This window comes from Gemmatimonadota bacterium (genome assembly GCA_026387915.1).
Lineage (GTDB): Bacteria > Gemmatimonadota > Gemmatimonadetes > Gemmatimonadales > Gemmatimonadaceae > Fen-1231.
Genome location: JAPLKS010000007.1, coordinates 57672 through 173014 on the forward strand (window position 1 = coordinate 57672; position 115343 = coordinate 173014).

At 64.4% G+C, this 115343-nt stretch carries 106 protein-coding genes, 1 tRNA gene and 2 pseudogenes (2 of these 109 cut by a window edge); 44 read left to right on the forward strand and 65 right to left on the reverse strand.

Annotated elements, in window-relative coordinates:
* The 3 genes in view from add to NTZ43_02725 are tightly spaced (each overlapping or abutting the next) and all read right to left on the reverse strand, a layout consistent with a single transcriptional unit that may run on beyond the window.
* Positions 1 to 850, reverse strand: the 5' portion of a protein-coding gene (gene add, locus NTZ43_02715) for an adenosine deaminase (protein MCX5766124.1). The gene continues 197 nt to the left of window position 1, outside the view; the window shows 850 of its 1047 coding nt (coding positions 1-850); the start codon lies at positions 848 to 850; its stop codon lies off the left edge, out of view.
* Entirely contained in the window at positions 847 to 1089 is a 243-nt protein-coding gene (locus NTZ43_02720; GenBank protein ID MCX5766125.1) for a hypothetical protein, read from the reverse strand. Before NTZ43_02720 ends, add begins: the two co-directional genes overlap by 4 nt.
* On the reverse strand, positions 1086 to 4304 hold the full coding sequence (locus NTZ43_02725; protein ID MCX5766126.1) for a 5'-nucleotidase C-terminal domain-containing protein: 3219 nt from the start codon (positions 4302 to 4304) through the stop codon (positions 1086 to 1088). Before NTZ43_02725 ends, NTZ43_02720 begins: the two co-directional genes overlap by 4 nt.
* A gap of 165 nt (positions 4305 to 4469) precedes the next feature.
* Here NTZ43_02725 and udk point away from each other — a divergent pair, with 165 nt between their 5' ends.
* From udk to NTZ43_02745, 4 genes are all read left to right on the forward strand, one after another.
* Positions 4470 to 5096: a uridine kinase gene (udk, locus tag NTZ43_02730; GenBank protein MCX5766127.1), complete on the forward strand. Its 627-nt coding sequence runs from the start codon at positions 4470 to 4472 to the stop codon at positions 5094 to 5096.
* Positions 5093 to 5824: a response regulator transcription factor gene (locus NTZ43_02735; GenBank protein ID MCX5766128.1), complete on the forward strand. Its 732-nt coding sequence runs from the start codon at positions 5093 to 5095 to the stop codon at positions 5822 to 5824. The genes udk and NTZ43_02735 overlap by 4 nt, the downstream gene beginning before the upstream one ends.
* A gap of 11 nt (positions 5825 to 5835) precedes the next feature.
* Positions 5836 to 7548, forward strand: coding sequence for an ATP-binding protein (locus tag NTZ43_02740; GenBank protein MCX5766129.1), 1713 nt, complete (start codon positions 5836 to 5838; stop codon positions 7546 to 7548).
* A gap of 98 nt (positions 7549 to 7646) precedes the next feature.
* Positions 7647 to 9290 (forward strand): Ppx/GppA phosphatase family protein, encoded by a 1644-nt coding sequence (locus NTZ43_02745; protein MCX5766130.1) that lies wholly within the window; start codon positions 7647 to 7649, stop codon positions 9288 to 9290.
* Between the two features lie 33 nt (positions 9291 to 9323).
* On the opposite strand, the gene ppk1 is transcribed toward NTZ43_02745, so the two are convergent.
* From ppk1 to pstS, 8 genes are all read right to left on the reverse strand, one after another.
* Positions 9324 to 11513: a polyphosphate kinase 1 gene (gene ppk1, locus NTZ43_02750; GenBank protein ID MCX5766131.1), complete on the reverse strand. Its 2190-nt coding sequence runs from the start codon at positions 11511 to 11513 to the stop codon at positions 9324 to 9326.
* 52 nt (positions 11514 to 11565) lie between these two features.
* Positions 11566 to 12288 (reverse strand): phosphate signaling complex protein PhoU, encoded by a 723-nt coding sequence (phoU, locus tag NTZ43_02755; GenBank protein MCX5766132.1) that lies wholly within the window; start codon positions 12286 to 12288, stop codon positions 11566 to 11568.
* Positions 12285 to 13118, reverse strand: coding sequence for a phosphate ABC transporter ATP-binding protein PstB (gene pstB / locus NTZ43_02760; GenBank protein ID MCX5766133.1), 834 nt, complete (start codon positions 13116 to 13118; stop codon positions 12285 to 12287). Before pstB (NTZ43_02760) ends, phoU begins: the two co-directional genes overlap by 4 nt.
* Entirely contained in the window at positions 13115 to 13957 is an 843-nt protein-coding gene (gene pstB, locus NTZ43_02765; protein ID MCX5766134.1) for a phosphate ABC transporter ATP-binding protein PstB, read from the reverse strand. The genes pstB (NTZ43_02760) and pstB (NTZ43_02765) overlap by 4 nt, the downstream gene beginning before the upstream one ends.
* Positions 13950 to 14897, reverse strand: a complete 948-nt coding sequence (gene pstA / locus NTZ43_02770) for a phosphate ABC transporter permease PstA (protein MCX5766135.1) — start codon at positions 14895 to 14897, stop codon at positions 13950 to 13952. Before pstA ends, pstB (NTZ43_02765) begins: the two co-directional genes overlap by 8 nt.
* Entirely contained in the window at positions 14894 to 15901 is a 1008-nt protein-coding gene (gene pstC / locus NTZ43_02775) for a phosphate ABC transporter permease subunit PstC (protein MCX5766136.1), read from the reverse strand. The genes pstA and pstC overlap by 4 nt, the downstream gene beginning before the upstream one ends.
* 90 nt (positions 15902 to 15991) lie before the next feature.
* Entirely contained in the window at positions 15992 to 17197 is a 1206-nt protein-coding gene (locus NTZ43_02780) for a hypothetical protein (protein MCX5766137.1), read from the reverse strand.
* A gap of 43 nt (positions 17198 to 17240) precedes the next feature.
* On the reverse strand, positions 17241 to 18242 hold the full coding sequence (gene pstS, locus NTZ43_02785; GenBank protein MCX5766138.1) for a phosphate ABC transporter substrate-binding protein PstS: 1002 nt from the start codon (positions 18240 to 18242) through the stop codon (positions 17241 to 17243).
* Between the two features lie 429 nt (positions 18243 to 18671).
* Between pstS and NTZ43_02790 the strand changes: the two genes are divergently transcribed.
* The 3 genes from NTZ43_02790 to NTZ43_02800 all read left to right on the forward strand — a co-directional run bounded on the left by NTZ43_02790 (position 18672) and on the right by NTZ43_02800 (position 24108).
* Positions 18672 to 21449 carry a TonB-dependent receptor gene (locus NTZ43_02790; GenBank protein ID MCX5766139.1) on the forward strand — a complete coding sequence of 926 codons (2778 nt, stop codon included), beginning with the start codon at positions 18672 to 18674 and terminating at the stop codon, positions 21447 to 21449.
* Between the two features lie 145 nt (positions 21450 to 21594).
* On the forward strand, positions 21595 to 23337 hold the full coding sequence (locus tag NTZ43_02795) for a hypothetical protein (protein ID MCX5766140.1): 1743 nt from the start codon (positions 21595 to 21597) through the stop codon (positions 23335 to 23337).
* 87 nt (positions 23338 to 23424) lie between these two features.
* Positions 23425 to 24108 (forward strand): hypothetical protein, encoded by a 684-nt coding sequence (locus NTZ43_02800; GenBank protein ID MCX5766141.1) that lies wholly within the window; start codon positions 23425 to 23427, stop codon positions 24106 to 24108.
* Positions 24109 to 24197: 89 nt separating this feature from the next.
* Here the strand turns inward: NTZ43_02800 and NTZ43_02805 are convergent, their stop codons facing one another.
* The 3 genes from NTZ43_02805 to NTZ43_02815 all read right to left on the reverse strand — a co-directional run bounded on the left by NTZ43_02805 (position 24198) and on the right by NTZ43_02815 (position 26776).
* A complete protein-coding gene (locus NTZ43_02805) occupies positions 24198 to 25235 on the reverse strand; it encodes an inorganic phosphate transporter (protein MCX5766142.1) in 1038 nt (345 codons plus the stop codon).
* Positions 25236 to 25244: 9 nt separating this feature from the next.
* Entirely contained in the window at positions 25245 to 25856 is a 612-nt protein-coding gene (locus tag NTZ43_02810; GenBank protein MCX5766143.1) for a DUF47 family protein, read from the reverse strand.
* Between the two features lie 116 nt (positions 25857 to 25972).
* The gene (locus NTZ43_02815) at positions 25973 to 26776 is read right to left on the reverse strand and encodes a rhomboid family intramembrane serine protease (protein ID MCX5766144.1); all 804 of its coding nucleotides are present in this window, start codon (positions 26774 to 26776) and stop codon (positions 25973 to 25975) included.
* A gap of 212 nt (positions 26777 to 26988) precedes the next feature.
* Here NTZ43_02815 and dnaK point away from each other — a divergent pair, with 212 nt between their 5' ends.
* From dnaK to NTZ43_02860, 9 genes are all read left to right on the forward strand, one after another.
* The gene (dnaK, locus tag NTZ43_02820) at positions 26989 to 28923 is read left to right on the forward strand and encodes a molecular chaperone DnaK (protein MCX5766145.1); all 1935 of its coding nucleotides are present in this window, start codon (positions 26989 to 26991) and stop codon (positions 28921 to 28923) included.
* 137 nt (positions 28924 to 29060) lie between these two features.
* Positions 29061 to 30623, forward strand: a complete 1563-nt coding sequence (locus NTZ43_02825) for a trypsin-like peptidase domain-containing protein (protein MCX5766146.1) — start codon at positions 29061 to 29063, stop codon at positions 30621 to 30623.
* Between the two features lie 82 nt (positions 30624 to 30705).
* A tRNA-Leu gene (locus tag NTZ43_02830) sits at positions 30706 to 30789 on the forward strand.
* A 129-nt stretch (positions 30790 to 30918) separates the two neighbouring features.
* Positions 30919 to 32163, forward strand: a complete 1245-nt coding sequence (tig, locus tag NTZ43_02835; GenBank protein MCX5766147.1) for a trigger factor — start codon at positions 30919 to 30921, stop codon at positions 32161 to 32163.
* Positions 32164 to 32258: 95 nt separating this feature from the next.
* A complete protein-coding gene (gene clpP, locus NTZ43_02840) occupies positions 32259 to 32894 on the forward strand; it encodes an ATP-dependent Clp endopeptidase proteolytic subunit ClpP (protein ID MCX5766148.1) in 636 nt (211 codons plus the stop codon).
* Between the two features lie 193 nt (positions 32895 to 33087).
* Positions 33088 to 34353 (forward strand): ATP-dependent Clp protease ATP-binding subunit ClpX, encoded by a 1266-nt coding sequence (gene clpX, locus NTZ43_02845; GenBank protein MCX5766149.1) that lies wholly within the window; start codon positions 33088 to 33090, stop codon positions 34351 to 34353.
* An 81-nt stretch (positions 34354 to 34434) separates the two neighbouring features.
* Entirely contained in the window at positions 34435 to 35106 is a 672-nt protein-coding gene (gene yihA / locus NTZ43_02850; protein MCX5766150.1) for a ribosome biogenesis GTP-binding protein YihA/YsxC, read from the forward strand.
* Positions 35103 to 35729, forward strand: coding sequence for a hypothetical protein (locus NTZ43_02855; protein ID MCX5766151.1), 627 nt, complete (start codon positions 35103 to 35105; stop codon positions 35727 to 35729). The genes yihA and NTZ43_02855 overlap by 4 nt, the downstream gene beginning before the upstream one ends.
* 24 nt (positions 35730 to 35753) lie before the next feature.
* Positions 35754 to 36608: an acyltransferase gene (locus NTZ43_02860; protein MCX5766152.1), complete on the forward strand. Its 855-nt coding sequence runs from the start codon at positions 35754 to 35756 to the stop codon at positions 36606 to 36608.
* A gap of 91 nt (positions 36609 to 36699) precedes the next feature.
* Here NTZ43_02860 and NTZ43_02865 read toward each other — a convergent pair whose 3' ends face one another.
* The 3 genes from NTZ43_02865 to NTZ43_02875 all read right to left on the reverse strand — a co-directional run bounded on the left by NTZ43_02865 (position 36700) and on the right by NTZ43_02875 (position 41668).
* Entirely contained in the window at positions 36700 to 37179 is a 480-nt protein-coding gene (locus NTZ43_02865; protein ID MCX5766153.1) for an NUDIX domain-containing protein, read from the reverse strand.
* A gap of 8 nt (positions 37180 to 37187) precedes the next feature.
* Positions 37188 to 39455: a type II/IV secretion system protein gene (locus NTZ43_02870; GenBank protein MCX5766154.1), complete on the reverse strand. Its 2268-nt coding sequence runs from the start codon at positions 39453 to 39455 to the stop codon at positions 37188 to 37190.
* 146 nt (positions 39456 to 39601) lie between these two features.
* Positions 39602 to 41668 carry a hypothetical protein gene (locus tag NTZ43_02875; protein MCX5766155.1) on the reverse strand — a complete coding sequence of 689 codons (2067 nt, stop codon included), beginning with the start codon at positions 41666 to 41668 and terminating at the stop codon, positions 39602 to 39604.
* Between NTZ43_02875 and NTZ43_02880 the strand changes: the two genes are divergently transcribed.
* Genes NTZ43_02880 through NTZ43_02895 form a run of 4 tightly spaced genes read left to right on the forward strand, consistent with a single transcriptional unit; the run spans position 41667 to position 46698 of the window.
* Entirely contained in the window at positions 41667 to 43175 is a 1509-nt protein-coding gene (locus NTZ43_02880) for an anthranilate synthase component I family protein (GenBank protein MCX5766156.1), read from the forward strand. The two genes, NTZ43_02875 and NTZ43_02880, sit on opposite strands and share 2 nt — an antisense overlap.
* A gap of 3 nt (positions 43176 to 43178) precedes the next feature.
* Positions 43179 to 44888: a GAF domain-containing protein gene (locus tag NTZ43_02885; protein MCX5766157.1), complete on the forward strand. Its 1710-nt coding sequence runs from the start codon at positions 43179 to 43181 to the stop codon at positions 44886 to 44888.
* 2 nt (positions 44889 to 44890) lie between these two features.
* Positions 44891 to 45652: a hypothetical protein gene (locus NTZ43_02890; GenBank protein ID MCX5766158.1), complete on the forward strand. Its 762-nt coding sequence runs from the start codon at positions 44891 to 44893 to the stop codon at positions 45650 to 45652.
* Positions 45649 to 46698 (forward strand): glycosyltransferase family 9 protein, encoded by a 1050-nt coding sequence (locus NTZ43_02895; GenBank protein MCX5766159.1) that lies wholly within the window; start codon positions 45649 to 45651, stop codon positions 46696 to 46698. Before NTZ43_02890 ends, NTZ43_02895 begins: the two co-directional genes overlap by 4 nt.
* Positions 46699 to 46764: 66 nt before the next feature.
* On the opposite strand, the gene NTZ43_02900 is transcribed toward NTZ43_02895, so the two are convergent.
* The 7 genes from NTZ43_02900 to nosZ all read right to left on the reverse strand — a co-directional run bounded on the left by NTZ43_02900 (position 46765) and on the right by nosZ (position 53231).
* Positions 46765 to 47196, reverse strand: a complete 432-nt coding sequence (locus NTZ43_02900; protein ID MCX5766160.1) for a plastocyanin/azurin family copper-binding protein — start codon at positions 47194 to 47196, stop codon at positions 46765 to 46767.
* Between the two features lie 35 nt (positions 47197 to 47231).
* Entirely contained in the window at positions 47232 to 48020 is a 789-nt protein-coding gene (locus NTZ43_02905) for an ABC transporter permease subunit (GenBank protein ID MCX5766161.1), read from the reverse strand.
* Entirely contained in the window at positions 48017 to 48790 is a 774-nt protein-coding gene (locus NTZ43_02910; GenBank protein MCX5766162.1) for an ABC transporter ATP-binding protein, read from the reverse strand. The genes NTZ43_02905 and NTZ43_02910 overlap by 4 nt, the downstream gene beginning before the upstream one ends.
* Positions 48787 to 50034, reverse strand: a complete 1248-nt coding sequence (locus tag NTZ43_02915) for a nitrous oxide reductase family maturation protein NosD (GenBank protein ID MCX5766163.1) — start codon at positions 50032 to 50034, stop codon at positions 48787 to 48789. The genes NTZ43_02910 and NTZ43_02915 overlap by 4 nt, the downstream gene beginning before the upstream one ends.
* On the reverse strand, positions 50031 to 50504 hold the full coding sequence (locus tag NTZ43_02920) for a nitrous oxide reductase accessory protein NosL (GenBank protein ID MCX5766164.1): 474 nt from the start codon (positions 50502 to 50504) through the stop codon (positions 50031 to 50033). The genes NTZ43_02915 and NTZ43_02920 overlap by 4 nt, the downstream gene beginning before the upstream one ends.
* A 33-nt stretch (positions 50505 to 50537) precedes the next feature.
* Entirely contained in the window at positions 50538 to 51143 is a 606-nt protein-coding gene (locus NTZ43_02925; GenBank protein ID MCX5766165.1) for a hypothetical protein, read from the reverse strand.
* A gap of 69 nt (positions 51144 to 51212) precedes the next feature.
* Positions 51213 to 53231 (reverse strand): Sec-dependent nitrous-oxide reductase, encoded by a 2019-nt coding sequence (gene nosZ, locus NTZ43_02930; GenBank protein ID MCX5766166.1) that lies wholly within the window; start codon positions 53229 to 53231, stop codon positions 51213 to 51215.
* 167 nt (positions 53232 to 53398) lie between these two features.
* Here nosZ and NTZ43_02935 point away from each other — a divergent pair, with 167 nt between their 5' ends.
* Positions 53399 to 53830 (forward strand): Rrf2 family transcriptional regulator, encoded by a 432-nt coding sequence (locus NTZ43_02935; GenBank protein MCX5766167.1) that lies wholly within the window; start codon positions 53399 to 53401, stop codon positions 53828 to 53830.
* Here NTZ43_02935 and NTZ43_02940 read toward each other — a convergent pair.
* Together NTZ43_02940 and dtd are read right to left on the reverse strand one after the other, a co-directional pair.
* The gene (locus NTZ43_02940) at positions 53827 to 54420 is read right to left on the reverse strand and encodes a Maf family protein (protein MCX5766168.1); all 594 of its coding nucleotides are present in this window, start codon (positions 54418 to 54420) and stop codon (positions 53827 to 53829) included. The two genes, NTZ43_02935 and NTZ43_02940, sit on opposite strands and share 4 nt — an antisense overlap.
* Complete coding sequence (gene dtd, locus NTZ43_02945) at positions 54417 to 54854, reverse strand: D-aminoacyl-tRNA deacylase (GenBank protein ID MCX5766169.1); 438 nt, start codon at positions 54852 to 54854, stop codon at positions 54417 to 54419. The genes NTZ43_02940 and dtd overlap by 4 nt, the downstream gene beginning before the upstream one ends.
* Positions 54855 to 54875: 21 nt before the next feature.
* On the opposite strand from dtd, the gene NTZ43_02950 reads away from it, so the two are divergent.
* Entirely contained in the window at positions 54876 to 55526 is a 651-nt protein-coding gene (locus tag NTZ43_02950; protein ID MCX5766170.1) for a hypothetical protein, read from the forward strand.
* A 35-nt stretch (positions 55527 to 55561) separates the two neighbouring features.
* Here the strand turns inward: NTZ43_02950 and glmS are convergent, their stop codons facing one another.
* Positions 55562 to 57388, reverse strand: coding sequence for a glutamine--fructose-6-phosphate transaminase (isomerizing) (gene glmS / locus NTZ43_02955; GenBank protein ID MCX5766171.1), 1827 nt, complete (start codon positions 57386 to 57388; stop codon positions 55562 to 55564).
* Positions 57389 to 57466: 78 nt separating this feature from the next.
* A complete protein-coding gene (gene glmM, locus NTZ43_02960) occupies positions 57467 to 58834 on the reverse strand; it encodes a phosphoglucosamine mutase (protein ID MCX5766172.1) in 1368 nt (455 codons plus the stop codon).
* A gap of 99 nt (positions 58835 to 58933) precedes the next feature.
* Between glmM and NTZ43_02965 the strand changes: the two genes are divergently transcribed.
* The 6 genes from NTZ43_02965 to NTZ43_02990 all read left to right on the forward strand — a co-directional run bounded on the left by NTZ43_02965 (position 58934) and on the right by NTZ43_02990 (position 65922).
* Positions 58934 to 60355, forward strand: a complete 1422-nt coding sequence (locus NTZ43_02965; GenBank protein ID MCX5766173.1) for an AMP-binding protein — start codon at positions 58934 to 58936, stop codon at positions 60353 to 60355.
* Positions 60356 to 60457: 102 nt separating this feature from the next.
* Complete coding sequence (locus NTZ43_02970) at positions 60458 to 61627, forward strand: PLP-dependent transferase (protein MCX5766174.1); 1170 nt, start codon at positions 60458 to 60460, stop codon at positions 61625 to 61627.
* An 81-nt stretch (positions 61628 to 61708) separates the two neighbouring features.
* Positions 61709 to 62689 (forward strand): M48 family metallopeptidase, encoded by a 981-nt coding sequence (locus tag NTZ43_02975; GenBank protein MCX5766175.1) that lies wholly within the window; start codon positions 61709 to 61711, stop codon positions 62687 to 62689.
* Positions 62686 to 63969, forward strand: a complete 1284-nt coding sequence (gene purD / locus NTZ43_02980) for a phosphoribosylamine--glycine ligase (GenBank protein MCX5766176.1) — start codon at positions 62686 to 62688, stop codon at positions 63967 to 63969. Before NTZ43_02975 ends, purD begins: the two co-directional genes overlap by 4 nt.
* Positions 63953 to 64795: a bifunctional DNA-formamidopyrimidine glycosylase/DNA-(apurinic or apyrimidinic site) lyase gene (gene mutM, locus NTZ43_02985; GenBank protein MCX5766177.1), complete on the forward strand. Its 843-nt coding sequence runs from the start codon at positions 63953 to 63955 to the stop codon at positions 64793 to 64795. Before purD ends, mutM begins: the two co-directional genes overlap by 17 nt.
* The gene (locus NTZ43_02990; GenBank protein MCX5766178.1) at positions 64792 to 65922 is read left to right on the forward strand and encodes a UvrB/UvrC motif-containing protein; all 1131 of its coding nucleotides are present in this window, start codon (positions 64792 to 64794) and stop codon (positions 65920 to 65922) included. Before mutM ends, NTZ43_02990 begins: the two co-directional genes overlap by 4 nt.
* 11 nt (positions 65923 to 65933) lie before the next feature.
* Here the strand turns inward: NTZ43_02990 and NTZ43_02995 are convergent, their stop codons facing one another.
* From NTZ43_02995 to NTZ43_03020, 6 genes are read right to left on the reverse strand one after another with little or no spacing between them, the layout of a single operon-like run.
* Positions 65934 to 66398, reverse strand: coding sequence for a metallophosphoesterase family protein (locus NTZ43_02995; protein ID MCX5766179.1), 465 nt, complete (start codon positions 66396 to 66398; stop codon positions 65934 to 65936).
* Entirely contained in the window at positions 66379 to 67599 is a 1221-nt protein-coding gene (locus NTZ43_03000; GenBank protein ID MCX5766180.1) for an MFS transporter, read from the reverse strand. The genes NTZ43_02995 and NTZ43_03000 overlap by 20 nt, the downstream gene beginning before the upstream one ends.
* A 2-nt stretch (positions 67600 to 67601) precedes the next feature.
* Positions 67602 to 68186: a UbiX family flavin prenyltransferase gene (locus NTZ43_03005; GenBank protein ID MCX5766181.1), complete on the reverse strand. Its 585-nt coding sequence runs from the start codon at positions 68184 to 68186 to the stop codon at positions 67602 to 67604.
* A 26-nt stretch (positions 68187 to 68212) separates the two neighbouring features.
* Positions 68213 to 69115, reverse strand: a complete 903-nt coding sequence (ubiA, locus tag NTZ43_03010) for a putative 4-hydroxybenzoate polyprenyltransferase (protein ID MCX5766182.1) — start codon at positions 69113 to 69115, stop codon at positions 68213 to 68215.
* Entirely contained in the window at positions 69112 to 70584 is a 1473-nt protein-coding gene (locus NTZ43_03015; GenBank protein MCX5766183.1) for a menaquinone biosynthesis decarboxylase, read from the reverse strand. The genes ubiA and NTZ43_03015 overlap by 4 nt, the downstream gene beginning before the upstream one ends.
* Entirely contained in the window at positions 70581 to 71342 is a 762-nt protein-coding gene (locus NTZ43_03020; protein MCX5766184.1) for a class I SAM-dependent methyltransferase, read from the reverse strand. Before NTZ43_03020 ends, NTZ43_03015 begins: the two co-directional genes overlap by 4 nt.
* Positions 71343 to 71393: 51 nt before the next feature.
* Between NTZ43_03020 and NTZ43_03025 the strand changes: the two genes are divergently transcribed.
* The 4 genes from NTZ43_03025 (at position 71394) to NTZ43_03040 (ending at position 74668) form a co-directional block, all read left to right on the forward strand.
* The gene (locus NTZ43_03025; protein MCX5766185.1) at positions 71394 to 71996 is read left to right on the forward strand and encodes a sigma-70 family RNA polymerase sigma factor; all 603 of its coding nucleotides are present in this window, start codon (positions 71394 to 71396) and stop codon (positions 71994 to 71996) included.
* Positions 71997 to 72115: 119 nt separating this feature from the next.
* The gene (locus tag NTZ43_03030) at positions 72116 to 72706 is read left to right on the forward strand and encodes a hypothetical protein (protein MCX5766186.1); all 591 of its coding nucleotides are present in this window, start codon (positions 72116 to 72118) and stop codon (positions 72704 to 72706) included.
* A 4-nt stretch (positions 72707 to 72710) separates the two neighbouring features.
* Entirely contained in the window at positions 72711 to 73829 is a 1119-nt protein-coding gene (locus NTZ43_03035) for a hypothetical protein (GenBank protein MCX5766187.1), read from the forward strand.
* A complete protein-coding gene (locus NTZ43_03040; protein MCX5766188.1) occupies positions 73826 to 74668 on the forward strand; it encodes a LiaF-related protein in 843 nt (280 codons plus the stop codon). The genes NTZ43_03035 and NTZ43_03040 overlap by 4 nt, the downstream gene beginning before the upstream one ends.
* A 30-nt stretch (positions 74669 to 74698) precedes the next feature.
* Here NTZ43_03040 and NTZ43_03045 read toward each other — a convergent pair whose 3' ends face one another.
* From NTZ43_03045 to NTZ43_03095, 11 genes and pseudogenes are all read right to left on the reverse strand, one after another.
* A complete protein-coding gene (locus NTZ43_03045) occupies positions 74699 to 75451 on the reverse strand; it encodes an SAM-dependent chlorinase/fluorinase (GenBank protein ID MCX5766189.1) in 753 nt (250 codons plus the stop codon).
* A 33-nt stretch (positions 75452 to 75484) separates the two neighbouring features.
* Positions 75485 to 76210: pseudogene (locus NTZ43_03050) on the reverse strand (Mrp/NBP35 family ATP-binding protein).
* Between the two features lie 168 nt (positions 76211 to 76378).
* A pseudogene (locus tag NTZ43_03055) lies at positions 76379 to 76597 on the reverse strand (iron-sulfur cluster assembly protein).
* 26 nt (positions 76598 to 76623) lie between these two features.
* On the reverse strand, positions 76624 to 77649 hold the full coding sequence (locus NTZ43_03060) for a bifunctional oligoribonuclease/PAP phosphatase NrnA (protein ID MCX5766190.1): 1026 nt from the start codon (positions 77647 to 77649) through the stop codon (positions 76624 to 76626).
* 94 nt (positions 77650 to 77743) lie between these two features.
* A complete protein-coding gene (locus NTZ43_03065) occupies positions 77744 to 79204 on the reverse strand; it encodes an amino acid permease (GenBank protein ID MCX5766191.1) in 1461 nt (486 codons plus the stop codon).
* Between the two features lie 233 nt (positions 79205 to 79437).
* On the reverse strand, positions 79438 to 80958 hold the full coding sequence (gene guaB, locus NTZ43_03070; protein MCX5766192.1) for an IMP dehydrogenase: 1521 nt from the start codon (positions 80956 to 80958) through the stop codon (positions 79438 to 79440).
* A 93-nt stretch (positions 80959 to 81051) separates the two neighbouring features.
* Positions 81052 to 81369 carry a hypothetical protein gene (locus NTZ43_03075; protein MCX5766193.1) on the reverse strand — a complete coding sequence of 106 codons (318 nt, stop codon included), beginning with the start codon at positions 81367 to 81369 and terminating at the stop codon, positions 81052 to 81054.
* A gap of 19 nt (positions 81370 to 81388) precedes the next feature.
* Entirely contained in the window at positions 81389 to 82393 is a 1005-nt protein-coding gene (locus NTZ43_03080) for a D-Ala-D-Ala carboxypeptidase family metallohydrolase (protein MCX5766194.1), read from the reverse strand.
* 74 nt (positions 82394 to 82467) lie between these two features.
* Positions 82468 to 83388 carry a L,D-transpeptidase gene (locus NTZ43_03085; GenBank protein ID MCX5766195.1) on the reverse strand — a complete coding sequence of 307 codons (921 nt, stop codon included), beginning with the start codon at positions 83386 to 83388 and terminating at the stop codon, positions 82468 to 82470.
* A complete protein-coding gene (locus tag NTZ43_03090) occupies positions 83388 to 83930 on the reverse strand; it encodes a hypothetical protein (protein ID MCX5766196.1) in 543 nt (180 codons plus the stop codon). The genes NTZ43_03085 and NTZ43_03090 overlap by 1 nt, the downstream gene beginning before the upstream one ends.
* Before the next feature lie 43 nt (positions 83931 to 83973).
* Positions 83974 to 84630, reverse strand: a complete 657-nt coding sequence (locus tag NTZ43_03095) for a hypothetical protein (GenBank protein ID MCX5766197.1) — start codon at positions 84628 to 84630, stop codon at positions 83974 to 83976.
* Between the two features lie 122 nt (positions 84631 to 84752).
* Here NTZ43_03095 and gpmI point away from each other — a divergent pair, with 122 nt between their 5' ends.
* From gpmI to NTZ43_03135, 8 genes are read left to right on the forward strand one after another with little or no spacing between them, the layout of a single operon-like run.
* Complete coding sequence (gene gpmI, locus NTZ43_03100) at positions 84753 to 86309, forward strand: 2,3-bisphosphoglycerate-independent phosphoglycerate mutase (protein MCX5766198.1); 1557 nt, start codon at positions 84753 to 84755, stop codon at positions 86307 to 86309.
* A 26-nt stretch (positions 86310 to 86335) separates the two neighbouring features.
* On the forward strand, positions 86336 to 87007 hold the full coding sequence (locus tag NTZ43_03105) for a hypothetical protein (protein MCX5766199.1): 672 nt from the start codon (positions 86336 to 86338) through the stop codon (positions 87005 to 87007).
* A 13-nt stretch (positions 87008 to 87020) separates the two neighbouring features.
* The gene (locus NTZ43_03110) at positions 87021 to 87443 is read left to right on the forward strand and encodes a 6-carboxytetrahydropterin synthase (GenBank protein MCX5766200.1); all 423 of its coding nucleotides are present in this window, start codon (positions 87021 to 87023) and stop codon (positions 87441 to 87443) included.
* On the forward strand, positions 87440 to 88036 hold the full coding sequence (locus tag NTZ43_03115; GenBank protein MCX5766201.1) for a molybdenum cofactor guanylyltransferase: 597 nt from the start codon (positions 87440 to 87442) through the stop codon (positions 88034 to 88036). Before NTZ43_03110 ends, NTZ43_03115 begins: the two co-directional genes overlap by 4 nt.
* A complete protein-coding gene (dacB, locus tag NTZ43_03120) occupies positions 88033 to 89355 on the forward strand; it encodes a D-alanyl-D-alanine carboxypeptidase/D-alanyl-D-alanine-endopeptidase (protein MCX5766202.1) in 1323 nt (440 codons plus the stop codon). The genes NTZ43_03115 and dacB overlap by 4 nt, the downstream gene beginning before the upstream one ends.
* Positions 89356 to 89363: 8 nt before the next feature.
* Positions 89364 to 90614 carry a molybdopterin molybdotransferase MoeA gene (locus NTZ43_03125; protein ID MCX5766203.1) on the forward strand — a complete coding sequence of 417 codons (1251 nt, stop codon included), beginning with the start codon at positions 89364 to 89366 and terminating at the stop codon, positions 90612 to 90614.
* Positions 90604 to 91278, forward strand: coding sequence for a methyltransferase domain-containing protein (locus tag NTZ43_03130; GenBank protein ID MCX5766204.1), 675 nt, complete (start codon positions 90604 to 90606; stop codon positions 91276 to 91278). The genes NTZ43_03125 and NTZ43_03130 overlap by 11 nt, the downstream gene beginning before the upstream one ends.
* The gene (locus NTZ43_03135) at positions 91275 to 91601 is read left to right on the forward strand and encodes a hypothetical protein (protein MCX5766205.1); all 327 of its coding nucleotides are present in this window, start codon (positions 91275 to 91277) and stop codon (positions 91599 to 91601) included. Before NTZ43_03130 ends, NTZ43_03135 begins: the two co-directional genes overlap by 4 nt.
* A 22-nt stretch (positions 91602 to 91623) precedes the next feature.
* Here the strand turns inward: NTZ43_03135 and NTZ43_03140 are convergent, their stop codons facing one another.
* The 5 genes from NTZ43_03140 to NTZ43_03160 form a co-directional block, all read right to left on the reverse strand.
* On the reverse strand, positions 91624 to 91926 hold the full coding sequence (locus tag NTZ43_03140) for a hypothetical protein (protein MCX5766206.1): 303 nt from the start codon (positions 91924 to 91926) through the stop codon (positions 91624 to 91626).
* A gap of 59 nt (positions 91927 to 91985) precedes the next feature.
* Positions 91986 to 94019, reverse strand: a complete 2034-nt coding sequence (locus tag NTZ43_03145; GenBank protein MCX5766207.1) for a heterodisulfide reductase-related iron-sulfur binding cluster — start codon at positions 94017 to 94019, stop codon at positions 91986 to 91988.
* 110 nt (positions 94020 to 94129) lie between these two features.
* Entirely contained in the window at positions 94130 to 95113 is a 984-nt protein-coding gene (locus tag NTZ43_03150; GenBank protein MCX5766208.1) for an electron transfer flavoprotein subunit alpha/FixB family protein, read from the reverse strand.
* Positions 95113 to 95865: an electron transfer flavoprotein subunit beta/FixA family protein gene (locus NTZ43_03155; GenBank protein ID MCX5766209.1), complete on the reverse strand. Its 753-nt coding sequence runs from the start codon at positions 95863 to 95865 to the stop codon at positions 95113 to 95115. Before NTZ43_03155 ends, NTZ43_03150 begins: the two co-directional genes overlap by 1 nt.
* An 81-nt stretch (positions 95866 to 95946) precedes the next feature.
* The gene (locus tag NTZ43_03160) at positions 95947 to 97263 is read right to left on the reverse strand and encodes a sterol desaturase family protein (GenBank protein ID MCX5766210.1); all 1317 of its coding nucleotides are present in this window, start codon (positions 97261 to 97263) and stop codon (positions 95947 to 95949) included.
* A gap of 75 nt (positions 97264 to 97338) precedes the next feature.
* Between NTZ43_03160 and NTZ43_03165 the strand changes: the two genes are divergently transcribed.
* On the forward strand, positions 97339 to 98145 hold the full coding sequence (locus tag NTZ43_03165) for an SDR family oxidoreductase (protein MCX5766211.1): 807 nt from the start codon (positions 97339 to 97341) through the stop codon (positions 98143 to 98145).
* Between the two features lie 15 nt (positions 98146 to 98160).
* Here the strand turns inward: NTZ43_03165 and NTZ43_03170 are convergent, their stop codons facing one another.
* From NTZ43_03170 to NTZ43_03190, 5 genes are all read right to left on the reverse strand, one after another.
* Entirely contained in the window at positions 98161 to 99390 is a 1230-nt protein-coding gene (locus NTZ43_03170) for an acyl-CoA dehydrogenase family protein (GenBank protein ID MCX5766212.1), read from the reverse strand.
* A gap of 177 nt (positions 99391 to 99567) precedes the next feature.
* The gene (locus NTZ43_03175; protein ID MCX5766213.1) at positions 99568 to 100323 is read right to left on the reverse strand and encodes a SprT-like domain-containing protein; all 756 of its coding nucleotides are present in this window, start codon (positions 100321 to 100323) and stop codon (positions 99568 to 99570) included.
* The gene (locus NTZ43_03180; GenBank protein MCX5766214.1) at positions 100266 to 101084 is read right to left on the reverse strand and encodes a metallophosphoesterase; all 819 of its coding nucleotides are present in this window, start codon (positions 101082 to 101084) and stop codon (positions 100266 to 100268) included. Before NTZ43_03180 ends, NTZ43_03175 begins: the two co-directional genes overlap by 58 nt.
* A gap of 31 nt (positions 101085 to 101115) precedes the next feature.
* The gene (locus NTZ43_03185; GenBank protein ID MCX5766215.1) at positions 101116 to 102129 is read right to left on the reverse strand and encodes an isocitrate/isopropylmalate family dehydrogenase; all 1014 of its coding nucleotides are present in this window, start codon (positions 102127 to 102129) and stop codon (positions 101116 to 101118) included.
* 26 nt (positions 102130 to 102155) lie between these two features.
* Positions 102156 to 102761: a hypothetical protein gene (locus tag NTZ43_03190; protein MCX5766216.1), complete on the reverse strand. Its 606-nt coding sequence runs from the start codon at positions 102759 to 102761 to the stop codon at positions 102156 to 102158.
* Between the two features lie 111 nt (positions 102762 to 102872).
* Between NTZ43_03190 and NTZ43_03195 the strand changes: the two genes are divergently transcribed.
* From NTZ43_03195 to NTZ43_03205, 3 genes are read left to right on the forward strand one after another with little or no spacing between them, the layout of a single operon-like run.
* Complete coding sequence (locus tag NTZ43_03195; GenBank protein ID MCX5766217.1) at positions 102873 to 104936, forward strand: carbon starvation protein A; 2064 nt, start codon at positions 102873 to 102875, stop codon at positions 104934 to 104936.
* Between the two features lies 1 nt (position 104937).
* The gene (locus tag NTZ43_03200; protein MCX5766218.1) at positions 104938 to 105771 is read left to right on the forward strand and encodes an AAA family ATPase; all 834 of its coding nucleotides are present in this window, start codon (positions 104938 to 104940) and stop codon (positions 105769 to 105771) included.
* 14 nt (positions 105772 to 105785) lie between these two features.
* Positions 105786 to 105980, forward strand: coding sequence for a YbdD/YjiX family protein (locus NTZ43_03205; GenBank protein ID MCX5766219.1), 195 nt, complete (start codon positions 105786 to 105788; stop codon positions 105978 to 105980).
* Positions 105981 to 105999: 19 nt separating this feature from the next.
* Here the strand turns inward: NTZ43_03205 and NTZ43_03210 are convergent, their stop codons facing one another.
* From NTZ43_03210 to atpF, 10 genes are all read right to left on the reverse strand, one after another.
* The gene (locus tag NTZ43_03210) at positions 106000 to 107271 is read right to left on the reverse strand and encodes an MFS transporter (GenBank protein MCX5766220.1); all 1272 of its coding nucleotides are present in this window, start codon (positions 107269 to 107271) and stop codon (positions 106000 to 106002) included.
* Positions 107268 to 108506 carry a galactokinase gene (locus tag NTZ43_03215; protein MCX5766221.1) on the reverse strand — a complete coding sequence of 413 codons (1239 nt, stop codon included), beginning with the start codon at positions 108504 to 108506 and terminating at the stop codon, positions 107268 to 107270. The genes NTZ43_03210 and NTZ43_03215 overlap by 4 nt, the downstream gene beginning before the upstream one ends.
* 40 nt (positions 108507 to 108546) lie before the next feature.
* Positions 108547 to 109371: a nucleotidyltransferase family protein gene (locus NTZ43_03220; protein ID MCX5766222.1), complete on the reverse strand. Its 825-nt coding sequence runs from the start codon at positions 109369 to 109371 to the stop codon at positions 108547 to 108549.
* Complete coding sequence (locus NTZ43_03225) at positions 109368 to 111176, reverse strand: Na+:solute symporter (GenBank protein MCX5766223.1); 1809 nt, start codon at positions 111174 to 111176, stop codon at positions 109368 to 109370. Before NTZ43_03225 ends, NTZ43_03220 begins: the two co-directional genes overlap by 4 nt.
* A complete protein-coding gene (locus tag NTZ43_03230) occupies positions 111173 to 112555 on the reverse strand; it encodes a Gfo/Idh/MocA family oxidoreductase (GenBank protein ID MCX5766224.1) in 1383 nt (460 codons plus the stop codon). The genes NTZ43_03225 and NTZ43_03230 overlap by 4 nt, the downstream gene beginning before the upstream one ends.
* Positions 112556 to 113563, reverse strand: coding sequence for a sugar phosphate nucleotidyltransferase (locus NTZ43_03235; GenBank protein ID MCX5766225.1), 1008 nt, complete (start codon positions 113561 to 113563; stop codon positions 112556 to 112558).
* Positions 113560 to 113937, reverse strand: coding sequence for a cupin domain-containing protein (locus tag NTZ43_03240; GenBank protein ID MCX5766226.1), 378 nt, complete (start codon positions 113935 to 113937; stop codon positions 113560 to 113562). The genes NTZ43_03235 and NTZ43_03240 overlap by 4 nt, the downstream gene beginning before the upstream one ends.
* On the reverse strand, positions 113934 to 114506 hold the full coding sequence (locus tag NTZ43_03245; GenBank protein ID MCX5766227.1) for a 4Fe-4S dicluster domain-containing protein: 573 nt from the start codon (positions 114504 to 114506) through the stop codon (positions 113934 to 113936). The genes NTZ43_03240 and NTZ43_03245 overlap by 4 nt, the downstream gene beginning before the upstream one ends.
* Positions 114507 to 114727: 221 nt before the next feature.
* On the reverse strand, positions 114728 to 115267 hold the full coding sequence (locus tag NTZ43_03250; GenBank protein MCX5766228.1) for a F0F1 ATP synthase subunit delta: 540 nt from the start codon (positions 115265 to 115267) through the stop codon (positions 114728 to 114730).
* Positions 115267 to 115343, reverse strand: the end of a protein-coding gene (gene atpF, locus NTZ43_03255) for a F0F1 ATP synthase subunit B (GenBank protein MCX5766229.1). Its footprint extends 496 nt past the window's final position; only the last 77 of its 573 coding nucleotides appear in the window; the start codon falls outside the window, past its right edge; its stop codon occupies positions 115267 to 115269. Before atpF ends, NTZ43_03250 begins: the two co-directional genes overlap by 1 nt.

Genomic DNA, 115343 nt, shown 5'->3' on the forward strand with positions numbered 1-115343 from the left:
TATCGGTGTTCAGGGTGACCTGGAGCCCGCGGTCGAAATACGCGCGCAGCGGATGCGAGGCGTAGTCCTTGGCGGCGCGCGTCTGCACGTTGCTCGTGAGGCAGGCCTCAATGACAATGCCTTTTTCGCCGAGTTCGTCGGTGAGGCGTTCGTCCTCGATGAGCCGCGTGCCGTGCCCGATGCGCTGGGCGCCGCACACGTGCACCGCCTCGCGCACCGATTCCGCGCCGGCACCCTCGCCCGCGTGACAGGTGCAGAACATACCGTGCTCGCTCGCGTGGCGAAATGCAGCCTGATGGAGCGCGGCTGGATGCCCTGCCTCGCCCCCGGCGAGATCAAAACCCACCACGCCTTGTCCGCGCCAGCGCGCGGCCAAGTGTGCGAGCTCCAACGACACACTTGGGGACAAATGGCGCAGCGAACAAATGATGAGCCGGCCCTGAATGTTGTGCGCATTTCGCGCGCGCTCGAGGCCGCGGAGTGGGGCGTCCACGGTTTCGTCGAGCGTGAGTCCCCACTGCTGATTGAGCACCGGCGCGTAGCGAATCTCGATATAGCGCACGCCGTCGGCCGCCGCATCTTCGGCGAGTTCGTAGGTAATGCGTTCGAGCGATGCGGCGCTCTGCATCACGGAGAGCGTGGTGTCGAAGCGCGTGAGGTAATCCTCGAGGTGCCGCGCGTCGCGCACGTACATATGATGGGCCAGCGCCTCAGGGGTGGTGGCGGGCATTGGCACGTCATGTTCGCGCGCGAGTTCGAGCAACGTTGAGGCGCGGACTGAACCGTCGAGGTGACAGTGCAGTTCGGCTTTGGGAATACGGCGCAGCAGTTCCGGGGGGAGTGCCGTCACGACGCGTCCTGCTCGCGGAGCGACCGCGCGGAGACAATGCGATACACCGCGCCGCCCGTGGCGAGGCTGTCGACCGCTACTGGCAGACCACGACTGTCGGTCATGGCGCGGTCACCGGCCACCACGGCGTCGGCGACGGCGGCATCGTGCGCGCGCACGGCGTCGAGGGCGGTGGCGCCGCGCGCGAGCGACACGGTGGCGCCGTTCACGAACGCGGTAATCACGTCTGGTTCAGTCATGGGGCAACGGAGATGAGGCGCGGAGCAGCGTCGGCGGTCACGGTACCGCCCGGACGAGAGGACAAATATGCGATGAGCGCGTCGAGATCGATCACGCCAGGCGTTTCGGTTGCGGTCGCGGCTTTGGCGAGCGCCACGTAGTCCGCGTTGTCGGAGACGAAGATATCGGGAAAGACGAGCGTGTACGAGCGATCGTCATCGAGCAACTCCGCAGCGACGCGGGCTTCCACAATGCGAGCGCCGGCGGGTTTGGACTTGTCGTAGCGCACCGTCACACCACTCACGTGATTGCGCGGCGCGTCACCGCGCACGAGCGACTCGAGATACACGCGCAGTGCGCGCCCGGGCACGCGGAGCTTCACGAGCTGATTGGCGAACGGTTGAATCTCAAAGAGCGCGCCGTAGGTGGCCGGCCCTGCCGCGAGGTTCGCGCGAATGCCACCGTTGTTCATCAACCCAATATCAGCGTTGGTGGCCGCACGTTCGGCGTCGGCAATGAGATTCCCGAGCGCGTACTGCGCGCCGGTGCGCTCCATGGCCGTGGCCACCGTAACGATAGGGCGCGAGACGAGCGGCGCCACGGCCGCCAGCGCGCTCTTCAACAGCGCGGCAACCGCAGGGTCTGGGGTAATGGAATCGCTGGTGACGGTCCACACATCGTGCTTCATCTGCGTGGCGCGCGCCGCACGATCCACGGGGAGATCAATCACGGCGAGCGAGCGGCCGCTCGACCGTGCCTGCACGATGGGCACGCCGTTCACCTCGGTATTCACCAACGAATGCGTGTGGCCGCTGACAATCGCATCCACCGGTTCGGTGATCTCGCGCGCGAGGTCGAGAATCTCGCCCGCGCAGCCCGTGTCGCGACTGCAGAAGGCCCCCGCGTGCGCGACCACCACCACCACATCCGCGCCACGCGCACGAAGCGAGCGCGCACTCGCATTCACCGATGCGGCCGGCGGATCGAAGCGTAGCCCAGCGACGTTGCTCTTTTTGCTCATCGACGGCGTGGCCGGCGTCGCCACACCGATAATGCCAATCTTGAGACCACCGCGTTCGACGATGGTATCAGCACGAATCCACGACACGGCGCTGCCGTCCGTGTTGCGTACGTTCGCGGCGAGGATAGCGAACCGCGCGCCCTTGATGCGTGCGCGAAGCGAATCCTGCCCCCAATCAAACTCGTGATTGCCGAGCGCGGTGGCCGCGTAGCCGAGTGCGTTGTAGAGGGTGACGATCGGCCGGCCGAAGGCGAGGTTCGACGCCGGGGTGCCTTGAAAGAGGTCGCCGCCGTCGACGAGAATGGACACGCAGTTTGCAGCGCAATCGACTTCGGCTTTGTGAATGAGCGCCGCCACTTGGGCGGCGCCGCCGCGAAGTCCGTTATTGCCGTCGGGGCGCGGTTCGAGCGCGCCGTGAAAATCGTTGGTGGAGATAATGCGCAAGATGGCGGGCCGGCCCGCGCGCGACGGCGCCGCTGGCGACGCCGCGGGCGACGAAGCCGTCGCCGGTGCTGCCGGCTTTGCGGGCCGCACCGCCTCAAAGTCACCAGCGCCCGTAATCGCGCGGAGCGCCTGCGCCGCGAGCGCTGCAGGAGTCACGGACCAGTTGCGCACGAAATAGTCCGACGGCCGCAGGGTGCCGCGGCGTGTGACTTCGTCGATGAGCAGTTGGCGGATTTCGAGTTGTTTGTCGTGCACCACCGGCGCGCCGTTGAGCATCGCGTAGCCACCAGCGCCCCCCGCACGGTAATTCGAGAGCGCGATGGTAAACGAATCGCCGTCGCGCACCGGCTTGCCGCGCACGCTGAGCCCCGCGACGCGCGCGCCTGCGGGCTTGGTGAGATCGATTTGATAGTCCGCGCCGGCGACCATTTCGAAGTTGTAGCCCGGGATCTTCGGATTGGGGCGCACTTGGAGCGCGTCTCCGGAACCGGTGACGTCGAAGTAACTCGCGCTTTGTTCGAGATATGCACGCAACTGCGCTCCAGAAATGCGCAACGATTTGAGCGTGTTGTCGTAGGGATACAACTGTGCGAGTTGCGCGACGGTAATCGGCCCTGCCGCGATTTTGACATCGAGCGAGAATGCCGCGGCTGATGCGAGATCGGCGCCCGCGGCCTTGCGCATGGTTTCGAGCACAAAGTCCATGATCGGTGTGTCGGCCACTCGGGCAGAATCGGCGCGCCACGTGATCTCCGTGCGCCCCGCAACTGTACCGGCGTATCGGCGCGCGGCGTCGTGGGCCTTTGCGACAACGGCGATCAGCGCCGGCTGTTCGGCGTGCCCCGCCGCCTGAACAATCGACGCATGTTTGCCAATGGGACGCCAGGTGGCGCCGCGAATCTCAAACTGCAAATGCGCCACCGACACACTCGTGGCCCAGTTGCGCGGCTGCGTGAGTAACACGCCATTGATCGACGTGTCGGCGACCTCGCGGTGCGAATGGCCGTATACGATCGCATCGATGCCCGGCACATCCTGTGCGAGCCGAGCCACTGGATTCTCCGCGGTGAGCCCCGTCGAGACCGTGTCATCGCCCGTGTCACCAGACAGCCCAGCATGCACGACCACCACCACCACATCCGCGCCGCCGTTTCGCGCTTCGTCCACCGCCTGTCGCACCTCGGCGATGATGTCGCCGATGGTGAGCCGCCCAACGAGTTGCTCACGGTCCCACACCATTGAGCCGGGCGTCGTCGCGCCAACAATCGCGATTTTGAGACCACTTCGTTCCACGACGGTGAAGGCCGACCAGGCACGCTTGCCGTCAGGCGTACGAACATTGGCGGCCAGAAACGGAAACGTTGCCCCGGCCATCGCGCGGCGAAGCGTCGGGAGCCCGTAGTTGAACTCGTGATTGCCCACCGCCGCGGCGTCGTAGCGCATGGCGTTCATCGCCGCGATCACCGGATGCACGCCAGTGGTATCGATGCGCGCAGCGGCGTAGGTGAGCGGATTGCCCTGCAGCAGGTCGCCGGCGTCTACCAGAATCACCCGACCCGGGTTCGCGGCACGGACCGAATCGACGATCGTCGCGGCGCGCGTGAGTCCGCGGGCGGCTTCGGCGGTGTCGGCGTAGTAGTCCCAGCCGCGTAACCGGCCGTGGACGTCCGTGGTCGAGGCGACAATGATGTCGACGGGGAGCCCTTGCGCCGGCAACTGGACGGCGAGAGCCAAGAAGAGGGCGCCAAGCGCCGCACGGGTGCGTTCCATAGGCTAAACCTATGCTGGACACCCGTTTGGAGGGAGTGTGCCGAGGGCGTCCGGAGGTACGCGTGCTGGCCGGGGTGCGATACAGAACCGTGACAGCCCCTTCCTTCTCTTTCCTCCTTGCAAACCTGAGATTTGTAACGAAGGGTTCAAGGGCATATTTACAGTATGAAACCTCTGATTATTGGCATCGCTGGCGGGTCTGGATCGGGGAAGTCCACCGTAGCGCGGAAGATTGCCGATTCGATCACGCCGGCATCGGTCGCGTTTATCGATATGGATGCGTACTACCGCAACCATGTGGAGCTGACGCTCGACGAACGGCGCCATCTGAACTGGGATCACCCGGACGCGTTCGACCTCGACTTGCTGGCGCAACATCTCGATGCGCTGTCGCGCGGCGAGCCGATCCAGAAGCCGGTATACGATTTTGTCACGCACCTGCGCGACGATCGCACGGTGCGGGTCGCGGCCGCAGATGTGATTGTGCTCGACGGCATTCTGCTCTTTGTAGATGAGCGGGTGCGCGCGCGCTGTGATGTGAAGGTGTTTGTGGATACCGATGCCGACGTGCGGCTCATCCGGCGCATTCGCCGCGACATGGCGAAGCGGGGTCGGCCACTGGATGAGATTCTCGAGCAATACCTCACGACGGTGCAGCCCATGCACCTGCAGTTCGTAGAACCCAGCAAGCGGTACGCTGACATCATTGTTCCGCGAGGCGGCCACAATACCGTGGCCATCGACTTGATCATCTCGACCATCCTGCGACGCATGGGTAGTGCACCCTCATGAACGCCGAAGCAACCGCTGCTGACCGCATTCTCGTGGTGGACGATGAGCCCGACATCGTCGCCCTCGTGGTCTACCATCTGGCCAAGGCGGGCTACAAAGTTTCGTCGGCACAAACGGGGCCGGACGCGCTCGCCATCGCGCGACGCGAACGACCGGCGTTGGTGATTCTCGACCTCATGCTCCCCGGCCTTTCGGGGTTTGAAGTCCTTGAGCAGCTGCGTGCCGACCGCGCCACAAAGCACGTCGCCGTCCTCATGCTCACGGCGCGGCGCGAAGAGCCCGATCGCATTCGCGGTCTCACTTTGGGCGCGGACGACTACCTCACCAAACCGTTCAGCCCGCAAGAACTCGTGTTGCGGATTAGCGCCATTCTCCGTCGCACCTCCGGCGGGATGCCCACCGCCGATGTGATCACCATCGACACCATTGCCATTGATCGATCGGCCCACCGCGTCACGCGCGACGGCGCTGAGATTGAGCTGACGCCCACGGAGTTCAAGCTCTTGCTCACGCTCGCCGAGCGGCGTGGGCGCGTACAGTCGCGCGGGCACTTGCTCGAAACCGTTTGGGAAGCGGCGCCCGACATTCAGACGCGCACCGTGGACATGCATGTGCAGCGCCTCCGCTCCAAACTGGGCGACGAAGGCGAACTCATTGAGACGGTGCGCGGCTTTGGGTATCGCCTGCGGTCGCCGGACGGCACACCCCCTAGCAAGCTCGCGCGGTAGCGGCACCTTCTATGCGACTTCCCACTCGGCTCCTGCTCGGCGCCCTGACCATCGTCGGTGTGCTCGCGTTGTTTCTCACGCTCGTTGTGGATCAAAAGTTCTACGATCGACTCTCGGTGATGGCGACCGAGGGGTTGGCGCGTGAAGCGCAACTCGTGGCGGCGGAATGGACGCCGAATGTGAACGCCGAGGAGTTGGCGGCACGAGCCGCGCGCGCGAGCGGCCATCGCGTGACGCTCATCGATTCCACGGGTCGCGTGATTGGCGACTCTGAGTTTCGCGGTGCGTTGTTGCAGCAGTTGGAAAATCACGCATCCCGTCCCGAAGTGGTACAGGCGCGCGCGACCGGTCAGGGATCGGCGCGCCGCCAGAGTCCGTCGGCGGGCGACTCTGAGCTGTATGTCGCCGTGCGGTCGCCGCTGGGCACGGCTCGTGTTTCGCTTGCCACGGTGACACTTGACGCGATTATTGCATCGGCGCGGCGCGACGTGGCCGTGGCGAGCGGACTCGCCATGATGGGCGCGCTGGTGCTCGCGTGGCTCTTCGCGACGAATGTGTCGCGCCCGGTCCGCGAGTTGCGCGACGTGACCCGCGCACTGGCTGAGGGCGATTTTTCGCGGCGCCCCGCGCTGGCCGCACCGGGAGAAGTTGGCGAGCTCGCCGACGCGGTGCATCGACTTGCCGAACAACTGGCGATTCGAGTGGAGGCGCTTCGCGCCGAAGAAAACGTGATGCGCGAACTCGCCGAGTCGCTGAACGAAGGGATTTTTGCGGTGGATCAGCGCCAGCAAGTGGTGCGCATCAATGACACCGGCCGCGCGCTGCTCGACCGCCGAGAGCCGTTGCCGTTTCCGTTTGACATTCTGCCGCGCGAACGCGCGCTCCGCGATGCGCTGGCGTCAGCGCTCGCCGGCGACACGGTGCGCGAAGTGGAAGCGTCCTTTGGTGGCCGCACGTTCTCCATTACGGCACGCCCGCTCGAGCAAGGGGGCGCGGTGGTCGCGCTCCTCGACCTCACGCGGTTGCGCCGACTCGAAACCGTGCGGCGCGACTTTGTGGCCAACGTCTCGCACGAGCTCAAGACACCGCTGACGGTGGTGCGCGGATTCGCCGAAACGCTCGCGCAGGATGAGCCGGACGCGGAGACGCGCCGCCAGTTCACGACCACGATTCTGAACAACACGCGCCGGATGCAGCGCATTGTGGATGACCTGCTCGATCTCTCGCGCATTGAGTCAGGCAGTTGGGTGCCAGAGCCGGTGCAGGCGGATATTGCCTCTGCGGTGGCCGACGCCCTCGCGGTGGCGCGTCCGGCGGCGGATGCCAAGGGCATTGCGTTGCACGCCGAAATTGACAGTGACACCGCGCAGGCCTTTGCCGACCCTACTGCGCTGCGCCAGATCCTCGGCAACCTCGTGGACAACGCGGTGCGCCACACGGCGAAAGGCAGCGTGACGGTGTTTGCGACGCGCGCCGATGGACGCGTGACCGTTGGCGTCCGCGACACGGGCAGTGGCATTGGCGCGGAACACCTGCCGCGCATCTTCGAGCGGTTCTACCGCGTGGACCCAGCGCGCTCGCGCGCTGAGGGCGGCACCGGGCTGGGGCTGGCCATCGTGAAGCATCTGGTGGACGCACACGGCGGCCGCGTGTGGGCCGAGAGCGACGTAGGCCGCGGCACGACGATTCGCGCGACCTTTCCCGACGCGGCGCTCCGCGGGTAGCGTCAGCCCGTTTTATTGCCGTACCCCACTCCCGAAAATCCTCGACTGCTCGGGCTCGGCAAGCACAAGGCGCCCGCACGCACCATATTATCGGAGCCATGACCGTCCTCCCGATCCCCCGCCTGCAGCTCGGAGAGCATTCGTCGCGCGCACCGCGCGCCGAGGGCGAGCAACGCATTGCCGCGATCGACATTGGCTCCAACTCAATCCGCCAGATTGTGGCCGACGTGAGCGCGAGTGGCACGATTCGCGTCGTGGACGAAATGAAAGCGGCACCGCGCTTGGGGACGGGGCTACACGCGACCAAGCTCCTGGCCCCGGAACCCATGCGCCTCGCGCTCGAGTCGCTGGCGCGGATGGCGACACTCGCACGCCAGCTCGGCGCGAGCCGAGTGGTGGCGGTGGCCACCAGCGCAGTGCGCGACGCAACCAACGGTTCGCTCTTTCTCCAGCGCATTCGCCAGGAGACGGGTCTCAAGGTGCGCATTCTCGTCGGCGAGGAAGAAGCGCGCCTCGCCTACCGGTCGGCGCTTGCTCACTTTGAGCTCGGCAAGGGGCGCGCCGTTGTCATCGACATCGGCGGCGGCTCGCTTGAACTTGCGCTCGCGGCTGAGGGATTGGTGGAGCACCTGACGTCGCTCCCGTTTGGCGCGCTGCGCCTCACCGAGCAGTTTTTACGCGGGGGCAAGCGGTCGAAATCGATTCGCAAACTGCGCAAGTTCGTTCGTGAAGAGATCAAAAGCGCGATTCCCTCACGCGACTGGCGTGGCGCGACAGTCATTGGCTCCGGCGGTACATTTACGAACCTCGCCGGTATTTACCTCGCCCGTCAGGGGATGCAGGCCGCGCGCACCGTGCATGGCACAAAGATTCCGCGCGCCGAAGTGGAGCATGTGCTCGACTTGCTCTCGGAGATGTCGCCGGATGAGTTGCTGGCGGTGCCGGGACTGAACAGCGGACGAGCGGACATTATTGTGGCCGGCCTCGCCGTTGTGGCGGAAGTGCTGGCACGGGTGGAGCCGCGTGACCTTACGGCATCCGCGTTCGGCATTCGCGAAGGGCTCCTGCTCGACGTCGCGCGCGTCATGCCAACGATCGCCGATCCGGGCGAAGCGCGGCAGCGGTCGGTGCGTGAGTTTGCAGAGCGCTGCCACTACGAGGAGCTTCACTCGCGGCAAGTGCAGCGACTGGCGCTCCAATTGTTTGACGCGCTGGGCAAACGGTTGGGCTGCGCGCCGGAAGACCGGCTGGTGCTTTCTGATGCCGCGCTCCTGCACGATGTGGGCTACCACATCAACTATCAGGGGCACCACAAACACTCACAGCACCTGATTCTCCACGCGGACCTTCTCGGGATCGCCCCGCACGAACAGGTCGTGATTGCTCACGTCGCGCGTTACCACCGCGGGTCCGTACCGGATGCGCGCAAACACGAAGCGTTCGGCCGGCTCGACAAACCGACCCGCCAGCGCATCATCCGTCTCGCGGCGCTCTTGCGCGTGGCCGATGGATTTGACCGTGGTCACATCGCGGCCGTGGACACGCTCCGTCCGCGACGCACCACGCGCGCGCTCCGCATTACCGCGACGCCGGTACCCAAGGCGAAGTCGCTGCGATTGGAGTTGTGGGGCGCGGCCCGCAAATGCACGCTCCTGGCGGAACTGCTTGGCACACCCGTGGACATCGTGGGGCCCGATGGCGTTCCCGTACGTCCTGCGGAGATGGACGAAGTCGTCGAATAGCGCCCGCCGTTTCGTCGCGGGCGTCGACGAGTGTTAGCCGAAGAGCTCGGCCCGTAGTTCACGCGGCACGGCGATTTCCCGAGACGCCGTCATACCATCGCGCAATCCCGCAGCGTCACGCGGCTGTGCCCAAGCGTCACGCTGGAATGCACGGTGCGCCGCTTGTTCGCGCGCATCACCAGGGGTGCGTTGCACATACTGCCCGTCGGCGGTGAGTTCCCACGCGTTCCGGTTGTCGGTGAGGTACGTCTCAAGCACGGCCGACAACTTCGCATGCCAGCGCACATCTTCGATTGGCACGACTGCTTCCACGCGCCGGTCGAAGTTGCGCGGCATCCAGTCGGCGCTGCCGATGTAGTACTCTCCCGCTCCATCATTCGCAAAGAAACTCATACGCGAGTGCTCGAGATAACGCCCGACCACGCTGGTCACGCGAATGTTCTCGCTAAGCCCCGATACCTGCGGACGCAGGCAGCAAATGCCACGGACAATGAGATCGATGGCCACCCCCGCCTCCGACGCGCGGTATAGTGCGTCGACGGTCTCCGCGTCCACGAGCGCGTTCATCTTGGCGATGATGCGCGCCGGACGCCCGTTCCGTGCGTGTTCGGCTTCACGATCAATCAGCTGGATCATCCGGTTGCGCAGGCCGCTCGGTGCGACCACCAGCTTGCGATACACGCGCTGCCGCGAGAATCCGGTGAGCATATTAAAGATGTCGCTCACGTCGGCGCCAATCGCTTCGCTGCACGTAAACAACCCCATGTCCGTGTAGACGCGCGCTGTTCGGGAGTTGTAGTTACCGGTGCCCATATGCACATAACGGCGGAAACCGTCGGGCTCGCGGCGCACCACCAACGCGAGCTTGGCATGCGTCTTCAGGCCAGGCACACCATACGCCACGTGTACGCCGAACGATTCCAGCTCGCGCGCGAAGTTGATGTTATTCGTTTCTTCGAAACGTGCCTGGAGCTCCACTAACACGGCCACTTGGATGCCGCGCTGCGCGGCCTGCGTGAGGGCGCGCACAATCGCACCGTCAGCGGAGGTGCGGTAGAGCGTCATCTTGATGGCGAGCGTGTTGTCATCGCGCGACGCCGCTTCGATGAACTGCTCCACTGTTGCGCCAAACGACTCAAATGGGTGGTGCACGAGCAGGTCGCGCTCACGGATGACGTCGAAGATAGATCGTTCGGCGTCGCGGAGCTCCTGTGGCACCGCCGCTTGAAATGGCGGATCGCGGAGTTCAGGGAGATCGCGCGACGACAACGAGAGTAGCTCACCGAGGTCGAGCAGTGGCCCGGCGTCATACACTTCGCGTTCGCCGAGCTGTTCAAACTCCGGATCTTCACTCTCGCGCAATTCTTCGAGCAGCAGCGCCCGGAGTTCGCTCGGCATCCCCGTTTGCACTTCCAAGCGCACGACTTCACCAAAGCGGCGCTGGAACACCTGCTCTTCGATCATAGCGAGCAGATCTTCCGGCTCCTCGGTATTCGAGACCTCAAGATCGGAATAGCGCGTGATGCGGAAGGTGTGCCATCCCACCACCTGCATCCCGGGAAAGAGCCGACCGAGATGCGAGCCGATGACGGCTTCCATCGGCACGAACTGGTGCGGGCGCCCGTCCACTGGCACCCAGCGCGGGAGCGACTTCGGCACTTTGACGCGCGCGAAATGATCCGTCCCACGCTCGGGATCACGCAGTTCGACAGCGAGTGAAATACTGAGATTGGAGATGTACGGGAATGGATGCCCAGGATCGACGGCGAGCGGCGTGAGCACTGGGTACACGTTGCGCTCAAAGAACGCATCAACCTGCTCGCGCTCGGGTCCTGAGAGCTCCGACATCGCCAAAAGGCGTACACCGTGCGCAGCCAGCGCCGGCAATAGTTGCTCATGCAGGCAGGTGCCCGCCTGTGCCAGCAGCTCCGCCACGCGTCGCTCCACGCGCTCCAACTGATCGCGCGCGGTGAGACCATCTGGCGGCGTCTGCTGCACGCGCGCCGATACTTGGCGACGCAGGCCGGCCACGCGCACCATGTAGAACTCGTCGAGGTTCGAGCTGAAGATGGCAAGAAACTTCAGCCGCTCGAGCAGTGGGTTGCGCACGTCGAAGGCTTCGGCGAGCACCCGCGCATTGAACTCCAGCCACGACAGCTCGCGATTGAGAAAGCGCGAGGGTTGGGTGCGGAGATTCTGGTCTACGGCCTGCAACGTGCTCATGGTGAAATATCGCTCAGGGTCGTGCGCGGGGGGGGGCGATCAGCACGCCGAGTTAGCGCTCCTCGAAATTATGCTTGATTTGCTTGCCTTCGGCGAGGTAGACCGCGTCTTCGCCCACATTGGTGGCTAAGTCCGCTACCCGCTCCAAGTTACGGCTCACCAAGAACAGTTCGAGGGCGGCGGTAATGGCCTTGGGATCCTCCAACACGTGCGTAATCACGATGCGAAACACGGAGTCATTGAGGGCGTCCACCTGGTCGTCCATGGCGCAGACGGCACGGCCGAGCACGCCGTCAGCGCGCACGAACGCATCGAGCGCGTCGCTGAGCATGCGGCGCGCGCGGCGCGCCATATCCTCGATTTCCGGCGACGGCACGATGTCGCCGCGTAGCTGCGAGAGCCGGAGCGCCGACTGCGCAATGTTCACCGCATGATCGCCCACCCGCTCGAGATCACTGGAGATCTTGATGGTGCTGACGATAAAGCGCAGGTCGCGGGCCATCGGCTGTTGCAGGGCGAGCAGCGAAATGGCCAGCTGCTCCACCTCGACTTCGAGCTGGTCCATACGATGGTCGCCAATGATTACCGCTTCGGCCTTTGCGTCATCGCGATGCAGCAGCGCGTCCACCGCGAGCTCCACGAGCGACTCCGCTCGCTCTGACATCTCGAGAAGCAGTTGCTTGAGGTCGCGCAGCTGCTCGTGAAAATGCCGGAACGCCGGCGGGCCTGCTGGCATTTCGCCCTCGGCCGCCGCGCGCGTGGTGTCCGTGTTCATCCAAACCTCCCGGTGATATAAGCTTCCGTCTGCGCTTCGCGCGGACTCGTAAACAATGCTGCGGTATTGCCGATTTCGATCAGGCGTCCCATAAAAAAGAACGCGGTGCGGTCCGACACACGGGCCGCCTGCTGCATGTTGTGCGTGACAATCACAATCGTCAGTTCACGCTTCAGCTCCACGAGGAGCTCTTCGATACGCTGTGTCGCGATTGGATCGAGCGCCGAGCATGGCTCATCCATCAACAGCACTTCGGGGTCGTTCGCCAGCGCGCGCGCGATGCACAAACGCTGTTGCTGTCCACCGGAGAGCCCGATGGCCGATTCTCGAAGGCGATCTTTGACCTCCTCCCAGAGGGCGGCGCGACGCAGCGCCCCTTCTACCACTTCATCGAGTTTGGCACGGTCCGTTTCACCGTTGATGCGCGGACCAAACGCCACATTCTCATAGATCGATTTGGGAAAGCAGTTCCAGCGCTGAAACACCATCCCCGTACGCTGGCGCAACGCCACGACATCGGTACCGCGCGCATAGATGTCGGCATCGTCGAGAAATATCTTTCCTTCGTGCCGCGTGCCGGGAATCAACTCATTCAACCGGTTGATGGAGCGCAAGAATGTGGACTTGCCGCAGCCCGACGGTCCAATGAACGCCGTGATCGACCGCGCCTGAATGTCCATCGTGATTTCGTGCAGCGCCTGTTTCTTGCCATACCAAAACGAAAAGGCGCTCGCGTCAATTAGTCCCGGCGTGCCGGGCACGCCAAAGCCGGTCGGCCGATCAAGGATCGGCTCGCGCACCATCTGTTCCGTCAACGAGCCGGGGCTCACCCGAACCGTCCCGTGATGTAGGCTTCGGTTCGCGCGTCCGCGGGCGCCGTGAAGATCTTGGCCGTGGGGGCGCACTCCACCATTTCGCCATGCAGGAAGAACGCCGTGACGTCGGACACACGTGCCGCCTGCTGCATGTTGTGCGTCACCATCACGACCGCCACATCCTTCCGCAACTCGTACACCAACTCCTCGACACTCTGCGTGCTGATTGGGTCGAGTGAGGCCGTCGGCTCGTCGAGGAGCAAGACCTCGGGGTCGGTGGCAAGCGCGCGGGCGATGCACAGCCGCTGTTGCTGCCCGCCGGAGAGACCGGTGGCCGGCGCACCGAGGCGATCTTTGACTTCGTCCCACAGCGCCGAGCGGCGAAGCGCACGTTCGACAATCGCCTCGAGCTCACGCCCCGTCGGACTGGGGCGATGCACCTTGAGCCCAGCGGCGACATTCTCGCGAATCGACATCGTCGGAAACGGCGTCGGCTTTTGGAACACCATCCCGACGTGCTTTCGAATGGCGGTCGGATTGACGCGTGGATCAAAAATATCGTGGCCGTCGAGCAACACGCGCCCAGTCGCGGTGGCGCCACTCACGGTTTCGTGCATCCGATTGAGGCAGCGCAAGAAGGTGGACTTGCCGCAGCCCGACGGCCCGATGATCGCGGTAACGCGGTGGTCGAGCACGTCCATCGAGACATCCTTCACCGCTCGCTTGCCACTGAATGACGCCGAGAGTTCTTCCACGCGAATACGCGCGGCGACCGGCGCCTCATCGGCACCGCCGCGCTCCACGCGGAGCGTAGTGATCGGCCGGCTCATCGTGGCCACGGGGCGCTCACTCACTGCCGCTGTCGACACGTGACTGCGTTGCCGCACGGGCGACGAGGCTGATGGTGAGCACAAGGGCAATGAGGACGAGGGCGCCTGCCCAGGCCTGGCGATGCCAGTCTTCATACGGACTCACCGCGTATTGAAAGATCTGCAACGGGAGCGCTGCAATAGGCTTGTTGAGCGAGTACGAGCGAAACTGATTGCCGAGCGCCGTAAACAACAACGGCGCGGTTTCGCCAGCGATACGGGCAATGGCGACGAGCGCTCCCGTCACGATTCCCGCCGTGGCCGTGCGGAGCACCACCGTGATTGCCGTACGCGAACGCGAATACCCCAACGCGAGCGCGGCTTCACGGAGTGACTGCGGCACGAGCCGAACCATTTCCTCCGTCGTCCGCGTCACCATCGGCACGAGCATCGCGGCCAACGCGACGGCACCGGCCCACGCCGAGAAGTGCCCCAGCGGACGCACTAGGAACTCCCACGCAAAAATGCCCATCACAATCGACGGCAGGCCGTTGAGCACATCCGCCAAGAAGCGCACCACGGTGGCAAGCTTGGTGGCGCGTCGTTCGGCGACATACAGCCCCGCCCCGATGCCAATCGGCATGCCGATGGCCGCGCCAACACCCACCACCATCAGCGTGCCGAGGATGGCATTCGCCATACCGCCGCCGACCTCACCCACGGACTTTGGATCCTGCGTGAAGAACGCCACGTTGAGCGACGACAACCCCGAACGCCCGAGGTGATACACAATGAGCACGAGCGGAATTACAGCGATCACCGCAGACAGCGCGAGCAACGTCACCATAATCGCATTCACCACGCGGCGGCGGCGAAGCGTGCGCGCGGTGCGGGCCACCGCATTCCGCTGCCGCGCGCTCGGCCGCGTCTCACGCGCGTCATGCGCGTTCAGCGAGCCGGCGGGCACCGTCTGCAGCGGACTCATGCCACCTTCCGTGTACCGCCGCTCGTCTGCCACACGAGCCAGCGGGCCACAAAATTCACCAACAACGTGATCACGAAGAGCACAAAGCCCACGGCCATCAACGCCGAGAGATGCATATCGCCCGAGGCTTCGGCAAACTCGTTGGCGATGAGCGATGCAATGGTGTAACCGGGAGCGAAGAGCGAGGCGGCAATCTCGTGGCGGTTGCCGATGACCATCGTCACCGCCATCGTCTCGCCGAGCGCGCGTCCTAGGCCGAGGATGATGCCGCCAATGATTCCAGAGCGGGCAAAGGGCAACACCGCCCCGACGATCGCCTCCCAGCGCGTGGCACCGAGCGCCAGCGCTGCTTCACGCTGTGACCGCGGCACGGCAAGCAACACTTCGCGCGAAACCGAAGAGATGTACGGCAGGATCATGATCGCCAGCACGACACCGGCGGCGAGCATCGACGGCCCGTATGCCGGGCCACTGAAGAACGGCGTGGCACCCAAGTGCAGCGTGTCGCGCAGAAAGGGCATCACCGTTTCGCGCAGCGCGGGCACGAGCACAAAGATTCCCCACAGCCCGTAGACCACGCTGGGAATAGCGGCGAGCAAATCAATCAAAAAGCCAACGGGCTGACGCAGCCAGCGCGGGGCAAACTCGGCCACGAAGATAGCGACGCCAATCGCGAGCGGCGTCGCGATCACCAACGCAATCACCGACGACACGATGGTGCCGTAAATGGCCGGCGCGGCGCCAAAATGCTCGGCGGCGGGGTCCCAGTCACTTGAGGTCAAAAACCCGAAGCCGAAGTGCTTGAGCGCTGGCCATGCCGCCATCGTCAGCGCGATGATGAGCAGGACCAACAGCAACGGCACACACATCGCGAACGCCGTGAGCACGGCGTCGTAGATACGATCCGACCACCCGCCGCCCTGAAGGTCCTGCCCGTCGATGGCAGTATTCGGGGTCCCCTGGCCGGAATCAGGCAATGGGGCGGCGGCGTTCGAGGGCGTCATGGAGACCTTAAATAAAGAAGAAGCGGGGGGCCTTTGATACGGCCCCCCGCTCCCCGGTACAGACTCGTGACAGAGTGGCGGTCCGACGGGCTAGAACGCCGCCGAGAGGTGCAGGAAGAGCACGTTCGTCTGGACCACCTGGGAACCGCTCGCACGTCCCAGATTCTGGATATCGAGCGACAGCGAGGTCTTCTGGTTCAGGTCGTAAATGATGCCGGCGATCAGCTGCTGGTTGGCCGCAGAGGTCGTCTGGGTCCCCGTGGCCGAACGCTGGTCGGAGTACGGCTTGAAGTTGTCGAGGCGGGCAAAGAGCTGCAGCGGCGACTTGTCCTTCGGCTCGGCGATCTCAAAGGGCCGGACGAGCACAAACGCCGAGGTCAGGGTGCCGCTGTTGGTGTAGGTGCCGCGGGCCGAGGCGGCGGTGTTCGCGCCGGTCTCGATCGTTTCGGTGCGCTGAGCAAACTCGGCGCCCGCCGTAAAGCGGCGGTCCTTGATGCCCGCGAACACGCCATAGCGGTTACGGTTGAGCGCGTCGCTGACCGTACCCACCTGGCCGGTGCCGCCGTTCTGGAACTTCGAAGCGGTGGAACCGAGGTACGCCCAGGGCGAAATCGTGAAGGTCTTCAGGAACCCGCTCTCGGCGCCGAACGGCGTCAGCGAGATGCGCGCCGACATGTCCTTGAAGCGGTCGGTCTCAGCGGCGCCGTAGCCCGGACCGTTAGCGATGCTGGCGTAGATCTCGCCCCATTTGTTCGGGAGCGTCACGAGGCCGGCGACGCCGACGTCGGACGAGGAGAAGAATCCATTGCGCTCGGCGGCCACCTGCGACACCCAACGCGGCCAGAACCCTTCTTCGTGATCGATGAGCGAGGTGTGCAGCATGCCGAAGCGCGCCGTGGCGTTGAAGCCTTTCTCGCCGCCGATGTCATGCAGGAAGTTGTACTGGAAGTAGGCGTACTTGAGGCGAATGGTCCACCCCGGGTAGTAGCCGTTCGTAGCGGCGGTCGTGTTGTTGAACACGTCCGTCGAGACGCGAATGCTGCCATCATCGCCGGCCGGCATGCGGAAGTTCAAATACACGCGTTCCACGTCGAACTTATTCGCGGCGTTGCCCGCGTTGCCCGCTTTGGCCGCCGAGTCCGATGCGTAGCGATAATTGGCGAGAATGACGCCGGAGAAGTCGAGCGCCGGAGTGACCGGCTTGACGTCCTGCGCAAGGGCGGACTGCCCGGAGAGGAGCGTCACTGCCGCAATCGTGGCGAGCAAGCCGCGGCGCAGCGTCGTCGAGAAAGTCATGAGTCTCTTGGTTCGTGAGAGGACTGAGCGAGCGACGCGGCCGTTACTTGGCGACCGCGATGGATGCCACACGCGCCTTCACCTGCTTCACCACGGCGGAGGGGAGCGGCGCATAGTCGAGCCCAGCAGCCGTCGCCTGTCCATCGACCAACATCCAGTTCAGGAAGTCCACCAACTTCTTGCCCTTGGCGGCATCGGCCTGCTTCTGGTAGACCAGCAACCACGTCATCGAAGCAATCGGGTACGCGCTCTTGCCCGGCGCGTTGACGATCGACACGCGGAAGTCGGTGTCCTTCGGCAGGCCCTTGGCCACGCCCGCAGCGGCGTCGGTGATCGTCTCGGTGGACGCCGTCACGAAGTTGCCGGAAGCGTTCTTCACGGCGCCGAACGAGATCTTGTTCTGACGCGCGTAGATCAGTTCCACATAGCCAATGGCGCCGGGAAGCTGCTGGACCTGACCGGCCACGCCTTCGTTGCCCTTACCACCCAAACCAACGGGCCACTTCACATCCTTGCCCTTGCCCGGCCCCTTCGCCCATTCGGGGCTCACGGCGGTCAGGTAGTCGGTCCAGATGTAGGTGGTGCCGCTACCGTCGGAACGGTGCACGACGAGAATGTCCTGCGCAGGAAGCGCCTCACCCTTGTTGATCGCGGTGATGCGCGGGTCGTTCCACTTAGTGATTTTGCCGAGGAAGATGTCGGCGATCACATCGCCGCTGAACTTGAGCTGTCCCTTGGCGCCCGGCACGTTGTACACGACGACCACACCGCCCATGACGGTCGGGATGTGGAGGATCGGGCCGCCCTTGGCCTTCCCCATTTCGTCATCGCTCATCGGGCCGTCGGTCGCGCCAAAGTCCACCGTCTGCTCGGAGATCTGGCGCACACCGCCGCCGGAGCCGATCGACTGATAGTTGATCTTCACACCGCTCTTCGCGGCGTAATCGTTGAACCACTTCGAATACACAGGATACGGAAACGTGGCGCCGGCGCCGGTGAGGTCCTGCGCGGCAGCGGGAAGAACGGCGCCTGCGATACCCAGCAAGGCGAGCGCGGCGGAACGGAAGGCACGAAGAGTCACGGTGTCTGCTCCTTACGGTTGAGGGGGAGGCAGAAAGCTGCTCTGGCTCCGTCACGGTGTTGCGAGTTCGCGGTAACGGACGAGTAACCCGCCGAGAAAGCCGAGGCCGCCCATCATCGCAGTCGGTGCTTCGCTGCTACTGGCCGTGTCATTCGGAGAACCGGCCTGCGCCGTACGAATCCAGTCCGAATGTCACGAAGAGAACGTTGTGTAACGACTGTCACGGCGAAGCCTCGCGCCCGTAACGGGGACGTAACAAGCCTCTCGCGCTCCGTGACCGCGGCCCCTGTTACGTCGCCGTTGCACGTCCGACACATCGCTGTCGCAAAGCGATGAGAAACTTCTGCGTTGCCAGCGCGCGCGGTGTTCGCGCCGCTCCTACTGGAGAACTCTATGACTCGTCGCACGATCCTCGGCGTCCTGCTTCTTCTTGCAGTCGTGTCGCACCGCTCGGCCGCGCAGGCGCTTCCCAGCGGCCGCATTACTGGCCGCGTCATCGACGCGGCCACGGGGCATGCGCTACACGATGTGGTCGTTCAAGTGGTCGGCACGACGCTCGGAGGGGCCACCAACGTCGACGGGCGGTATCGCCTGCAAGGGGTCGTGCCGGGCACGGTGACGCTGTATTTCCGCCGCATCGGCTATGCCGCAAAGACGGTCACGGGGCTTATGCTCGCGCCCGGCTCGAACCTCGAGCAGGATGTCGCGCTTCCGCCCGCGTCGGCGGCACTGGCCGAAATCGTCGTCACGGCGAGCGCCGAACGCGGCACCATCAATGAAGCGGTGGACCAGCAGCGCACGGCCACCGGCGTCGTGAACTCCATCACCGCGGAGCAGATTGCCAAGAGCCCAGACGGCAACGCCGCGCAGGCCGTCCAGCGCGTGAGTGGCGTGACGGTGACGGACGGCCGTTACATCGCCGTGCGCGGACTTGGCGAACGCTACACGACGAGTTCCCTGAACGGCGCGCGCGTCCCGAGCCCGGAACCGGAAAAGCGCATGGTGCCGCTCGATCTCTTCCCCGCCGGACTCGTGCAGTCCATCACGACCTCCAAGACCTTCACGCCGGACCAGCAGGGCGACTTTTCCGGTGCGCAGGTGGACATCAAGACGCGCGAATTTCCGGCGCGGCGTAGCTGGTCACTGAACCTCGGCAGCGGTTACGAATCCGACGCGACGGGCGCCAGCATTCTCAGCCCAGGCACGAGCGGTGGCGAAGGCATGGCGATGGTGAACCATGGGCGTGACTTGCCGTCGCTCGTGGAGTCGGTGGGCAATTTCGCGGGGCGCACACTGTCGCAGGGCGACAAGAACCTGCTCGTGAGTCAGTTCCGCAACTCGTGGATGCCGAAGGCCGCGACCGGCGCGCCGCTCGTCAACGGGTCGTTTTCGTTCGGTGGCAACGACCCGTTGCTGTTCGGCCACCGTCTCGGATATCTGCTTTCGGCGACGATCAGCTCGTCGACGGACAGGAAGAACAACCAGGTGCGCGCGCTCGCCGACCGCGGCCCCGTGCGCGGCGAAACGATCGAACTCGACAAGTTCACCGGGGAGAGCGCACAGCAGAGCGTGTTATGGGGAGGACTTGCGAACCTGAGCACGATGATCGGCAACGGCTCGCGCCTTTCCATTAATACTTTATACAACCGCACGGCCGACAACACCGCGCGCATCGAAACCGGCTACCTGAGCGCCAACGACAACCGCGCCAAGATTACGCGCATGCAATACGTAGAGCGTGCGGTGCATTCCCTGCAGCTGGCCGGCGACCATCAGTTCGGCGACCGGCATCACGTCGAGTGGGCAGGCACGGTGAGCGGCGTGCGCCGCTCCGAGCCGGACAAGTCGGAGTTCGTGCAGGTGATCGAGCGGGACACACCGGCCGGCCCGGACGTGCTGCGCTGGTTCGGCAGCGGCAACGGCGGCGCGGTCCGCACGTTCTCGGACCTCGCGGAAAACAGCCGGGAGTTCAGCGCCAAGTACGCCCTGTCGTTCGGCGACGCCGGTCGCCAGTCGACGGTGAAGATCGGCACGCTGCTCCGGTCGACGGACCGCAGCGCCGACAATCGCGCCTTCAATATCAATGGCCGCGGGCTGTCGAACGCCACGCGCGAACTCGCGCCCGAACAACTGTTTGACGGTCGCTTCACGCAGGCGACCTCGGCGGTGTTCGACATCGGCCCGCTGTCACAGGGCGGTGCGTACGATGCCCACGACCAACTGTCGGCGACGTTCGCGATGGCCGAGGTGCCGGTCGGCACGCGGCTCCGCGTGATCGGCGGGGCGCGCTACGAACTCGACCACCTTGGCGTGAACGCGACGTCGACGCTCGGCCGCTCGGTGAGCACACGAAAAGTCTGGGCCGACGTGCTGCCGTCCCTCGCGGTGAACTACAAGCTCACCGAGACGCAGCAGCTGCGCCTGGCCGCGTCGCGCACGCTGGCGCGCCCCGAGTACCGTGAGCTGTCGCCGATCATCAGCCGCGACGTGGTGGGCGGCGACGATCTGCAGGGTGACGAAAACCTCAAGCGCACCAACGTCACGAACGTGGACGTGCGATGGGAATGGTATCCGAACGCCGGCGAGTTGATCAGCATCGCGGTCTTCGGGAAGCAGTTCACAAACCCTATCGAACGCGTCTATCGCGCGTCGTCGAGCGCGCGTCAGGTGCTGTACGCGAACGCCGAACGCGCCGACAACTTTGGCGTGGAACTCGAAGCGCGGAAGGATCTCGGCTTCCTCGGCCGCCCATTGGCGCCGTTCGCTGTATTCAGCAACGTCACCGTGATGTCGAGCCAGATTCACCTCTCGGCGGCCGCGGGCGCGAGCCTCACGAACTTGAGCCGCCGCATGGTGGGGCAAGCTCCCTATGTGATCAATGGCGGGTTGACATACACCAGTAACCGCGGCTCGTCGACGGCCACCCTGCTGTTCAACCGGGTGGGCGAACGCATCGACGTGGCCGGAGAGTCTCCGTTGCCTGATGTGGTGATCAAGCCGCGCAACGTCATGGATCTCTCGCTCCGCCTCGGCGTCACCGCCGCGGTGACGATTCGCGCGGACGTGCGCAATCTGCTTGACGCGCCCTACGAGACCATGCAGGGAACGGTAACGCGCGAGCGGTATCTGGCGGGCCGCACCATTCAGGCGGGCGTGCAGTTCCGGCCGTAGCACCCGAGGTCGTGACGGTGTCGTGACGGTGACGACACCGGACGAATACACTTGGGCATTTGTTTTGAGGGCGGAGCGGCGCTGGTGCGCCGCTCCGCCCTGTTTCATACGACACCCACCGCATCCATCACACCGAGGTTTTCGCATGTCCGTGTCCCGTCGAGCGCTGACAACCGCGTTGGCATTCATTTCGTTCGTCGCCGCGTGCAGCAGCGACAAGACTACCGCTCCATCGGCGCCGAACCCAGTGCTCGGCGCGTCCGCGTCGGCCAAGAGCGCCAGTTCGGTGCAGGTGACGTTCGCCAGCGTCGCCGGTGATGTGAGCTACGATCTCGAGCGCGCCGAGGGCGCGACGGGCACGTTTGCCGCGGTCACGAACATCGCCGCGCCGGCCACCGCCGGTGTGGTGAACTACACCGACGCGAACCTCAAGGTGAGCACGTTGTACAGGTACCGCCTGTATGCGAACAAGAACAGTCTAAAGAGCATCGCGTCGGGCGAGTTCACGGCGACGACGCTGGCGTTCGGCAACGCCGCCGCGACGATCAACACCGACATCACGGCGAACCGCACGCTCTACGCCGACACCGCCTACACGCTGCAGGGCTTCATCCACGTGGCCAACGGCGCCACGCTGACCATCCAGCCCGGCACGACGATCAAGGGCGACTTCAACACGGTGGGCTCGTCGCTCTTCGTGCTGCGCGGCGCCAAGATTCAGGCCGTGGGCACGGCGGACGCTCCGATTGTCTTCACGTCGTCGCGCGCCGCCGGCCAGCGTCAGCCCGGTGACTGGGGCGGCCTGCTGATCATCGGCAACGCCATCGACAACCGTAGCGGTGTCGTGAACATCGAAGGCACCGGCACAGACGGCGCGACGGTCGCCGGCGGCAAGAACTACTTCGTTCAGTACAACGGCGGCACGGTCGCCACCGACAACTCCGGCACATTGCAGTACGTGCGCGTCGAGTTTGGCGGCTACGCGACGCTGATCGATCAGGAGTTCAACGCCTTCACGTTCGCGGCGGTGGGTTCGGGCACGCGCGTGTCGTACACGGAAGCGATGGCCGGCCTCGATGACTCGTACGAGTTCTTCGGCGGCGGCTTCGATATCGACCACATCGTCGCCTACGAAACGGCAGACGACATGTTCGACATGTCCGAAGGCTGGTCGGGGCGCATGCAGTTTCTGATCGGCTACAACTCGGTGCAGCTGACGCCGCGCACCGGCGCGGGCTTCTATTCGGTGGACATTGAAGGCATCGAAAATGACGGCTGCAACGGCACCGGTTGCGACCTCGGCTTCAACACCGCGCCGTTCACCATTCCGCTGGTCGCCAACTTCACGATGATCGGCTGCGGCGATTTGGCCTGCTCCGGCACGGGCGGCGGCTACGGCCTGATGCTCCGCCGCGGCACGGGCGGCTTCTACGTGAACGGCGTCGTCTCTCGCTGGGCGCGCGCCGGTATCTCACTGCGTGACAGCCTCACGTACGTGCGCGCCGGTTCCGCGGCGACCCCGGATCTCGCCACGACGGATCTCGCCGTGCGCAATATTCTCTTCTCCGAAGTGCCCAGTGTCTTCCAAGCGTCGTCGGCCACGCAGAACGCGTTCGACCTCGCGGGCAACAGCCTCGTGAACAGCTCGGCGCTGACCGCGTCGCTGTTCACTCTGATCCCGGCCACCGGCGTGGCACCGACCAGCCCGTCCTCGTTCGACTTCTCTCCGGCTGCCAACTCGCCGATCGCGACGGGCGGCATGGCAACATTCACCGGTAAGATCCTGACGAAGGCCGGCTCGTTCGTCGTACCGACCGCGTACATGGGCGCCGTGGCTCCCGGCGGAACAAAGTGGTGGCAGGGTTGGACGGCGTACACCCGCAACTAGTAGGCGCTAGCTTTGGGAAGCGGCCAGCGTCCTCGCGGGCGCTGGCCGCTTCCGCACCCTCCCCACTCCGCCCCACTCCGCCCCAGCATGCTCCGTTGCAACGTTCGACCGATCCTCTGCCTCGTCACGGCCGCCCTCCTCTCCGGATGCGCTGCCCCCGCGGACCGCAGCGCCGCGCGTGGATTGCTGCCGGCTGCGGATTCGGCGCGCCGAGACTCCATCGCCCGCGCCCAGCAGGATTCTCTCAACCGCACCATGCCCGGCTACGTCGTGGACTCGATACTCCCCGTGGCAGAGCAGGTGCGCCGGTTCGCAGCGCAGCTTCGCGAGGCGCCGGTCGCTGAACTGCAGGGGGCAAGCCAGTCGCGCGACGCCCTCGTGAAGCGCTTCGTTCAGGCCGTGGTGGCCGCCGATTCCGCCGACCTGCTCGCGATGGCGCTCACCGCGCGCGAGTTCATTGACCTCGTCTATCCCGAATCACCCGCCACGCACCCGCCATACCAACAGGATCCGGCACTGGTGTGGCGCACGATTCAGAACCCGAGCGTCTCCGGATTCAAGCGGCTCGTGCGCCGGGCCGGCGGCATTCGCATGACGCTGGCCGATTACGCCTGTGATCCCGCAGCGCAGCAAGGGAAGAACCGCCTGTGGGCCAATTGCCGGCTTCGGCTGGTCGGCGCCACAGGCGACACCACGACGCACCGATTCTTCGGCACGATTCTCGAACGGAACGGCCGCTTCAAGATCATCTCGTTCAAGAACGAGTTCTGACCGACCGAACACATTCCGGAAGCACGAGGGGGCCGCCGGAAATCCGGCGGCCCCCTCGATGTGTTCGATCGTGCGCGTCGACCCCGACTCTATGATCCCGGCAACGCCGCCGACAGCAGCAGGAATGCGATGGCTGCGATCATCCCGGCCATCGGAATAGTGAGCACCCACGCCCACAGGATGCGCCGCGCCAGTCCCCAGCGCACGCCGGACAGCCGGTTCGTCGCACCGACGCCGACGATCGCACCGGTAATCGTGTGCGTGGTGCTGACCGGAATTCCAAAGTGCGACGCAGCAAAGATCACAATCGCCCCACCCGTCTCCGCGCAGAACCCACCCACCGGCCGCAGCCGCGTGATGCGCGAGCCCATCGTGTGCACAATGCGCCATCCACCGAACAGCGTGCCGAGCGAAATACAGGTATAGGCCGCGAGCTTCACCCATACGGGAATCGCGTCGAAGGTCTCGACGAACAGATAGCGCCCCCAGCCGGTCTCGTTGCGAAACGTTTCTTTTGACGCGACGAGCAACCCGACGATAATCCCCATCGTCTTTTGCGCGTCGTTCGTGCCGTGGGCCAGCGAGAGCCACGCCGAGGAGATCAACTGCCCCGGACGGAACAGCTTATCGATGCGGCGTGGCGTCACCTTCTGGAACAGGTTGAACACCAGCGCCATCAGCGCAAACCCAATGAGCATCCCGAACAGCGGCGAAAGCGCGATCGCGGAGAGCGTCTCGATCCACTTCCGCCCCCACAGCAATCCGCTGATGCCGGCTTTGGCCACCGCTGCGCCCGAAAACCCACCGATGAGCGCGTGCGACGAACTCGACGGAATGCCGAAATACCAGGTAAACAAATTCCAGACAATCGCGCCCAGCAGACCGGCAAAGATCACGTTCGGCGTGACGATCGACTGCGCCACGAATCCACCGCTCACGGCCTTGGCCACCGCCGAGCTGCCGAAGAACACCGCCGCGAAGTTGAACGTCGCCGCCCACAGCACCGCCGCAAACGGCGAGAGCACGCGCGTGCCCACGATGGTGGCAATGGAGTTAGCCGAATCGTGAAAGCCGTTGATGAAGTCAAAGGCAAACGCGAACAGGATGATGATCACAACGTACGTCATCCGCGACGCTCAGCTGTTCTTGAGGGCAATGCTCTCGAGCACGTTCAACACGTCGTCCGCTTCGTCAATCGCGTGCTCAATATTGTCGTACAGTTCCTTCCACTTGATCACCTCAAGCGCGTCCGGCTTGCCCTCAAACAGCGCGCCGACCGCTGCCGAGTAGATGGCATCCGCTTCTTCCTCAAGCTTTTTCACGTCGCGCCCAATGAGCGCGACCTTGTGCGAATCTCGAACTGATGTCACCGCCTGAGCGATGGCCTCGGTGGCCTGCAGCAAAACGCGGGTGAGTTCCTTCGCCGGTTCCTTGCGGTCGGCGAGGTGGAACATCTGCGCGCGACGTGCCGTGCCGTCCATGAGATCCACCACGTTGTCGAGGCGCGACGCCAGGAGATGGATGTCCTCGCGATCGAGCGGCGTCACGAAGCTCCGGTCGATGCGGTTCATAATCTCGTGCGTGATTTCGTCCGCTTGGTGTTCGAGCTCTTTGATTTGCGCCGCATAGTGATCGAGGCGCGTGGGCTCCGTGAAGAGCGCATTGAGCAGGGCAGCCGAGCGGGTCATCAGCACCGCTAAGCCGTCGAACATTTCAAAAAAGCCTTCGTCTTTCGGAATGAGACGCACGGGGTCCAGTCTCCGGAGAAAGCGCCAGCCGTTACAACCGTGAGAGGGAAAGCTACCGCGCCGTTACAATTGGACGCAAACAGAACTCTGCCTTTCTTGGGTATGTAACGAGACCGTTACACAGCGCCTGGGTGCCTTAGATCTCCCGAGCCCGCCGGCCCGAATCGCAAAGCATCGAGCGCGCGCCTCCGGCCCATCAGTACCGGATCCTCGAACAGCTTCACGAGGACCACCCCAGCAACAAACCCGCCAACGTGCGCCCAGACAGCCACCCCGCCGGCCACTTCGGGATTGGCACGCAGCACTTCCGGCAAGCCGGTTACTACCTGCATCCCAAACCACCAGAGCAGCACCGCCCACGCCGGTAGCGGAATCACTTTCCAGAAAATGATGAAAATGAACAGCATCCGCACGCGCACACGCGGAAAGAGCATGAGGTATGCCCCCATCACGCCGGAGATCGCGCCGCTCGCTCCCACCGTCGGCACCGGAGAGGCAGGCCCCACCAGCACGTGCGCAGCGGCCGCAGCAAGCCCGCACACGAGGTAGAACAGCAGAAACCGTCCGCGCCCCATCACATCCTCAATGTTGTTGCCAAACACCCAGAAAAAGAGCGCGTTGCCGAGGATGTGCCCCCAACTCCCATGCAGAAAGAGGGAGATCACCGGCGTCAGCCAGTTGATCCGGTCGTGGTCCACAACGCACACGAGGTCATTCCCCATCGGCACCGCTAGGCCGAGCGCGGCCTGCCCCGAGAGCTCCCCAGGCACCATCCCGAGGTTACAGACGCTCGTCACCAGCGCGCGGTCGTCAAAGCCCGCGCCCTGCACAAACACCCAGACCGCAAACATCCCCGCGAGGATGAAAATGGTCATCCACGGTGTGCGAAGCGTTGGATTATCGTCGGAGAGCGGGATCACGCGCGGCTCGGCGGGGGTGAACTGTCGTTTTGGCGCACCGCAACTGCTTCAAAATCAAGGAGTTTGCGTCATCTTGGCTGAATTTACTGGCCTTGTCCTTGCTCTTTCAACTGGCAAGCGGCGGCCCGGTCTTCGGTCCGGCGCCGTCCGTCGCAGAACCGCACTGGGCTCCGCGACCCAGAAACTCTCAAAAAGTTACTCCCGAGGATCTCATGGCAGACAAAGTTATCGGCATTGACTTGGGCACCACCAACTCGGTGGTCGCCGTCATGGAAGGAGGCGACCCGGTCGTCATTCCGAACGCGGAAGGCGGACGGACCACGCCGTCGGTGGTGGGATTCAGCAAGGACGGCGAGCGCCTCGTGGGGCAGATCGCTAAGCGTCAGGCGGTCACTAATCCGCAGAACACCGTCTTCTCCATCAAGCGCTTCATGGGGCGCAAGATGCCGGAGATCACGGAAGAACTGAAGCGCGTCCCGTACGCCGTAAAGAGCGGCACCAACGACGTCGCCTCCGTCGAGGTGCAGGGCAAGCGTTACACGCCGCCCGAAATCTCGGCGATGATTCTCCAAAAAATGAAGCAGACCGCCGAAGACTACCTCGGCCACCCGGTGACCAAGGCGGTCGTGACGGTGCCGGCCTACTTCAACGACTCGCAGCGCCAGGCCACCAAGGACGCGGGCAAGATCGCGGGCCTCGAAGTGCTGCGCATTGTCAACGAACCGACGGCCGCCGCACTCGCGTACGGCCTCGACAAGCAAGGGAAGAAGGACGAGAAAGTTGCCGTGTTCGATCTCGGCGGCGGCACGTACGACATCTCCGTGCTCGATTTCTACGAAGTGGACGGCACCAAGCAGTTCGAGGTGAAGTCCACCAACGGCGACACGCACCTCGGCGGCGACGACTTTGACCAGAAGGTGATTGACTGGCTCGTGGCCGAGTTCCGCAAGGATCAGGCGATTGACCTCTCCAAGGACCCGATGGCGCTCCAGCGCCTCAAGGAAGCCGCGGAAAAGGCGAAGATCGAACTGTCGGGCACGATGAGCACGGATATCAATCTTCCGTTCATCACGGCCGATCAGTCGGGCCCGAAGCACCTCAACTACCAGCTCACACGCGCCAAGTTCGAACAGCTCGTGGACGACCTCGTACAGCGTACGCTCGAGCCCATGAAGAAGGCGCTCGCCGACGCCGGCATGCAGCCGTCAGAAGTGGACGAAGTGCTCCTCGTGGGTGGCTCGACGCGTATTCCGAAGGTGCAGGAAGTGGTGAAGGCGTTCTTCGGCAAGGAGCCGAACAAGGGCGTGAACCCGGATGAAGTCGTAGCCGTGGGCGCGGCCATTCAGGGCGCGGTTCTCACGGGCGAGCAGAAGGACGTGCTGCTTCTCGACGTGAGCCCGCTCTCGCTCGGCATTGAGACGCTCGGCGGCGTGACCACCGTGCTCATTCCGCGCAACACGACGATCCCCACCAAGAAGTCGGAGACGTTCAGCACCGCCGACGACAACCAGACGACGGTGGTAATTCACGTGCTGCAGGGCGAACGCGAACTGGCCGTGTATAACAAGACGATTGGTAAATTTCAGCTGACGGGGATTCCGCCGGCTCCGCGCGGTTTGCCGCAGGTTGAGGTCACGTTTGACATTGACGCCAACGGCATTCTGCACGTGACGGCCAAGGACAAGGCCACGAACAAGGAACAGAAAATCAAGATCGAAGCGTCGAGCGGCTTGAGCGACGCCGAAATTGACAAGATGGTGAAGGACGCCGAAGTGAACGCCTCCGAGGACAAGCGGAAGCGCGAGGAGATTGACACGCGGAACCGCCTCGACACTCTGGCGTATCAAGTGGAGAAGGAGTCGAAGGAATGGGCCGACAAGGTGCCGGCCGAACTCAAGACCCGTCTCGACGCTGCGGTGGAACGTGCGCGACGCGCCCACAAGGGCGACGACATGAACGAGATCAAGGGCGCGCTCGAAGAACTGAACGCGTCCTTCCAGGCTGCTGGGACGGCGGTGTATGCGGCGCAGGCCGCGCAGCCGTCGGCTGAAGCCGGCACGGAGGCGGGAGCGGCAGGTGCCGCCGACGCGAAGAAGGAAGAAGTGGTCGAAGCCGACTACGAGATCGTGGACGAACCCAAGAAGTAGCCCCGTCCGCACCTCTCGGCCGCCGACAGTAGATTTGACTGTCGGCGGCCGCGTGCGAACTGGCAACCGTTTTTTCAGCAGGCGTGACTAAGCCGTACAGGAAGCAGCATTCACACCGCAGAACCGGATTCAACCGCATGAGCCTCAAAATGACCAAGCCAAAATTTGCCGCCATTGCGGCGATCGCCTTCATCTCCGGCGTCGCCTTTGCGTCGTCCATGGATTGGACGAAAATCCTTTCGGCCCAGAGCAAATCGAACGGGTCGAAGCCGCTGTCCGCCGCCGTGCAGACGCTGGCCGATCAGGGGAACGCATTCGTAGCGATCGCCGAGCATGTGACGCCGGCGGTGGTGTCGATTACCGCGCAGCGCGATCCGCGCCCGGCCGACGCGCGCCGTCAGCGGCAGGTGCCGCCTGGGATGCAGGGCTTTGAAGAACTGTTCCAGGACCCGCGCCAACAGGGCCCGCAGGAATCGTCGGGCACAGGTTTCATTGTGACCGGCGAGGGCTACATCCTCACCAACAACCACGTGGTGGAAGGCGCCGATCGCGTGAAGGTGGCGCTCTCCGACCGCCGCACGTTCACGGCCAAGATCATTGGCCGCGATCCGCAGACGGATGTGGCCGTGCTCAAAATCGAAGGCAAGGATCTCCCGACGATCTCGCTCGGCGACGACGCCAAAGTACGCGTCGGCGAATGGGCCGTGGCCGTGGGCAATCCGCTCGGGCTCGACTTTACGGTGACGGCGGGCATCATCAGCGCGAAGGGGCGTTCGTATGAACTCGCGCAGCTCAATCAGAATCTGTACGCCATTCAGGATTTCATTCAGACGGACGCGGCGATCAACCCCGGCAACTCGGGCGGGCCGCTCGTGAACATTCGCGGCGAAGTGATTGGCATCAATAGCGCCATTGCGAGCCCGACGGGCACATACGCCGGCTACGGCTTTGCGATTCCGATTACGCTCGCCAAGACGGTGATGGATGACATCATCACGCACGGCCGCGTGCGCCGCGCCATTATGGGCGCGACGATCGGCGAAGTGAGTGCGGAAGATGCCGCGGTCAATAAACTGCCGAGCATTTCTGGCGTGAAGATCGGCAGCTTCAGCCCGGCCGATGGTCCGGCTGAGAAGGCGGGGCTCGAGAGTGGCGACATTGTGCTCAAGGCCGACGGCAAGCCGATTGATCGGGTGAGCACGTTGCAGCGCGTGATTCGCTCGCACCAGCCGGGTGAGACGGTGCAACTCGAAGGGGTGCGCTACGGCGACAAGAAGTCGTTCAAGGTGAAACTCATGGAAGCGCCGAGCGACGATAAGGCCGTGGTGGCGGCGGCCCGTCCCACGGAGAACCCGGAAGCTGCCGCGACCGCGACCGCCAAGAAGCTCGGCTTTAGCGTGGAAGCGCTGACGGCGACGACGCTCAAGGCCAACAAGCTGAAGGACTCGCAGACCGGCGTGATCGTGAAGGAAGTCGAGCGCAATGCGCCCGCGTTCCAGAAGCTTTTTGTGAGCGACATTATTACCGAGGTGACCTTCCCCGAGAAGGCGCGTGGCCAGGTGCGCAACGCGGCCGACCTGATGAAGGCGCTCGGTGGCTTGAAGGACGGCGATTTTGTGGGACTCAAGGTGATGTTCCCCGACAGCCGGAACCCTGGGGAGCTGGCGACGCGGGTCGTGAACCTACGGGTCGGCAACTGACCCACGGCTGAAGGGCTTGAGCGCCCGCAGTCGATTCGACTGCGGGCGCTCTTTTGTTTTATCTTTCGGGGGTAGGTGTAGCGCGAGAGTGGCGGAACTGGCAGACGCGCAGGACTTAGGATCCTGTGGGGTAACACCCGTCCGGGTTCGACTCCCGGCTTTCGCATGGATTTCGGATTACCGGGGCGTAGCTTGGTTCCGCCCCCCCATCTATATAGATTTCACCCCAGACAGACCGACCTTCCCCACCCCGCCCCGGGCCATCCTGTGGCGGGGTTCTTACCCATAGCGACCCATGGACATTCAGGTTCTTTCCCGGCAGGCCGAAGGAGTGGAGCGTCGTCTCCAGATCTCCATTTCGGCAACGCGCGTTGCCAGCGCCAAGGATTCCGCGGCCAAGAAGGTGGCGCTGCAGGTGCGTCTTCCCGGCTTCCGCGTCGGCAAGGCGCCGGCGGGCGTGGTCCGTAAGAAGTACGCGCAGGAGATCGAGGCCGAGGCTATCGACCAGCTGATGCGTGAGGCGTACGACAGCGTGATTGAGAGCGAAAAGCTCCAGCCCATTACGCAGCCGCATGCCCACGACGTGAAGCTCGACGACGCCACCGGACTCACCTTTGAGCTCCACTGCGAAGTGAAGCCCGAGCTGACGCTGGAGCGCCTCACCGGCTTCACCGCGACGCGACCGAACCCGATGGTGACTGATGCGCAGATCACCGAGCAGATCGACTCCATGCGCGATCAAAAGGCAACGTGGACGCCGGTGGAAGAGAAGCCGCTCGAGGGCGACATGGTCGCGGTGATGCTGGCCGTAGCCGGCGAAGACGGCACGATTCCCGAGGGGAAGGAATATCGGATCGTGATCGGCGCTGGGCAGGCGATTTCGGCGATCGAGGAAGTGATTCTCGGCCTCACCCCTGGCTCGACGGCTGAGCAGTTGGTGAAGTGGCCGGATGATTTTCCGGACGAGGAGCAGGCCGGCAAGTCCAAGATGGTGCGCGCGCAGCTCACCGAGGTGAAGCGCAAGTCGATGCCGCCGCTGGATGACGCGCTCGCGCGTGAGATGGGCGATTTTGACTCGTTGGAGGCGCTCACCAAGGCCGTGCGTGAGGATCTCGAGGGGAACGCGGTGCGTGAGGCCGATGCGGCTGTGCGTGGCGCGTTGCTCGAGCAGGTGATCGAGGCCAATCCGTTTGACGTGCCGCCGTCGTGGGTGAAGCAGCTCGTGAAGGCCTATGCACAGGCCTATCAGGTGCCAGAGAGCGAGATTGAGCAGTTCTCGGGGCAGTTTGGCGCGACCGCCGAGCGGCAGGTGCGCCGCGACCTCGTGATTGAGACGCTGGCCGAGCGCGAAAAGTTGGCCGCGACCGAAAAAGATGTGGACGAAAAAGTGGCAGAGATGGCTGGCAAGCGCGGTGCCGATACTGGACAGGTGTACGCGGCGTTGCAGAAGGCCGGACGGCTCCGCGAGATCGAGCGGGGTATTACTGAGGAGCGGGTGTTTGAGTGGCTCCTGAAGCAGAACACCGTGACGCAGGCGTGAAGCACCGGCAGGGGAACCACGAGGGAACCGCGGGCGCGATTGCGCCGCCGCCCCTGTGGGACCGCCGCCGTCAACCCGACGAAGAGGACGAGGACATGGCGATCATTCCGAACCCGTATGTCATTGAACGGTCGAGCCGCGGTGAGCGGAGCTACGACGTGTATTCGCGGCTCCTCATGGACCGCATCATTTTCCTCGGCACGCCGATCAACGACGACGTGGCGAACATGATCATTGCACAGTTGCTCTTTCTCGAGGCGGACAACCCCGGCCGAGATATTCACCTGTACATCAACTCGCCGGGCGGCAGTGTGTCGAGCGGCATGGCGATTTACGACACGATGCAGTTCCTGAAGTCGCCGGTGAACACGATCTGCATGGGGATGGCCGCGTCGATGGGGTCGTTCCTGCTGGCGGCTGGCCGCGCGGGCAAGCGTTCGGCGCTGCCGCATTCGCGCATCATGATTCACCAGCCGAGCGGCGGTGCCTCGGGTACGGCGGCGGACATTGAGATTCAGGCCAAGGAAATTCTGTACCTGCGCGCGCAGATGAACGGGTTGTACGCCAAGCACACCGGGCGGAATCTCGAGCAGATTGAGCGCGACATGGAGCGCGATTTCTTTATGTCGGCCGAAGAAGCCAAGAAATACGGCCTGATTGACCAGGTGATTTCGCAGCGTGAAGAAGTGGCGGCCGCGCACGCGTTGGCGGCGAGCGAGAACGCCAAGTAACTCGTTGGAAGATCAGCGTTTTTGAGGGTTGGGGTGCCGGGCTTGTGAATTGCTTCACAAAGCCGATACTATGGACTAGAAGCTTGCCCCGCTTTGGGGGTACTGTTACACATCAGGAAGTCGCGCGTCGCACCGGTACATCCCACGATGGGAATGTCCCTCAGCGACCGTCACAGAGGCTCGTTTTCGATCGATGACAACCATGTCACACGACCGGCACCTCCGGTGCTCGTTCTGCGGAAAGTCCAAGGACTCGGTGAGGAAGTTTATCTCCGGGCCCTCGGTCTACATCTGCAACGAGTGCATCGCGCTGTGCAACGAGATTCTCGCCGAGGATGAAGAGCGCGAAGTGGCGGAGTCGGTCACGTCGGTGCCGGCGCCGCAGGAAATTAAGGACACACTCGACCAGTACGTGATCGGTCAGGAAGCGGCCAAGAAGGCGCTCGCCGTGGCCGTGTACAACCACTACAAGCGCATCAACGCCAGTGCCTCGCGCCGCGAGAACGACGTTGAGCTCGATAAGTCGAACATCCTCTTGCTCGGCCCGACGGGCGTGGGCAAGACGCTGCTGGCGCAGACGCTGGCGCGCATGCTCGACGTGCCGTTTACGATTGCCGATGCCACGACGCTCACCGAAGCTGGCTATGTGGGTGAGGACGTCGAGAACATTCTGGTGCGTCTGCTGCAGGCAGGCGACTTCAATGTGGCGGAGTGCGAGCGCGGCATCGTCTACATCGACGAAATCGACAAGATTGCGCGCAAGAGCGAAAACCCGAGCATTACGCGTGACGTCAGCGGCGAAGGCGTGCAGCAGGCGTTGCTCAAGATTCTCGAGGGGACGGTAGCCAGCGTTCCGCCGCAGGGCGGCCGCAAGCACCCGCAGCAGGAATACATCCAGATCAACACCAAGGACATCCTGTTCATTTGCGGCGGGGCGTTCGACGGGCTGGAAAAGATTATCGAAGCGCGGTTGGGCCGTCGTCAGATTGGCTTCAACGACTCCGAGGCGAAGACGGCGAGCGGCACCCCCAAGCCCGCGACGCATATCTTTGGCGACGTGGAGCCGGACGATCTGCTCCGTTACGGGCTCATTCCTGAGCTCGTGGGGCGTCTGCCGGTGACCGTGCCGTTGCAGGCGCTGGACGAAGACGCGCTCGTGACGATTCTCAAGGAGCCGCGGAACGCGCTCACCAAACAGTACTCCAAGCTGTTTGAGCTTGAGGACGTGACGATCACGTTTGAGGAGTCGGCGCTCAAGGCCATTGCCCGCAAGGCGATTGCCCGCGGCACGGGCGCGCGCGGATTGCGGGCGATTCTCGAAGAGATTCTGCTCGACACGATGTTCGACCTGCCGGCGCGCGACGATGTGGTGGAAGTGCGCGTGACCGAGGCGTGCATCACCAACGGCGCCCCGCCAATGCTAGAGATCGCGCCCAAGCGCGTGAAGAAAGAAGCCTAAAGCGCTTCTCTACGGGCGACGGACGGGCGATTGGCTGAAAAAGAGCGGCGGAACCAGGGGTTCCGCCGTTATCTTTTAAGTATGGAAGACGCCACACCCGCCACACCCGACACACCCGCCACGCCGGCGTTACCGACTAAGGATCCGATGGTCATTCGGCACCTCGAATTCTTGGGGCCGATGGCGCAGGACGGTGGGTGGCGGCCCACGCCAGGGTTGCCCGAGGTGGCCTTTGCGGGGCGGTCGAACGTTGGCAAGTCGTCGCTCCTCAACAAGCTGGTGCGGCGCAAAGCCTTTGCCCGCGTGAGTAACACGCCGGGACGTACGCGCGAAATTAATTTCTTTGCGGTCAACAAGACGTTCACGTTCGTGGATTTACCGGGCTACGGGTACGCGCGGATTTCCAAGGGGCGGCGCGAAGAGTGGAAACCGCTGATTGAGGGCTATCTGCGTACGAGCGCGGAGCTTCGCGGCATTGTGCAGCTCCTCGACGTGCGGCACGACCCCACGGTGGAAGATGTGGCGATGTTTGACCTGCTGGCCGATCTTGGGATCCCCACGATTGTGGTGGCCACGAAGATCGACAAGTTGAAGCCGCGTGAACTGAAGGACCGGATGCACGCGATTGCCGTGCTGCTTGAACTCGAAGAAGATCAGATGATCGCGTTCAGCGCCGTGAGCGGCGTGGGGCGCGATACGTTGGCGGAGGCCATCGTCGAGCTGTTGTCCCACCCGTCGTGGAGGGCACCGTGATCCGTATGCGAATGGCGTTTGCTCTGCTGGTGGGGTTTGCGGGCGCGCTGGGTGCGCAGGCAGGCGCGGCAACCTCCGCGAGCGCGGGGTTGGTGCCGGAAGGCTTTGGCTCGCGCAAGCAGGATGAGATTGCGGTGAAGCTGCAGCACATGGGACTCTCCATCAAAGCGATTCCGCTCGACGAAGCAATTTTGCGGCTACTGGCGCCGGACTCGCACCGTGCGTTGCGCGGCATTCGCGAGAGTCGCGCCAAGCAGCTCGAGGCGATTGCCGCGCGCACGGGCGTGGCGCGTGTTCAGGCGTGGTATGTGACCTACTACACGCTGGAGCCGGGCGAGGCGCGGTACGAACCGATGGATGTGGTGCTCCGCAGTGGCGGGCGCGATTACCGTCCGCTCGACGTCATTGCCGTGACGCCAGGATTTGGTGAGGGACGCGTGGCACAGCGGCAGCAGCAGAGTGCAATTTTCGTGTACGATGCCTCGATTGATCTCTCGCAACCTGTGACGGTGCTGGCCGCTGGTCAGCAGAGCACGGGCTGGACCGAGACTCTCTCGCTACTCGACGCCGAACGCTCGGCGGTGTGGTCGCGGGCTTCAGCAGGCACGCAGAAAAAACCTTAACCCGCGCATCGCGAGGCGGTTGGTATGGTGCTTCGTCCCCTCCGGTTACTGGCGCCCACGCCAGCCAACTCGCTCGTGGAGCAGTGGCTCGAGCAGTTGCGCGGCCAACTGGCGGACCCCGCGCTCGACCGTGCGCGCTTTTGCCGCGACACGCTCGGCGAACTCGCGTGGCCTGCGTATGCGGCGCACTGGGAAACCGCGGTCACCGACACGAAGCTGCCGCTCGGCACACGACTCGCGCTGTCGGCGCTCGACCCGCGCAACGTGACGCTCGAGCCGGAGTACTACGCCGAGTGTGATGATGTGCAGTTTCAGCGCGTGAAGCCGCTGCTCTGGCTTTGGTATTCGTTTGATCGATTGCCGTTGGCCGGGCAGAACGTGGACTTGGGCGTGCGCTTTCGCCGGCTCCTGGCGCCGTACATTTTCCGCAGCTGCGGCGAGCGGTTCAAGGCGTTTCAGCATGTGGAATTCACCTTCGGCTACAACATCGATTGTGGCGACGACGTGGTGGTGCACCGCCACGTGTTGCTGGACGACCGCGGCGGCATTGTGATGGGGAATGGCGTGAGCATTAGCGACTACGCCAACATTTACAGTCATACGCATAGCATTGTGGATCAAGCAGACGTCACGAATGCCGTCACAGTGCTCGAGGACGGTGTGCGCATTACGTACCACGCCACGGTCTTGGCCGGTGTACACGTGGGGACGCAGGGGATGGTGGGCGCGAATGCGGTGGCCACCAAAGACGTGCGCGCCTACCACGTGAACGTGGGGATTCCGGCGAAGTCGGTGCGGGTGAAGCCGAACGCGCCGGCGGGTGGGAGCGACCGTTTGTCGACGACGGCGGAGCGGGCGGTGCCGATCAAGGGAGAGTAGCGCGGGCGGCGCATGCGGCGGCACTTGCGGCGGCACTTGCGGCGGGCGGAGTGAGCGGTACAGGCGAGTTTACCGCGACCGGCGCTCGTGACTACTCGTCGAGGGGCATGCGCAGGACGTCATCCACCGCGCCGCCGTGTCCGTTTGGAAAGAGCTTGCGAATGTGCGCAATCGCTTCCGCTTCACGCGGCCACGAGAATCGTTTTGTGGCGGCAGTGGGGGTGAGCCATTCGTAGGCGTCGTGTTCGTCGGCGGTGGTGACGGCGTCGGATGACACGAAGGCTGCGAAGACGGCGGCCAGTTGGACTTCGCCGGTGCGATGGAGATAGAACGGGTGCACCGTCACGCTATAGAGGCGGTCGGGGGTGAGCCCGGTTTCTTCGCGGAGTTCGCGGCAGGCGGCCTGCGGTAGCGATTCGCCGCGCTCCACGCGCCCGTGGACGGTCTCCCATGAGCCGGGGCTACGCCCAGGGGCCTGACGGCGCAGGACGAGCACCTTCCACCGTCCGCGTACGATGCGGACGACGTAGACATCCACCACGCCCACACGCACGGTGGTCGGGTTGGTCATTGTTGAACTCAGACGGCGCGGTGGCCGCGGGCGAGGAGCGAGTGCAGGCGCGCGGAGAGCGCGCGCGGGCGGAACGGCTTGGTGAGGTAATCGCTCGCGCCGTACTCGAAGACGCGCACTTCACTGTCTTCGTCGCCCTTGGCCGTGAGGACAATCACCGGCAGATTCGCGGTGCCGGGGCGCGCGCGCAGATGACTGAGCACGCCGTAGCCGTCGAGGCGCGGGAGGTTCAAGTCGAGCACCACGATGTCGGGGGCGGCGCGGTCGATTTCATCGAGGGCTTTCACACCGTCGGCGGCCTCGAACACCGTAAACCCCTCGCGCTCGAGGAGATCTTTGAGCACGCGACGGAGGGAGTCTTCGTCCTCCACCAGCAACACCTTTTTGGATTCGCCGGCGGCGTTGACGTTCTCGTCGTCCACGAGCTGGAACGACGCGCCGGTAAAGGACGGCGCCGGCGTATGGTGCAACGTGGGGACGTGACCGCGCGTGGGCGGCGGAAGCAGCCCACCGTCGATGGACGGTGGCGCGGCGGTCGCGCCGGAAGCCGATGGCGGCTCACGGTGCGTGCCATTGTCGTCGTCCACCGCGCGCTGTGCGCTGCTCGCACGCGTTGACGTACTCGGCCGCGGCTGCGCGCTCGCCTCAACGGGAGCCTCGAGCACGCGCAGCAGTTCTTCGATGGTGGTGATGCCGTTGCGCGTGTGCTGAACGCCCGATTCCCACAGTCCGCGCATGCCCCCCTCGCGCGCCGCGTCGGCGATGCGCTCGGAATGTTCGTTGGCGGCAATGCGGCGTTCCATTTCGGTGCTCGTCGAGAGCACTTCGGTGATCGCGAGACGACCGCGATAGCCCGTGTTGGAGCACTCGGAGCAGCCGACGGGCCGGTAGAGCGTGGAGCCGTCGGGGAACCACTTCTTGAGACGATCCGGCACCTGTCCCACCGCGAGCTCGCGGCAGTGGGGGCAGAGTCGGCGGAGGAGTCGTTGCGCGACGACGCCCTTGAGCGACGCGGCAATCTTGTAGCTCTCAATGCCGATGTCGAGCAGACGCGTGACCGAACTCGCGGCGTCGATGGTGTGCAGCGTCGTGAGCACCAAGTGGCCCGTGAGCGACGCCTGCACGGCGATCATGGCCGTTTCTTTGTCTCGAATTTCGCCGACGAGAATGACGTCGGGGTCTTGGCGCAGAATGGAGCGCAGCGCGGCCGGAAAGGTGAGCCCCGCTTTTTCGTTGACCTGCACCTGCACAATGCCTTGCAGGCGATACTCGACCGGGTCTTCGACGGTGACGATGTTGACGCCACGCGCCTGCACGGTGCGAAGCATCGAGTACAGCGTGGTGGTCTTGCCGCTGCCGGTGGGACCGGTGACGAGCAGCAGCCCTTCGCGCGACTGCAAGAGGCCGTGAATGCGTTCGAGTTCGTCGGGATTGAGTCCGAGTCCGTCGAGCGAGAGCACGGTGGAGCGCTGGTCGAGAATACGAATGACGACTTTTTCGCCCTGCGACGCCGGCAGCGTGGAGATACGCAAATCCACGCGATTGCCGCTCACCACCACGCGCGCACGACCGTCTTGCGGGCGCAGGCGGTCGGCAATGTCGAGTTGCGCCATGATCTTCACGCGCGACACGAGCGGAATGCCGGCCGCCTTGGGCAACACCATCACCTGCCGGAGTACACCGTCAATACGATAGCGAACGGCGACGCCGCCTTCCTCGGGCTCCAAGTGGATGTCCGACGCGCGCGACGAAATCCCTTCGGCGACGATGCGGTCCACCAGCTGAATAACGGGGCGCGCCGTGGCCTGATTGGCACCGAGTTCGAGGTCGGAATCCTCGATCTGCTCGGTGAGCGTTTCGATGTCGTAGTCGATGCCGACGTTCTCGAGAATTTTCTCGATGACGTTTTCGGGGCGGTAGACTTCGTCGAGGCGTTCCTGAATTTTTGTCGGCGAGGCCAGCGACATACGCACGGTGCGGCCAAGGGCGAACGCGAGGGTGCGTTCGCAGTCGAGATCGTGCGGGTCAGCAGTGGCGATGTCGAGAATGGAATCGCTGATCTGGAGCGGGAGCACGCGATATTTGCGCACCAACGTTTCCGGCACCAGTTCGCGCGCCTGCTGCGAGATAGACGCGATGTTGGCGATCTTCATCCGGAACCGCGACGAGAGTGCGGTGAGGATTTGGTCGTCGGAGACGAAGCCGCGGCGGACGGCAGTTTCCCAGTAGCTCTCCTCGCGCGCGGCTTTGAGCTGCACGAACTGCTCGGGGGTCATAAGACCCTCGAGCGTCGGGAGCAGCCATTCGTCTCGTGCCGGGCGGGCGGACGTCCCCATCCCTATCCTCTTTTCCGGGGGTCAGGCGCCGACAGGGGGCGCCTTAGAACCATAAAACTAACCGCTGGGGCACCGTCGGTCAGGGGCTAGAGGACCCGCCAGTAACCGCGGGTCATATCTACCGAGAAAGTCCAACGACCGTCACGCATTCCGCGGGCAACATCCAACCGCAGCAGGTCGAAGAGGGAAATGACGCCGACACCGACACTGCCGTACCAGCCCCGTTGCTGTGCCCCAGGCTCCCCCTGAAGCCAGATCCCTTGGGCAAAGGGGGCAATGACGACTGGCATAGACATCGTGCCAAAGCGCCCCAGCGAGAGGGGGAGGGCGCCGGCCAGGTGCCGCCACTCCACGCGCTGTGACAGGGCTCCGAGCGCGGCAAACTGGTGAAAATCGTAGCCGGGGCCGGTGACGGGGCCGCCCATATGCACGAGCCACTGGGCGGGCGGCGCTGCGCCAATGATGGCCGCCGCGGTGGTGTGCAGGGCGAGTTTATCCGTGCCAAAATCGTGTTCGGCGTCCGCCGTTAGCACGAGCCGGGCGAATCGCGAGCTGTGGCTGGCACTGGATACGTCGCGCGTTTGCAGTGCCTCAAGGAAGAACGCCCCCTGCCCTCGCGATCCCCACGGGGCGTCACTGAGGGCGCGCGTGATGCTGAGCGAGATGCGATCCACCGTGAGCGGCACGGCGCCAAAAGCGGGCCGAAATGCTCCGACCGCTGGGCGCGCTCGCAGCGCGAGCGGGGAGTCGTGCGCACGTTCGGCGGTCACGCGCCAGAGCAGGCCGCCAACGTTTCCTGCGTCGAGGGCGAGTTGCACGCCGCGGGCGCGGTAGCTGTCGGTGAAGTCGCTTCCGAATTCCTGCGCGGCAATGGAGTTGCGGACGCCGCTGGTTTCGGCTTCGTCTCCAGCGTCGCGCCAGTCGTCGTGTGCGGTGATCGAAAGCCCTGCTCCACTGGCGTGCAGCCAACCGAGCGAGAGTTCGTGTTTGAGTTGGTGGTCGTCGAGGCCAAAACGCGCGCGCCCTTTGGCGACAACGCCCGCGCCGAATCGTTGTGCGAGGCCCGCGCCAATGGCGAGCCCTTCGTTGCGGTCAAAGCGCACGACGTCGCTCACGCCGCGGGCGCTGGGCGTGGTGGATTGCGCGCGCGAGAGCGCTTCGGCGCGGACGAGCTCGCGGGCGGCGTCCTGCACGTGGCGGACGTCGTCATCCGCGCTGAGTTTGAGGTCGCCGGGGAGCACTTCGAGAATGCCGCCGTCGAATTTGTAGGCTTTGAGCTGTGCGGGCGGCAGGGACACCACTTCCTCGCCGGCAAACCACGGGGCGGGGAGTTTTTGATTGACCTGCACGCAGCAGATTTCCCAACGGCCGCGAATGATGCCGCGGGTGGGGAAATCCATCCAAGTGGCGGTGCGTCGAATTTCGATCTCTTGGCGCCGTGGTAGCCAGAAGCGCCCTTCGAAGAGGCCGTTTTCGAGAATTACCGAGACATCCTCGAGCTGTGGATCTTTGAGGGCCACGCGGGTGAAGCTGACGGCCATCCGTACGACGGAGCCCGTTTCGCGGTCGAGATAGACGGCGCCGATGGCCCGTGGTTGCTGGTCGTCGCGCGGCCGGACATTGACGGTGAGGACGTCAAAGGCGCGCTCCTGCGTCTTGATGCGCAGGGAATCGACGATCGCAAAATCGTAGGCGTCGCGCCCGGCGGTGGAAAGCGGGTGCGGAACATCGCGGACTTCGTCACCGTCCCCGAGGCGAATGATGCCTGGGAAGTTGTTCTGGACGATCGCGAGATGATCGCGGTGATAGGCGATATCCGTGGGGAGCAGGAGCGTGTCGCGACGGCCGACGATCCGTTGCTTGCTCTGATTTGGTGCGCGCCAATAGACTTCGAGGGCGAGCTCGTCCGTACGCACGACCTTCGGCGGATCGGGGTAGCCTTCGCCAATTTGGGCGAGGAAGGTCAGGAACCCGTGGGCGTTGGCGCGGTAGTCTGTGAGGCCGGTGTCGGCGAGCTGCGCCGCGCGGCGCGCGATTGCGCGATCAACGAGATTCATCGTGCGCGGATCGTTCCACGTTTGTGCGTGCACCAATGTTGGCGCACCCACACCCGCAATCACGCACGCGGCGAATGCCGCGATCAGAGGACGCATGCAGGGAAGATCACCGAGCGAAACGAGTGGGGCAACCGGCGTGATGATTCCCGTGTGGCGGGACATTCTGCTGGATACCGACACGCCGGTGGCGGCCTTCGCAAAGTTGCGCGACGCGGGCAGCCCGGACGCGAGTCCTTTTGCGTTCTTACTGGAATCGGCACCGGCGGGGAGCGAAACCTGGGCCCGCTACACCTTCCTCGGCGCCGAAGCGCTCGGCGCGTGGCGCCTGAGCGACGGTGTTGTTGAGGATTGGGATGCGGTGCGTGGCTGGCACGGCGCCCGAACGCCGGATGACCCGTTTGCCGACCTCCGTGACTTGCTCACCGCGTGGGAGCCCGTCGCGGCACCCGAACTCGGGGCCTTCTGGGGCGGCGCCGTAGGGTATTTCTCGTATGACGCCGTGCGACACATCGAGCGCCTCCCTTCCCCGCCCCCTCGCGGGGTGATGGCGCCGGATGCGCTGTTTGTCTTTACGGGCACCGTCGTGATCGTGGACAATCTCCGCTCACAGGCACGAGTGGTGACGCCGATGCGCGTGCCGCGGGGCGCGAGCGAGCAGGCGGTGGCTGAGTTGGAGCGTGCGGCACATGCGGCCATCGATCGCTCGATCCTGCGCCTCCGCACGGGCCCGTCGCTACCGCCCCTCGACCTAAACGCGCAGGCGGTGCCCGCTACGGGCCGCTCGACGTACGAACGTGAGCGCTTTATGGCTGACGTGGCGCGCATCAAAGAACACATTGTGGCCGGCGACTGCTTTCAGGCGCTGTTGGCGCGACGCATTGTGGTGCCCTACGACTTTGACAGCACCTCGCTCTACCGTGCAATTCGAGCGCTCAATCCGAGTCCATACATGTATCACCTCGCCCTCGACGGCGTGGAACTCGTGGGGAGCTCGCCCGAGTTGCAGGTGCGCGTGGCGGATGACCGCGTGATTGTGCGGCCGATTGCGGGAACCCGTGCGCGGGGCCGCGATGCAGCGCAGGATGCCCTGGCGACCGCCGAGTTGCTGGCGGACGAAAAAGAGCGCGCCGAGCATGTGATGCTGGTGGACTTGGGCCGCAATGATGTGGGGCGTGTGGCGGAATACGGCTCGGTGGAAGTCACCGACCTGATGACCGTCGAGAAGTATTCACACGTGCTTCATCTCGTGAGTCAGGTGGAGGGACGACTGCCCGCCGGGCGCTCCACGCTCGATGTGTTCCGGGCAACCTTTCCGGCGGGCACGATGACCGGCGCGCCGAAGGTTCGGGCAATGGAGATCATCGACTCCCTCGAGCCGGAACGGCGGGGGCCGTATGCCGGAGCGGTAGGCTACATCGCGTACGGGGACCGGCGGATGGATCTCGCCATCACCATCCGGACCTGTGTGATTGCCGGTGGAGAGGCCAACGTGCAGTGTGGCGCGGGGATTGTCGCGGACTCCGTGCCGGCCTCCGAGTGGGAGGAGACCGAGAACAAAGCGCGCGCGATGCTGACGGCTATCGGGCGCGTACGCCATAATTAGGGCATGACGTACCGGCTCACAGGAATCGCGAACGAGTACTCGTTCGACTTGAGCGCCTCCTCCACGATGGTGGTGGGGCGCGCGGTGAACAGCGACTGCCCTGTCGTAGATCCGACGGTGTCGCGCCGGCACGCGGAGTTGCGCGTGGAAGACACCGGCATTCAGGTAAAGGACATCGGGTCGAGCAACGGCACCTTCGTGAATGGCGTGAAGGTGGAAAGTTATTTCGTTGTTCCGGGGGACACCCTGACGTTTGGGAGCGTCATGTTTCGGGTGGAAGTGGCGGGAGGCGATTTTTCGAACGCCACCACCGCAACGTCACACGCGGCAGATGCGGCAGATGCGGCAGATGCGGCGGACGCGGCACACGCGCCCGAAGCCCCAGCCCCACCGCACGCGTATTCGGACGCAACGCCGGTGGTGAGCGCAGCCCCCACCCCGAAGGGTCCGAAGCCCGGCGGCACGATTGTCCGCCACGTTCCCACGAGCGCTGAGTCGTTCGCCGCGATCAGCAAGCAGAGCGGCAGCGTCCAGGCGGTCATGGCGACGGCGCTGGACCCCGCCGAGAAGGATCGCGAGAAGTTGCGCATTCTGCTCGAGGTGTCGAAAGGGCTGACGCGTTCGGCGGACGTGGACGTACTGCTGCGCAAAGTCGCGGACTACGCCTTTGAAACGCTCGAGGCAGACCGGTGCGCCATTTCGTTGCTCGACGAGCACGGGCAGATGGTGAGTAAGGTCTCGCGGGACCGTCGTGGTACCGCGGAGGGCGCTCCTGTTCCGCAGTCCATTGCCCGCACGGCGGTGGAAGACAAAGTCGCGGTGCTCAGTGACGATGCCGGAGAAGACGAACGTTTTGCTGGGCAATCGGTGCTGATGCAACAGGTGCGGTCCGCCATGTGCGCGCCGCTCATTGGCTCGGAAGATCGCGTACTCGGCGTGCTGTACGTCGACAACTCGGTGACGACGCACCGCTTTAGCGAAGCGGACCTGGATTTCCTTATTGCATTTGCGGGGATTGCCGCCGTCGCGCTTGAGAACGGGCAGTTCTCCGACCGGATTCGGCGCGAGGCGTTGGTACGGAGCAACTTTGAGCGGTTCTTTACGCCGCACCTTGCCGCCCGTATTGCGAACAGTGCCGATGCGGTCAAACTGGGCGGCGATAAGCGCCCCGTTGCGGTATTGTTCAGCGATATTCGCGGCTTTACTGCGCTCTCCGAAACGATGAACCCCGACGCGATGGCGCGCCTGCTGACGGAATACTTCACCGAAATGGTGGAGTGTGTGTTCCGGCACGGTGGAACGCTCGACAAATTCATTGGCGACGCCGTGATGGCGCAGTGGGGCGCGCCACTCGGCGAGAGTGACGACGTAGACCGCGCGATGGAAGCCGCGCTCGACATGATGATTGCGCTCGACCAACTGAATGAGCGCTGGACGCGCGAGTCGCGTCCGACGCTACAGATTGGTATTGGGCTCAACTTTGGCGAGGCGTTCGCCGGGAATATTGGCAGTGAGCGGCGGTTGGAGTACACCGTCATCGGGAACACCGTGAACACGGCCAGCCGGCTCTGTTCGGCGGCGGGCCCAGGGGAGATTCTCTTGAGCGAGGACTTCCGTCAGGCGCTCAAGACGCCGCCGCGACTTATGCCGCTACCGCCGATGGAGCTCAAAGGCAAAAGCCAGGTAGTTCCCGTGTACCAAGTGGTGCGCTAAACGTGACGCGTTCGCTCGCGCCATACCACGAGACCACGACCCGCGGCATCCGCGTGATGGCGCACGAGTCCGTGGCGTCGGCCCTCACCGCGGTTCTCGCGGGTGGAAACACGTTGCACACATGGGCGGCACGCACACCAAACGCCGTGGCATTGCAGGGGCGCGCGACGGCGTGGCGCGTGACGCTCGCGTCCGGCGAAGATGTCGTGGTGCGGCATTCCGTGCACGGCGGCATGCTGGCGGCGCTCACGGGCGATCTTTTTCTGTCGCCGACCCGTGCGCCAGCGGAGTTGGCAGCGTCGCTCCGGTTAAGAGCGGCAGGTGTGCCGACACCCGAGGTGCTCGCGTACGCGATTTACCCCGCGTTTGGACCGCTGGTGCGCGCGGACGTGGTGACGCGCACGCTCGAGGGCCGCGATCTTCCCGACGCGTGGCGCGCGACCACCGAGCCCGCGGCGCGCACCGCCATCGTGCAGGCCGTGGCTGAGTTGCTGCGCCGCCTGCGGCACGCCGGTGCGGTGCACCCCGACCTCAATCTCAAAAACGTGTTCATTATGCCGACGCGTGACGGCGTGCAGGCGGCCGTACTCGACGTGGACCGCGTGTTGTTTGGTGAAGCGAACAGTGCGACGGCCGCGTACCGCAATCTCATCCGTCTCGTGCGATCGGCGCGGAAGTGGCGGCGGACGGTCGGTCTCGATTTTGATGACCCCGCGGTGCTGATGCCGTTGACGGCCACCGCTGGACCGGAGCGTGCGTCATGACGCGCGTCGCGATGGACCGGATTTGCATTGTGATGATGAGCGCCGTTGGCGATGCCGTGCACGTGTTGCCCGTGCTGCACGCAATCAAACGGGCGCATCCGGCGGCGCACATCACGTGGGTGCTGCAGCCTGGCCCTGCCGCTTTGGTGCGCGGGCATCCGCTGATTGATGACATCATTCTCTTCGACCGCACTGCGGGCGTCCGTGGCTTTCTCGACATCCGGCGCACGCTCGCTGGACGTCGGTTTGACCTCGTCGTCAACCTGCAGGTCTACTTCAAGGCCGGGATTATCACTGGCTTTACGCAGGCACCGGTCAAGTTGGGCTTTGACCGCGCCCGCGCGCGCGACTTCAACTGGCTCTTTACCACGCATCGCATTCCAGCGCACGCGATGCAGCACGTGCAGGATCAATACCTCGAGTTCACCGATTGGCTCGGCGTGCCATCGGCTCCGGTGACGTGGAATCTTGGTCCGTGGAACGAGGCCGAACGCGAGTGGCAGCGCGCATTCATCGCGCGCTTTGAGCGCCCCACCGCGCCGATCGTGGTGGCCACCAGCAAGGCGGAGAAGGACTGGGCCCCTGAACGCTGGGCGGAAGTATGCGATGCACTGTGGCACGACTTTGGCCTGCAGCCCGTGCTGGTGGGCGGGCGATCGCCGCGCGAGGTACACGCGGAGCAGGTGATTATGGAACGCGCGTCGGTGAAGCCGTTCAGCGCGCTCGGAAATGGCGGGTTGCGCGGGCTCGTGGGGATTTTTGATGCGGCGGCGCTGGTACTATCGCCCGACACGGGACCGCTGCACATCAGTGTGGCGCTAAACCGGCCGGTGGTATCGCTCGTCGGGTATTCAAATCCGAAACGCGTGGGTCCGTACCGCGCGTTCGGCGACTTGATGATCGACGCCTATGGCGAGCCGGGCGAGGCGTATCCGATCTCAATGGAGAATCGCCTCGGGCGCATGCCGCGCATCAGCGTGCGCGACGTCCTCGACCGTGTCGAACGGTGGCGCAGCGCCTACGGCGCGCGCATCGCTGGCAGCTGACCCCCGTACTCCCGGTGTCCCCCCGGACCCGCGAAGCACGACGATCAACTGCCAACGAATACTGCGTTACTTCTTGACGACGACGCGGCCCTTCATGCCGAGTGCCGCGTGCGGATCGCACTGGAAGTAGAAATCGCCTTCGCCGAACGTGAGCGGGATGTCGATCGTCTGCCCTGGGAGCTGAAGGAACGCAGACGCGGCCGGCAGGCCGGCTTTGCCGGGGTTCGAGTCCGGAAGAAAATTCACGTTGTGCACGCCCGTGATGAGCTTGACGCGCAGCACGTCGCCCGGCTTCGCGGTGATTTCTTTGGGTTCGTAGTACGAGCCTTTGTCATCGGTCGTGGCGGAGATTTCAATGACGGTTCCCGTCGCGGCGACCGCCGATTGCGCGGCACCACCCGCGGAGGCATCCGCTGGCTTCGACTCTCCACCACCGCATGCGGCGGCGACGAGGACGAGGGCGATTCCAAAAATGGCCGTGCGGTGTGACGTGCGCATGCGTGATTCTCCAAGAGTGCGAAGGAAGTGAAACATTAGAAGTCGCGCCGCTGAAACCGCCGAGCGGCGAGCGCGAGCGGCACCGCGCACCAGGCGGTGAGCGTCGCGACCGCGATGCTCGTGCCCAGGCCGGTGCCGAAGGTGCGCTCGAACAGCGCGCCGGTATAGCCCATCAGAGCGGACACATCGAGTTGCGTGAGGACGAGCATGCGCGCCAGATCCACCGGGTTGGCGAGCATCAATCCGAGAAGCGGTTTTTCAAGCGGGTAGTCGGCGAACGCCGCCGCCGCCGCGAGCACGAGCCCGTCGTACACAATCGTTGAAGCGAGCCAGACGCCGAGCGAGAGGCCGACGCCTTTGAGTCGGTCCTCCGTGGACAGGGCAATCCACGTGGCGATCGCGGAGAACGCTACGGAGAGTGCGATGCCCGCGGTAAAGAGCGCGAGCAGCGCGCCGCCGCCGGTGCCCGCGCCTGCATGCCAGGCAAACGGTATCCCCGCACCGACGGCGAACGCACCGCTCAAGGGGAGAGCCAGTCCAAGAAAAAGCCCCGCGAAGAGCTGCGGCCGCGGCACCGGTTGCGCGAGCAGGAGCTCAACAAACTCGCGCGAGGCATACATGTGAATCGTGCCAAAGACGAGCGCCACCAGCGGCACGATCATCAGGACGATGTTCAGGAGACTCAGCGCCACCTGCGGGCCCGTACCGCCAAACCAAAAGAGTCCTTCGGCGAGCAGCAGAAAGCAGAGTCCATAGGCAACAATCCAGCGATTGCGCGTAAGATCGCGCAGCCCTGCCTCCAGCACGAGCAGCACGATCTTCACAGGGCCTCCGGGGCTGGCGTCGGCCAACCAGCCGCGGTGGCTGGTTCGACGAGCGCGCTCCGGCGTGATCCCTCAAGCCGCATCAGCGCCGCAATGGCGGGTTCGAGGCGCGTCTGCCCCGTGCGTTCGAGGAGCGCCGCCACTGTGCCGGCAAAGCGGAGCCGCCCATCACACAAGAACGCGACGTCGTCGGCCAGTTCTTCGAGCTCGGCGAGAATGTGCGAGGTGATGAGCACCGAACGTCCTTCGGCGCGCACCTGACGAATCTTTTCCTTGAGAATGCCGCTCGCCACAGGATCGAGTCCGGCGGTCGGTTCATCGAGAATGAGCAACGACGGGCGGAAGAGGAACGCGATGGCGGCATTCACTTTCTGGCGGGTGCCGCCGGAGAGCGTGCCGACGGCCTTTTCCATTTCGGCAGCCAATCCGAACGCCGTGATGAGTTCTTCGTCGCGCGCTTCGTCTGGGCGCAGGGCGCGAATCAGCGCGAGGACGTCCTGGACCTTGAGGTTCTCGGGAAAGCGCGCCGCCTGCGGCATGTAGCCGATGTGCCGACGATAGGCACCCGCGGCATCCGAGAGCTGTCCGTCAACCGAAAAACTTCCCGCGTCGGCACGGGTGAGGCCGAGCACGATCTTGATGAACGTGGTCTTCCCTGACCCATTGGGGCCGACGAGCGCGGTGACCGCGCCCGGGCGCACATTGAGTGTGACGTCGTCGAGGACTTCGAGTGCCGCAAATTTCTTGCGCAGGCCGTTGGCAGAAATCATGGCCGCGGCCTCATGTGTGGATGGTGATCGACCAGCGCCTCGGGCGTGAGCACCGGGAGCACTCGTTCGGCGGCGTCGAGCACCGCGACCATCGGGCTCCGCAGCAGAACGAGGGCCGCTGGATGCTGCTCCACGATGAGCGCAAAGAGGCGCACGGGGTGAAAGGGCACGTCCCCGATGCCGTCGCGGTTCAAGTCGTAGCCGCGATAGGCGTCCCACCAGTTCCCGTCGAAGGTCGAACTCGCGGAGCGCGAGTTAGTGCCAACATCAAAGGCGTTCCCTGAAAAGCGGTTGCCGGTGAACTGATTATCCTCGGCATTCGCCAGGACTTTGGCCGCCCAGCCGTTCTGTACGAAATCGTTATCGGCCACCGCCATCCGCACGGCCCCCTCGAGGTAAAGGCCGATGGAGTTGTGGCTGAAGGTGTTGCCGCGAATCTCGCCGCCGAGGATTTCCTTGAGCAGCAGTCCATACGCGCCGCTGCCCCAGGCCCGCTCGAAGCGATTGTGCGAAATCACGACGCCGCGGCTGTACATCACGGCCACACCAGAGGTATTGTCGCGAAACACATTGCGCTCGTAGCGGCACGAGTCCGAGAACATGAAGTGCAGGCCGTAGCGCTGACTGTGTTCACTGACATTGTCCGTGGTGACGCCACCAGGCGAAAACTCAAAGTAGATACCGTCGCGCTGACCGCTCACACGATTGCGCTCAACGCGCGTACCAGGCGAATACCACATGTGAATGCCGTTGCCGCTGGTGGTCTGCGAGGCACCGTGTGCTTCCACATCGTTGTCGCGCACGATGCAATCGGCGCTCCGTTGGATGTAGATCCCAAAGAGATTGTCACGCAGACGATTGTGCTCGATGATGCACCCGCGCACATCTTCGGCGCGGATGCCGGCTCGGTCGTCGAGATTCGACACCCCGGTGTGCTCCAGCACCAACCCGCGCACGGTCACCGAATCGGCGGCAATGACGAACACCGTGCGTACCGACTCGCCGTCGAGCACGGGCCAGCCGCGCCCTTCAACGGTGATGTGCGGCGTGCGCACGACGAGCGTCGGCTCGCGGTAGAGTCCCGCGGTAATCACGACGCGATCACCCGGGCGGGCCGCCGCGAGCGCTTGGGCGATCGTGGTATACGGCGCGTGCGGCCCTACCACGAGGTCCGCGGCGCGGAGCGGTGGCGCTACGGCTGCGAGCGCGGCAACGAAGCCCGCGAGCGAGAGCAGCCGCTTCACGGCGCCCCCGGTGCGGTGGTTTGCGTGGTATCGGCCAGCAGTTCACGCCACGTCATCACCGTGCCACCCAGCATGGCGCGTTGCTCCTCGGCGCGCTGCAGCGACGCGAAGGCGACGAGCCCGCGACCCATAGGGCTCTTCATCATGCCGGCTTTGAGGAACCCGGCGCTGTCGGCGGCGACGAAGGAACCCGGATGCTGCGTGTCGATCACATAGAGGGCGCGCGTGTCTTTCGCACTGGCCGTGCGCGACCAGCTCAGCAGGCACTCAATGGAATCGAACGTGTGTCGACGGCCAGTGGACGTCACCGCTTCGCCGCCGAAACGGCTATCGGAAATCGTCATACGGCAGAAGTCGCACGCGTCTTCGTTCATCCGGATCGGCACAGGGCCGGCGGCGCTACACGCGGCCATCAGCCACGCGAATGCGAGGAACAAAGCGGTGCGTCGTGGGGGGACAGTGCGGCGCATAGTGAGAAGGGGGGACAGGGACGACGTGACCGATCAGGACGAAGAAAGAGTGGACTGGGGGGGCGTCGCGGTGTGTTTGAACGAGAGCAACAGGGCGTAGGCCACGAGCCCAGCCGCAATGACCAGCGCCCATCCTCCGATGTCTGGCCAGGAGGTGGCTCTGAAGTTGAGCAACTGCTTAGGACCAATGAGCGGTGGCTGATAGCTCATGCCGGGAATTTTGATGATCGCGTCATCGGCGAGGTTGTGTCCGTACTCGTAGCCCCATCGCCAGAAGTCGTACAGCCCACCAATAAAGACGCCGGCGAGCATGACCGCCCACACCACGAGCGCGGCGCGCTTGCCCGACGCGGCCACGAGCAGGCCCACGACGATGAGTGTGCCGAGAATGGCCGGCATGAAACGCAACTCGGGAATGCCATCGGGTTCAATGCGGGCCATGCCGATGTAGTGGTTGAGCCCGTTGATGCTATTGAGATCGTTCTCCTTGATCCCAACGATGTTGTTGATGCGAATGAGCATGCCAAGTCCTTCCGGGTACTGCGGCGCAATAAGCGAAATGCGCCAGAGCGGAAAGACAAACGCGACGCTCATGAGGAGCGCGGCAACCAGTGTGAAGATGCGAGCGGGACGACGCACAGCCTCGGACTCCGGCGAGAGAAGTGGTGCTGGGGGCGGCACACGCCGCCCCCAGCTCCCACGGACGTTCTACTTTTTGGCTTCGGTCTTTGCCGGCGCTGGCTTCGGCGCCGCCGTCGGACCCTTCGAGAGCGTGGCCGTCAGCGGGATATTGCTCCCCGCCGCCGAGACGCGCACATACCCCTGCATTTCCTGGTGCAGCGCCGAGCAGAAGTCGGTGCAGTACATCGGGTAGACCGCCGGCTTGCGCGGAATCCAGAGCAGCGCCCGCGTTTCGCCTGGCATGACGAGCAGTTCACCGTTCTGCGCGCCCATGATGGCAAAGCCGTGTGGGACGTCCCAATCCTGCTCGAGGTTGGTGAGGTGGAAGAGCACCGTGTCGCCGACCATCACGCCTTCGATGTTGTCCGGCGAGAAGTGCGAGCGAATCGCCGTCATACGCACGTGCACTTTCTTCCCTTCGCGGCTGACACCGGTCTCTTTCTCAGCCTTCACCGCCATCGCGTTTTTATTTTCGGCGAGCTTGAAGAACTTCACCTGGCGGTCCACGATCTTTTTGGCTTCGATCGCCTGGGCGTAGTGCGGTTCGCCTTCCGTGGGGAAGTCGAGCAGCAGCTTCATCTTGTCGCCGGTGTTGTCATAGAGCTGTGCGCTCTGTGTGAGTTCCGGCCCCGTGGGGAGATAACGGTCCTTGGTGATCTTGTTCATCGCGACGACGTACTTCGCGTTGGGCTTGCGAGTGCCGCCGCCCGGAATCATCAGGTGACCCACGGAGTAGTAGGTCGGCACGCGGTCCACGACTTCCCACGTACCCAGCTTCCACTTCACGATTTCAGACGAGATGAACATCGAGGTGTAGGCGTAGCCCTTGCCGTCGAACTCGGTGTGGAGGGGGCCAAGGCCCGGGTTCTTCACTTCGCCGGCAATCGTGGACTCGTACTTGAGCACCGGAATGCCGTCGAGGTCGCCTTCAAAGGCTTTGTCGGCGATGGCCTTCTGGAGCTTGGTGAACGAGTGCACGGGGATCACCGAGGCGAGCTTGCCGCCGGCCACGATGTACTCGCCCGTCGGATCGACGTCCGCGCCGTGCGGCGACTTGGGCGTCGGCATAAAGTAGACGGCGCCGGGGCAGTTCTTCGGCTCGACCACCAGCACGCTGCTGATCTTCTCGCTGGTCGCGGTGCGCGTAAAGGCGTCGATGGTGTTGTGCATGTAATCCACGGGCTGCGGCACGCCCTTGCCCGCCTTGACGCATTCTTCGATAGCCTTCCAGTGCACCGCCGCGACAAAGTCCTTGTCGTGCTGCGACGCGTTGACTTCGAGCAGCGAGTTGGCCTGCTCCGTGTTGTACGAGCTCAGGAACATCCAGCCGTGGCTCGGCCCCTTGCCGGCGCGGGCGAGGTCATAGTCAAAGCCAGGCATGGCGAGCTGGAACGCCACCGCCATCTTGCCGGGCTTGTCGGCGGTGATGAACGAGATCTGTCCCTTGAAGAACTTTTTGAACTCGGCGATCGGCACGTCGCGGTTCGGCACCGGCACCGAGAATCGCGTCGAGGCCACGACGTATTCGCTGTTTTCGGTCACGAACGGCGAGCCGTGATTGCCACCGGCGTTCGGGATCTCGAGAATTTCCTCGGTTTCCATGCGCGTGAGGTCGATACGGGCGATACGCGGCGTGTTGTTGCCGTTGATGAAGAGCCAGCGGCCATCATCTTCACCAGCCGTCTGCGACAGCGCGGGATGGTGCGAGTCGTCCCACGGCACGAAGCCGTAGGAGGTGTTGAGCATGGCTTTGGTTTCTTCCGTGTAGCCGTACCCGTTCTCGGGATACTGCGAGAACACGGGGATCGTCTTGAGGCGACGGCCCGACGGCAAACCGTAGACACCGACTTGTCCGTTGAAGCCACCAGAAAAGAACGCGTAGAATTCGTCTTTTGCCCCAGGCGCGACATATACTTTCTGTGCCGCGTCGGATGCGAGGATCGACGGCGCACCACTTTGGCGCGCCGTGCACGCGTAGCCGATCACGAGCGTCGATGCGACGGCCGCAATGCCGAGCAGCGCACGGGAGCGGAAGATTTTTACCATGAGCATCCTCGAACGTGTGGGAGTAACCGCGAAGAGCGTGACAAGGACTTGTAGGGCGGAGTACAACGCACATAAGTTGCTTTTTACTTACCACTTTCGAGAGTCAGAACATGCCTGATTCCCTGTACGTTTTTCCCCTACACACTGACTCGCGCTGAGAGGAAGTGATGCGCCTTACCCGACACACCGACAATGCGTTGCGTTGTCTCACATACCTTGCAATTCACACCGATGGACCGGTTACGGCTGGTGAAATCGCGAGGCGAATGCGGATGTCCGAGGATCACCTCGCCAAGGTGATCGCCCGCCTCTCCCAGATGGGCTACGTCGAAACGCTGCGCGGGCGCTCCGGCGGCGTGAAGCTCGCTCGGCCGGCCACCGACATCCGCATTGGCGACGTCGTGCGCGAGACGGAAGACAACCTCTGCCTCGTCGAGTGCTTCAACGCCGAGACCAATCAGTGCCCCATCGCTGCGGTCTGTGCGCTCGCGGGAATACTCGACAACGCCTTGCGCGAGTTTCTCACTGCACTCGACGGGGTCACGCTGGCCGATCTCGCCAAGAACCCGAAGGAGTTGGACGCGCGGATGCCAGCCTAGCCCTCGAGGGGCTTCTGGAAGTGATAGGTGAGTCCGACGCGTGAGAGGAGCTCCACCAGACGGCGAAGCCCGAGCCCCATCACGCTGAAGTAGTCGCCGTCCACCCGCTCCACGATCGTCGCGCCGTAGCCCTGAATGCCGTACGCGCCGGCCTTATCCATGGGCTCGCCGGTGGCCACATAATCGGTGATCTCCCCGGCGCTCAGCGCACGAAAGGTCACGGTCACCGCCTCCACCGCCGACTCCGTGCGCTCCCCCCGCGCCACCGCGATCGCCGTGTACACGATGTGCGAGCGGCCACTCAAGCGCCCCAGCATCACACCGGCATCCGCCGCATCGCGCGGCTTCCCGAGGATGTCTCCGTCCACCACGACGATCGTGTCGGCGGCGATCACCACGGCGTCTGGCTCCAATGCCGCCAGCGCATGCGCCTTGGCCCGCGCGAGACGCTCCGCGTGCGGCACGGGGAGTTCACCGGCGAGCGGCGTTTCGTCGATGTCGGCGGGCCGCACCTCGTGCGGAATGCCAATCAACGTCAGCAGTTCGCGGCGGCGCGGCGACTGCGAGGCCAAGATGACGCGCTGGCTCATCGCTCGAGCCACAGTGTGACAGGGCCGTCGTTCACGAGTTCCACATCCATCATCGCGCCGAACTCTCCCGTTTCCACCGTGAGCGCGCGGTCGCGCAGTAGTCCGAGGAACAGCTCGTATAGGGGAATCGCTACCTCGGGGCGCGCGGCGTCAATAAAACTCGGCCGACGGCCCTTCTCGGCGTCGCCGTAGAGCGTGAACTGACTCACGACGAGCACCGCGCCGCCCACATCGGGGAGCGCGAGATTCATCTTGCCGTCGGCATCGCCAAAGATGCGCAGGCCGGCAATCTTGTCGGCCATCCAGGTGAGTTGATCACCCGTATCGGCGTGCGTAAAGCCGACGAGCAGGAGCAATCCCTGCGCGATTCGGCCGGTGACCCGCCCCTCGACTCGGACTTCGGCGCGCGTCACGCGCTGGATGAGGACTCGCATTCAGGGTAAGATAACGAACGTATGGAAAGCCGCCGCTACGTCGCATGGATTCACCGAGGGAACCTCCACGGGGTGTGGGGGGCCATTGTGATGGTCATCTGGACTGGGATTGCCACCGCGCTGGGATTCCCGGGGTTGGGCGGCAAGCTGTGGCTCATTCCGATCGCGGCCCTGATTGGCTTTGCCATGGGCAAGGCCATTGGGTACACGCTGCTCACCGCGTCCGGTGCAACGGCGCAACAGGTGTACGCGCCGGCGGCCAAGGGGACATACGCGCAAACGTTCTCGCAGATCGAGACGCTGGAGGCGAGGGGTCTCTTCGCGAAGGCGGCCGACGCGTGGGAAGCCGTGGCCGTCTCGCAGCCGGGCAATGCGTTTCCGCTGATTCGCGCCGGCGAGTTGTACCTCCGCAAACTGAACGAGCCCAGCAAAGCGCTCGACCGATTCCGCATGGCGCGCGAGACGCCTGGGGTTCGCGCGGAGCACCACCGGTATGCGTCGTTGAAGATCATCGACCTGCATCTCGGGCCGCTCGCCGACGAAGGACGCGGGCTGGTCGAATTGCGGCGGCTGATTGAGCAGCATCCCGACTCGCGTGAAGCCGAGTCGGCGCGTGAGGCGCTCGCTCGGCTCAAGCGGCCGAGCGAGTCCGGAGACACGGGCGCCCCGTAAACGCCGCCGCGCGGCGCATCCGAGACGCCAGCGGCCTACTCGACCGTGACGCTCTTGGCGAGGTTGCGCGGCTGGTCCACATTCGAGCCGCGCTTGACGGCGATGTAGTACGCCAGCAACTGCAGCGGCACCGACGCGAGAATCGGCATGAGCATGTCGACCGTCTCAGGAATGCGGATTTCATAATCCACGAGTCCCTTGAGTGACGGTTCATCGCGCGACGTAATGACAATCGTCTTGCCCTTGCGTGCTTTTACTTCCTGCACGTTCGACACGACTTTGTCGAACACCGCGTCGTGCGGGGCGATGAACACCACCGGCATCATCTCGTCGATGAGCGCGATCGGCCCGTGCTTCATCTCCGCCGCGGGATAGCCCTCGGCGTGGATGTACGAGATTTCCTTGAGCTTGAGCGCGCCTTCGAGCGCTGCCGGAAAATTGAAGCCGCGGCCGAGGTACAGAAAATTCGATGCGCGCTTGAACTCTTCGGCAATCTCCTCGATCACCGACGCGGTATCGAGCACCGTCTTGATCTGCCCCGGCAGTGCGGCCAGCGCCTGCGCAAACTCGCGCCCTCGCGCCACAGAGAGCTCGCGCTTGCGCGCCAGCTTGAGCGTGAAGAGCGCGAGCGCCACCACCTGGCTCGTGAACGCCTTGGTGCTGGCCACGCCGATCTCAGGGCCCGCGTGGAGGTACACGCCGCCGTCGTCTTCGCGCGCAATCGTGGAACCCACCACGTTCACGAGTCCGAGCGTGCGCGCACCGCGACGCTTGGCCTCGCGCATCGCGGCCAGCGTATCGGCCGTCTCGCCGGACTGCGACATGACAATGCAGAGCGTGCGCTCGGTGACGATCGGATTTTTGTAGCGGAACTCCGACGCGTACTCCACTTCCACCGGAATGCGCGCCAGCTCTTCAATCATCATTTCGCCAATCAACGCCGAGTGCCAGCTGGTGCCGCAAGCGGTGATGATGATGTTGTCAATATTCAGCAGCTGTTCGTGCGAGAGATTGATGCCGCCGAGCTTGGCCGTGCCATCTTCGAGGATCAAACGGCCACGCATCGTATTTTCGATGGTGGTGGGCTGCTCAAAGATTTCCTTGAGCATGAAGTGTGCGTAGCCACCGCGCTCGATGGCCGCGAGATCCCAGTTGATGCGATCCACGGTCCGCGGCTGCGGCATGGCATCGATGTCAATCACTTTGTACTTATCGCGCTCAATCACCGCCACATCGCCGTCGTTCAGGTACACAACCTGGCGCGTGTGTGCGAGAATGGCCGAGGGATCGGAGGCGAGGAAGGTTTCCCCTTCTCCGACGCCGATGAGCAGCGGACTGCCTTTCCGCGCCGCGACGATTTTGTCGCGATCTTTGCTCGAGACCACCGCGAGCCCGTACGTGCCTTCGATTTTGCGCAGCGCGTTGATGACCGCTTCCTCGAGCGAGCCGTCGAACAGCTCCTGCACGAGGTGCGCGATGACTTCGGTGTCGGTGTCGCTGCGGAACTCGTAGCCGAGGTCCTGCAAGGCGGCCTTGAGTGCGGTGGAGTTTTCGATAATGCCGTTATGGACAACGGCAATCGTGCCGTCCGCCGAGAGATGCGGATGCGCGTTGCGTTCGGTCGGCGGACCGTGCGTGGCCCAGCGGGTGTGCCCGATGCCCACGGTGCCGCTCAGCGGCGACGCCACCAGCGCGGCCTCGAGCTTGGCAATCTTTCCGGCGGCGCGTCGTACCTCGAGCGCATCGCCCGTCCAAACGGCGACGCCCGCGGAGTCATAGCCACGGTACTCCATGCGCCGAAGTCCCTCAATCAAATAGGGAACGGCGTCCTTGGGACCGATGTAACCGATGATACCGCACATAGTCAGATTGGGGAGAGACGGTGAAGTCGAGCGCCGGCGCCGTGCCGCGCACAACGAACCACGACGTGTCCTGCGCGCTTACGCCAGCTGGCCTAGCAACTGTCGGCCACGTTCCACTAACTGCGCCGCGGCCTCTCGGGTGGGCGCCTCGGCGATCACCCGCACAATCGGTTCCGTGCCCGACGGCCGCACATGCACCCATCGGTCTGGCCAGCCGAGTCGCAGTCCATCTTGCGTGTCCGCTTCCGCGTCTGGGAAGGCCGCACGCAATGCGGCGTACACGGTATCGAGCGGTGCGTTTGGGCGGTCGAGCTTTTCTTTGAGAATCGCGTAGCGAGGCGAGTCCGACACAATCTTCGAAATCGGACGCGGATCCTCGAGCATGAGTTGCAAGACAAGTGCCACGCCGAGCGGTGCGTCACGTCCCAGATGCAACTCTGGTAGAATCACGCCACCGTTGCCTTCGCCGCCAATCACCGCATGCTCTGCTTTCATTCGGAGCGCCACGTTCACCTCACCCACCGGCGCGCGAATCACACGCTGTCCGTGGTCGGCGGCGGCATCGTCCACCACGCGTGAGGTGGAAAGATTGGTGACCACACTTCCCTTGCGGTGTCGCAGGACGACACGGCACGCGAGTGCGAGTGTGTAGTCTTCGCCGATGGCCGTGCCCGCGTCTGAGACGAGCGCCAAACGGTCTACATCGGGGTCGGTGGCAAAGCCCACCTGCGCGCCCGTTTGCTGCACGAGCTTTTCGAGATCGCCCAGATTTTCAGGGATCGGCTCGGGGGGCCTCGGAAAGCGGCCATCGGTTTCGATGTTGATTTCGTGTACTTCGCAGCCGAGCAACTCGAGCAGGTGCGGAATCACGGCGCCACCGGCACCGCGGCAGGCGTCGTACGCCACGCGGAATCCGCGCGCGCGAATGGCCTGCACGTTGATGAACGGCAGTTTGAGAATGGCGTCGAGGTGGCGCTTGATCGCGTCGCCGTCGAAGGTTGTTTTTCCGAGCTGATTCCATTCGACGTAGGGCACGCCGCTCTCGACGAGCGCGCGCATTTGCGCCCCTTCGGTAGCCGACAGAAAGAGCCCCGACGCGCCGATGAACTTGAGCGCATTCCATTCGATGGGATTGTGACTCGCGGTAATGCCAAGCCCGCCCGCCGCGTGGTGATGCTCCACCCCCATCTGAATGGTGGGCGTGGTGGTGAGGCCGAGGTCAATGACGTCGGCGCCCACGGATTCGAGCGCTGCGCGCGCGATGGTATGGAACAGAGGCCCGGAGACGCGGCTGTCGCGGCCCAACACGACGGCGCGTGACCCGCCCTGCGCCACCGCCCAGGCACCAAAGGCCGCCGCGTAGCGTGCGACCACTTCCGGCGAGAGGCCGTGGCCGACGCGGCCACGAATGCCGGACACGGAGATCATCAGTCGAGGGTCTGTCATTGTGATAAAGCTACCGGAACGCGAGCGGGAGCGACAACGCCCACGGTTGGCGGAGGGGTGTCCCGCGGGTAGCTTGCCATCGGTCACTTACCCCGCCGCATGACCCTGCTACCGCTCGCTGCCGCCGCTGGCGGCGGCTCGATTGACGGCCTCTCCGCGCCACAGCTTGTGGCCGCTGGCTTTACGCTCCTGCAACGGAGCGCCCCGCTGGTTCGCGCCCTTGCCGGCCGACGGAGCGCACTGCTACTCCCGAGCGGGCCGCAGTTCCTCACGGCACTGGCGGCGAGCGACGGGCGAGGCGCGGTGTTGATCAACCCGCTGGCCGCCCCTGCCGAAATCGCGTTTCAACTTGCCGACGCCAACGTGGGCGCGGTGTTCACGGTGGCGTCACTGGCCAGGCGGTTGGCGCCGTCGGTGACGTATGTGCTTCTCGACGAGGCGCCGCGCGCCGCGCGCATCGTAACGCCCGACGGCACCACCGACGTGGACCTCGGCTCGCATTTTGGGATCGATCTCTCCATCGACACCGACACCCCCGGCCGCGACGAAGAGTGCGCCATCGTGTACACCTCGGCGATGGCAGGCACGCCGCTCGGGGCGGTGCTGACGCATCGCAACCTGCTGGCCAATGCGCGACAAACAGTGGAAGCTGCGCAGATGACGCCGCAGGGACATTGCCTCGCGGTACTCCCCTTTGCGCATCTCTTTGGCCTGACCGTCACGGCGATGGCGCCGATGCTCTCCGGCGGGCGGGTGACGACGATGGCAAAGTTCAATCCGCTCACCGCAGTCGATCTCATGCGGTCGGCCGGGATCACCGAGTTTGTGGGTGTGCCTGCGGTGTTCGCTGGCCTGCTGGCGGCGATTGAGCGCAAAGGGGGCGCCGCGGGTTTTGACATGCTACGCCTCTGCATTTGCGGTGGCGCGCCACTTTCCGTGGCACTGCAGGATCGATGGTTTGACGCCACGGGGGTCGAACTGCGGCAGGGGTACGGACTCACGGAGTCGTCGCCCGTCTGCTTGTTCAATCCCCCGGACCGGCCGAACCAGCGCGGCGCGCTGGGGGAGCCATTCCCAGGCTGCGAAGTGACGGTGCGCGACCACGAGACCAATGCCCCACTGCCAGACGGTACGGCCGGCGAGATCTGCGTCCGTGGCCCCACGGTGTTTGCCGGCTACCTGCACGACGGTGACAAGGGCCTGCAGCTACGCGACGGCTGGCTCGGCAGCGGTGATCGTGGCATTCGTCACGCCGACGGCACGGTGACATTCGAGGGGCTCATCAAGCCGATGTTCACGCGCAACGGGTTCAACGTGTATCCGCGCGAAATCGAGCGAGCGCTCTGTGAACTCGCCGGTGTGCGGTCCGCGCGGGTGTACGCCATTCCCGAGCCGTCGCGCGAGCACGATGTGGGGGTGGAGATCGTTGGTGACGTCAGTGAAGCCGAGGTTCGGCGGTGGTGTGAGAGCCGGCTGTCGGTGTACAAACAACCCACGGACATCTCGATCGTCGCCGGTTGAACGGCGGCGCTGCCGCGGCCACTCGCGCGTCAGCCCGCCCCGCCCATTCCGCGCTCCGGCGGAATAGATTTCTCGCATCCTTCTCACTCAGGGTACTGCCTCGTGACCCGCGCCTTCGACGACGACTTCAAGTACCGCTTCGCCACCCGCGCCATTCACGCGGGCCAGCGCCCCGATCCGACCACGGGCGCGATTATGCCAGCCATCGTCCAGACGTCTACGTACGTCCAGGAAGGGCTCGGGCAGAACAAAGGCTACGAGTATGCGCGAGGAAAGAACCCCACGCGTGAAGCGCTCGAGCGCAACGTGGCCGCTCTCGAAGGCGCCAAGCACGGCTTTGCGTTCTCGAGCGGCATGGGCTGTCTCGACTCGCTCATGAAGCTCTTCAAGTCTGGCGACCACATTGTGGTGGGTGAGAACGTCTACGGCGGCACCTACCGCCTGATGGACAAGATTCTCACGAACTTCGGCCTGAGCTTCTCGTTTGTGGACACGCGCGACGTGCAGAAGATTGCCGACGCGATCAAAAAGAACACCGTCGCCGTACTGCTCGAAACGCCGACGAATCCGCTGATGCGCCTTACCGATCTCGCAGAAGCCGCGAGCGTCATCAAGCCGAGCGGCGCGCTGATGATCGTCGACAACACCTTCGCCTCACCGGTGCTGCAGCAGCCGCTCGCACTCGGCGCAGACATTGTGTATCACTCGACGACGAAATATCTGAACGGCCACAGCGATATGATTGGCGGCATCTGCGTGCTCAACGACGACGACCTCGCCGCGCGCATTCAGTTCATTGCCAACTCCGCTGGCGCCGTGCCGGGCCCCATGGACTCGTGGCTCGCGCTCCGCGGCACCAAGACGCTCGCCCTGCGCGTCCGGCAGAGCGATGCCAACGGCCGAGAGATTGCCGCGATGCTCGCGAAGCGCATGGGCGACGAACGCGTCTTTTATCCCGGCCTCACCTCGCACGCGCAGCACGAACTGGCCAAAAAGCAGATGACTGGCTTTGGCGGCATGATCTCGGTGGAGACGGGCTCCAAGGAAAATGCCAACACGGTGCTCACGCGTGTGCGCGTGTTTAGTCTCGCGGAGTCGCTGGGTGGTGTGGAGTCGCTCATCAGCCATCCCGCCTCCATGACCCACGCCTCGGTGGAGCCAGCGCGCCGCCAGCAGCTCGGCGTCACGGAAGGGCTCGTGCGCCTGTCGTGCGGAATTGAGGACGTGCAGGACCTGCTGGAAGACTTGGAACAGGCATTTCGGGGCATCTGATTGGCACTTTCTGAGGTCCGCACCCGTACGGGTGTGTGACCGCCCCGACACCGCCGGTTTCATCTCCGCGAGGAGTTTCCAATGCCCGACCGCAAAATCCTGACTGACATCGCCTCGCAAACGTGGGAGCACCCGGCCGACCGCGCCGCGCTGAACACGCTGCGTTCCATTCCCGCGTTCGACGAAGTCATCCGCAAGATTGCGTCGTTCTTTGGGGAACGTGGACTGCGCCAGCTCTTTCTGGCCAATGCGGTGCGCGTGGGGCCCACACAGCGCCCCACGCTCGACCGCTTGCTCACCGAAGTGCTCGCCACTTTCGACTACCCCGAACGGCCGCAGCTGTACGTCACGCAGTCGCCGGTCATCAATGCTGCGGCGATTGGTTTTGACAAACCGTTCATCGTCATCAACTCGGCGGTGATTGAACTGCTGACAGAAGACGAGCAGCGGGTGATCATCGCACACGAAGTGGCGCACATCGTGAGCGGACATGTGCTCTACCGCACGGTGGCGCTGATCATCATGACGGTCGGCCTGTCCTCGCTACCGATGGTGGCCGCGGCCGTGCTCTTCCCCATTCAGATGGCGCTCTTTGAATGGTACCGAAAGAGCGAACTGAGCTCGGATCGCGGCGCACTGGTCGTGGTGCAAGACGCGCGGACCGTGATGATGACGTTCCTGAAATTGGCGGGCGGCCCCGCGCACGGCGATCCAATTGACCTCGACGCCTTTATTGCGCAGGCCAAGGAATACGAAACGCAGGGCGATGTGGTGGACCGCGTCTGGCAGATTATCAACACCGTCTTCCGCGATCACCCGTTCCACACGGTGCGCGCCGGTGAGTTGCAGCGCTGGATTGAGTCGGGCGCGTACGATAAAGTCATGGCCGGCGAGTACGCGCGCCGCAGTGACGCCAAGCCCGCCGACGAAGTGCGGCACGATGTGAACGAAGCGGCGCAGTATTACGGCGACCAAGCACGCGCCGCCGTCGGCAAACTCGGCGACGTGTTGGACCGTGCCAAAGATGCCTTTGACGACGCCTTCAAGGGCGGTCGTCGATGAAGATCTTGGTCGTCGGTGGCGGCGGGCGCGAGCACGCGCTCGCGTGGCGGTTCCGCCATGACGACCCGCATTGCGAGATTATCGCCGCCCCGGGGAATCCGGGGATCGGCGAACTCGGGCGTTGTGAACCAATCAAAGCCACCGACGTAGCCGCTCTCGCCGCACTCGCACGGCGTGAGCAGGTGTCGCTCACGATTGTCGGGCCGGAAGCGCCGCTCGAAGCGGGGATCGTCGATCATTTTCGTACGCTCGGCCTGCCTGTCTTTGGACCCACGGCGGCCGCAGCGCGAATTGAAACATCCAAGCGCTTCGCCAAAGAGTTGATGCTGGCCGCGGGCATTCCCACAGCCAGCGCCCGCACCTTCACCAACGCGGCGGAAGCCAAAGCCGAAGTGCGTCGCCTCGGCGCGCCGGTGGTGGTCAAGGCGTCTGGGCTCGCCGCTGGCAAAGGGGTGATCGTCGCCGAGACGGTGGCAGAGGCGGAGTCGGCAATCACGATGATGCTCGAGGGGAATGCGTTCGGCGAAGCCGGACACGAAGTACTCGTCGAGGAGTTCATGAGTGGCGAGGAGATTTCGGTGTTCGCGCTCACCGACGGCACGCACGTGCTGCCAATGATCGCCGCGCAGGATCACAAGCGGATTGGTGAACGCGATACCGGCCCCAACACAGGCGGCATGGGAGCATATGCCCCCGTCTCACTTGCGACGGCGGCGGTGGCGGACGACACGGTTGAGCGCGTATTCCTTCCCACACTCGCCGCGATGCGCGCCGCAGGCTGTCCGTTCACCGGTCTGCTCTACGCGGGACTGATGCTCACGCCGCAGGGCGCGAAGGTCGTTGAATTCAACTGTCGTTTTGGCGATCCTGAAACCGAGACGCTGCTTCCGCTACTGGCGTCGAGCTTGCTCGAACCCGTGCGTGCGATTGCCAATGGCGATTCGCTGGCTGGGGCGTCGCCGCTTCTCTGGCGCGGGGCGGCCGTCACGACGGTTGTGGCCGCGGCTGGCTATCCAGGTACAGTACGCTCCGGCGATCTGATCACACTCCCACCGGCCGAAGAAGGCGTGATCGTCTTTCATGCCGGTACGGCGCGCGATGCACAGCAACGGCTTATCAGTTCGGGTGGTCGCGTCTTTGCCATCACAGCTGTCGCCGACTCACTAGCCGAGGCGCAACGCCGCAGTACGGCGCACGCCGAACGTGTGCAGCTGGACGGTCGCCAACTGCGCCGCGACATTGGATGGCGCGAGCTCGCGCGCAGTGCCGGAACTTCCTGAAACTGAGACGATAGCGCGCGATTTGCACGGTGCCGTGGGTGGCGCTGTCATCGGCGCGACCTCCGTCCCGCGCCCCGACGTCCTGCGCGAGGTCACGGCGGTGGAGTTCGCCGAGCGCACAACTGGCGCACAGATCGGCCGCGTGTGGCGACGCGCAAAGTCGGTGATTCTCGATATCTCTACGGGAGATCGCCTGGTGGTCACGCCGCGGTTCACCGGCGCCCTGCTGATTGAAGCTGCGGACGCCACTGCGGCCTCCCCTGCGCCGACATCGGCCGACTACACCGCCATCCACTGGCAACTCACCGACGGCCGCACCCTCCGCTACCGTGACGTCCGCCGACTCGGCACTGTCGCCCTGATGTCGCCTGAGCGATTTGAGCGCTGGACGGCGGCGCTTGGCCCTGAGCCGCTTGACCCAGCCCTTACCGCCGAGCGATTTTCGGGTATTGTTCGGGTCTCCTCCCGGGCGGTCAAGAGCATCCTCATGGATCAGCGGCGTATGGCGGGCATCGGCAACATCTACGCAAACGAAGCGCTCTGGCGTGCCAAGATCCGCCCCACGCGGCGCGGCACGGCTCTCTCGCGCGCCGCCGCTACCACGCTGCTCGCCGAAATTCGCGCGGTGCTAACGGAATCCATCGCACTTCGCGGAACCAGTTTTCGCGATTATCGCGACGCCTTTGGAGGGCGCGGTGGTTTTGTGGAGCGCCTCGCTGTGTACGGGCGCGCCGGCGAACCCTGCACACGATGCGGCACGACGCTCCGCTCCACGCACGCGATTGAAGGGCGCAGCACTGTCTTTTGCCCCACGTGCCAACGATGAGCAGGCGCCGGCGCAAGAAACGCGCGGCCACCCCTGAGGTCGAGGCGCGCGTCGCCGCGATGCGCGAAGTCGTACGCGCCGACGTGAAAGATCGGCCTGGCGTGTATCGCATGATCTCCCCGGACGGTGAGATCGTGTACGTGGGGAAGGCCAAAAAACTCCGCACACGCCTCATGAGCTATTTCCGCGCCGAGTATCCGGCGGAGAAAGGCGCACGCATTCTGCGCGAGGCTGGCGAGATTGCGTGGGACTATCACCCAAGCGAATTCGCCGCGCTACTCGAGGAGTTGCGGCTCATCAAACGGTGGCGCCCGCGCTTCAACGTGATGATGAAGCGAGACGCGCGCCACTACGCATTTGTGCGCATCACCCGTGGGCCAGCGCCCAAGTTTCAGGTGGTGCGCTCGGCTGCTGCTGACGACAACGGTATGTATTTCGGCCCATTCAGCGGCGCGCTGCAACTCGAGAACGCACTCCGCGAACTCAATGACGTACTCGGCCTCCGCGACTGCGCCAGCGACACGCGTATGTATTTTGCCGACCAAGTGGAACTGCCGGTGGCGCCGCCGCGCACGCCCGGATGCATTCGCCACGAGATTGGCCGCTGCCTCGGCCCCTGCGTTGCGGCCACCACGGTGTCCGAATACGCCTCACGGCTCGAACTTGCCCGCGAGTTTCTCGAAGGGGCGCACGATGCACCGGTGGCGACGCTCCGAGTAGCAATGGAAGCCAGCAGCGACGCCCTCGACTTTGAGCGCGCCGCGAGCCTGCGCGACAAGATTCTGCGGCTCGAGTCGCTGCAAGATCAGTTCGCGCGACTGCGCTTTGCGGTGGAATCGCTGTCGTTCGTGTACACCGTGCCCGGATTTGGCGACGAAAACCGCGCGTACATTATTCGTCGCGGGCGCGTGCGTGCCGAGCTCCCCGCCCCTCGTACACCCGCTGAGCGCGCCACGCTCGCGGCGCTGGCCGCCGAGGTATTTGTCCCCTCCGAGTCGACGCGACTCACCGTTCCCGCGCACGAAGTAGACGAGCTCCTCCTGCTCTCGAGCTTCTTCCGAAAGTTTCCGGAGGAGCTGGAGGGAACCGAGCCGGCGAGTTCATTTCTGCAGGCCCGCAGCGCGTAGCATTGCGCGGGTTAGGCCAGCGTCAACAGCTCCGCGTCGGCACGCCCGTCCACAATCGTCAGCCGCGCCACCGTCGCAGGCAGCGCGAACCGCTTTGGTCCAGCGGCACCCGGGTTGATCACCAACTGCTTTCCCACGCGTTCAATCAGCTGCACGTGCGTGTGTCCGTACACAATCACATCCGCGTCGTACGCAGCGGCGAGCGCCGCGGGCTTTGGCCGGCCGAGTTCGTGCCCGTGGCTCACATGTATGCGGAGTCCACCCAGCTCCAGCTCCAGCTGCTGCGAGAGCCCCGGCGTCCACGGATCATCGCAGTTGCCATAAACAGCGCGCACCGGCGCAATGAGCGAGAGTTCGTCGAGAATCGTGTCGCTGCACACGTCGCCGGCATGCAGAATCAACTCCACACCGGCGAGCGCCTCGTAGACTTCGGGCCGCAACAGCCCGTGCGTGTCGCTAATGAGCCCGATCAGCACCGCGAATCCTCCCGGCCAAAATCACGAACAACACCAAACAGCCAAGCGACACCAACGCCTCTGCGGCGAGCATCCCCTGCGTGCCGAAGCGGTCGTGCACGGCGCCATCAAAGCGGATCATGGCCAATCCACCCAGCGTATTGAATGCAAAGAACACGTTGATCTTGGTGGCGGCTGCGTGGTCGCCAATGAGCGCGAGCACCATCCCAGTGAGCGACGCGGTACACAAGCCGAGCGAAAACGTATAGAACAGCGTGGCGGCAGCAAACCCCATACTATTGCGCGGCGACAGCATCATCAGCGCGGCGGCCGCGGCGGATATGGCACAGGCCCACGCATACGCCGTGGGCTTGGCCATTCGATCTGCCACCCACCCGCCCGCAAAACAGCCGGCCACAATCGCCACGCCGCCACCGGCGCCGAGCACGAAGCCAACCGTGTCGGCGCCAGCATTCCACTCGGCGCCAAGCGATCCAAACAGGAACTGCGACGCGCCGCTCCCAATGGGCAACAACGCGAGGAGCAGGCCAATGCGGCCATCGCGTGTGCGCAGCATCAGCGTCAACGCTCGTACGGCAGCCGCAAGTTTTGTCGCCACCGTTTCACCGACCACGCCGCGCCCAGGCTCGTCTAGAAACCGCAGCGCAAATGCGCACGCAAATACAATCGCCGCCAGCGCAACGCCCGCGAGCCAGGTGGACGGCAGATGCTTGACGAGCAACAACCCTACGCCGCCACCGGCCGTTTGACCAAACTGATTCCCGCTCTGGAACCACCCGGCGGCGCGACCGCGCGTGGCCAGCGTGGTGTTGTGCGCCATCAACCCTTCGGTGGCAAACGCAAGGAACGACGCCCCCACATTCGACGCTAGCACCACCACCGAGAGCAGCGGCACGTTCGACGCTTGCATCGGCGTCACCGTCAACACAAACAGACCGAGCGCAATCGCTGCGACCGCGAGCAGGTACCACGTTTTGCGCGTGAGTGTTGCGTCGCCGAGCGGCGCCCACACGAACTTGAACGCGTGCGCAAAAAAGGCCATCCCCACAATGGCCGCGCTCGTGGACACCGGCAAACCAGCGCGACTCGCGAGGTACCCGAGCGCGACCGACGGATAGCCGATAGTAAGACCCATCGGAAAGTAGAGCACCGCGAACACCCACGGATGCGGCGCACGCCCACCAAGAGCGGCGCCCGACACCACTACGCGTTCTCCGACTGACCGCCCCACCGAATGGCCAGCGTGTTGTCCACGCCGAGATGATCGAGCACGCGCGCCACCACGAAGTCCACCAGCTCTTCGATGCGCGTGGGGCGATTGTAGAAGCCGGGCGAAGCCGGCATGATCGTCGCGCCGGCGCGGGTCAGCCGCAGCATGTTCTCGAGATGGATGGCGCTGAGCGGCGTCTCGCGCGGCACCAGCACGAGCGGACGGCGCTCCTTGAGCGCCACATCCGCTGCGCGCTCCACCAGCGAACGCGACGTACCGGCAGCAATCGACGCGAGCGTTCCCATAGAACACGGGCAAATCACCATGCCGGCGCTCTTCGCGGAGCCAGACGCGGGCGCCGCGCCGCGGTCGGCGTCGTCAAACACCGTTACCTGTGCATCCCAGGCCGCCGCGCCCGCAAACGTGCGCAGCCCCTCCACATCCACCAGATCGGTCTCGGTGCGCAACAAGCGAAGTCCGTGCGACGACATGATCAACGACACGCGGCGCTGTGACGCCACCAACTGCTGCAACAGGCGCACTCCGTACGGCGCGCCCGACGCGCCGGTGAAGGCCATCACAATCGGAGCATCAGCGTGCGTGCTCACGTTAGCACCCGTTCGGCGAGCGCAAACATAAAGAACGCGATGCTAATCACCCCGTTCATCGTAAAGAACGCGGCGTCCAACTTGGACTGATCCTCGGCGCTGACCAATGAATGTTCGTACAGCAGTAGCGACGCAACGGTGCCTACACCGAGACCGAAGATCCAGCCGCGCCCGGCGCCGAGCCCCGCCACCATCAACAGGAGCACGGTGCACACGTGCAGCGCGCGCGCAATACGAATCGCCACGCGCGGCCCAACGGCGGCCGGCACGGAGTGCAAACCGTGCTCGCGATCAAAGGCGATGTCTTGCAGCGCATACATCACATCAAAGCCGCCGCCCCACGTCATCACAGCAAGTGCGAGCGCCGGAAGCAACCACCACGGATCGCTCCACTGCCCCGTCACGGCGAGATATCCGCCAGCGGGCGCGATTCCCATGCCGAGCCCAAGCACGAGATGCGACCAACGCGTGAACCGTTTGGTGAGGCTGTAAAAACAAATCCAGAGTAGCGCCACCGGCGAGAGCATCGCGCAGAGTGGATTCAACTCCCACGCCGCCCACACAAAGAGCGCCATCGCGCCAATCACGAGCGCCGATGCTTCCCCCACCGCCATCGCACCGCTCGGGAGCTCACGCATGGCCGTGCGCGGATTCTTGGCGTCGAAGTGCCGGTCGGCAATACGATTGAATCCCATCGCGGCAAAGCGCGCCGCCGTAAAGGCGAGCACAATCCACCCGAGCGAACGAAGCGTCACGGGCGTGTGATACGTCGCGAGCACCACACCCACGAGCGCAAAGGGGAGCGCAAACACCGTATGCGGCAGTTTAACGAAGTTCACATAGCGCACAAATCGCGACGTGCCGTCAAACGTCTGCCCCTCACGGTGCGACGCGGTCATAGCCCGAGCCTCGGCCAGAGTGCATCCACGCGCTGCCGAGTGGCGTCGTCCATCGCGATCACCTCGGGCCAGTTGCGGGTGAATCCCTCTTCCGGAAATTTCTTAGTGCCGTCGATTCCCATCTTGCTGCCGTACGTGAAGGCACGGCTGGCGTGATCGAGCACATCCACCGGCCCCATCGTAAAGCGCACGTCGCGTTGCGGGTCAATGTTATTGAGCGCGACCCACCACGCTTCCGCCGCGTTCTGCACGTCCACCCAGCTATCGACAATCACGAGCACCTTCGCAAGCGACATTAATCCCTGCCCCCACATGGCGTTCATCACCTTGTAGGCCTGGCCCGGATATTCCTTTTTGATGCTCACGAACACGAGGTTGTGAAAAATCCCCTCGGCGGGCATGTGATAATCCACGATCTCGGGGACCGTGAGCTTGAGCAAGGGCAGGAAGATTCGTTCGGTGGCGTGGCCGAGGTAGTAGTCCTCCATCGGCGGACGCCCGACGATGGTGGTGGCGTACACCGGATTCTTGCGCATTGTCACCGCGGTGATATGCACCAGCGGATACAGATCGGCTTCGGAGTAGTAGCCCGTGTGATCGCCGAACGGCCCCTCGGTCACCAACGCCTCAGCCGGATCGATGTAGCCCTCGAGCACAAATTCGGCGTCGGCCGGCACTTCAAGATCGCAGGTGAGGGCCTTGGCGAGTTGCACCGGCTCCTTGCGCAGGAAGCCCGCAAAAATGAACTCGTCCACCATCGGTGGAAGAGGCGCGCTGGCCGAGTACATCGAGGCCGGATCGCCGCCGATGGCAATGCACACTTCCATTTTCTCGCCGCGTTCGGCCATCTCTCGCCAATGGGCGGCGCCCACCTTGTGGCGCTGCCAGTGCATGGCGACCGTGTTCTTACCCATCAGCTGCACTCGGTACATCCCCACATTGCGAATGCCGCGCTTGGGATCTTTGCTGATGACCATTGGCAGCGTGATGTACGGGCCACCGTCGTCAGGCCAGCAGGTGATGATCGGCAGTTTCCGCAAATCGACGTCGTCGCCGCGCCACACGGTTTCTTGGCACGACGGCGTGCCGCTTTTCATGCGCGGCGGAAACTTTGACACTTCAAGCAGGCGCGGCAACATCGACAGCTTGCCGAGTAGCCCCTCTGGAACTTTGAGATCCATCAGCTTGGTGATGCGGTCGCCGTGTTCGTCGAGTCGCTCGACGCCAAGGCTCAGCGCCATGCGCTTCATGGAGCCGAACAGGTTGATGGCCACCGGAATCGGTGAGATGGTGCCGTCAGGCAGCACCGGCTTTTCGAAGAGCAGCGCTTTGCCTCCGCCCGGCATTTTGCTTACGCGGTCGGTGATTTCGCACAGTTCAAGATCCACCTTGACGGGCTCCGTAATGCGATGGAGCTCGCCGATCGCGTCGATGGCGGCAATGAATTCAGAGAGGGTATTGAGGGTCACGATTGCGTCTTGCCTTTTTCGCCGACGTGAATCGCCGCAATCCCAAACGTCAGCGTCGTAAACGCGACGTCCGCAAACCCCGCCGCGCGCATGCGATCCGCGAGGATGGTGGTTTCGGGAAAATTGGCGACCGATTGCGGCAGGTATTGGTACGCGGTGCGATGACCGCTAATGAGGCCGCCGATGAGCGGCAACACCTTATGAAAATAGAACAAGTAGGCCGTGCGCAGCAGCGCAACACGCGGCGTGGAGAACTCGAGAATCACGAATCGCGCACCCGGCGCCAGCACACGGTGCACCTCGGCGAGCGCGCTCTCGAGACTCGCCACATTGCGAATGCCGAATGCGACGATCGCCCCGGCCATTGTGCCACTCGCCAACGGGAGCGCTAACGCGTCGGCAACAACCGGGGCGAGTGTGGTACGCGGCGCCTTGCCCACGCCCGCGCGCAGCATCGGCTCCGCGAAATCCGCGCCCACAATATGCCCGCGGAATCCGGAGTGGCGACTCAGCGCCGTGCCGACGTCGAGCGTCCCGGCGCAGAGGTCGAGATAGTGGCCCTCGGGCGCACGTTCCCATCCTAGGCGCGCGATCGCCAACCGACGCCACGACCGGTCGATACCCATGCTCAAGAGGTGATTGAGGAGATCGTATCGCGGGGCAATGTCGGAGAACATCCGTTGCACGTACGAACGCTTGCCGGGGGCGCCGGCAGCGGCCGCCCGTGCCTCGAGCGCTTCAGTATCGGTGGCTGTCATCAGCCTTGAAAGTTGCCCGCGCGTGAGAGCACGGGCAAGTTTGAAGGCAGCGTGCCCCCCAAACTCGATCTCCTCAACCTTCCCGACGCGGACGTCGTCGCCCTCGCCCAGCGCGGGCGCGAGGACGCCTATCGCGAACTGGTGCGCCGCTATGAGCGCCCCGTGTTCTCGCTGGTGTTCCGTATGGTGCGCGACACTGCCACCGCCGAGGATCTGGCGCAGGACGCGTTTATCAAGGTGCTCGGCAACCTCGACAAGTACCGGTCCGAGTTCAAGTTCTCGAGCTGGCTGTTCAAAATCGCGAATAACGTCGCCATCGATCACCTGCGACGCCGGCAGCTCGACACCATCTCGATGGACGGCTCCCCGCACGCCCAGACGGCGGCCGATATGGAGGCCACGTCCTTTGATGTGGGCTCCGAGGACGAGTCCCCACTCGAGGCGCTGGAGTCCAAGGAGCTGGGGTCGTCTATTGAGCGCGCGATTGCCGCCCTGCGCCCGGAATACCGCTCCTGCATCATGCTCCGCCACGTGGAAGGGCGGAGCTATGAGGAAATCGCGGCGACGCTCGACCTGCCGCTGGGCACGGTGAAGACCTACATCCACCGCGCCCGTCACCAGCTCCGCGAGGCGCTGGACCACCTCAGAGAATGATGGCGAATAAACACCGAAAGTTCAGGACTGCCCGCGCGCCGATGGTCGGACGCCCGTGGCACTCCACACACGCTGAAACCGCGTCCCTCGCCCTGCCGTAGTCTGATTCAGGAGAACTCATGCAACATCGACACCTGCATCCAAACGAGATCGACCTGCTGCTCGACGGCGAGGTTGGTTTTGGCGTCGCGCCGTTGCGCGCGCACGTCGAGGAGTGCGCGGAATGCCGCGCCAAGCTCGACGATGTGCGCCTGGTGACCGACGCCCTCGACCGGTTGCCGCACTTTGCCCCCACCGTTCGCTTTGCCGATTCGGTGATGGCGCAGGTGCACATTGTCGAACCGTGGCATGTGGCGCTCGTAGAGAGCGCCCTACGACTCGTCCCGCAGTCGCGCGCCATGCGCGTGGTGATGGCAGGCTCCGCGCTAACGGTGGCCTCCGTGCTCTCGGCGAGCGCCGTGTGGCTCGCCTTCCGCGCGGATGTGGCGCGCTACCTGGTGAACTTGGCGGCGGATCGCGGTCGGCAATCGGTGGTACAAGGTGCCACGGCTGTCCTCGATGCCGCCTTCGGCCAATCGGCGATTGACGCCATGCGTGGCGCTGGGATGAGCGGTGTCATGGTTGGCGCAGCCCTCTTGGTGACCGCCGCCGGCGGTGCCACCCTAGGCCTCCGCGCCATGGCCACCGCCTCGCGGCGTGCGCGGAACTAGGGCCATGACGTCACGTTTTATTCGCGCGGTCCGCGGGCTCTCTGCGCTGACCGCGCTTTGGATTGCCTGTAGTACGACGGTGCAGGCTCAAGACAGTGCGCAGCGCGTTGCGCTCGCCAAGTCGTTGCAGTCGCTACGCACCAATGGCGAGTCGCCCGCACTCCCCGACGCAAAAGAATTCACCTTCGGTGATCGATCGATCGCCGCGAACACTCGCGCCGCTTCCACCGTGGCGGTCGCCAATGGCACGCTGACGGTGAGTGGCACGGTGGCCGGTGATGCCGTCAGCTGGAAAGGCGACATCGTCGTCGCGCCAGGTGGCGTGATTACTGGGCGTGCTGTGGCCATCGGAGGCAAAGTGCGCCTCAACGGCGGCCGCGTGGACGGCGAGATTCGCTCACTCGAAGGCAATCTCGACGCCACAGGCACCGACGTGACGCCACTCGGCGGCGCGGCAACCGTCTCGCACGCGTTGTCACTCGCCGCCGCTTGGCTCGCCGTGCTCGTGTTCCTCGGCGTTGGCATACTCGTGGTGGCGTCTCCCAATCTCGACGCTGTCACCGACGCGCTCGAGCAGGGCGTGGGCCGCGCCATCATGACGGGACTCGCGGGCGAGGTGGCGATTTTGCCGGCGATTGTGGTCATCTCGCTCGGCCTCGTGCTTACGCTGCTCGGCATTCTCCTCGTGCCGTTCGCCGTCGTGGCGTATGTGATTTTGGTGGCCGGGTTGTTTGCGCTCGGCTTTCTCGCGGTGGCGCGCGTCATTGGCACCGCGATCACTCGTAGCCGCACGAGCGAGGGCGACCGTGAGCGGCGTGCCTCCTCACTGCGCGCACTGATTGTTGGCGTGCTGGCACTGATGAGTCCGTGGTTCCTCGCGGCATCGCTCGCGTGGCAGCCGATGGTGCACCTTGTGGCACAGACCATCGCGATTGCCGTCACGAGCGTTGCGGCCACCGCTGGCCTCGGCGCGGCCATTCTCTCGCGCGGCGGTGTCCAGCGACGCCCGTCCGCGGCGGCGGTCAAAGCAATGGCGGCCGCGAGTTGGCAGACGCCGACGCCAGTCGCCGGTGTCGTAGCGGCGCGACGCCCATCCTCGTACGATGCCCCGGCGGCCAAGTGAACGAACGCTTGCTCGTCGCGTCCGCGCTCGTCATTGCCTTGGCACACCCCGCTGAAGCACAGCGGTGGCGCACGCTCGAGGCCGCACGACAAGTGCACGACACGTCGGCGCTTTCTGTTCGCGTCGAATATTCGGCCGGACGGTTCGACCTGCGTCCCGCCACAGGGAACACGCTCTATAACATGAGTTTGCGCTACGATGCCAGCCGCGGCGAAGCCGTGAGCCGCTATGACAGTCTCGCGCGCTCACTCACCGTAGGGGTGAAGGGCAACCACAGCATCCGCGTCAACTTGGATGACAACGACGGCGGCGATCTCAAACTGCAACTCGCGCCGAACGTCCCCATGGATCTCGCGCTCGAACTCGGTGCGGTTGAGGGCGAACTTCAGCTTGGCGGAATGGCCCTCTCTGATCTTTCGATCAAAGGTGGCGCCGCCGAAATCACCGTGCGATTCGATGCGCCGAATCGCGTCCGCATGCATGCCATGAACATCGAGATTGGCGCGGCCTCCGTGAAGCTCATGCACGCGGCCAACGCCGGTGCCGAACGCATCAAAGCCAATGTCGGCGTCGGGTCACTGGACCTCGACCTCTCTGGCCCGCTGACGCACGACGTGGAGATCAACGCCTCGCTGGCCATGGGGGAGATTACCCTGCGCGTGGCGCCAGAGGTTGGCGTGATGGTGGAGGCCAAGACCTTCCTTGGCGATATGCACAGCTCCGGTCTCATCAAACGCGGCGACTACTGGTACTCGGCCGACTACGACGCCGCTCCGCGGAAGGTGCGGGTGCAACTCAAGGCGTTTCTTGGGGGCTTTAAACTTCGGCGGGCGAGCTAATCGCCGGACGTCACGCGGCGCGGGTGTGAACTACCGTACCGGGTGCCAGAGCAGTGGCGTTTCGCGCGACAATCGCAGCACGGCAGCGGCACTCCCGTTTCGCACGGCGATTTCCAATAACCCTGCCGACCCCGCAACGGCGCACGGTTCGCCGGGCTCGACCTCCGCGTAGGTCTGCACCACCGGAAGCCGCCAACCGGCTACTTCGACCACGCCGTTGCGCGCCACGAAGTTCGTGATGGCGTTGCCGAATCGGTCAATGGTGATGACGCGGCCCTCAAGCGAACCATCTTCGCGCTGATGCGCGAGCGGCGTGCGCTCGATATGCGCGTCGGCAAAGCGAGGGCCGAGCGCGTCGAGCATTTCGCCGGACACCAATCGTGCGGCGGCAGGCGCAAAGACATCGCGACCGTGAAACGTGTGCGCCGCGTCGGCGGGAATGGCGAGACTCACCACGCGCGCGCCCGGCCAGACGAGCGCCGGCGATAGTACGCCGTTGTCGGGGCCGACGAGATACCGACCGTCGCTCTCCACCGCGAGCGCGGCGCGTGACGTGCCAACGCCGGGGTCCACGACCACCACGTGGACCGTCCCAACTGGAAAGTGCCGCCAGTAGCGAGCGAGCGCGAGCCGCGCGCCCTGCACATCCTGTGGCAACACTTCATGTGACGCGTCGATGATCGCCGAGTCTGGGGCGAGCGACGTGAGGACGCCCTTCATCTCCGCGACGTAGCCGTCGGCGGTTCCGAAGTCGGTGAGGAGGGTGATTGAGGGTCCGCGCATACCAAAAGTATACGCCGCCCCGGTTACTTTCGCTTAGAACGCGGCGATTTTGGCTGCGATTTCGGTGAGTTTGCGGGCCGCGGTCGCATTTGCGTCGGCGACCACGATCGGCTGTCCGTTGTCCCCACCCTGGAGAACCGGTGGGTACAAGGGCACCTCGCCGAGCAGGGGAACCCCGAGCTCGTCGGCGAGCCGCTTGCCGCCGCCGGTACCAAAAATGGCCATCGGCTTGCCCGTTTCCGGACTCTCGAAGTAGCTCATGTTCTCGATGATGCCGACGAGGGGCACTCCCACGCGCTGGAACATCTTGGCGCCTCGGAGGGCGTCGCCCACCGAGACTTCCTGCGGCGTGGTGACAATCACCGCGCCGGCGACTTCGGCGGCCTGCACGAGCGAGAGCTGCGCGTCGCCGGTGCCCGGGGGCATATCCACGAGCAGGTAATCGAGCTTCCCCCACGCGACGTCGCGCAGGAACTGCGTGATGATTTTCATAACGATCGGGCCGCGCCAAATGGCGGGCTGATCGCGCTCAATCAAAAAGCCGAGCGACATGAGTTTGACGCCATGCGCTTCGAGCGGCGTGATTTTTTCACCATCGACGGGCGGCGGCGAATTGACACCCATCATCTGCGGAATGTTCGGGCCATAGATGTCGGCGTCCATGAGGCCGACCTTCTTCCCCATTTTGGCAAGGGCCACCGCGAGGTTCACAGTGCAGGTGCTCTTGCCGACGCCGCCCTTTCCAGAACTGACGGCAATGATTTTGCCGAGGTTCGGGTACTGCACAGGGGTGGGCGCGCTGTTGCGCGGCGGTTGCGGGGCTGCGTCCATCACGGGGAGCGCGGCACGCTTGCCGCCCGACGCGGGCGCCGACGAAGCGGCCGCGCGTGCGGCCGCGAACTCAGCGGCGTCTTTGACATCGACGCGCACATCGGCCACGCCCTCCACGCGCTCAACCGCCTGACGCACGGCGCGGGCAATGGTCGCATCATCGTTGGCGGCGAGGAGAAGTGTGAGCCGCACTTTGCCATCGGTGGTGGTGGCAATGTCGCGCACCTGCCCAGACGTGAGCACGTTGTCACCGGTGCGCGGATTGACGATCTGCTGAAGCGCGGTATCGATACGCGCGGTAAGACTATCGGACATGGTCTGAAGAGAGCGAGAGGAAAGAGTTAGTGCGTCATCAACCGCGCGGCCGCGAGGACCTTCGCGTGGACGTCAGCGAGCGAACCGGATACGAGGGCGCCAGACGCCCGCGCGTGTCCGCCACCGCCGAACTGTTTGGCGAGCACGTTGCAGTCCACGCCGCGCACGGAACGGAACGAGATCTTCACCTTGCCGTGGCCCAGGTCGCGAAAGAGGAGCGCGAGTTTGACGCCGGCAATCGAGCGGGGATATTCGGCAATGCCGTCGAGATCTTCACTCGACACCCCGTGCGCCTCAAGCGCGCCGGCGGCAATGGACACCCACGCTATTCCGTGCGCTTCGTCTACCTCGAGAGTGGCGAGCGCGTCGCGGAGCAAGTGCAGGCGTCCGCGGGGCACCGAGGCGTAGATGCGCTTGTACATCGCCTCGGGGTCCACCCCGGCAGCGAGGAGGCGCGACGCAATCGCGTGACAGCGCGGCGAGGTATTGCTGAAGCGAAAGCCGCCGGTATCGGTGAGGATGGCGGTATACAGCGCCGTTGCGATGGCTGGCGTGATTTGCAGCCCCATCGTGGCGGCAAAGTCAAAGACGAGTTCACCGGTGGCGCAGGCGGCGGTGTCGGAGACGTGAATCGTTCCGGGCGGTTCCTCGCCGGGCAGATGATGGTCGATCACGAGCGGCGGCACGGCGAGCGCGCGCACGGCATCGGCGAGCGAGCCCAAGCGTTTGACGTCGCTGATGTCGAGCACGATCAGGCGATCGATGCCCTTGAGCGCGGCCGCGCCATCCGGAGAGCGATCGACAACGCCGTCGCCGAGCAGGTACGTAAACATCGCCGGCCAGGGCGTGGGATTCACAATGTGCGCGGCAATCCCCATCTGACCGAGGAGCAGGGCGAGCGCCACTTCGGAGCCGCAGCCGTCGCCGTCGGAGTTGAGATGCGTGCTCAATGCCACCCGTTGGCCGGGGGCGAGCTGTGCAGCGAGCTTCAAAATATCGGCGCGCCGGTGCTCGGGCACGAGGATTGGGTCGTGGGCGGCGGGATTCGTCATCGGTTCCATCGGTGTGCAGGTCGCCTAAACGACCAGTGGCGCCCGGAGTCCCGGGCGCCACTGAAAGATACTGCCATTGCTCGCTTTGTGCCGCTTACTTCGCCTCGGCGAGCCCCAGCTTGGAGTGATGGCGCCCGTAGAAGAAGTAGATAGCCAGACCGATCGCCATCCAGATGATCAAACGGAGCCAGGTGGTGCCTGGCAAGAACGACATCATGAAGCCGCAGACCGCGATACCGGCAATCGGCACAAACGGCACGAACGGCGTCTTGAACGGACGGTGGAGGTCCGGCTGGCGATAGCGCAACACGAGCACGCCGGCGCAGACAATGATGAACGCGAGCAGGGTGCCGATGGAGACCAGTTCGCCCAGAATGTCGATGGGGAACAGGCCGCCAAAGATCATCGCGAAGCCGCCGGTGATGATCGTGGCGAGCCACGGCGTCTGATACTTCGGATGCACTTTGCCGAACACCGCCGGAAGCAGGCCGTCGCGCGCCATCGCAAAGAAGATGCGCGGCTGACCCATGAGCATCACGAGCACGACCGACGAGAGGCCGGCGATGGCGCCGATGTTGATGAAGTACGTCAGCCACTTGAGCGCCGGGCCAGCCGCGTCGATGGCGACGAACACCGGGTGCGGGACGTCGAGCTTCATGAAGGGCACGAGGCCGGTCATGACGAGCGCCATCAGGATGTACAGCACGGTGCAAATGGCGAGCGATGCCAAAATGCCGATTGGCAGATCGCGCTGTGGATTCTTGGCTTCCTGCGCGGCGGTACTCACCGCGTCAAAGCCGATGTAGGCAAAGAACACCACCGCCGAACCGCGGACGATGCCGCTGAAGCCGTAGTGGCCGAACTGGCCCGTGTTTTCGGGAATGAACGGATGCCAGTTGGCCGTGTCCACGTACATAAACCCGAAGCCGATCACGAGCAGTACGATCGTCATCTTGATAAACACGGCGACGTTGTTGAAGCGCGCCGACTCACGAATGCCGACCACGAGGAGCATGGTCAGCGCCGCAATCAAGAGCATCGCGGGCAGGTTGATCACGGACGTGGTCCACTCAAAAGCGCCCTTGGCCTCCACCCACTTGAGCGGGGCGCCGGCAAACTTCTCCGGAATCGCGAAGCCGATTTCCTTCATCAGTTCCACGAAGTAGCCGCTCCAGCCCACGCTGACCGTGGACGCCGCGAACAGATACTCGAGGATAAGATCCCAGCCAATGATCCAAGCGAGTAGTTCGCCGAGCGTCGCGTAACCGTACGTGTACGCGGAGCCGGCAATCGGGATCATCGACGCAAACTCGGCGTAGCAGAGCCCCGCAAAGAGGCAGCCGAAGCCAGCGATGACGAAGGAGAGGACAATGGCCGGGCCGGCATACTGCGCCGCCGCCTGTCCCGTGAGAACGAAAATACCGGCGCCAATAATGGCACCGCTTCCGAGCAGGGTAAGGTTGAGCGCGGTCAGACTGCGCTTGAGCGTGTGCTCCCCTTCCTCACCGGCTTCGGCCATCAGAACGCCCAGCGGCTTCTTGGTCCACAACGACATTGCGGATTCTCCAAATTGAGAGCGGCGGGACTCGCCCAGCTGCCTGGACCCGCCGTGTGGTACCTGTGATTCGAAAAAACTGCGGTGTTGTAAGGGGCGCTGTCAATGACTTCCGGCACGCCGGCCTTGGGGGGTGGACACCATGCCGAATACGTCGTGGGACCGAGAAGCGCTGAAACGCAGCGGACGCCGCAAGTTGGCGGCGCCCGCTTTTCAGTCGCCGTGCAGGCGGGTTACACCGAGTAGTTCGGTGCCTCGCGCGTGATGGTCACGTCGTGCGGGTGCGACTCGCGTAGCCCGGCCGCGGTGATGCGCACAAAGAGCGCTTCCGTACGAAGCGACTCGATGTCGGCGCACCCCACATAGCCCATGCCACTGCGCAAACCGCCCACCATCTGAAAGAGCACGTCCGATACCGGTCCCTTGTACGGCACGCGCCCCTCAATTCCCTCCGGGACAAATTTGCGATTGCTCATCTCGCCGTCTTGGAAATAGCGATCGGCGCTGCCGTCCTGCATGGCACTGAGCGAACCCATGCCGCGGATCATCTTGAAGCGGCGTCCCTCGAGTAGGAGCGATTCGCCCGGACTTTCCTCGGTGCCCGCGAGCATCGAGCCCATCATCACCGTGTGGGCGCCCCCGGCTATCGCCTTGACGATGTCGCCGGAGTACTTGATGCCGCCATCGGCAATCACGGGCACATCGCCAGCGCCTTCGACCGCGTCCATCACCGCCGTGAGTTGCGGCACGCCGACGCCGGTCACGACGCGCGTCGTGCAAATGGAGCCGGGGCCGACCCCGACCTTCACCGCGTCCACGCCGCGCTCCACGAGCGCCACGGTAGCCTCACGGGTGGCGACGTTGCCCACCAGCAACTGCACGCTGGGGAACGCGTCGCGCACCACGGACGTGGCGTCGAGCACGCCCTGACTGTGGCCGTGCGCCGTGTCGATGATCAAAGCATCCACGCCAGCGTCCACGAGTGCCCGGGCGCGGTCGAGGTAGTTGCCCGCCGCGCCAATCGCGGCGGCCACCAGGAGGCGGCCGTGCTTGTCCTTGGCGGCAATCGGGTACTGCCGGCGCTTCATGATGTCCTTTACCGTAATCAGCCCCACGAGGCGCCCGTCAGCGTCCACGACGGGGAGCTTCTCAATGCGGTGCTTGCCCATAATCCGCTCGGCTTCGTCGAGCGTGGTGCCCTGCGGCGCCGTAATGAGCCCCTCGCGGGTCATCGCCGCCGACAGCGGCTGGTCGAGCGTGCGCTCGAACTGCAGGTCGCGATTGGTGATGATGCCGACCAACCGATCGCCGGCATTCACCACGGGGACGCCGCTGATGCGGAACTTCGCCATCAGCGAGCTCGCCTCACGGAGCGTAGCGCTTTCAGGAAGCGTGTATGGCTTGAGAATCATCCCGCTTTCGGAGCGCTTCACACGGTCCACTTCGGCGGCCTGCCGATCGATGGACATGTTCTTGTGCAGCACGCCAATGCCGCCGGCGCGCGCCATGGCAATTGCCATCTCGCTTTCGGTGACGGTGTCCATGGCCGCCGAGACGAGCGGAACATTCAGTGTGATGCCGCGCGAAAAGCGCGAGACGGTGGCGACGTCCTTGGGGAGGACGAGGGAGTGTCGGGGGCTGAGCAGCACGTCGTCGAACGTGAGGCCGGCGCCTTCCCGAATGCGCGAAACCCCGCGCGCGGCAGGAGCCGAGGCGGGGCTTGGATTGGTTCGTGAGCGAGTCGAGGGTTCCATAGCGAAAAATACACAGTCCGAGGCCTTCGCGGGAGCCCCAACTGCCCTCCGAATCCTCCCCGCCGGAGGCTGGGTTGGCCGCCGGGCGCTGGCTTAGTCCTTTTTTTCGACCTTGGCGGCGGAAATCACGTCACCGGCCACCGATTTGCCGGCCGCTGCCACGCCATTGAGGACTCCCATCGCCTTGTTCAGGAACCCCATCGTCTCCGCGACGGTGCTCGCCGAGAGCTTCCCGGCTCGCATGGTGTCTTCGACCCCCTCCGCGAAGCGCTGGAAGACGCTCGCGGGGGCCGGTCGATGCTCGGCGTACTTGGACTCGAGAAACTCGATGTAGTCGAGAATCTGGTACGCGCGCTCATCGGAGAGCGTGTCGAGGCGGCGTTGGATGCGGTCTTTGAGCGTGTCGTGCATGGGGGCCCCAGAGAAGAACTCAGTCGCGCCAGCGTTTGGTCTGGCCGCGTACGTCTATATGTACGTACGGAACCCGCCCGCGGTTACCGTACATCCCCAGCCCACCGGCCAGCTCGGGATGGTCGCGCTCGACCCACTCCACGGCGCGGGAGACGGCGAGGACATCCAGGTACGTCACCCGGCCGTCCTGATCCACATCCACGGCGAGGTCGGCGGCGTCGCCGTACTGGTGCCGGCTGTCGCTCGCGGCGCGCGGCACCCGCTGATTGTGCAGCGGGGTGCGATAGCCGGAGTTGACGTTGACGCTCATGTCGTGGTCGCGCGACCCCAAGTAGCGCAGCACCAACTCGACTTTATCGAGAATCTTGGTGTTGAGCGCCACATACCGCGGCCAGGTGGATTGGCCGTCGTGCGTGATGAAATCGCCAATGCGAAAATGCGCGGAGATCGGCAGCTCGGCGTTCTCCGCGGTGACTTCCACAAACCCCGGCGGCGGCGGCGTCGCGTCGCCGTGTTCGCGCTCCCACTTGTAGGTACCAATGCGATACCCGTTGACGATGCTCCCGCTCTTGGCCGAGAAGGGGAGCAACACACCGACGACGAGGGAATCAACAATCGACCGGCCGGCTGGGTCGAGCACCTCGAGTTCGTAAAACCCCGGGCGATCGGGAGAGCGCACGGTGCTCCCCGAGCCCATCTGTCCGACGGGCGTCATCGCGGCGGAATCGCTCGCGCGCACCCAGCGATACTGCAGGGAGTCGTGCCCTGGGCGCAGATCAATGGGAAACTCGAACTGCTCGCCGGGCAGTCGCAGTTGTAGGCGTACCTCCCCGCTCGCGCCAAAGGCGGTGGAGAGCGGAGCGACGGCGCGTGTGTCGCCATCGACGTTCCGCAGCGCTGAGCCGAAGAGCATATCGGGCGGATGCGTGACGATCACGGCAATGACGAGTACCGCAACAACCGCCACCACGACTATGAGAGCTGGTGACCATCGGTCGCGCCGCTGCGGGTCGAGTTCGTGCATCCCGAATGATACCCCGCTCAGAAGGCAAAGGGGCCGTGCGCGGCGTTATGGCCGCAGCGCCACGACGCGCGCCGTCAGTAGATGTAGACGGGTGTGCCGAGCGGCACCACGCGATAGAGCAACTCGGCGTCTTCGTTGCGCAAGCGCACGCAGCCGTGACTCGCGGCGCGCCCGATGGAGGACGGCACATCCGTGCCGTGGAGGCCGTAGCCATCGCCGAGGTACAGGCGATTGGAGCCCAGTGTGCCGAAGTACTGACGTTGATTGGTGCCGTACGGCGGAATGATGAGCAGTTTGCCAACGCGAATCTCGTGTCCTTCGCGCACCTCAAACGGTTGCACGCGCCCGTCGCTCAACTGGGTGACCACATCGTTGCCGATCACCGTCAGGACGGCGCCACCACCCACGGGGAGCGGCTTGCCTTTCTGCAGATGAAACGGCGTGAGTTGTTTTTTTCCCGCAACCTCGACGTAATGCCAGTCGGGCGGCACCCACGCCGGATCGACATCTTTGCGTTCTACGAAAAGCCGGCCGCGCGGCGTTTCGAATTTCCAGGTGCGGCCGCCGTTCGTCTGTTCGAGGTTTTTCCCCGTACCGGTGGCAACGCGCGTGGTATAGAGCACGGCGTTGCCGAGCTTGAGCCAGAGGCGGTTGTCGGCAATGCTGACCACGACGTAAGGCGCCTTTCCCGCCGCGATGTCGGCCGTGCTCGCGAGCTTTGCTTCGGCAAGTGTTTCGCCGACTTCGGCTGCGGCGCGGCGGGTGGAATCGAGCATCGCGAGGTTGTCGTCGTAGCCCGTGCGTGTGATGTCGCGGCGGAATCGTGCATGCTCGACATCAACGGCGAGCCACGCTGAGGCGGCGATCAGCGCGGGAATGCCAGCGACGGTCATCCACGCGGCCAAACCGCCGACGGCAAAGAACGCGCGAATGCCGGACGGTGCCGGCGTCCGCGATTCGGTGGGTTCGGTGGGCGGCGAGGCGGGGTGCGTCATTAGTAGAAATACACGCGCTGCCCGACGCGCAGATTCGGCACGAGCACTTTGAACTCCGCGGCCTCAAGTCGCACGCTGCCGGTGAGGACGGGGCCCGTGTCGTTGGGTCCGCGCGCATACACGAGCGTGCCGCCGTTGATGGCAAAGGCGGTGTCGCCGATGACGCGTTCGATCGTGCGGGTGCCACGCGGGGCCACAATGTGCAGGGAGTCGCGCGGGCCGGTGCGCAACCAAGCGTCGCGTCCGATCTCGATAGTCGAGGTGCGCAGCACCGCACCTTGTTGCGCGAGATGCAAGCGCGCGCTGTCAATCGACACGGCAAGATGCAGGCGCTCGTCATCACGGGCGCCACGGCGCGCCATCTCTATGACTACCTGCTCGCGATTGGCCTCAAGCGCGAGGGCGGCGTCCACCCGCTCGCGCGCGGTGGCGTTCATTCGTCCGCGCCACTCGGCGCTTTCGGCCGCTAAGCGGCGTCGCTGCTCAAGGAGCACGACATCGGCCACGCCCACGAGCAGCGCCGCGCCCCACAACAGCCGCACGGTCCGCGGATACGCCTGCGCAAGTGAGCGGAAGCGCGACACGCTAGCGTTTGGCGAACGAGCGCAGGTCAAGGATCGGCATGCCGCCCGGATCGCTGCGACCCACGCGCACGCGCGCAGTGATCAGCAGGTTGGTGAGCGGCGGGAGGCTCTTGATGTCCTTGAGCATCGAGGGCGGAATGGCGAGGTACAGCAGGGCGTTCTCCTCACCCGGACCGCGTGCGAGCAGGTACGGCTCCTCGCGTGCGAGGTCGCGGCGCAGGGGATCGGCGTACTGCAGCGAGAGCAGTTGCACTTCCCAGCGCACAATCTTCCCCTTGGTGCCCTCTGGGTCGGCACGCAAATCGGCGGCGGAGAGTGACGCACGATACGAGCTGTCGGCGGGGGCGAGATCTTTTTCGCTGATCCACCCTTCCATGCGCACCTTGACCCAGCCGCGGTCGCGGGCGAGCGGCTCGACAATCACGCCGGGGGAGATCACGGCCGCGGTCCCGCTGCCCGGCACCGGCTGCATGACGGCGCCCTTGGTCACGCGCAGCGCGCCTGGCGCCACGGCCGTCGCGGCACTCGGTGTTGGCTGCGTGTCGGCCACAACGGGCGGTTCCGGCTTCTTGACCGGCTTGCGTTGAGCTTGGGCGCTGCCGGGCCCAAAGAGCGTGGCGGCAACGGCGAGTGCGTACAGGGAACAGAAGGGGCGCATCGCTGGTAGGGTCGCGGGACGGGGGCTAGATTCCAGAGGTTGCGCCCCGGCGCACAAACGGCATGTGCGCGGACGGCTGGCGCGCTCCCGAAACTTACTCTTCTGCACTCCGGCGGGCTACGATGGCGCTTCGGCACGATGCGAGCAGTCCTGTAGTGCTCGTCGTGCTCGACGGCTGGGGGTACCGGCCCGAGCGCGACGGCAACGCGATCGCGCTCGCCAACCTCCCCACGTGGGATCGCCTGGTGGCTCGCGCGCCGCGCACGCTGCTCGACGCGTCCGGGCTCGCCGTGGGGCTCCCGGCCGGTCAGATGGGCAATAGCGAGGTGGGGCACCTCAACCTCGGTGCCGGCCGCGTGGTGATGCAGGATTTGGTGCGGATTGGCCAGTCTATTCGAGTGGGTGATTTCTTCCGCAACGACGCCTTCCGAGCCGCCTGTGCGCACGCCAAGGCCAACGACGGAACGCTCCACCTCATTGGCCTGATTGGGGACGGCGGCGTGCACGCGCATCAGGACCACGTGCTCGCGCTGGTGACGTTGGCCGAGCAGCAGAAGGTGCCGCGCATTGCCATTCACGCGCTCCTCGATGGGCGCGACACCCTGCCAAAATCGGCGCTCGGCTACCTCGAGCAGCTGGCGGCAGCGACCGCTGGGCGCGCCACGATTGCCAGTATCGGTGGCCGCTACTACGGCATGGATCGCGACAAGCGCTGGCCGCGCATTGAACTCTGCTATCGCGCGGCGGTGGACGGCACGGGCCCCTCGTGCACCGACGCCGTGCAGTTCGTGCGCGATGCCTACGCCCGCGGCGAGACCGACGAGTTTCTGCTGCCGGCGGTTGTTACCCGTGACGGCGCCCCGGTGGCGCCGATGCGCGATGGCGACGCGGTAATCTGCTGGAACTTTCGCTCGGATCGCATGCGCCAGATTGTCAGCGCGCTCGCGGTGGATGGCTTCAACGGTTTTGACGTGAGCCCGCGCCCACGCCTGCACGTAGCCACCATGACGCAGTACGACGCCACGCTCCCCTTCCCCGTGGCTTTTGCGCCGTTCTCGATGGCGCGTATCGTGGCTGAGGTGCTCTGCGACGTGGGCATGACGACGCTACGCACGGCGGAGACAGAGAAGTACCCGCACGTCACCTATTTCTTCAACGGCGGCGGCGAAACGCCCTACAAGGGCGAAGAGCGCCGCTTGGTACCGAGCCAACAGGTGGCCACGTACGATTTGATGCCAGAAATGAGCGCCCCGGGTATTACCGACGTGCTCACCGCGGCGATCGAAGCCAAGTCGCATAACTTTACGCTCGTGAACTATGCCAACGGCGACATGGTGGGGCATAGCGGCAATCTCGCCGCGACCATTCGTGCCTGTGAGGTGGTGGACCAATGCCTCGCGCGCATCATTGCGAGCGCGGAGCGCGCCGGCGCGCGGTTGTTGATTACCGCGGACCACGGCAACTGTGAAATGATGATCGACCCCGTGAGCGGCGGACCGCACACCGCTCACACCACCAACCCTGTGCCCTTTCTGTTGATTGACGACGGCGCTCCCGCCATGCTTCGCTCGGGCGGCGCGCTGTGCGATGTCGGACCTACCGTTCTCGGAATGCTCGGTGTCGAGCAACCCGCGGAAATGACCGGGCGCGACCTGCGCCTCACCGGAGCTACCTCCTGATGTTCTCTCGCCTTCGCTCTGCTTGTGTGCTCCTTGCTTGCGCCGCCGCTCCGTTGGCCGCGCAGGTTGGCTCGCTGCCAAACAAGAGTCCGTATCTCGACCTTGAGGACGGGCAGCGCTTTGGCATCACCGCGGGCCTCATCACCTTTGGCAAGGATCCCGTGCACGTCGGGCCGTCCGGCACCGCGCCGACCGTCGGGCTTCGCTACGACCTGTACCTCGGCGGACCGGTGTACCTGACGTCGCGTTTGCTGGCAGCGAGCTTCGACCGCAACGTGCTCGATTACACCAAGAAGCCGGCGTCGCGTCTCACCGGAAAGAAAAGCGGTGTGTTGACCGACCTCGATGTGGGGCTGTCGATTTCCGCCACGGGCGAGAGGAGCTGGAAAGGAATCCAGCCGCTGCTCAACTTAGGCGTCGGCATGATCTTCGCTCCCGGCGACAGCAAAGCAGACGTGTCGGGCTACAACACCAAGCCCGCGCTCAGTGCGAGCTGGGGGCTGGGTGTGCGTTGGGTGACGGGCAAGAATTCACAGCTCCGCGCCGACCTCTCGTACTACTACTGGCAGGTCAAGTATCCGGAGAACTATCGCTCTACGGATGCCGACCCGATTTCGATCTATCCCACGGGCACGCTCTCGCCGTATACGACCAACCGGTCGCTCTCGGTGAGCTATACGATGGGCATCTTCCGCTAAACGGCGTGCGCTGATGCCCACCACGTCGCTCACGCGTCGCGTGCAGTTTGCGGCTGCACATCGGTACCGGCGTCCCGAGTGGGATGACGCGACCAACGAGCGCGTGTTCGGCAAGTGTGCACGTCCGGAATACCACGGGCACAGCTACACGTGCGACGTCACTATTGCTGGGCCCATTGAGTCGAAGACCGGGATGATCTTTGATCTCGGGGTGTTCGACGCCGTGCTCGCGCGTGAAGTGACGGAACGATTTGACCATCGCAATCTCAACACAGACGTCGCCGAGTTCGCCGAAGGGCTCGACATCCCAACGTGCGAGAATCTCGCGCGCGTGATTGCGGAACGCGTCCAGTTGGGGATCGGCGACTGCGCGGTCGTGACCACCGTATGCGTTGCGGAAAGCCCCACGCTCTGGGCCACCTGGCACCACACGTGAGCGCGCGGCGGTGCACCGGAGTGGTGCTCGCCGGTGGCCGTGCCTCACGCATGGCGGAACGGCCCAAAGGGCTAGAGCGTGTCGGTGGGCGGCGGATTGTGGATCGTGTCGCCGAGGCGCTGGCGACTGCCGCCGACGACCTTCTCATTGTGGCGAATGATCCCGATGCGGCGGCGTGGCTGCCCGGCGTTCGCGTTGTTGCGGACATTCGCCCGGGTTACGGCGCGCTCTCTGGCCTGCACGCGGCGCTGACGGCAGCTGGCACAGCTCTGCTCGTAGTGGCGTGGGACACACCATTCGTGTCGAGCGCCCTCCTCCGCGCGCTTCGAGAGGCGGGTGAGCGCGAGGCGGTAGACGCGGCGGTTCCAACGAGCGACGCGCGGTTCGGCTTTGAGCCGCTCTGTGCGTGGTATGCCCCGAGTTGCCTCCCGGCGGTGGAGACCGCGCTCGAGGATCAGCGGCTCCACGCCGGTGGATGGCAAGGCGCGGTCCGTCTACATAAGCTCGACCCGTCGCCGTACGGCGATCCACAGACGATCTTTTTCAACGTGAATACCCCCGACGACCTTCTGCGCGCGGAGACCCTCCTGTGACCGCTCGTGTTTCGGTGTCACTCGTCGCGGCGCTGACGCTCGCCGCGTGCCAGTCATCCGTGCAGACGCGCGCCGCGCCGATCAACACGCGCGCGTCGTTCCGCGGCTTTGCCGATTCACTCGTGTTGCAGCCGTCGTTTTCCAATGCGCACTGGGGCGTCCTGATTGTGGACCCGCTCACGGGCGACACGCTCTATTCGCGCAACGCGGGCAAGCTCTTTATGCCGGCGTCGAATCAAAAGATTCTTACCGGTGCCACGGCCCTCGCGCAGTTGGGGCCCCACTTTCGGTTTGTCACGCAGTTTGCTGGCACGGGGCCAGTGCGCGACGGCACGCTCGACGGGGACCTCGTCGTCATCGGGCGCGGAGATCCCACATTCAGTGACGCGATGCGCGGCGACTGGCGTTCGGCGTTCCGTGCGATGGCCGACTCGCTCTCCGCCCATGGTGTGCGGCGCATTAGCGGCGCCATTCGGCGCGGCGACGACGCCTTTCCCGACGACATATTCGGCTTCGGCTGGCAAATGGCCGACGCTACGGAGTCGTACGGCGCCGGTGTGGACGAGTTGTTCGTGAATGAAGGCTTCGAACGGCACGTCACGCGACGCGCAAACGGCGACTCAACCGTCACCGAAGTGGTGATCAAAGACCCTTCGCTGTTCTTCCTCACCGCGCTCCGGGACGCGCTCGCCGAACGTGGCATCAGCACGGGTGCCGTTGATGCGGCCGTCCCCGTGCCGGCGGCGGGCTTACAGACCGTCTTTGCCTTGCAGTCCGACACGCTCGGCGCCGTGCTCGCGCGGATGCTCAAGCCGTCGCAAAACCAGATTGCCGAGATTCTCTTCAAGACCGTCGCGCTCGAGAAAACAGGCGTCGGCACCGCCGACAGCGCACGCCGCGTGCTCGAGCGGCAGATGGCGGCATGGGGAATCGGCTCCACTGGCTATGCAATTCGCGACGGTAGCGGCCTCTCGCGCCACGACTATGTGACGCCAGAAACCATTGTGCGCGTGCTCGACGTGATGCGGCAACATCGCGATTTTGCGGTGTTCTACAACGGGCTCCCTATTGCCGGAGTGGACGGCACTATTGAAAGTCGCATGCGCGGCACGGCCGCCGAGCGTAACGTGCATGCCAAGACCGGCACCGTGGACAAAGCGCGGTCACTCTCGGGCTACGTGACCACCGCCGACGGACGCGTGCTCCTCTTTAGCTTGCTCTGCAATAATTTTTCCGTGAGCAACCGCGACGTCGAGCGAGTACAGGACGCCCTCTTGGTACGGCTCGCGACGCTGCCGTATCCACGCACCAACCGCTGACTCCCACCGTGACCATCGACACGCTGCTCAGTATTTCCGACGCGGTCACGCGCGTACTCAGCGATGTCCGGACGTTGGCCGCCGAGTCCATTTCGCTGGCAGACGCGCAGGGGCGCGTACTGGCGGAAGACATTGTATCGCCCATTACGCTTCCGCCGTGGAACAACTCGGCGATGGACGGCTACGCCGTGCACGCCGCTGACTTGGCGACGCTCCCCATTGCCCTTTCTGTTCTTGAGACGGTGCGCGCGGGCGGTGCCGCATCGCAGGCGCTGCCGCGCGGATACGCGATTCGCATTATGACTGGTGCGCCGGTGCCCGACGGCGCGGATACCGTCGTGCGCGTCGAAGACACTGACGGTGGCGTGGAACGCGTGGAGATCCGCCGCGACCGGGATGCCGGGAAAAACATCCGGCCACGCGGCGAAGACATTCATGCGGGCCAGCTCGTCATTCCCGTTGGCACAACACTCGGGGCGGCGCAGCTTGGCGTGCTGGCCTCGGTGGGCGCGGCCATGGTGCGGGTGTACCGCGCGCCGCGGGTGGCCATTCTGTCGTCCGGCGACGAACTCGTGTCGTTGGAGCGCTTTGATGAAGTGCTCGCGGGCAAGCGGATTGTCTCGTCGAACAGCATCACGCTGCAAGCGCTCGTCCGCGCGGCTGGCGGTGTACCGGTGGAGCTCGGCATTGCCCGCGACACACCGGAATCGCTCCGCGAGCATCTCGCTCTCGCCAACGACTGTGATCTGCTTATTACGTCCGCCGGCGTTTCGGTCGGCGAGCACGACTTTGTGCGTGAGGTGCTCGAGTCGCTCGGCGCGGAGATGAAGTTCTGGCGCGTTCGCATGCGTCCCGGCGCGCCGGTGGCGTTCGGAATGCTCGGCGGTATGCCGTGGCTCGGACTGCCAGGGAATCCCGTCTCGACCATGGTAACCTTCGAGCTCTTCGCGCGCCCCGCCATTCGGCGTATGCGTGGCCACCAACGACTATTCCGGCAACCCGTGCCGGTGGTGATGGATGAAGCGGTTCACACCACAGCAGAACTCACACATTTTCTCCGCGGCACCGTGCGCACCGAGCACGGCGTGCGCCACGCGCGGCTCACGGGGCCGCAGAGTTCTGGGATTCTCACCAGCATGTCGCTCGCCAACGCGTTGATTGTGGTGCCGGCAGGGATGGCCGGGGCGCCGGCCGGCGCTACACTGAACGCGCTGCTGCTCGACGGCGACGCCGAACTTCTGGAGCAGTTTGCGCTCTAACCTCCCGAAGGAACTCGCCGCGCTCGACCGGCGATTTGTGCTCGCCGAGTCGGATCTCATGGTGGGAGATGCGGTCGTAACGTTAGAGCGTCCGCGTAGTGTGGATGACCTGATTCTCGAAGCGGATTTTCTCAAGGATGAGCGCCTCCCGTATTGGGCGGACGTGTGGCCGTCATGTACGGCGCTCGCGAGCATCGTGGCCACTCTCGCCGGCAGTGGGCAACGCGCGCTCGAACTCGGCTGCGGACTCGGCCTCGTCACGGTTGGCGCCATGCGAGCGGGGTTTGACGTAATGGCCACTGACTATTACGACGACGCGCTCCTGTTCACCCGCCGCAATGCGTTGCGCAACACCGGCCACGCGCCGGCCACGCGTATGGTGGACTGGCGTGAATTCCCGAGCGACCTTGGGCGATTTGACCTCGTGCTCGCGTCAGACGTCTTGTACGAAAAGGAATACGCCGAACTGGTGGCGTCGGCCATCGATTGGTCACTCGCCCCAGGAGGGCGCGCACTCATTGGAGACCCTGGGCGCGTCGCCGTGCCGGACTTCCTCGCGGCGTGCAAGGCGCGCGGGCTGGCAACGCGGCTCTTTGCGACTGTTCCGTGGGCGGAACCGCCCGCGCGACAGACGATCAATATTCACGAGGTCACGCGCCTGTGAGCACGATCCCCGACGGAGCATCGGCACGATTGATTGGCGCTGCGGTTGGCGTGGTCGCCGTGGCAGCGGTGAGCGTGGTGCTCGTGGGACGCCGCCTCCGCCAGTCGATGGGCCTTGGCTCCGCCAAGCGGTCGCCGACGCCTCTGACGTTTACTCCGGTGCCGCCATCGCTCGTCAAGCGTGCACTGGAACGCGGGCTCGTCACGAGCGCACAGCTCGCACGGATGTCAGAGGCGGAGCGCCAGTTCGCGCTCGCATCGCTACGCGGTCAACTGGAGGCGGACGAAGGCACCGCGTCGCGCACCCCGCCAAGGTCACCGTAGGCGCCCACGCGCCGCGCGTGCACTAGATGCGCGGCGGATGCCAGAGGCAGCGCACAGAATCGCCAACACGCGCCTGATTCCAGGTGGTTTGCGGAACGCTGCACCACCAATGGTACGTGTCGAGCAAGACATCGGGCGATCGCTTATCAGCGACGCGACGCGATTCGAGCACGCTATAGCTGGAATCCCGTTGCTGCTCGGGCATCCCAGGCCGCGCCTGCGGCACGGTGCCCTGCGGGCCGCCGAACGGCGGGAATGCCGATCGGCAGGAGAGGCCGGCGACAACCGCCAGCAGTGCCGCGAGACGGAACGATGAAGCGCGCATAACGAGAACTACCCGCCTCGGTCGGTGCGGTTCCGCGCACCGACCGAAGCGAAGGGACTTCAGGTGGCGAGTCGCTGCGCGACGACTTCGGCCACGTCGTACACGGCCACGTTTTCGTTTCGGGCACTCACGCTGTCGTTCATCATCGTCATGCAGAACGGGCAGGCCACGGCAATCGCCTGCGCGCCCGTGGCCAGCGCTTCTTCCGCACGCTCAGCGTTGATGCGCTTGCCGACATTTTCTTCCATCCACATCCGCCCGCCACCGGCGCCGCAGCACAGGCCTTTATCCTTGGAGCGTGGCATCTCCACAAGGTTCACCACGGGAAGCGCCCGCTTGAGGATCTCGCGCGGCGCGTCGTACACGCCGTTGTAGCGTCCGAGGTAGCAGGAGTCGTGGTACGTGAATGAGCTGAACGGCTCGTGCAGCTCTTCGCGCAACGGAATGCGGTCCGCCTCGAGCAACGCGGCGATGTACGTGGAGTGGTGCACCACGTCGTAGTTGCCGCCAAACTGCGGATACTCGTTGCCGAGTTGATGGAAGCAGTGCGGGCAGGCCGTGACGACCGTCTTGACGCCGTACTTGGCCAGCGTTTCGACATTGTCCTTGGCGAGCATCTGGTAGAGATACTCATTGCCCATGCGACGCGCCGGATCACCGTTGCATTTCTCTTCTTGCCCGAGAATCGCAAAGTTGACATTGGCCGCTTGGAGAATCTTGGCAAAGGCGACCGTGGTTTTCTTGGCGCGATCGTCAAACGACCCCGCGCATCCCACCCAATAGAGCACTTCCGGCCGTTCGCCACGTTCGGCGAGTTCGGCCATCGTGGGAATGTTCATCCCGTCGGCCCACTTGCCGCGATCGCCCGGATCGAAAGCCCACGGCGAGCCACGCTGTTCCATGGACTCAAAAGCCGGCATCACTTCTTCGGGGAAACGCGATTCGCCGAGCACGAGATTGCGGCGCAGTTCGAGGATCACGGAGAGCTGATCGAGCGACACCGGGCATTCCTGCACGCAGGCGCGGCAGGTGGTGCAGCTCCAGATCTCTTCTTCGGTGATGTAGTCGTCGAGCAGCGACTTGGCGAACACGGATTCGCGATCGCCCTTCTCAAATGCGGTGTCGCCGGTGAGGTAGGGCGCTTTCGCTTCGAGCCGTTCGCGCACATTGATCATGATTTTGCGCGGACTCAGCTTCTTGCCCGTCAAGTTGGCTGGGCAGACGCTCGTGCAACGCCCGCACTCGGTGCAGGCAAAGCCGTCCATCAGGCTCTTCCAACTCAAGTCGTTCACATCTTTGGCGCCAAAGACCTCGACGTCGCCCTCGAGGTCCATCATCGTCATGACGCCGACTGGCCCCGGCCCGCTCGTATTCGAGAGGTACACGTTGGGGAGCGATGCCACGACATGCAGGTGCTTGGAGAACGGCAGATAGTTCAAGAAACCGAGCACGAGTAGTACGTGTGCCCACCAGAAGAAATCCGCGAGCACCACCGCCGTGGAGGCAGGGACCCACGTCAACGCGCGCGACACGGCAAAGGTGATCGGCCGCACCACCGGCTCGTCGGCGTGGCCCAAGTACAGAAACGCACCGGCGAGAAACATCGTGACCATCAACGAACCGATCCACGAAAGAATCAGGAGTGGATCGTTGGGATGCGTTTCGGCGCCCAGCAGACGCTTCACGCGCTTGGTGAGTCGGCGGAAGAGCGCGAAGGCCACCGCGCCAAGCACCAACGCGCCCCACACGTCCTGATTGAGCGTGAAGAACAGGTAGGCGGGCTTGATGAGGAGCCAGGAGAAACTGAAGCCTGGGACAACCCCTTCAACGATTGCCTCTACAGTGCCGGCCGAGAGAATACAGAAGCCCCAGAAAATCGCGGCGTGCATCGGCCCGGCGACCGAATCGCGAAAGATTTTCTCTTGGAATATCCCGATGCGTATCAGGTTCCAGAGCCGCGCCGGGATCTGGTCCCAGCGCGAGTCATCGAGGCGGCCGATGCGGAGGTAGCCAATGAGGCGCTGGACGTTGAAGCTGAAGAAGCCCAGGGCAACGGCGAGGACGATCGCGAAAACCACGTGCGAGGCAGTCATATGGAGAAAGTACTAAGGGCGCGGCCGCCCCGACAGGCGACCACGCCCTTCCATGCCGACTGAGCCCTCAGCCGGTTACGCTCCCACCCGAGCGGGCGGGAGCGGTTCGCTCAGCCGCCGGCCTTTGCCGTCTTCACTGCGGCGGTGAGCACCGGCAGGATTTCCAGCACGTCACCCACAATGCCGTAATCCGCCACCTTGAAGATCGGGGCTTCCTTGTCTTTGTTGATGGCGACAATGCACTTGCTGGTGCGCATCCCCGCCAGATGCTGAATGGCGCCGCTGATACCGCAGGCCACGTATAAATCGGGGCTCACGAGCCGTCCGGTCTGGCCGATCTGGTCGGAATGGGGGCGCCACCCTTCGTCCGTCACCGCGCGCGTCGCGCCGACGGCCGCGTTGCCGAATGCGGCCGCGCAGTCTTCGACGAGCGCGAAGTTTGCCGCTTCCTTGAGTCCCCGTCCGCCGGCAATGATCACCGGCGCTTCGCCGAGGTCAAGCTTGCCGCGGTTGCCCGCCTCGGTGGAGGTGACCTTCACACGCGCCGTGGCCGGATCCATCGCCGGTGCAATCGCTTCGACGGCGCCCGCCTTGGCATTCTCTGCCGGCAGCACCGCACCCGCGCGCAACGAGATGATCGCGATGGGGGTCCTGAGCACGAGCGTCTGCACAATCTTGTTGGTGTAGCCCGGGTGCTGCACGGTCACGCTGTCGCCCGTGAAGGCAAAGTCGGTGACGTCGCTCGCGTACGGCATTTTCAATTTGGCGGCGGTACGGGCCACGAGATCGTGCCCCTGCGCGCTCGCCGCAAAGAAGGCCGCACGATAGCCTGACCCGAGCCGCGCCGCGATCGTAGCAGCCAGCACTTCGGGATTGTAGTTGACGTAGGCGTCGCCTTCGAGCACGAGCACCACGTCGGCGCCGTGCGCGGCGAGTTTCGCAGCAATCGCCCCGATTCCCGGCCCGCCCGCGAGCATCGCGTGTACCTGACCACCCGTCTCATCGGCCACGCGGCGTGCCGCAGTGACCGCTTCGAGTCCCGCGCGGCGCAGCTCGCCCAGTCGCGTCTCGGCAAATGCAAAGATGTTGGCCATTAGAGTACCTTCGCCTCTTCCTTGAGAAGCCGAATGAGTTCGGGCACCGCGTCCTTTCCTTCGCCAATGATGCGGCCAGCTGCACGCTCGGCGGGGAGCTCAAGTTTCTCGAGCAACAGACGCTGTTCGGGGAGTTGCGCGGGCTTGGACGCCAGCGGCTTTTTCTTGGCCGCCATGATTCCCTTGAGCGAGGGATAGCGCGGGCGCGCAATGCCTTCGTCAATCGTGACCACGGCGGGAAGCGCCGCCTCGATCAGCTCAAATGCGCCCTCGAGTTCGCGACGCGCCTTCACGGTGCCATTTTCGATATCGAGCTTGCTGATGGCGCTGATGAGCGGCATCCCGAGCAACTCGGCGCAGAGCGCGCCGGTGGAACGGTTCTGCGTGTCCACCGCCATGCGGCCGAACATCACCAGATCATAGCCGCCGCCCTGAATCTCCGCGGCGAGCGCGGAGGCCACGGCAAAGCCGTCATAGATCGGTGCATCGTGCTTGAGCTGCACCGCGTTGTGCGCGCCAATGGACAACGCTTTTCGGAGCGTCTCTTGAACGACATCGGCGCCAAGCGAAATCACGGTGACTTCGCCGGCGCCAAGTTTTTCGGTGATTTGAACGGCGGCTTCTACGGCGTATCCGTCAAAGTCGCTCATGTCGAATTTGAGGCCCGACTCATCCACCGCAGTGCCTGAGGGGGCAATCTTGAAGCGGACGTCCATGTCAGGGACCCGCTTAATGCACACGGCAATTTTCACCGTGAAATACCTCGGTAAGGGATATCTGAAATTAGTGCGGGGGGAGGATTTCTAGAAGCGAGCAGGGCTCGCGGTTGCCGGTCAGGTGACGGCGGGCTGCGCCCCGTCACTCGGGCCGCCATCCCTGCCCGCCACCGCGCGCAGCCAGATGGCGGACAGCACGAACAGCACCAGAGCAGAGCCGGCCCAGCCGGCTGGCACCCGGCCCGTAACCAGCAAAGTCCCTGCGGCCGCCGCGAGTGAGATCAATCGCGCCTGTTCGAGCACATAGCCCCAGCGCTCCCCTTCCAGTAGGCCGCCAATGGTGGTGAGTCCCAAAGTGAGGTAGAACGCGAGCGCGAACGTCTGTGCCAACGGAAGCGCGCTCGCCAATGCCAGCACTTTCACCGCCGCCACCGTGACGATCACGAACTGCGTTGCGGCATACCAGTTCACCCCAGGGCGGACCACGGGATCGTAGAGCCGGTGGTTGTCCACCGTAAACAGCGGCCCTTCGACCGCTGGCGGTACATCAGTCGGCCGCCACGACGGCGGGCCAAAAACCACCTTCAGCCTGTTGCCCCACCCCGAGGTGCGCCGCGCGAGCTGCCAAATCTCCACAAACACGTGCAGGTTGGCCCACAACGGATTCCAACTCGCGAGCGGGTGGGTGAGCCCGTACACCGGCTCCTCCTGCTCTTCTACGAAGGTGCCGTGCAACCGGTCCCACACAATGAACACGCCGGCGTAATTCTGGTCGATGTACTGCAGATTCACGGCGTGATGCACCCGATGGTGGCTCGGCGTATTGAGGATGAACTCGCTCAGCGAACCGAGCTTCCCCACCGCTCGCGTGTGAATCCAGAACTGGTAGACGAGGTTGATGGCGTTACAGGTGACGAACATCGTCCACGGTACACCCAGCACGGCGAGCGGAATGTAAAACACCCACGTCATCAACCCACCCAACGCCGTCTGCCGGAGCGCCACCGCCAGGTTGTACTCCTCGCTGGAGTGATGTACCACGTGCCCCGCCCACAGCACGTGCACCTCGTGTGACATCCGGTGCGACCAGTAATAGGCATAGTCCACGAGCGTGAACACGACGGCCCACGACAGCAGGGGGATGGCGTTCACGCCGAACCATGGGAACCCGCCAAGCGCATAGAACGGTGCGCCGTCAGGCCAGTCCGTCACGGGAAAGTAACGCTGCACGGCAAAGCGCTCCGCCACGACGATATAGAGGCCGAGTGTGACCACCTTGAAGAACACCCCCATCAGCTGGCTGAGGGTGCCTAAACTCAGGTCTGAAATCGCATCGTTCAGACGATACAGCCGCGCCCCGGAAGCGCGCTGATACAGCAACTCGACCCCGATCAAAATGAAAAAGAGCGGAATCGAGGCTTGAATGATGGACATCGACGGCCGGGGGCTGAGGAGGCTATCTTAAGGAATGGTGATTCTTCCTTCCCTAATAATGATGGGTTCCCCCCGATGACCGACAGCGTCTCTCACGGATCCGGCCGCCCCGTCGCCCTCGTCACCGGCTCTACGGCGGGAATCGGGAAGGTGTTCGCTCATCAGCTGGCGACGCAGGGGTACGACCTGATCTTGGTCGCCCGTGATGCCGCGCGACTGCAAGCGCAGAGCGACGAGCTCGCACTGCAGTACGGTATCAACGCAGAACCCATCGCTGCCGATCTCTCCCGCGACGAGGGCATGCGGCGCGTGGGCGAGCGGATCTCGCAAACCAACGCGCTGACGATGCTCGTCAACAACGCGGGGTTTGGCACTAAGGGCAAACTCGCAAATCGTCCGCTCGCCGAGCAGGCGACGATGCTTGAGTTGCACGTGATGGCGCCCATGCTGCTTTCGCGCGCCGCGCTCCCAGGGATGATCGCCCGCGGCTCGGGCACAATTATCAACGTGGCGTCCGTGGCGAGCTTTGCGTTTAGCGCCGGCAATGTGAACTACTGCGCCACCAAGGCGTACCTGCGCATTTTCTCGCTGGGGCTCGCCCTCGAAGTTGCCGACAAGGGGATCACCGTGCAGGCACTCTGCCCGGGGTTCACACACACGGAGTTCCACGATCGCGGCGGAATGGACAAAACGTCCATCCCCGGCTTTATGTGGCTGAGCGCGGAGCGCGTCGTGCGCGACTCCCTCGCGCAGGCGGCGCGACGCGGACCCGTCGTGTGCATCCCTGGCAAACGCTACAAGGCGCTGGTGTTGCTCATTCGCTACGCGCCCGAGTGGCTCGTGGGATTCTTCCGCGCCCGGTACGGCAAGACGCGGACGTAACGCTCGCCCTCGGCGTTATCCGCCGAAGGCGTTGAATCCCGTCTCGTGCATGCCAATCACCAACGAGTGCACGTCGTGCGTTCCCTCGTACGTGTAGACGCTCTCGAGATTCGCCATGTGACGCATCGCTGAGTACTCAGCGAGAATGCCGTTGGCGCCGAGCAAGCGACGCGCCTCGCGCGCGATGTCGGTGGCGACATTCACATTGTTGCGCTTGGCCACACTCACCTGCTGCGGCGTGGACGTACCCGCGTCCTTCATGCGGCCGAGGTGCAATGAGAGGAGTTGCCCCTTAATGATCTCTGTGACCATGTCCGCCAGACGCACCTGCTGAATCTGGAACGCCCCGATGGGCTTGCCAAACATCACGCGCTGCTTGGAGTAGCTCAGCGCTTCGTCGTAACAGGCGATCGCCGCGCCCATTGCGCCCCAGGAAATTCCGTAGCGCGCCTGCGTGAGGCACATCAGCGGACTCTTGAGCCCGCCGGACTTGGGAAGAATCGCGTCGGCGGGCACGTGCACATCGCTGAACACCAACTCACCCGTCATGCTCGCGCGGAGCGAGAGCTTGCCTTTCGTCTCTTTGATGTCGTAGCCCTTCGAGCCCGTGGGCACGAGGAAGCCGCGCACGCTTTTGCCGTCGGTGTCGCCGTCTTCTGTTTTGGCCCACACCACCGCGACCTGCGAGAGAATGGCGTTCGTGATCCACATCTTGCTGCCGTTGATCACCCAGCTGCCGTCGGGTTGCTGGCGCGCGCGGGTGATCATGCCAGCCGGGTTCGAACCATAATCCGGTTCGGTCAGTCCAAAACATCCGATCGCCTCGCCCTTCGCCATCTTGGGCAACCAGTGACGCTTCTGCTCGTCACTGCCGAATGCGAAGATGGGGTACATCACCAATGAGCCCTGCACACTCGCAAAGGAGCGAATGCCGGAATCGCCGCGCTCGAGTTCCTGATTGATGAGGCCGTACGCCACATTGCTCAGCCCCGCGCAGCCGTACTCCTCCGGGAGATTGGCGCCGAGCATTCCCATCTCGCCCATTTCCGCAATGAGTTCGGTGGGAAAGCGGCCGTCCACGTAGCACTGGCCGATGATCGGCAGCACGCGCTCATTCACCCAGCCGCGGATGGAGTCACGTACTGCGCGCTCGTCTTCGGTGAGCGCCGCATCAATGTTGAACATGTCGCCGGTCCGCGGCTTGAGTTGCGCGGAGGCGAGGTGGGTTTCGGAGGCAGAAGTCATGAACGAAAGATAGGCGTCTTGCCTGGGGTCAGGACACCCCGCCGCAGCCGGCGTGTGCCGTAACCGTTGGCGGATGTCGGACTATACCCCTGCTTGCACGCGGTCATCAGTCGTAGACGGTTGACCGTTAACGGTTAACCGTAAACCGTCAACGGCTTTAGCCGTTCCAACCCAGCGCTACCGCAACGGCCTCGTCGCGCTCGCCGGAGCCCCAACTGACCGCGCCTTCCGCCTAAACGCCACGCCGTGATCCACGGGGAGTCCGTTTTCGTCCTGCCACTGATGCACCATCTCATGCATCAGTGTCTGCACCACCTCGGCCCATCCGTGCCGACGAAAATGGCCTCGAGAAATCGCGATCTCCGGCCGCACATTGGGTCGGCGCGGCGTGTAGTGGCCGAGCCGCGATTTCATCCGCCGCGACACGCGAATGGGGAGGGTGCTTAGTGCGTCGTCGAACAGTTCGGCGTTCAACCGCGCGTGCTCGGCGGCCAGCCGCGCGGCCAACGGTTCGTCGTCCGCGTGCGTGCGCTCCGCACTCGCCCGTGGCGGTCGTTTGGGAAAATGCTCGGCGAATTTCAGGACGCGTTGCAGCGCCTCGTGGCGCCGCTCCACGAGGCGGCGCGGCGTCATCACGAACATCACAATCGCCGCGTGCACGTCGTCCGGTGCCTCGAGGTACCCCTCTTGCACGCGCAGCACGTGACCGGCGATGCTCAGCACCGTGCGTCGATTGCGCGTGAGTTTCAACTGGTCCACCCCACGTAGCCCGTGCGCGCGCAGTCGCTCCAGCAGTTCTTCGGCGCTCCGCGGTGGAGGCGCGTCGAGCGAGAGGGCGAGCTGCGCGGCATCGCGCGACCCGCGCAGCCGCCGAATCAGCGCGCGAAGCAGTGGGTCTCGCCCGGCGCGAACGCGCGCGCTAGAGCGTTCCACGACATCACGGTGATGTTCACGCTCGCAACATCCGACTCGATGATATTGAACGACGCCGGCCGGTGGTGCCGCACTCGCGTAGTCAGCGTGCTGGCCGTGCTCACGATCAACCGGCGATTGCCAACCATCACCTCGGCGACGCGCTCTTCGTGGTCGTGGCCGCACAGCACGAGGTCAGCACCGGTCGCGGCTGCATCGGTGATGCCCGCCGCGCGACTCGCCAGCCCCCAACGGTTCGACAAATGGCCGCGCAACAGGTTGTGGTGCAGCACCAGTACCTTGAGGTCGCTCCCAGCTGCCGCAAGCCGCGAGGCGGCACTCGCCCATTGGTGCGGCTGCACCGCACCCACCACGCTCAGGTCGCGCGGGCGGGTCGTCAGCGTGCATGGGCGAATGCCCTGCGACGAGTTGAGGCCCACAATCAGCGCGCCAGCGCACCGAAGCTCTGGTTCGAGCAGCGGACTCACGAACTGACGGTAGCGCCCGTGCATGGCGGCGGTTGCGCCGAGTCCCATCGGCGACAGCCACCATTCGGTGTCATGATTGCCGGGCACACAGAGCACCGGTGCGTGCGCACGCACTGTGTCGAGAAACGTTCGCGCCCGCACATACTCCCGCGTCCTCGTGCGCTGCGTGAGATCGCCGGACACCACCACCGCATCCCACCGCGAGGCTGCTACAATCCCCTGTAACGCCTCAACCTGCTCGGGCACGCTGGACGCGCCGAAGTGCAGATCGGAGACGTGCAGGATTCGTGTCACGCCGAGCGGAGCGGTGCTGGTGACATCAGCCTCAGAGGTTGGCAATCACCGCGTCGGTGTACTGCTCGGTGGTCGCGGTGCCGCCAATGTCGCCGGTGACCGTCTTACGCGCGCGGAGTGTGTTCTCCACGGCGTTGCGTACGCGAGTGCCGAGCGCCGTATCGCCGATATGGTCAAGCATCTGGCACGCGGCGAGCATCACCGCCGTCGGATTGGCGATCCCCTTGCCCACGATGTCCGGCGCGGTACCGTGCACCGCTTCGAAGATCGCCGCGTTCTTGCCAATGTTCGCGCCCGGCGTGAGCCCGAGCCCGCCAACGAGCCCCGACGTGAGATCCGAGAGGATATCACCGAACAGATTGGTCGTCACAATCACGTCAAAACGCTCGGGACGCATCACCAACTCCATCGCGCAGGCATCGACAATCTTTTCTTCGACTTCAATGCGCCCCGCGTATTCCTTGGCAATCTCGCGCCCAACATCCAAAAACAAACCCTGCGACAACTTGAGGATGTTCGCCTTGTGCACGAGCGACACCTTCTTGCGTCCGTGCGACACCGCAAACTCAAAGGCGTAGCGGTGAATGCGTTCGGCGCCGAGCCGCGTCACGACGGCCACGGACTGCGCCGCGGCGCGCTCGTCGTCGCCGACCTTGATGTAGTTCTCAATCCCGATGTACAACCCCTCGGTGTTTTCGCGTACGAGGATGATGTCCACGTCGGAAAAGCGAAGTCCCGGGATCACCGATTTGGCTGGCCGCACATTGGCGTAGAGGTCGAATGCCTTGCGCAGCGCCACGTTGATCGAGCGGAATCCCTTGCCCACGGGCGTCTCGAGCGGCCCCTTGAGGGCGAGCTTGGTGCGTTTGATCGACTCGATCGTCGAATCGGGAATCGGGTCGTTGTATTCTTTGACCGCCGCCATGCCAGCCAACTGGCGATCCCACGTGAGATCGGCGCCGGCGGCCGCGAGCAGGCGGACGGTGGCGTCGGTGATCGACGGACCGATGCCGTCGCCGGGAATGAGCGTAACGTTGATTGGCATATCAGTAGGTTATCGGCAGGTTCGCACTAGTTTTTCGGCGCCACAAAATCCGCCGCTTTCTGAGCAATAAGTCCAGCGAGTCCCGCAGGGATCGCCGCCGCAGCGTCCGTGGCCGCGTCGCCAACCCAGACAAACGTTCCCAACCGCGCATCGATCAGCGCAAGCCGTAGCACCGCGCGCTGACGCTCGCCCTGTTTTTCGAATACCAGTTCCACCGGAACGAGCGCATAGCGCGCATCACTCAGCGCCACGAGCGTGCGCAGGCTCCCGGCCATGGCATCCGGAGCATGGTCGTCGGCCTTGTACGGCTGGCCGCGCAACCGCTCCACGCCAATCGCGTAGGGATCGTTCGTATACAGCGCGTTGCGACGCGAAAGCCGCGCGACGTCGGCGCTATAGGCCCAGCCCCGCCCTGGGCCGCGCGCCGCGAGGGCCGCGCTGAGCGAATCATCCAGCTCTCGCCGGAACTTCTCCCACGTCGGGGCCGTCACCCAAGACGTGGCGTCCCCACGGAGCGTTTGCACCGGGAGCACAATCAGGCGTTGACTGGCAAAGTTGCCCAAGGAAACGGCTGGGGCTTTCTGCGCCTGCAGGGTGCCGCCACCCAAGGCCAAACCGACGCCAAGGGCCACGAGGGACCGCCTGACGCCTCCCGACAGAAGTGCTCGTCTGGTAGGCATCTGTTGAAGTTAGTGCCCGCCGGTCGGTTGCGCCTGTCCGTGGTGCAACGGCATTTTCTTCCCATGCGAATCCTAAAACCGCTTGGCTGGGCCCTCGTCGCCATCGCCGGCGCCGTGGCCTTTGGCTTTCTCGCCCTCTCTCGCGGCGAACCCGTCAGCGCCGGCTGGCTTCTCACCGCCGCCGTCTGCACCTACCTCGTGGCGTACCGGTTCTATAGCCGGATTATCGCCTCGAAGATCTTTGCACTGGACGCCACGCGGGCCACCCCCGCCGAGCGCCTGAGCGATGGCCGAGACTTCGTCCCCACCAACAAGTGGATCGTGTTCGGGCATCACTTTGCGGCCATCGCCGGGCCCGGCCCGCTCGTCGGCCCCACCCTCGCCGCCCAGTTCGGATTTCTCCCCGGCCTGCTCTGGATCATCGTCGGCGTTGCGGTGGGCGGCGCCGTGCAGGACTTTGTGATTCTCTGCTCGTCCATCCGGCGCGACGGCAAGTCGCTCGGCCAGATGGCAAAAGAAGAGATCGGCCCCGTGGCCGGTTTCACCGCGCTCGTCGCGGTGCTCGGCATCATGATCGTGCTGATTTCGGTGCTCGCGCTTGTGGTCGTGAATGCGCTCAAGTCGAGTCCGTGGGGCACCGTGACGATCGGCCTCACCATTCCCATCGCTCTCCTGATGGGGGTGTATCTTCGCTTCCTGCGGCCGGGACGCGTCCTCGAAACCACCGCGATCGGTCTCGTCCTGCTCGTGCTCTCACTCTACGCGGGCCGCTGGGTGGCCGAACAGCCGTCCATCGCTCCGTTGTTTACCCTGAGCGGCACCACGCTCGCTCTGTCGATCATGGTGTATGGGTTCGCCGCATCGGTGCTCCCAGTATGGCTGCTACTCGCGCCGCGTGACTATCTCTCGGCGTTCGTGAAGATCGGCGTGGTGATTGCGCTCGCTGTTGGGATTCTGGTGATTCTGCCTCCGCTGCAAATGCCGCCGCTCACGCGCTTCATTGACGGCACCGGTCCCGTATTCGCCGGAAAGATCTTTCCGTTCGTCTTTATTACGATTGCGTGCGGCGCTATTTCCGGCTTCCACTCGCTCATTGCGAGCGGCACCACCCCGAAGTTGCTGCTCCGCGAAACGGACGCGCGGTTCATTGGCTACGGTGCCATGCTCACGGAATCGCTCGTGGCCGTGATGGCGTTGATCGCCGCCTGCATTCTCTCGCCCGGCGTGTACTTCGCCATCAATGCTCCGCCGGGGATCATTGGCACCACGGTCGAAAGCGCGTCGGCCGTGATCAACAACTGGGGCTTCATTGTCACCCCCGCAGAACTCACCTCGCTCGCGCAGCAGGTGCAGGAGACGTCCCTCCTCTCACGCACGGGCGGTGCCCCGAGCCTCGCGGTGGGCATGGCGCACATCTTTGCCAAGGTCCTCGGCGGCGGCGGCGCGATGGCACTCTGGTACCATTTCGCCATCATGTTCGAGGCGCTCTTCATTCTGACCACGCTCGACGCCGGCACGCGCGTTGGTCGCTTCATGCTGCAGGACCTCGGCAAGAACGTATGGGAGCCCTTCGGCAGAGTGTCGTGGTATCCGGCGGTGCTGCTGGCGAGTGCGATGTTCGTCGCGATGTGGGGCTACTTCCTCTATCAGGGCGTCCTCGACCCACTCGGCGGCATCAACTCACTCTGGCCGCTGTTCGGCATTGCCAATCAACTCCTCGCCGCCGTGGCGCTGTGCGTGGGCACCACCGTGATTATCAAAATGGGGAAGGCGCGCTACGCTTTTACCACGCTGATTCCGCTCGCCTGGCTCGTGACGGTGACCATGACCGCCGGCTGGCTCAAGATCTTTTCGCCAGACCCACGACTCGGGTTCCTCGCCCACGCGCGTACCGTGGCCGACAAGCTCGCGGCGGGCGGACTTCCCGCAGGTGTAAAGACGGCGGCCGACGCGGCGCGCGTCATGTTCAACGACCGGCTCGACGCTGCCGTGGCCGGCTTCTTTATGGTGTCGGTGATTGTGATTCTCACCGATTCGCTGTGGGGATGGGTCGCCGTGCTACGCGGCACGAGATCGATCAACAACACCGAAGTGCCGTACACCGCCACCGCGATCACGGCGGACTGACGTGTTGCACCTGAAGGAACTCTCGCTCTCGTCCGTGTCAAACGGCGCGCTCGCTTATCCGTTTTCCGTGCCGGCGGTTCGCAACACACGCCGTCTTACTTTCAGCGCGCCGGTCACGTTTTTCGTGGGCGAGAACGGCTCCGGCAAATCCACGTTATTAGAGGGCCTCGCGGCCGCCGCGCACCTGCCTGCTGTGGGGAGCGCCAGCGTGGACGACGACGCCTCCCTCTCCGCCGCCCGCGCGCTGGGCGGCGCGATGCGCCTGAGTTGGGCGCATCGCACACATCGTGGTTTCTTTTTGCGCGCCGAAGATTTTTTTGGCTTTACCAAATCGCTCGCCGTGATGCGCACGGAACTCAATGCACGACTCGCAGAAATCGAACGCGAGTACGCAGACCGATCGGACTACGCCAAGGGACTGGCTGCTGGCCCCGTGCGCGGTTCGCTCTTCGAACTCACTGAAAAATACGGCGTCGATTTTGACGCCCAGTCGCACGGGCAAAGTTTTCTGCAGCTCTTTCGCGAACGTTTTGTGCCGGGTGGCCTCTACCTCCTCGACGAACCCGAAGCGCCGCTCTCCCCGAACAGCCAACTGGCAATGATTGCCATGCTTCACGATATGGTGCAGCAGGATGCGCAGTTCGTGATTGCTACGCACTCGCCCATAATCCTGGCGTATCCGGGCGCACAGATCGTGAGCTTCGACCAATCGCCGCCAGAGATCGTGCCGTACGAGGAGCTCGAGCACGTAACGGTGACGCGCGACTTCCTCAACAACCCCGCGCGTTACCTGCGGCACTTAGTTGAGCCGCACAGCGCCGAGGCTACGGAATGATCCGCGCTCCATTCATGACGCATACGCTCCGCCCGGCGCTGGCGCGGACGCTCGCCGTGGTCCGCCGTATCATCGGCGCACCAGACTATGCGCTGTACCTCGAGCATATGCGGGTGCGCCATCCCGACTGCGCGCCGCTGTCGGTGCGTGACTTTGAGCGCGAGCGACTGCACGATCGCTATTCTCGCCCGGGATCACGCTGCTGCTGAGGCACGCACTGCTCGGGCGTTAGTTTCGCGTCGGCGCCGGCACTAGGAGCATCAGCGCCACGGCGGCGGCACCCGCGAGCGCGGCGCCCATCCCGAACGCCACCTGCGCGCCCCATCGCTCCCAGACGACGCCAAACACCACCGACGCCGGGAGCGCGGCAATGCCCACCGTGAAGTTGAACAAGCCAAAGGCGCGTCCGCGCCGTTCCGCGGGCACGAGGTCGGCGACCAGCGCTTTCTCCACCCCCTCCACCAATCCGAGATACAGCGCGTAGGCCCCAAACAATGCCCACGCGTGCCAAGCCTGCGTCGCCTGCGCAAAGAGGAGGTACACGGCCGCATACACGAGCCACCCGGCCACGATCACCGGTTTTCGTCCAATACGGTCGGAGAGTGAACCGGCCGGCGTACTCGCGGCTGATTTTAGGAGATTGTGCATGGCCCAGAGCACCGGAATGAGCGCGGTTGCCACGCCGAGTTGCCCCGCACGCATCAACAAAAAGGCGTCGCTTGAGCAGCCAAGGGTGAACACACCGAGCACCGCGAGGTAGCGCCAGAACGCCGGACTCAGCGACGGGCCGTTCGGAGTGTCACTCGCCTTGGCGTGCATCGACGCGCTGCGCACGGGCTCGGCCGCGCGCGCTGGTTCACGCACAAACCAAGCGAGCACCATCAACGACAACACCCCAGGCACGGCGGCCCACAAGAACACGGACCGCAACGGCATCCCCGCACCTTGCAACAGGAACCACGCGACCATCGGCCCCACAAAGGCGCCGAGGTTGTCGGCAGCACGGTGAAAACCAAAGGCGCGTCCCCGTGAGTCCGGCGAGACCGACGCCGCGAGCAGCGCATCGCGTGGAGAGGAGCGCAGCCCCTTCCCCACACGATCGGACATCCGTACCACCAGCACGTGCCACGGGGCCGCGGCAAATCCCATCAGCGGCCGAGCCAACGACGACACGCCATACCCGAACATCACGAGCGGTTTGCGCCGCACGCGATCGCTCCACCAACCACTCGCCAACTTCAGTAGAGATGCCGTCGTCTCCGCGAGCCCTTCGATGGCACCGAGCATACTCGCGCTTCCGCCAAGTACGGTCGTCACGAACAGCGGCAGCAGCGGATAAATCATTTCGCTCGACACGTCGGCGAGCAGACTCACCGCGCCGAGCGCCTTTACGTTTGGCTCAAGCGCTGACGTTGGCGCGACTGGTCGCGCAACCGGCGGCGTTTGCCCTGTCGACGGCGGCTCCGGCAACGCGTCGCCCGACCGAACCTGCTGACTCACTCCGTCTCCTCACGCACCGGCGGCCCCGGCTTTGTCACCAGCCATTTCGACTTCTCGGCGTACTGCGGAAACTGTGCAGCGTAGCCGGCTCGCCACTCGGCTTCAAACCGCTCAGCATCTGAGGCAGGCACCATGGCCCACACGGCTCCGCCGAAGCCGGCGCCAAACGCACTCGCCGCCGCCGCACCAAGCGTGCGCGCACTGCGCGCCAAATGAATGGTCTGCGGCACCTGATTTCCCAGCGCGCGCTCCGCGAGTTCCTGCGACCGATCCACAAAACGTCCGAGCGCCGCGTAGTCGCCACGCGCCAGCGCGTCTCCCACACTCGGCACAATCACTTCACACTCTTCGCGGAATTGATCAAAGCGCGGCGCAAGATAGCGTCCCTCAAAGCCGCCACCGCCCGCCTTTGCGAGTCGTTCAATGATTGTGCTCGCCGCCGTGTCTGCGGCCAACGCGGCGGCCACCGTGGCGTCGTCGCGCCGCGTTTCCGTATTCCAGCGCGCCACCAGCCACCGCATGGCGTCCGACGCACGATTGTATTGCCGCCGCGCATTGCCCGTCTTCGTGGCCTTCACACCACTCACGCCGATCACCAGCACCATCTCGATCGGCCACGGCACGCGCCGCTCTAGGCGCGCCGGGATGTAGCTGAACTGAGAAGCCGCATGATCCGCACCGCAAATCATTGCAATCGGGTCCTGCGCACCACCGCGAACCCCCACGCCCTCGTCACCCGCAAAGGGGCCGAACGGCGCACCTGTTTCCATCGCCGCAAAATATTCCGCGCGCGCCAAGAGATCCGGCACGGCCTCGCGCCAGCGCGCGTCCTGCTCCATCTCATTGGCATCGACCAGCGCCGTCGCCATCGCCACAATGAATGCGCTCGAGCTGCTGAGCCCCGCCGACGGAGGCAGGTCACTGCGGAGTTTGACCTGCACACCGCGCCGCGCGTGGGGGAAGTCTCGCGCAAAGCGCCGCGCCACCGCCGACACATAGGTGGCCCAGCGAGGCCAACCACTCTTCGCGTTCGGAGACAAGGGCATCACCACTCGTCCGCGTCGTCCGCCGTCGCCCACCTTCAACACCGGCTCGTCAATCGCCGTGGCGCGCACGTGAATCGCCCGATCTACCGCGCACGTCAGCGACCGACCACCCGCATAGTCCACATGTTTGCCGACGAGCTCCACGCGCCCCGGGACCACGTACAGGCGCGATCGCGACGGTTCGCTCACGATCCCTCCCTCGCGCGTGCGAACACGATGGGGCCGTACGTCATGGCCGAACGTCCACGCCAGCGAGGCGCGCGGCCACCGCGGACACATCGTCACGACTCGATAGATCGAGCACGCCCTCGCGCCGTCGCACCACACGGAAGTGCGCACGCTGCTCGCGCATCGCGAGCGTCACGGCGTCTTGCAGTTCCAACTCCCCCCGCGGAGACGGCGTCACCCGTTCACACGCCGCAAAGAACGACGGCTCAAACGACCACAGGTTCATCGACACCCATCGCTCGGCGCGTAGCGCCAATGGATCATCGGCCGCCGGCTTTTCCCGAATGTCGCACAGCAAATCATCGGCTCCGATATCGAGGAGTGCGAACCGCAACACGCGCGCCTCCTCCAACCCACTGTCTCGAACGAGCGACTCGGACTCGTACGCCACGAGGCCATACCCGCCGAGCGCAGCCAACTCCCGAATGGCGGTTGGCGAATAGAGATTGTCGCTATTGAGCACCAGGAACGGTGCGTCCCGCACCGCACCGCGCGCGGCAAGCACCGCGTGCGCCGTGCCGCGCGGCTCGTCCTGCACCGCAAAGCGAACGGCGACGCGCGCAGGAGGCGCGGTCGCCGTGAAATAATGGTGCATCGCCTCGTGTTCTGGCGCTACCACGAACGTGACCTCACGAATGCCACCATCCGCTAGCGCCGACAACACATAATCCAAGAAGGGGCGCCCCACCGGCATCATCCCCTTCTGTCCGGCATCAGCGGCGCGCGCCTGTTCACTGCTCAGCGCGCCCGCCGCCGCTTGCTTCATCCGCGTGCCTAGCCCGCGGGCGAGAATCACCGCCTGCGAGGTCGGCACCGCGGAGGTCACTCGGCCTTCGACCAGAATCCGCTCAACACGCGCGACAACCAGAAGCCGCTAATGAGGAACGACGCCAGCCAGAGATAGAACTGCGGCATACGACCATACAGCAAACTGCCGGTGCCAAAGAGCCCCGAATACACGAACGTGCACCCCAACACCCACGCGAGCATGGCCGCTGCAATGGAATCACCCGCCGGCACAACGCCGGAGGTTGCCGCAATCGGCTTCCACCCCGGCCCAGCCGGCCGCACGAGCTTATAGAACGACTCAAGCGTCGCTCGTTCGGCCGGCGGCGCCACGAGCGTCGTCACAATCCAGACGACTGTTGTCGTGGCCACCGTCACGAGCAGCGATACGTGCGAGGCCACTTCAAATCCATTTTTGCGCGCAATAAAGAACCCGAGCGCCACAATAAACGAACTGGCCATCGCCGCGATCTCACTCCACGCACTCACACGCCACCAGAACCAGCGCAGCAGATACAACAGACCCGTACCGGCGCCGATCGACAGAATAAGGTCAAAGGCTTCCTTGGCAGTGCCGAGCGCGTAGGTCATCAACGCCGCACACACCATCAGCGCGGCCGTGGTCAAACGCCCCATCAGCACGTAGTGCTTCTCGCTCTTCCCCGGCTTCAGGAAGCGCCGGTAGAAATCGTGCACGAGATAGCTCGTGCCCCAGTTGAGATGCGTTTCGATGGTGGAGCGATATGCCGCGAGCGTGCCCGCGACCACCAGCCCAAGGAACCCAGCCGGCAGGAACTTCATCATCGCCGGATAGGCCATATCGTTGCCAATGAGCGACGGCTTTACGTAGGGCATGGCCGATGCGATGTCGCTGAGCTGCGGATACACCAACGTCGATGCGAGTGCGACAATGATCCACGGCCACGGACGCAGCGCGTAGTGCATGACGTTGAACAACAGCGTACCGATCACCGCGTCCTTTTCCGTCTTGCTCGCCAGCATGCGCTGCGCGATGTAGCTACCGCCGCCGGGCTCGGCGCCTGGGTACCAGACGCTCCACCACTGCACCGTCAGCGGAATCACGAAGACTGTGGCCGCCACCGTCCAATCGCCGAAGTCCGGGAGCAACGCCAGCGTGCGCGCCGGTACCTTGGCCATGAGCCCCGCCAAACCGCCAACCTCCGGCTGTTGCAGCGCAAAGTACGCCACCGCAAAGGTGCCGGTCATGGTGATGCCGAACTGAATCGTGTCGGTCACGAGCACGCCCCACAGCCCGCTTACCGACGCAAAGAAGATCGTCATCACGGCGCAGACCACCAGCGTGCGCTCCATCGGCCAGCCCAGCACCACGTTACCGATCTTGGCGGCGGCAAGATTCACCGTGGCCATAATCACGCAGTTGAAAAACAGGCCGAGGTAGACGGCGCGGAAGCCGCGCAGGATCTTGGCCGGCTTGCCGGAATAGCGGATCTCATAGAACTCGAGATCCGTCAGCACGCCCGACCGACGCCAGAGCCGCGCGTAGAAGAACACCGTCATCATGCCGGTGAGCAGAAACGACCACCAGAGCCAGTTTTCGCTCACGCCACGTTCGCGCACCATGTTCGTGACGAGGTTCGGCGTGTCGGTGCTGAAGGTCGTCGCCACCATGGAGATACCGACGAGCCACCACGGCGCGGCACGCCCCGCCGTAAAGAACTCCCCCGTCCCCGAACTCGCGCGCCGCCAAAAGAACAGCGCTGGCAAGAAGCTCACCGCGATCGACACCGAAATAATGACCCAGTCGATCGTCGCAAAATGAAAGCCCGCCGCCACAGCGGCCGTCTGCGCCAAGAGGTGCGTCATACGCCCTTCCGTTGCCAATCACCACGCGTGAAATCGGGGAACTTCATGGGTGCGCTGCCTTTCGCCACGCTCATCTCCGAAAGAGGGAATGGCGCGCTCCAGGCCGCCGCGTCGTACACGTCGTAGTCCGGCACGAGCCCTTCGCGCAGGCACTCCACCAGCCGGTACGCCATCACAAAGTCCATCCCACCATGCCCGCCGGTGCGCGCCCGCTCTCCGAGCTTCGTCCAGAGCGGATGCTCGAACTTCGCTTTCAGATCGTCAATCGTGTTCCAGCGCTCGCCGCCCTTCATCCCTTCGAGATAAATGCGCGGCGGATAATCCTCAAACGCACCTTTGGTCCCCTGCACGCGATTGTGGCGTGTGTACGGTCGCGGGCTCGAGACATCATGCTGCAACATCACGGTCTTCCCCTTCACCGTCTTGAGGATGCTCGTGTTGAGATCGCCCGTGAGGTATTTCTCTTGCCACTTCGCGTCGGCGTGATCGGACACTTTGTCTTCACGATGGAGCGTGAGCCCGCGCTCAGGCGAACTCATGCTCACCATGTAGTCGAACCGGTCGCCATTGTGCACGTCGAGATACCAACTCACCGGCCCGAGCCCGTGCGTCGGATACAGGTTGGCGTTGGCACGCGTGTGCCATGCGCGGCGCCAGAGTCCTTCGTCGCGATTTTCAAACAAAATGTCGCGGAGGTCGTGCAGATACGCAGCCTCCGCGTGCAGCACCTCACCAAAGGCACCCTCGTGCACCATCCGGTTCACCATCATCTCGGTGTAGCCGTAGTTGCAGTTCTCCATGTGCAGGCAGTGCTTGTGCGCCTTCTCACTCGCATCCACCAACGCCCAGAGATCTTTCAAGGTGGTCCCAATGGGGCACTCGCTCCCGCAGTGCTTGCCGTGCGCCAGCGCCGCCAGCATCACCGGCACGTGCCATTCCCAAGGCGTCGCCGTGTACACGAAGTCGATGTCATCGCGCGCCACGAGCTTCTCAAAACCGTGATCGCCATTCGTATACAATTCCGGAGCGGCCTGCCCCGCATCGGTCACCATCTTTTGTGCCTTCTGCGCTTTGTCGGCCACCACGTCCGCCAGCGCGACAATCTTCACCCCTTCAATCGCCAGCAGCTCGTGCAGCACCGACCGCCCACGCAGCCCGGTGCCGACAATCCCCACGCGCACCGTCTCGTGTCGTTCGAACGGCACCCGGTGCATCGACTTGCGCCCCTTGGGCGCCACCGGCTGCTGCTCGGGGTGGTGCACCGCGTCCACAGACTCCGCGATCGCCGGCGAAAATGCGCCGCTCGTCGCTGAGGCGGCCAGTGCGGCACCCGCGAGCGCCGCTCCCTTCAACAGATCCCGCCGCGAAAGCTCGCTCATTCACGCGCCCCGAAGTTCGGTGTGATCGCCAATGGACACTTCCCCACGATATCCCTCAAGCACCACGTGATCGCCAATCATCGAGTTGGTGAGCGTGCACCGCTCCACCATACTCTTCACGCCAACGATCACATTGCGCAACGTCGAATCGCGAATCACCGAACCGGCGCCAATCGTCACGTTCGGCCCAACGGAGCAGCGCTCCAGCACCGCGCCTTCCTCAATTCGCACCGGCTCCGTAATGCGCAGCCCAGCGGCCTCGGCGTTGCTTCCGGTATACTCCAACGGACGCGACGCCCGTCCACGCCCCAGCATCACGCGGTTCGTGTCGAGCAACGTGTCGAGCTTGCCGGCGTCGTACCATCCGTCCACATCAATCACGCGGAGCTTCGCCCCGTGATCGATCATGTACTGAAAGGCGTCCGTGAGGTAGTACTCGCCCTTGTTCGCCGGCTGCTTGAGCGTGTGTTCAATCCCCTCAAAAAGCAGTTGCCAGTTCTTTATATAGTAGAGCCCAATGTTCGCCCGTTTCGAGATCGGCGTGCTTGGCTTCTCCACAATCTGCGTCATATGGCCGTTCGCGTCGGTCACTACCACACCGAAGCGCTGGTAGTCCTCGACTTCCTTGGTCCAGATGATGCCGTCGTCATCGCTCGACGTGATCACCGACAAATCGGTGTCGAAGATCGTGTCCACAAAGATGATCAGCACTGGCGCGTCAACGCGATCGCGCGCCAGCGCCACGGCACCGGCCGTGCCGTCCTGCACCTTCTGCTCCACGAATGTCGCGCCGAGGTCGGCGTAGTTCGCCAGCACGTGGCGTTCGACCGTCTCCTTGAGATGCCCGGTGATGTACACCACGTCATCCACATTCCCAAGCCGGCGCACATCGTCAAGCACGTAGTCCATCACCGGCTTCCCTGCCACCTTGAGCATGGGCTTTGGCACGGTGTGCGTGTGCGGGCGAAGGCGCGTCCCCTTGCCGGCCAGCGGAATGATCACCTTCACGGTGCGCTCGTTCCCTGACGCCCGTATCGGTCCTGCAGGCGCACCACGTCATCGAGGTGCGGCGTGCTCGCCTCGAGCAAGTCGCAGTCGGTGACCGCCTGCATCTGATGCACGTGGCCGGGCTCGTTCCGGTACGCCTCCCCCTCGCGCAAAATCACTTCGCGCAGCGGCGCGCCCGGCGCGTCCCCCACGCGGTAAATCATCTCGCCGCGCAGCACGAAAATCGTCTCGTCTTTCTGCTCGTGATACTGCAGCGACAACGATTCGCCCGCCTTGATGTGCAGCACCTTGCCCACGTACTGGCTCGTGTGCGCCCAAATCGTTTCGTGCCCCCACGGCTTCTGCACCGTGCGCACGGTGGACTTTCCGCTCATGAATTCGATCCCATTGGTTTATGTATCATGGAACTCGGGCTCGTAATGCAGGCATTGATGCAGCTTCCACAGCCCGTGCACGCCGCGCCGAGCACCGGATGCCCGTCCGCGTTGATACGGAGCGCATCTTCTCCCGCTGGGCAAACCCGCGCACACACCCCGCACGACACGCCGCGCCAGGTCACGCACCGGTCTGCATCAATCGTGATGCGCGCCATCTGCACATCGCGCCACGACTCCGGCACATCGAGCGCTGGCGTGGGGCAACTCCGCGCACAGGCAATGTCCACGCACATCGCGCAGGCCTGCACATCAATCCGAAGCACAGGCGTCCCCGCCGCAAAGCCATACTCGGTCGTCAGCGGGTGGATCGCGTGCACGGGGCAGGCCTTTTCACACTCGCCGCACCGCGTACAAGCTCCCAAAAACGCCGCCTCAGAGATAGCCCCAGGCGGCCGGATGTGATCGCCGCCGGAGAGCCGTGCGCCAACGGCGTCAGCGGCCTTCGCCACGACCTGGCGAAACCCCTGGGAAAAGAACGCGCGACGATCAACTGGGCTGTCTGCCATTCTGGGGAAAATGCAGGCTGGAGCGCCCGAATACCAGCACTTGCACCGGTTCGCCCCCACGACCCTCGCCCTGACCCTGACCGTGGTCCCCGGTGGGCCTGCCCCCCGTGCCCTGCGTTGGACCCGTTACACCTCGCCGCGGGATCCTCACGCCAAACAAACGGGGCCGCTCAAGTGAGCGGCCCCGTCGCATTTCTGGTGCAGCACAATCCGCGCGTGACCTATCGGCCCGCCATCTGCGCGCGCAGCCGCTCCAAGCGACGCTTGACGGATCCGTCCATCACCGTATCACCCACGCGCACCACCACGCCCCCGAGAATCTTCGGGTTCACCGTGACGTGGCTCACCACCGTCTTGCCGAGCGCCTTTCCGAGCGCCGCGCTGATCGCCTGCACCTCCACCTCTGGCGTCTCACGCGACACCGTCACGCGTGCGTGCACACGTCCCTCGGCGAGGTCCACCAGGTTGTTGTACTCAGTGGCGATGTGCGGAATGAGCGTCTGCCGGCGGTTCATCACCAGTTTCTGCAAAAAGCGCACGAACAGCGGCGGCACCTTGCCATCGAGCCCCTTCGACAACCAGGCGATCTTCGCTTCTTGGCTCACCTGCGGCGCCGAGAGATACCGCTGCAGCGTCACATTCTGCTCGATCGCCCCGGCAATGGCGTTGATGTACCCCGCCCACTCCGTTGCGGCGTTCGCTTTTTTGGCGAGCGCCAGCAACGCTTCGGCGTAGTTGCGAGCAATGGATTCGTCGCGCATTAGCGCGTCCCGATGGAGCCGAGGTACTTCTCGACAATCGCGCGGTTCTGCGCGTTATCGAGATTCTGCTCGATCA

Coding starts and splice junctions, on each gene's coding strand:
- NTZ43_03240 (MCX5766226.1), bottom strand. CDS start 113,937: ATGAGCGGAAAGTCCACCGTGCGCACGGTGCAGAAGCCGTGGGGGCAC.
- NTZ43_02940 (MCX5766168.1), bottom strand. CDS start 54,420: ATGAGCCAGCGCGTCATCTTGGCCTCGCAGTCGCCGCGCCGCCGCGAA.
- NTZ43_03185 (MCX5766215.1), bottom strand. CDS start 102,129: ATGCCAATCAACGTTACGCTCATTCCCGGCGACGGCATCGGTCCGTCG.
- NTZ43_03095 (MCX5766197.1), bottom strand. CDS start 84,630: ATGCGCCCCTTCTGTTCCCTGTACGCACTCGCCGTTGCCGCCACGCTC.
- NTZ43_02950 (MCX5766170.1), top strand. CDS start 54,876: ATGGAAAGCCGCCGCTACGTCGCATGGATTCACCGAGGGAACCTCCAC.
- NTZ43_02780 (MCX5766137.1), bottom strand. CDS start 17,197: ATGACTTTCTCGACGACGCTGCGCCGCGGCTTGCTCGCCACGATTGCG.
- NTZ43_02725 (MCX5766126.1), bottom strand. CDS start 4,304: ATGGAACGCACCCGTGCGGCGCTTGGCGCCCTCTTCTTGGCTCTCGCC.
- NTZ43_02745 (MCX5766130.1), top strand. CDS start 7,647: ATGACCGTCCTCCCGATCCCCCGCCTGCAGCTCGGAGAGCATTCGTCG.
- NTZ43_03065 (MCX5766191.1), bottom strand. CDS start 79,204: ATGTCGTTGTGGACCAAGAAGCCGCTGGGCGTTCTGATGGCCGAAGCC.
- NTZ43_02880 (MCX5766156.1), top strand. CDS start 41,667: ATGCAGGGAAGATCACCGAGCGAAACGAGTGGGGCAACCGGCGTGATG.
- NTZ43_02860 (MCX5766152.1), top strand. CDS start 35,754: ATGGTGCTTCGTCCCCTCCGGTTACTGGCGCCCACGCCAGCCAACTCG.
- NTZ43_03005 (MCX5766181.1), bottom strand. CDS start 68,186: ATGGCCTTCACCGGCGCGTCGGGCGCGCCGTACGGAGTGCGCCTGTTG.
- pstA (MCX5766135.1), bottom strand. CDS start 14,897: ATGAGTCCGCTGCAGACGGTGCCCGCCGGCTCGCTGAACGCGCATGAC.
- NTZ43_03060 (MCX5766190.1), bottom strand. CDS start 77,649: ATGACGAATCCCGCCGCCCACGACCCAATCCTCGTGCCCGAGCACCGG.
- NTZ43_03030 (MCX5766186.1), top strand. CDS start 72,116: ATGCAACATCGACACCTGCATCCAAACGAGATCGACCTGCTGCTCGAC.
- NTZ43_03140 (MCX5766206.1), bottom strand. CDS start 91,926: ATGCGCGCTTCATCGTTCCGTCTCGCGGCACTGCTGGCGGTTGTCGCC.
- NTZ43_03075 (MCX5766193.1), bottom strand. CDS start 81,369: ATGCACGACACGCTCAAAGACCGCATCCAACGCCGCCTCGACACGCTC.
- clpX (MCX5766149.1), top strand. CDS start 33,088: ATGACAACCATGTCACACGACCGGCACCTCCGGTGCTCGTTCTGCGGA.
- dtd (MCX5766169.1), bottom strand. CDS start 54,854: ATGCGAGTCCTCATCCAGCGCGTGACGCGCGCCGAAGTCCGAGTCGAG.
- NTZ43_03165 (MCX5766211.1), top strand. CDS start 97,339: ATGACCGACAGCGTCTCTCACGGATCCGGCCGCCCCGTCGCCCTCGTC.
- NTZ43_03225 (MCX5766223.1), bottom strand. CDS start 111,176: ATGACGCACCTCTTGGCGCAGACGGCCGCTGTGGCGGCGGGCTTTCAT.
- NTZ43_02720 (MCX5766125.1), bottom strand. CDS start 1,089: ATGACTGAACCAGACGTGATTACCGCGTTCGTGAACGGCGCCACCGTG.
- NTZ43_02975 (MCX5766175.1), top strand. CDS start 61,709: ATGCCCGACCGCAAAATCCTGACTGACATCGCCTCGCAAACGTGGGAG.
- NTZ43_02795 (MCX5766140.1), top strand. CDS start 21,595: ATGTCCGTGTCCCGTCGAGCGCTGACAACCGCGTTGGCATTCATTTCG.
- NTZ43_03250 (MCX5766228.1), bottom strand. CDS start 115,267: ATGCGCGACGAATCCATTGCTCGCAACTACGCCGAAGCGTTGCTGGCG.
- NTZ43_03245 (MCX5766227.1), bottom strand. CDS start 114,506: ATGGCAGACAGCCCAGTTGATCGTCGCGCGTTCTTTTCCCAGGGGTTT.
- NTZ43_02870 (MCX5766154.1), bottom strand. CDS start 39,455: ATGACCCCCGAGCAGTTCGTGCAGCTCAAAGCCGCGCGCGAGGAGAGC.
- NTZ43_02735 (MCX5766128.1), top strand. CDS start 5,093: ATGAACGCCGAAGCAACCGCTGCTGACCGCATTCTCGTGGTGGACGAT.
- NTZ43_03035 (MCX5766187.1), top strand. CDS start 72,711: ATGACGTCACGTTTTATTCGCGCGGTCCGCGGGCTCTCTGCGCTGACC.
- tig (MCX5766147.1), top strand. CDS start 30,919: ATGGACATTCAGGTTCTTTCCCGGCAGGCCGAAGGAGTGGAGCGTCGT.
- NTZ43_02900 (MCX5766160.1), bottom strand. CDS start 47,196: ATGCGCACGTCACACCGCACGGCCATTTTTGGAATCGCCCTCGTCCTC.
- NTZ43_02800 (MCX5766141.1), top strand. CDS start 23,425: ATGCTCCGTTGCAACGTTCGACCGATCCTCTGCCTCGTCACGGCCGCC.
- gpmI (MCX5766198.1), top strand. CDS start 84,753: ATGGCGCTTCGGCACGATGCGAGCAGTCCTGTAGTGCTCGTCGTGCTC.
- pstC (MCX5766136.1), bottom strand. CDS start 15,901: ATGACGCCCTCGAACGCCGCCGCCCCATTGCCTGATTCCGGCCAGGGG.
- NTZ43_03145 (MCX5766207.1), bottom strand. CDS start 94,019: ATGACTGCCTCGCACGTGGTTTTCGCGATCGTCCTCGCCGTTGCCCTG.
- NTZ43_02740 (MCX5766129.1), top strand. CDS start 5,836: ATGCGACTTCCCACTCGGCTCCTGCTCGGCGCCCTGACCATCGTCGGT.
- udk (MCX5766127.1), top strand. CDS start 4,470: ATGAAACCTCTGATTATTGGCATCGCTGGCGGGTCTGGATCGGGGAAG.
- NTZ43_03195 (MCX5766217.1), top strand. CDS start 102,873: ATGCGAATCCTAAAACCGCTTGGCTGGGCCCTCGTCGCCATCGCCGGC.
- NTZ43_03170 (MCX5766212.1), bottom strand. CDS start 99,390: ATGACTTCTGCCTCCGAAACCCACCTCGCCTCCGCGCAACTCAAGCCG.
- NTZ43_03150 (MCX5766208.1), bottom strand. CDS start 95,113: ATGGCCAACATCTTTGCATTTGCCGAGACGCGACTGGGCGAGCTGCGC.
- NTZ43_02965 (MCX5766173.1), top strand. CDS start 58,934: ATGACCCTGCTACCGCTCGCTGCCGCCGCTGGCGGCGGCTCGATTGAC.
- glmM (MCX5766172.1), bottom strand. CDS start 58,834: ATGACAGACCCTCGACTGATGATCTCCGTGTCCGGCATTCGTGGCCGC.
- guaB (MCX5766192.1), bottom strand. CDS start 80,958: ATGGAACCCTCGACTCGCTCACGAACCAATCCAAGCCCCGCCTCGGCT.
- NTZ43_02910 (MCX5766162.1), bottom strand. CDS start 48,790: ATGATTTCTGCCAACGGCCTGCGCAAGAAATTTGCGGCACTCGAAGTC.
- NTZ43_02920 (MCX5766164.1), bottom strand. CDS start 50,504: ATGCGCCGCACTGTCCCCCCACGACGCACCGCTTTGTTCCTCGCATTC.
- yihA (MCX5766150.1), top strand. CDS start 34,435: ATGGAAGACGCCACACCCGCCACACCCGACACACCCGCCACGCCGGCG.
- nosZ (MCX5766166.1), bottom strand. CDS start 53,231: ATGGTAAAAATCTTCCGCTCCCGTGCGCTGCTCGGCATTGCGGCCGTC.
- NTZ43_03160 (MCX5766210.1), bottom strand. CDS start 97,263: ATGTCCATCATTCAAGCCTCGATTCCGCTCTTTTTCATTTTGATCGGG.
- NTZ43_02885 (MCX5766157.1), top strand. CDS start 43,179: ATGACGTACCGGCTCACAGGAATCGCGAACGAGTACTCGTTCGACTTG.
- NTZ43_02805 (MCX5766142.1), bottom strand. CDS start 25,235: ATGACGTACGTTGTGATCATCATCCTGTTCGCGTTTGCCTTTGACTTC.
- NTZ43_02790 (MCX5766139.1), top strand. CDS start 18,672: ATGACTCGTCGCACGATCCTCGGCGTCCTGCTTCTTCTTGCAGTCGTG.
- NTZ43_03205 (MCX5766219.1), top strand. CDS start 105,786: ATGACGCATACGCTCCGCCCGGCGCTGGCGCGGACGCTCGCCGTGGTC.
- NTZ43_02935 (MCX5766167.1), top strand. CDS start 53,399: ATGCGCCTTACCCGACACACCGACAATGCGTTGCGTTGTCTCACATAC.
- NTZ43_03045 (MCX5766189.1), bottom strand. CDS start 75,451: ATGCGCGGACCCTCAATCACCCTCCTCACCGACTTCGGAACCGCCGAC.
- NTZ43_02895 (MCX5766159.1), top strand. CDS start 45,649: ATGACGCGCGTCGCGATGGACCGGATTTGCATTGTGATGATGAGCGCC.
- ubiA (MCX5766182.1), bottom strand. CDS start 69,115: ATGACCGCGTCGCACCGTGAGGGGCAGACGTTTGACGGCACGTCGCGA.
- NTZ43_03020 (MCX5766184.1), bottom strand. CDS start 71,342: ATGACAGCCACCGATACTGAAGCGCTCGAGGCACGGGCGGCCGCTGCC.
- clpP (MCX5766148.1), top strand. CDS start 32,259: ATGGCGATCATTCCGAACCCGTATGTCATTGAACGGTCGAGCCGCGGT.
- purD (MCX5766176.1), top strand. CDS start 62,686: ATGAAGATCTTGGTCGTCGGTGGCGGCGGGCGCGAGCACGCGCTCGCG.
- dnaK (MCX5766145.1), top strand. CDS start 26,989: ATGGCAGACAAAGTTATCGGCATTGACTTGGGCACCACCAACTCGGTG.
- NTZ43_02990 (MCX5766178.1), top strand. CDS start 64,792: ATGAGCAGGCGCCGGCGCAAGAAACGCGCGGCCACCCCTGAGGTCGAG.
- NTZ43_03080 (MCX5766194.1), bottom strand. CDS start 82,393: ATGCACGAACTCGACCCGCAGCGGCGCGACCGATGGTCACCAGCTCTC.
- ppk1 (MCX5766131.1), bottom strand. CDS start 11,513: ATGAGCACGTTGCAGGCCGTAGACCAGAATCTCCGCACCCAACCCTCG.
- NTZ43_03110 (MCX5766200.1), top strand. CDS start 87,021: ATGCCCACCACGTCGCTCACGCGTCGCGTGCAGTTTGCGGCTGCACAT.
- phoU (MCX5766132.1), bottom strand. CDS start 12,288: ATGAACACGGACACCACGCGCGCGGCGGCCGAGGGCGAAATGCCAGCA.
- NTZ43_03085 (MCX5766195.1), bottom strand. CDS start 83,388: ATGACGCACCCCGCCTCGCCGCCCACCGAACCCACCGAATCGCGGACG.
- glmS (MCX5766171.1), bottom strand. CDS start 57,388: ATGTGCGGTATCATCGGTTACATCGGTCCCAAGGACGCCGTTCCCTAT.
- NTZ43_03230 (MCX5766224.1), bottom strand. CDS start 112,555: ATGAGCGAGCTTTCGCGGCGGGATCTGTTGAAGGGAGCGGCGCTCGCG.
- NTZ43_02825 (MCX5766146.1), top strand. CDS start 29,061: ATGAGCCTCAAAATGACCAAGCCAAAATTTGCCGCCATTGCGGCGATC.
- NTZ43_02865 (MCX5766153.1), bottom strand. CDS start 37,179: ATGACCAACCCGACCACCGTGCGTGTGGGCGTGGTGGATGTCTACGTC.
- NTZ43_02875 (MCX5766155.1), bottom strand. CDS start 41,668: ATGCGTCCTCTGATCGCGGCATTCGCCGCGTGCGTGATTGCGGGTGTG.